This window comes from Dyadobacter sp. CY351 (genome assembly GCF_021502625.1).
Taxonomy (GTDB): domain Bacteria; phylum Bacteroidota; class Bacteroidia; order Cytophagales; family Spirosomataceae; genus Dyadobacter; species Dyadobacter chenhuakuii.
In genome coordinates, this window is sequence record NZ_JAKFFU010000008.1 from 115,344 (window position 1) to 216,576 (window position 101,233).

Sequence of the window (101,233 nt, forward strand, 5' to 3'; positions counted from 1 at the left end):
CCGAATTACGGATGAAATTAATGACCACATCCCGCTCGTTGGATGGCGGCAATTCCAGTTCTATTTTTTGCAGAGCTTCCGCATTGTTCAGGCCGCGCATGTATATGTAGCGGTAAATGTTCTGGATCTCGTTAATCTTTTCGTTGCTGTAACCACGTCTGCGCAGCCCTACCGAATTGATCCCGGCATAGGAAATGGGTTCACGCGCCGCTTTTGTAAAGGGCGGCACATCCTTCCGGACCAATGTTGCCCCAGAAACGAAAGCATGCGAACCGATTTTAACAAACTGATGAACAGCGCTTAACGCACTCACAATCGCCCAGTCGCCTACATGTACGTGACCTGCCATTTGCACATTGTTGCCGATAATGCAGCTGTTTCCAACCCGGCAATCGTGCGCCACGTGGGCGTAAGCCATGATCAGGCAGTCGGAGCCGACCACCGTTTTCCAATGTTCCTCGGTTCCGCGGCTGATCGTCGCATACTCGCGGATGGTGGTGTTATCTCCGATGATAGTGAATGTGTATTCGTTGTTATATTTAAGATCCTGGGGCGTCGATGCAATGACAGCTCCCGGAAAGATCCGGCAGTTTTTTCCTATTCTCGCGCCTGAATTAATAACAGCGTGTGATCCTATCCATGAGCCCTCACCAATTTCAACATCGGAATGTATCATTGCGAATGGTTCAATTTCTACATTCTGAGCGATCTTAGCGTCAGGATGAATATATGCTAATGATTGAGTCATTTTTTCTTTACCAGGCTTGCTATCATATCCGCTTCACACACCAACTGTCCGGCTACGTATCCCCGGCCACTCATTTTCACGATCCCTCTTTTCATCGGAGAAGTGAATTCACATTTAAATATCACCGTATCCCCGGGGAACACATTGCGGCGGAAGCGGCAAGCATCAATTCCGATCAGATAAGGCCAGTAATTATCAGGATCCGGCACGCTCGTTAAAACAAGGATACCGCCCGTCTGCGCCATCGCTTCCAATTGTAAAACGCCCGGCATAACAGGGTTTCCAGGGAAATGCCCTAAGAAAAACTGCTCATTGATCGTCACATTTTTCACGCCTACCACGCTGTTTTCGTCCAGCGCGATGATCTTATCGATCATCTGGAACGGATAACGGTGCGCAAGCAGCTGACCGATCTGGTTAATATCAAAGACCGGCGCTTTATTCGGGTCGTATTGAGGAATATCCCCTTTGCCGGATTTTATTAGTTTCTTAATTTTTTTGGCCAAAGCCACATTGGCCGCATGTCCCGGACGGGCAGCCAAAATCTGCGCCTTGATCGGACGGCCTACCAGTGCAAGGTCCCCGATCAGGTCCAGCAGCTTGTGCCGCGCCATTTCGTTCGGATAATGCAGGTCAACGTTGTTGAGAATGCCTTTTGACTTATTAACACTCACCTTAGGCTTGCTCAAAAGCTGCGAAAGATGGTCCAACTCGCCATCCTGCACTTCACGATCCACAATAACAATCGCATTCGTCAGGTCGCCGCCTTTGATCAGGTTTTGACCGTATAACGCTTCAAGTTCGTGTAAGAATACAAATGTGCGGCATTCTGCGATATCGTCTTTAAATAATGTAATATCGTTCAGGGATGCGTGCTGACTGCTGATGACCGTGGAATTATAGTCAACCATGACGGTCAGACGATAATCGGACAGCGGCAGCGCCACAAGTTCCGTGTCAGTTTCTTTATTCATATAATGCACATATTCAGGAACTTCGAAGTAATTCCTGTATGCATTTTGTTCTTCAATGCCTGCATCGAGCAAAGCATCTACAAACTTGATGGAACTTCCGTCCATGATCGGCGGCTCGGGGCCGTCGAGCTGGATGAGCACATTGTCAATTTGCAAACCAACCAATGCTGCTAATGTATGCTCAACCGTATGGATCCGTGCTCCGTTTTGTTCAATGGTGGTTCCGCGCGACAGGTCGACAACATTGTCGACGTCGGCATCTACGATTGGCTGGTCGGGTAAATCAATGCGTTGAAACTTGTATCCGTGGTTGGCAGGGGCTGGTACAAATGTCATTGTAGCCACCACACCTGTATGTAAACCTACTCCTGTTACGGATACAGACTTGGAAATGGTTTGTTGTTTTTCGTTCATTATAAATTTCCTTTTCTTCTTAAAGGCGCGTTGTATTATTGACCCTGAAAATCGGATGTTTCGTGTTTATTTTCCAGATCTTTCAGCCTTTCTTCTATTTCGGGGAGCCTTCTTACGAGGGCCATGGATCTTAAATGTTCGTTCAAATCCCTTGCTGGCGAGCCTGATAGCGAAAGTCCTTCCTTTTTGATGGATTTCCCTAATCCGCTCTGGGCGCCGATTTTGGTTTTATTAGCAATCGTAATGTGTCCCACAATCCCAACTTGTCCGGCAACAACACACTGTTCGCCTACCGTCGTCGATCCTGAGATTCCGGACTGTGCTGCAATTACGGTATTTTTTCCAATCTCTACATTATGTGCGATTTGCACGAGATTATCTATTTTAACCCCTTTGCGAATAATTGTAGAACCCATTGTCGCACAATCGATTGTGGAATTGGACCCAACACTTACATCATCTTCGAGAATCACATTGCCAAGCTGCGGAATTGTTTTATAAGTCCCGTCAGTTTGCGGTGCAAAACCGAACCCATCGCTTCCAATGACTGTATTAGCGAAGATCACGCAGTTTTTACCAATGATCGTGTTGTCATAAATACGGACACCGGGATGGATAACCGAATTGTCGCCAATTTCAATGTTATCTCCGAGATATGTGTTTGGATAAATCTTTACGCTATTCCCGATCACGCAGTTTTTACCAATGTAGGAAAATGCGCCCCGGTAGCAATTCTCGCCGGTCTGACTGTTCTCTCCGATAAAACTAGGCTGTTCAACCCCTGTTTTGCCACCGGCGATGCGTTTTTGATATTCTTCTAGCAGGATTGTGAATGCGGTGTAAGCGTTTTCGACATAGATCAGGGTTGTCGAAATCTCTTTTTTAGGAACAAAATCCTTGTTGACAATAACGGCAGAGGATTGTGTTGTATATATGTAAGGTTCGTATTTACTATTGGCTAAAAAGGAAATACAGCCCGGACGCCCTTCTTCAATTTTAGCAGCCGAATCAATTGTAATTTTTTCATTTCCAACAATGGTTCCATCAAGCATTTGAGCAATCTCGCTGACAGTAAATTTCATATATTTTCGGCTAATTTCGGGTAACGAATATCGAGTACTTATAGTGGATTTTGAAAAGGGCTTTTTCTTTTAACGATCCTGACTAACCACGCAAAGATACATTTTTAGCCCAACATACATAGTACTTGCGTACAATCTTAGTGAGCGCCTTAATGGTTGGTATATCGGATGCATCGGCAATGTCCAGCAGCGCGCCGCCCTTCATTTTCACCCGGATCGGGTCGAGTTCTTTTGCATAAGCCCAGTTGGTTGTTTCGCCGCTTACCAGAAAATAATCCATCTGCTCCTCAGCAACGCCTGCTTCCAGAAGCTGTCCCCGTAAGTCAGCAAGCAATGCCTCGCTTGGGGGAGCATCATAGAAAGTAATTTTAAACAACTGCCGGTTCAGGAGCATGGTACAGAGCGTCGAGAGAACGGGATCACTATGTGTTCGCCAGCCCTTTACAGAAGCCCATACGTCGTTATCATCCAAACCGTTGAACGAATCGAGCAGATCCTGGTGTATATCAAAGTCCTCAAGGCTGTAATTATTGTGCAGAAACCTCGCAAAATCCGGTGTGGCAAATAATGTTGCACCGCTTTCCGACAATTCACGGGCCCTTTGCAGCAGCTGGGTGAGCATGGCCTGCGCGCTTAGCAATGTTTTATGCAGATAAACCTGCCAGTACATGAGCCTCCGCGCATGCAGGAAATTTTCAATGCTAAGCAAGCCTTTTTCCTCTACTACCAGCTGGTCTTCGCTCACATCAAGCATTTTAATGAGTCTGTCGGCACCGATAGAACCCTCAATCACACCCGTATAAAAACTATCGCGGTTGAGATAATCCATCCGGTCCATATCCAGCTGGCTGGAAACCATTTGATGGAAAAACTTTCTGGGATAAGTCCCCTCAAACATCTGAATAGCCAGATCCAGCCTTCCCTCCATTTGCCGGTTCAAAGCTTTCATCATCACCAGCGTAATAGATTCATGGGCAACATGCTGTAATAAAACACTTTCCAAAACGTGGGAAAACGGTCCATGACCCAGGTCGTGGAGTAAAATCGCAGCTTGCGCGGCCTCAAATTCTGGTTCCGAAATGGCGTGGCCTTTTTGTTGCAATACTTTGAGGGCTTGTCCCATGAGGTGCATGGCGCCCAGTGCGTGATGGAAGCGGGTATGCAGTGCGCCAGGATAAACGACATCTGCCAATCCCAGTTGCTTAATCCGCCTCAAACGCTGAAAATAGGGATGATCAACCAGGTCGTAAAGCAGATCAGAAGAGATAGATATAAACCCGTAAACGGGATCGTTAATGATTTTCCTTTTATTCAAAGCTCGATTTTTTGGCAAAAGTAATAAACAAGCAACGGACAAAAGAAGTTATTCTTATCAATATGATTTGGAGAATTGCCGCTATTAAGTAATTTTGCAGTCCATTAACGGGCCTATAGCTCATTCGGTTAGAGCAACTGACCGCGCGGCGTCCGCTCATAATCAGTAGGTGCCTGGCCTATCCAGGAAAAAGTAACGGGCCTATAGCTCATTCGGTTAGAGCAACTGACTCATAATCAGTAGGTGCCTGGTTCGATTCCAGGTGGGCCCACATTTATAATCAAGCACTTAGCATTCGTTGGGTGCTTTTTTTATGACTCATAGTCAGTAGGTGCCTGCCGGGCCGCCGGGCAGTTCGATTCCAGGTGGCCCGCTTTGAAAATCAAGGACTTAGCATTCGTTAGGTGCTTTTTTTATGGCTCATAATCAGTAGGTGCCTGCCGGGCCGCCGGGCGGTTCGATTCCAGGTGGGCCCACTTTGAAAATCAAGGACTTAGCTAAAAAGCCAAGTCCTTTTTCTTTTGGTTGCGCTGAATAGACAATGTTGTTTTTAAAACCAAAATTTCGTCTCTAGGTGTTTCAAAAATGCGACATAAACTTTCAATTGCGCAGGCTGTATAAAGCTGTAAAATTGATCGTGGGTTGTATGAAAGCCCATATAAAACAACCAAAATCCAAGCGAGAGATATGGGACTGCCGCCAGCTCTTGCTCATTAATTGCCCGATGTGATTGGTATCCGGAAAGGAAAATAGTATAGTTGTTATCAAAAGCCTGCTGCGTCATACGGCCTGCATAAACTTCGATAGCCATGTGTTGCCAGAATGATGCGATGTCATACATCAACCAGCCGCGCCCCATAAAGTCAAAATCAAAAAATGTTATTGAATCTCCTACAAAGTGCATGTTTTTGGGAAGGAAGTCGAAATGACAATATCCGGTTGTAAATTTTGAGGTGTCAATGGAAGCTAAATGGCTGGCAATGCGACGCGCTGCATTTTGTAGCCAGGTGTAACTTTCCTGGTCATTCTCAAATGCTGCTTTTAGCTTGGCCAACGGATCAAAAAGCGTCGTATTGTTATCAAAAGTCCATCTGTCTCCTGTTAATGTCAACGCCGCCGAAACCTTATGAAAACGCGCCATTTGCTGACCAAAAATGTACAGCTGCCGTTCATTTAATGTTCTTTCTGCCTGACCAGGCGCATAACTGAAAAGTACTGCGCATCTTTGCCCTTCAATGGCGTTAATGGTCTGAATAGCTTCGCCATGACGGTCAATGATAGGATACGAAACGGGCACAGCTGCCTGCTTTAGAGTAAATAGCAGCCCTACTTCCGCTTGAACATTCGAGAAACTCCGATGAGACGAACGATAAAGACGAAGGATGAAGCGACCTTGGTGTGAATTGATCAGATACGTATCGCCTACACCCCGGACTAAAAGCGAGCAATCAACATTTTCTAATCTATAAGACTCTGCCACAAATTCCGCTAATGCAGACGGACATAGTGTCGAATAACTGGCAGGAAAGATCATTTTCTGGAATACTTGTTGGTCTGTCCGCATGTATTGTCGGCATTGGATACGGGATTAATTATCGATCAGACTAAATCAACGGTAAAATCATCTCAAAATAAGCTCTTTTTGAGTTTAGTCTTACATTATCTTTAAATACAGGGAAGCCGGCAGGGCTTGCTTAATCTCCTTCTTAGCCGACTTCCGGCATTCGACACTTACTCAATTTTCCTCTATATATGCAATTAATTTTCCGTTAAATAACCAGCACGGACCGCAGGAACATTATCCTATATTTTCGTCGCTTCGTTATAATGATATGCACTATCATTGAGCACAATTAACAGATAGTACTACAATCGTTAGATAATACTACAAGCATCCGACTCAACTTCATTTTCTGGAATCTGCCATTCAAAGCAGCAGGCATAATCACTTGTTATAACCCCAATTGTCTAATCTGAGGTTTTTCAGTGATCAGTTTCTGTTACATGTCCCATTTAAAAACAAATTAAGAATGAAGAAGTTGTTCTTATTAATCGCCCTCGCCGCATGTAATCAGCACTCACCCCGCTGGCCTGATCCGAAGCCAAAAGTACCAGTTTACATTCCCACGGCAGAAGATTCCGCCAAAACTCGAGGGCCGTTTATGCGCATTCACCCTATGGGCCGGTTCCCCGAGATGATTTATGACAATATCGAACGCGCATCAACACTCAAAATTGAAGAATGGCTATCATCGGAACTTCCGATTGCTGATTTCGGGCGCGCCCTCAAACCAGGACAGGAGATGGAGATGATTGCGTTCGGAGGCGGTCTGACTGCGGGAGTCATGAATGGCGGTATTACCAGGGAAAGCCAGCAAACCAATTACACGAACCTGCTGGCGCACCAAATGGGAATCAAAAATTTTGCGATGCCACTGTTTGAAAAAGAAAATTATAATGGAACAGGTTATTACGTATACCGTAATACGGAAAGCGAATATCCGCAATGGGACCGGGTTGTGAATAATACCATTTCGGTTGTTCCGGGCAGCCCGCCCACTATGCCCCGTTATCCGGGTAAGATTTCGAATTACGGATTATTTGAAGGCGGCACGGAGTGGTTTGTTCCAGGCTGGGGCTGTGAGAACTGCGACTTTACTAAATTTCTGGTAACCAGATTTGATGGGCACATCCCGGGCGAAATACCTTATAATTTCGTAATCGTTGATGAGTTCTTTGACAGTTGGATGTATGGAATCCAAAATACACCCCGGATCAATCTTTTCAGTTATTCATTCAATGGCTCCATTATGAATACAGGCAGGATTGTGGATTATGCCATCAATTATAATCTGCATGGTAAAAAGGGTGTGATTTTTACCATCCCGCGATACCAGCACCTACCGTACATGAATTGGTATCCGATGGACAAATTTAAAAATGTGTCTATCAGTTTCGATAAAAACCATGTTGGAGATGGTGCGATAAATCCTTTGAAACCATTTTCGCTGATTCCGACTGCCAAGCTGGATGGCATTTGTAAAAGATCTCAAAATGGCTTTTTAGTCGCTAATTTTCCTGATGTCGAGGTAATTGATGCAGGAGAAACCTACCAATCCGATCCACGACTATACTATAATCAAAAGATCAGAGACTATGCAGCAGAAAAAGATCTAGCGGTGGTCGATCTTTTTGATCTCTACCAACGCATTTATCAAGGCGGCTATAAAACGGATGACGGAATCGCAATAGATGGCACTGCTCATGGCAATTTCTTTTCTTCGGACGGAATCTATCCTTCAGCACTTGGACAGGCCATCATTGCAAATGAGGTAATCAAGGCGATCAATAATTATTACGGGGCAAAAATCCCTTTGATAGACCTTAAAGGGTTTGCTAAGTCCGTGGGGCCAGACAAGAATTTTCAATGATACACAAGCAGACTTATGTCTTCTGACCACGAATTCTCACAAAGTGTATCCTCGTATGCATTAGTTCACTTACCAACGATACCTGACTAAAATTTTCATGTTCTCATATTTCATCTAAACAAAAATCCATGAAGAAGTTGCTATTTCTCGTTGCCCTTGTTGCATGTAGTCAGCACTCACCTCGCTGGCCTGATCCGAAGCCAAAAGTACCAGTTTACATTCCCACGGCAGAAGATTCCGCCAGAACGCGCGGGCCATTCATGCGCATTCACCCCATGGGACAGTATCCCGAAATGATTCACGATAACCTCGAACGACAACCAACGCTTAAAATCGAAGAATGGCTCTCTGCAACCGTGTCGCTAGCTGATTTCGGCCGGATCCTAAAACCGGGACAAGAAATGGAAATGGTCGCATTTGGCGGTGGGTTAACTGCCGGAGTCATGAATGGCGGCATTACGCGCGAGAGCCAGCAAACCAATTACACAAATTTGCTCGCTCATCAAATGGGTATCAAAAATTTTGCTATGCCCCTGTTTGAAAAAGAGCATTATAATGGAACGGGCTATTACGTATACCGTAATACGGAAAGCGAATATCCGCAATGGGACCGGGTTGTGAATAATACTATTCCTGTCTCAGCTGGCGGCCTACCGACAATGCCGGAATATAAGGGGAAGATTTCCAACTTTGCATTGCCAGACGGTAGCGCAGAAAGGTTTATGATGGGCAATGATTGCGTAAACTGTGACTTAAATAAACTTTTTCTTTCGCGATTCAATCATTATAGGCGCCCATATCTGTCAGAAGCATTTGACGAAATCAAATCTGAAATACCCTATAATTTCGTGATCATTGAGGAATTTTTTGATCGATGGATGTACGGAATACAAACTGTAAGCCGGGTCGGCCTATGGGAATACTGCTTCAATGGATCGATTATGAATACTGGAAGGATTACTGACTCAGCAATTAACAACGTATTAAACAAGGGTCAGAAAGGTGTTATTTTCACTATTCCTCGTTTTCAGGATCTCGCTTATATGAAATGGTATTCGACCGAGGACCTGAAAAAGAGAACATCAAACATTTATATCACCTTTAATAAAAATAATGTGGGTGACGGGTTGGTAGATAGCGCAAAGCCGTTTTCCCTAATTCCAACAGCAAAACTTCATACTCTTTTTGAAAATTTTAAAGATGATGAGACTTTTAGGGTGAATCTTGAAGACAAAGAAGTTCTCGATTTCGATGAGTTATATATGGCTGACCCAGAACTGTACTACAATCAAAAAATCAGAGAGTATGCAGCAAAAAAAGACTTGGCTGTTGTCGATCTTTTTGACCTTTATCAACGAATTCATCAGGGCGGCTATAAGACTGAAGACGGTGTATTAGTCGACGGTTCACCTTCCGGAAATTTTTTCTCCTCTGACGGAATTTACCCGAGCCCACTTGGGCAAGCGATCATTGCAAATGAGGTCATCAAAGCTGTTAATCAACATTACGGTGCTAAAATTCCACTTATCAACATGTCGAATTTTGCAATGTCGGTCGACGTTAAAAGATAAAATTTATTGGTATCATCTATCATAATTCCTGACCATGAACATTTTTTCGAAATGCATATTTCTATGCACTTACTTAATATCCCAAATTTGCTGCGCGCAAACCGTATCGCTGTCATATCCGATCAACAATTCTGTGCTTCAGCGCAACATACAAAACAAGGCAACGGCAACAGTTTCAGGTCAACTTATTTCCAATAACCTTGCAGTTTCGCTGAGTTATAGGATTCGAACGGTAAGTGCAACAGGAATTCTTGGGGCGGCCGGGCCCTCTACCAACCTAAGTTTGGCAACAAACGGCATGTTTTACACTACACTCGTCGTCGATAAGGGTTGGTATTTAACTGAAATTCTTTTGAATGGTGTCGTGTATGCTTCGGCCAAATTTGGGATTGGCGATGTATTTATCATTGCTGGCCAGTCCAATGCGCAAGGAACAGGAAACGACAAAGATGCACTTCCATCAAATACAAATATTCCGGAGTGGGTGGTTGGCACCTTCGAGGATAAAACTTGCACAAAAAACTTTCCTGCATCTTTTACAAGCATGTTTTCATTGAATACCAGCGATCAAGCCAAACAATATGGACGATTAGGTCCATCGGGAAATAGCGTTTGGGCTTATGCTACGCTAGGCAAGCTTATCTCTGATGTAAATGGCGGAATGCCCGTTGCATTCTTCAATGCGGCCTCGGGAGGAACTACCATCACACAGTGGAAACAGGGCAGTGCGGGTGTTGAAGCCAAGCACCCCTACACGGGAGTACAGATATGTGTGGGACATAAGCAAGGTTCAATGATTCCTTCCGATTATTACGGCCAGCCTTACACAACGTTAAAAAATGCCCTGAATTATTATGGGTCTTTGTTTGGCGTACGGGCAGTGCTCTGGCACCAGGGAGAAGCTGACGCGGATTTGTCGATCAATGCCAGTTACAAAGCAACCAGTTCCGCAGATTATCAAACCAAACTGCAAGCCGTTATTGCCAAATCCCGCGCTGATTTCGGAGCACCAAATCTTACGTGGTATGTATCGAAAGCATCCATCAGCAAATTTGGACCTCTCAATTCTATGATTAGAACCGGGCAGGGCAACGTCGCAACAGGATTACCCAATCTAAACGGCTCCGAAACAGATTATGTAAGCGGAAGTTCCGGCACTACTACCGCAAGTGATGGCGGTGATGAATACCGAAGCGACAGCACCCACTTTTACGAAGGCGCTGGATCAATCAAAGGCCTTACCTGGCTTGCTAATAAATGGTTTTCGACCATTGGCGCGTTAGTTAATCCGGTTGCGCCGGGCTGGGTGCCGCAACTGACCTACTCAAAAAATGCTGACTGGCGGACACTTACTGCACAAGGAGGGGCGGTTCAGTATATGTGGAGTAAGGTGGGTATCAATGGCCCGGCCGCGCCCGGTGGCAATGCGAGTGTGTATACGACGGATGAGAAATATTTGGGGATCCGCTGTTACATGAAGGATGCGAACGGCAACTGGCATGCATCGTCTGCGATCAATGTGGGAAAGTATGATAATCAGCGCGTAGCGGCTTACGTTGAAGAGGAGACACCAGAAAGTGAAGAACCCGGATTCGATCTGAATACATACCCAAATCCATTTACTGCACATTTTACGATTGCATTTGAAGTTCCTGAGAACAATAGCCAGGTCAGGTTAGAGATTGTAAACATGCAAGGCGAAATAGTAAAAACAGTCGTAGACAATCCCCACGCAAAAGGAAAATGGCAGTATGAAGTGCAAAATTTGCCTGACCAATCGACTGAAATTTTGTTTTGCAGACTAAAAATCAATGAGCATTCTACAATCAAAAAGTTGTTACAACTCACGAAATGATTGAAAAGAAGAAACATTAAACCTCATTTAAGCCCAAGGCACATAGATTTCACGCAGACAGAATATCGATTTGGTTTCCTAAGTTGAAATAAAATCATTTCCTTAGCCGGAACAACCGATAACTGCAAAATGAAGCCTATATCCTTTCTTTTCTTTCTGATCCTGATTTCAATACCACATGCATTCGCACAAAAACCCAAGCCTAAACCAGCCCCTGGCCTGGTTGTCACTTATAGAAACCCGGTCATTGCGGGCGACTTTGCGGATCCTTCGGTGATCCGGGTGGGCGACATGTATTATGCTGTAGGGACTTCTTCGGAATGGGGACCGGCTTATCCTATATACAGCTCAAAAAATCTGGTCGACTGGGAATATGTCGGGCCGGTATTTAACGACTTGCCGGAATGGACGATGGGCAGTTACTGGGCACCGGAATTGTTTTTTCGGGATGGGACTTTTTATTGCTATTACACTGCCCGACGAAAATCCGATAAGCAATCTTTCATCGGCGTAGCAAGCACGAAGGATCTGAAACAAGGCTTCAAGGACCATGGCGTTATCATTGAATGGACAAAAGAGGCGATTGACGCTTTTATAGTGGAAGATAATGGCAAGCTTTTCATCACATGGAAGGCATATGGACTGGATAAGGACCGCGGGATCGAAATCCTGGGTGCGGAACTGGCTCCCGACGGATTAAAAGTGGCGGGCAAAGAATTTACCCTTATCAAAGCTGACCAAACTGGCTGGGAAGCCGGCGGCGCGGAAGGGCAATCGATTTTCAAACGGGGTAAATACTGGTATATGCTTTATTCAGGCAATGCTTGTTGCGGAGCCAATTGCGATTATCAGGTGGGCTTTGCAAGGGCGGAAAATTTGCAAGGACCCTGGACAAAATATGCCGGTAATCCTGCTCTTTTTGGCGATGAAACCTGGAAATGCCCGGGCCATGGAACCGTTGTGGTGACGCCCGACAACCGCTATTTTTATTTACATCACGCCTACAACGGCGTTGACTTTACATTTGCAGGCAGACAAGGCGTTTTGAGCGAGCTGGTGTGGGACGAAACCACCAAATGGCCGGCTTTCCGATATGGAAAAACTACTCCCGCGCAGGCAGAAGCGCCCATCGCAATAGGTGCGCTGATCAACCACAACTTTTCTATCAATTACAATAAGGATACCCTCAAAGCACCCTGGGTTTATGATGTAAGCTTTTCAAAACCGAATTACGCAGTCCAAAACGGTGCATTGCAAATCGAAAATGAGAACCGGACCAATACGGGGAATTTTCTGGGATTAACGATCAAAAATGGCAGCTATACATTCACAGCTGAGGTAACAGCCAAGAAAGACCTGACGCAGAACATTATGGTATACGGTGATGCCAAAAATGCGATCGGGTATGGCGTGCGGGATAACCACATTACATTGTGGCAGGTGAAGGATGGCGTGCAGGAAGTGATCAAAACGCAGGAGATTCCTGATAAATACAAAGACATTAAACTCAGCTTGCAGAGTCGTTATGGCCGTTTCTATGAATTTCGCTGGGATGTAAAAGGACAAAAGATCGACTCGCTGACGAGTGCGACGGAGATCGAAACACCCTGGCTGCCACGCTGGGACCGGGCGCCAAGGGTGGGCGTAAATGTTGCAGGCAGCGGCTCCGGCAAAAGTGAGATCAGGGCCATACAGATGAAGTATGATTGATATATTTTGTCAGTGAAAAATAACCGCTACATTTGCAAAACATACTGGTTAGTATGTTTTGCAAAATTGCTTTGCGGTCATGTATGCTATCCTTCTTTTCCTGCACGGAATTTTCCGGTGGCTTGTAGTCACGAGTCTTGTTTACACGATTGTTATGGCCGTTAAAGGCTATTTCGAAAACACACCATTCACTAAAAAAACTGACCTGATAAGGCATTCAACTGCCACGATAGCGCATTTGCAACTCACGATCGGTTTTACGCTTTACACGCAAAGCCCTTTGGTAAAATACTTTTTCACTAATCCCAAGACATTCGATCTTTCTGAGATCACGTTTTTCAGCATCATTCATGGAACGGCCATGCTCATTGCCATCATTATTATTACAATCGGATCGGCGTTAGCAAAGCGAAAAGTGAATGACCGCGATAAATTCAAAACGATCCTCATTTATTACAGCATTGCTTTGCTGATCATTTTCCTGGCTATTCCTTGGCCGTTCTCACCACTTTCCCAGCGGCCGTACATCCGGTTTTAAGACATGAATAAATCTGCCGGAACACGTCTGGACATTTTGCAAAAGGCTTTTGAACTGATCTATAAGAATGGTTTTCAGCCAACGAGCATTGATACGATCATTGCCTCCACGAATGTGACGAAAGGTGCATTCTTTTATCATTTCAAAAACAAAGAAGAAATGGGTCTGGCATTGATCGCAGAAGTTTTATCGCCTGGCATGCACGAGGCTATGATCGAGCCGTTACATCATGCCAATGATCCGCTTGAATCACTTTATAAAATGATGCAAGGGTTGCTGATGGAAAACGCATTCTTCCGCATTGAATATGGTTGCCCGGCGGTGAATCTGATCGAGGAAATGGGGCCGCTTAATGAGCAGTTTGGAAATGCATTGAGGCAGCTGCTGGTAACCTGGCAAAGCGCCATTCAGCATGTGATTGAACAAGGGAAAAAATCAGGAGAAATTAAGGAAAGCGCTGATCCTGTGCACATTGCGATTTTTATCACCGCAGGTTACGCCGGAATAAGAAATATGGGGAAAATAATGGGAAAGGACTGCTATACCGGCTTTTTAGCACAATTCAGCGCTTTTCTGGATTCGTTGCGTCCGCACAGTCCCTTACCCGAACATTAATTACGTTTCATTATTTTGCAGTGCGGCCCGGTCGCTGATTGACGCTACTTTTCCTTTTGATTTATCTGATTCACTCTCATAACCTTTACGGATCACAGCGCCTTCCGGGCCGGACTTGGGCAAAAATCTGTTTGCGATGGAAGCAGCCAGCGATACGAGGCTAGGGCTTGCACCCTGCAATGCAACGGCCATTTTTGCCGTATTCGTCAGGACGATTTCCGTTTCCTGGTAAGCGATAGCATTGACAATGTCTGCCGCCGCCTGGGCTGCATCCTGGGAAAGCAGCGGTGAAGAGCCCGCAATCTTGAACCACGCATATTCTGCCTCGTGGTCGCCTTTTAGGGAAACATTTCTTGGACTTCCGGTCCGCATCAGGTTTGGGATCACGGTTGTGACGTGAATGTTGTCTTTTTTCAGCTCTGCATGAAGCCCTTCCGATAAAGCAACCATTGCGAATTTACTAACGCTGTAAGGCAGCAAATGCGGAACCGCAACCTTTCCCCCTATCGAGCAGATATTGGCAATCCGGCCTTCTTTCTGCTCGTGAAAATGAGGCAATGCGGCTTTGATCATGTACAAGGCAGCCCAGAAATTAGTGTCCATAGCCGTTTTATAATCTTCCACATCCATCACATTTTCCGGACCCACCAACATTACGCCCGCATTATTGATCAACAAATCAATCCGACCGAACTGAGAAATAGTGGCTTCGATGACGCGGGAAGCGTCACGCTGGTCACTGACATCCGCTTTCAAACCAAGCACAATGGAGCCCATTTGCCGGAGTTCCTGCTCAGCCACTTCAATCTGCTCTCCATTTCTTGAACATATCACCAGGTTCGCCCCTTTTGCAGCCAGCTCTCTCGCCAGCAACAGGCCCAGCCCACGCGCTCCACCTGTGATTACCACCACTTTATCCTGAAAATCAAACTTGATCATCTCTTTATAGAAATGTCTGGCCGCGGCATATAAGCCCAGTCCTGCGGCTGCCCACAAGGCCGTTTTCCCTGAAAAGAGTCCTTGATTGCTGTTATTTTCCATAATCAGTAGGTTCTAATGTGATTAGGAAAGGCTAAAAATCTTATGCCTTTAAGGGCGGGATTTCATAAGCCGGATGAAATTACCCCAGTCGTAAGCGGTCATATCGTGCTCGCCTTCGCGGTTGTGATAAGCCAGCGGTGGCTGTGAAAGAGGCACATTAATAGCGGGAGGGTTTACCGGCAACTTAGACCTGCGGCCATAAAGCGCATATGTTTTTTCCGCATTTTTCAGCGCGAGGAATGTGCCCGTCGGATCGGCCCAAAGGTCCTTGAAGGCGTTTGTGGCATATAAAGGCCTTGGAGCAATCAGTGCAATGAGCATATGCTGGTCTACGGGCAGCTCGTTTTCGTTGTCGTTAAACTTTTTATAATTATTATTAAACCAATGCGGAAAAGTGGTATTAATGCGGGCAATTCTCTCACCAAACTGCCGCCGGGCCAATGCCGCGCCCGTGTTTCCCGAACAATTTGTGACACAAACTGCAAACCGCCGGTCCTGCGCCGCTGCCCATAAGGAGGCTTTTCCACCCCGCGAATGCCCGACAACGGCTACATTTTTTGCATCAATATCTTTGTCATTTTCAAAATAATCCATCACCCGCGAAGCGCCCCAGGCCCATGCGCCAATGGCCCGCATGCCATTATCCGCTTCCAGTTGTTCCGGATATAGCTGCAACACGCCGTTCATAAATGTATCCTTATTGTCCGGTGCAAGGTCGCTCACATGGAAAGCGGCGATCGCATAACCGCTGTCAATCACCATTTCAGCGGGCCAGAACCCGCTTTTCACCTTCCTGGTCGGATCCGTGTTGTCTTTTCCGCGGTTGTTGATCAAAACAAAAACCGGCGACGGCTTTGCAGCATTACCCGGGATAAACATGACCAAATGGATCTGAACCGATTTCTTGTTCCTGAAAACCTGTACAATCACTTCTTTCAACCGGGCTTTACCGTTCATAGCAGCCTTATCCTCATTTTTCAATGTGTAACGAATGCTGTCATAGTCTTTCGGCATCTTCCCGTAAATGTTGTTTTCAAAAAGCCTGAGGATCTCAGGCCGCCGCACTTCTTCCCACATTTTCTTGCTTGTTACTTCTTTCCCAGCCGCCGTTTTCAACACTTCGGGAAGCGTGTAAGCCGGGACTTTGGCCTCGTCGTAATTCTGCGCCACGGAATTCGTGAGGCATGTAAGCAAGAGCAATGCAGTCAAAAGTTTTTTCATATCATATCAAAAAAGAGGATCACGCCGGTTATCAGCGTGATCCACAAATTAAAGCATTTATATAAAAATTATAACTTTACTTCTCCCTCTTCCTCACCCTGCCAGTATTTTATTCTTTTGGCTTTCACGGTAATCATTGCAATGCCGGGTGTATCCAGCCCCTCTTCAAACCACTGGTTCAACTCCTCTACCCAATGTTCTTCCATATCCTCACGCTCGCGGCTCACCTCCGCTTTTCCTGCAACCGAGATCCAAATGTCTTTTTGCCCCTGGAACGTTAGGTTCACTTTGCTGTCCAGCTCAATGTCACTGACCATCCGCGAGCCTTCCCATGTAAAAAAATAGGAATTACCGTCGTATTCCACTTCCCCGTTGTTGCTCATCGGCCTCGAAGCCAGCATACCATCGGTTGTGGTGGTGGTAAGCATACAAAGATCAATATCTTTCATTACTTCACTTACGTCTTTCAGCGTTTTATCTGCCATGATAGTTTGTCGTTTTTGTAATAGCAGATATTAAAATAATGCCAGGCAAAATTTTGCAAAAGAACCTAAATCTTCACCCCAAACGAAAGTCCAAAGCTGCGGCCATCGGAACTCCATATCCCTGCGCCGGGATACATGGTGGGCCTTTTGGTGAAATATTGCTTGTTGGTAACATTGTTTACGCCAGCCCGCAATGTGTAATTGCCGCCCAAATGCCATGTGGCATTGAGGTCGAGGAGCCCGTAGCCAGGGACTTTTCCAACTGTGCCGTTCGCAGAGGGCTCGATCGTGTTCAGCTGATTTGCAAAATTGGCGCTTACGTAGCTATACTGGCAGGTTACCGATAGTTTTTTATACAAAAGCTGCATACCGTTCCGGGAAATCCAGGTGGGCACGCCTTCTACTTTATTTCCGGCGACACTGGTGTTCTCGTTATTTACAACTGCATTGCCTTTGATATACTTTGCATCAAAATAAGAGGTTGAAGTGAAAATAGAAAGCTCCGTGGGTGTAGATGATGTATTGATGCGAAGCGGCACATATTCGATATATGCTTCCACGCCCCTTGTGCGCGTATCGCCTGTGACGGTGCGCAGAATGTATGCGTTAGCACCCTCGCGCATGGAAACGGTTCCCATCCTGTTGTTGATCAAAACCTGGAACACACCAATGTCATAGCGCAGGTTTTTGGTGCTTCCGTTAATGCCCGCTTCAACATTATGACCATAGGCGTCTTTTAGATTTTTATCCACTTTTTCCAAAATAGATCCAGGGATAATGTCCTTGAAAACCACCGGCCGGTAAGCCTGCGAAATGCCTGCATAAATGCGGTTCTGCGCATCGAGCCTGTATTGCGAACTGATCCCAAACAGTGGAAAACGATGTTTAATTTTGTTAGGAAGGTCTCCCGGATCGTAATAACTGATATTTCCGATCATATCCGTCGCGCCGTTTTCGTAGCGGAAGCCCGGCGAAACGGTCCATTGCTGCGTCAGGTAAATCATGTTTTCCAAAAAGACAGCCACATTATTGGTCTTCATATAAAGGTCCCTGCCAAAAACCGGGTCGGTTAATGTCAAGTCAAAATCACTGCCCGTTGTGCCTTTGCCAAGTTGCCTTCTGCGCAGGTTGTTGTGCATGAGCTGCACACCGCCCGAAAGCACATTTTTGAAACCGGCCACATTGTAATGATGCAGCATCCGCAGCTCGGAAGTGAAGCTTTTGAAATTATCAATGTCCACCTGCCTCGCTTTGTAAGATTTCGTAGCCGCATTGATCGTGTCGGGAACATTGGCAAATGCATCAAACATCACACTATTACGCGCTCCATAAACACCGGAATTGGTCAATTTCATCTGCGTCGCCGGGCTGATCTGCCAGTCAAGGACAATGGAGGGAATGTAAATGTCGGGGTTAAAATAATTTCTCGAACGCGTCGATTGCCGCGGATCGGCAGCGAACATGGCGTCGGTGAGCGGGCCGGGGATTTGGTAAACATAAGAAGAGCGTCCAAGTTCTGCCTTGATGCGCAAAGATTGATTAAATTCATAAGCAAGACTTATAAACTGCGATCCCGCATCTGATTTGGCATTTTTTCTATATCCATTGGAATGTCGTTTCTGGTAATAAGCCGAGTAAACCAACTTACCGACCTTACCGCCAATGGCATTATAGGAGCTGAAAAGCCCGAACGAACCTACCGAATTAATGCTTTCGAAAGAAAATGCTCGGGTCGTATCCGGTCCTTTGGTCACATAATTGATCATCCCACCGAACTGCGCACCGTATTGTAGCGACCCGGTGCCCCTTACCAGCTCAATGCGCTCAATGGATTCCATAGCCGGGCTGTAATGGCTGGCAGGATAACCGTACATATCAGAGTTGGTAATGACGCCGTTTTGGCGAATGTTGTATTCCCAGGAACGGTGCGGATCGAGGCCGCGTGTGGATATATTGATCTGGTTGCCGCTGCCGTCCATGTCATAGACAAACACACCGGGGATTCTGGCGAAAATCTGCCTGCCCGTTTTCTCAGTAATATTGCCATTCACTCCACCCAACTGGATCACTTCACTCTTTTTCCCCGCATGGATGTAAGTGTTCTGCACATCAGGCAGGCGCTCGGTATGGATGATATTTTTTCGTTCTTCAATGGTAACCTCTTTCAGGTCCAGGACTTTGTCGGCATCCTGTTTTTCGTTTTGCTTTTCCTGCGCAAATGCGGCTCCTTTAAAAATTCCCGACAGCACAACCAGCGTAATCAGCGTAGATTTAATGTTCATTATTTAAAATATTAATTCAAACTTCAATATTGCTGTGTATCAGGGTGAAAGGTGCGCCAGCTATGCCAGAATTCCTGGTAAGCATTGATCCGTTTCAAGTCCTCACCTTCTCCCGAAACGCGTTTTCCCAACAGGTTGTAAGCATTATTCTGAGCGTACAAAGTGTCATTTCTAATCTCGAATTCCTGTCCCAATTCCTTTTCAAAAGCGAAAAAGCTTTTGTTATCCTCCGCGATCACAACCGCCACCGGCGTAACTCCCACACGGTCATTGATCACCCGGTGTTTTAACAATTTATGCCAGTCGTAAGCTTTGCTGTTCTTGCCCGCCTGCACGCCTACCACCCACGACTTATCCTTCCAGGCCGTTGTATCTGTTTTGGTCAGCGCCGATCTTCCCTTTCCGGATTCGTAACGGCTCATGGAATCGTATTTGGCCTGGTAAGCTGGGTCGGGCTGCATGATCTGGCTGTTGGGATGCAGTTTGAGCCATTGTGAAACGGTTGTTTGGGTCGTAGGAAGTTCGGGCAGCATCTGGCCTTTCAGCGGTCCGGCAATGGCTTCACCGTTTGCCTGCCGCCACCAGCTCCCCGTGCGCTCGTCCTCAAACATAGCATTGAAATGATCCATTCCTACCAGCCTGAACGCATCCGGCTTGCCTTCTACAATGGGCTCAAAAACCCTTCCTGTGCGGCAAACCGTGCAATAGGTGACAATCACAGGTTTTCCGCCCAGCACGTCCCGCACCTGATGATGGTAACCGATGAACTGAATCGGATATGCCTTGGCCTCGCCATTAATTTCCACGCCGATAACCAGGCGGTCGTCCTGCACCTTGTTCTGGGAAGCATTGTGTAAAATCACCTGCGAAGGCTGGTAGAACATGGTGTCGGCGGCCATTTCGTAGTTGGTGCCATAAGTCACCGCGCCCGCCGCCATGAGCAGGATAACGGTGATCCATTTCCTTTTTTCCATTAATGCCGTGGTGCAGCCAGCAATGATCATCAGCCAGAACACGATCCGGAACGCCCAGCGCCAGGTGTGAAGAAAATAGGCGATGTCGATGCTGTTCATCTGCTGGCTTCCGGGCATGGGCATGATGAAGTACACCTTTGCGATCTCATAGAAGATAATGCCGATAATGCCCAGGTAGAGTAATTTTTTCATTGATATAAAATGCTGTTTATCAAAAGATTGAAACAAATAAAAAGAAAAAAAAAGAAACGGATTCGCCATATGGCAAATCCGTTTGCCTAATTATTAACCTATGATAATATTTTTATTACTTGCTTCTGGCAGTAACAAGGAACGCAACCAGGAAAGGGACCGTGAACACAAGCAATGCATTCCCGAAACCACCCAGGACCGCCACCAGCGAGCCGATAAAAAACACCGCCGTGGCCGTAAAAAACCGCCCTACATTAAAGCAAAAGCCCGTTGCCGTTCCCCGGATCGAAACCGGGAACAGCTCAGGAATATAACTTGACAACGCGCCCTGGCTGATCCCGAAACAGAAAGCCAGCACGGCCGTTTCTACATATATTTTGTTTGAAAATGTGCTGTTGGTAAGGAACAAAATACTGCACATGAGCAGGCAGGTGCCGAAAGTGAACATTAATGTGGCCTTTTTACCAAATTTATTGATCAGCATTCCGGAAAAAACACCGCCTGTGATGCCGCCCGCACCCAGTAAAATCATCACCAGCCCCCGCTCCTTCTGGCCATCCTGACCAGCCGTGAGCAATGTCTGAACCCAGGTAGGCAGCCAGGAAAAGATCCCCCAAAGCCCGATGAGCACGGAACCGAAAATCAGCGAGCCCGAAAGCAGATTAGCCCGGTTGTTTTTGTTGAAAAGCCCTTCCGGTTGATCGACATGCGTCCGGGTTGAGCGCCATTTATCTGATTCGGGGAGTAAAAAAAGAACGAGCACGGATACGATAACAGGGATAAAACCTACGCCAAAAGCGCTCCTCCAATCGGAAAAAATGAGATTGAGACTGCCCGTTGTCACAATGCCAACCGGGAAGAAAACGGCCAGGATCCCGAGCATGACTGCTCTGTTTTTATCCTGCCAGATCTCCGAGATATAAACCGTTGTGAGCAGCAAAACCCCGCCTATGCCCATGCCCGCAAAGAACCGCAGGGCCAGCAAACTATACCAGTCCGGAACAATGGTAACGAGGCAAGTGGAAATTCCGTAAAGGCCGATGACCAATGTCAATGATCTGACACGACCGATGCGGTCGCTCACGAAACCAAACAACAGACCGCCGACCATCCAGCCATAAAGGAATATGGCATTCACATAAGCACCGATCTCACCCAGCTCGGCTTGCAAAACGGCCTGCCCTTTCAGCTCGGGAATCGCCACGGGCAGGTAAACCGACATTAATGTGGAAACTGTCCCGCTCAGCATGTAACTCACTCCGCACAAGCCAAATGCAAGCCATTTTGAGCCTGTTTTCTTTTTTTCCAGATTGGTCAATTCCAATGTTTCCATGTTCGTAGCAGCCGTTATTATCTGAAAAGCTGATCAAAATTGAGACTTACATAATACAGTCCGCCTACCGCAGGAGAGCCGTATGCTTGCACAATGTATTGGTTTGTCAGATTCGCCGCGCCCAGCTTCACGATCGTTTTCAGGCTCGGAATGCGATAGCTTATCTGCGCGTCCAGGAGGTTGTAGCTTTTCACTTTTCCAGGCGCGTTTTCTGTGAATGTGCCATACCAGTCGAAGCTGCTCTGCCAGTGCCACGCCACATTGAAGCCGATTTTCTCGGTCAGTTTTGAATTGCCGAAAATGAGGTTGGTTTTCCATTCAGGCGTGTTGAAAGCCGGAATGTTGTTTTGGTCCGCATCGCCAATGTTGAAATCGATCCAGGTTGTGTTTGCACTGATCTTGTAGTTCTTGGGCAGTGAATAAGTCAGTCCGGCACTTACGCCCTGGATGGAAACTTTGTCAGCCGCATTGGTGTAAAGTTGGAAAAGTTGTCTGTCCGCTCCGAGCAATTCGGCAGCAGCCGCAGGGTTCACCTTCCCATCCGGCAAAAGGATATCCGATTTCGCTCTCGCCACCACCGTATTGATCATAAAATCAGTGTACTGACTGTGATAGTAATTGACGTCAAACAAAAGCTTTTTGGCAATAATCCCCTTATAACCAATCTCATAGCTTTTCACTTTTTCGGACTTAATGTAAGGAACATTGGATTTCACCAGTTTGTCTTTGTTGTTGGCAACCGCCTGTGGAAACGGTGTTCCTTTCGCCATATCCGCTCCGAATGCACTTGCAAATGCACCAAAAGAAGCGATGGTCACCGAGTTTTCATAAGCATTGAGCCCGGCAGAGTTCACCGGCGCACCACCCAGAATGATGATCGGGCCTACATTGAGCTTAATGTATTGATCGCCAATGGTAGGATTGCGGAAGCCGGTTTGGTAAGAAACCCGGAAATGGTGGTTTTCATTTGGAGAAATCACCGCCGAAGCGCGCGGTGTAAAACGACCGTCAAAGTTTTCATTCTTGTCGTAACGGCCAGAAACGGTCAGCTTTAAAACATCTTTCCAGAACGACTTGGATGCTTGAGCAAAAACGCCGTATTCCTCATTGGTGAGGTTTTTGTCTTTATCATCAAACAGCGTCCCGCCTGTATTCAGGTAATATTTACGGTAATTGCCGCCTACCTGGAAGTTGATAAATTTCAATGCTGAACTAAAATCATACATGCCTTCCACATGACGCAGGCTGCATTCGCTGAGAATTCCGGCTCCTGCCAGTCCGCGTGTCTGGATCAGACGGTCTTTGGCCGATTCATATTCACTGGATCCCGGCAGAATGCGGCCCTGATCCGCAAAAGCGCGGGCAAGTGAATGATCTTTGCTTCCTACTGAGGCAATGGCGCCATTGTAAGCAGCTGTATATCTTTCAAACCAGGTTGCATCCGCTTTGTCGGGCGAAACTGTATTTCCAGCCAGATCCTTCACCCAGGTCCTGTTGATGTGCTGACCCAGCGCGCGGGTGTTGTAAGAGTTTGTCGAGCGTTCCTGATTGGAGTAAGCGCGCACGTAAAAGTTGCTGCCTCTCAACTCTAACCGATGTTGAATGAATTTGAAATCGTTGATCACGAAGCGGTTACTACCCGTATATTGAGCCGTTCCCTGATTGAAGTTTCCCTGATAAATGGCTTCCAGCTTGTCAGTAATGCGGTAATGCAATGCGCCGAGCAGTTTCAGGCTATAAACGCCGTAAGTCGCAAGATCTTTTTCTTCATAACCTGTTCGCGAAACGCGGCCGATGCTCGGAATGGTTTGTGCGACTTCGTCGCCGTAAATGTTCAGTGCGTTTCTGCCAGGATTATTCGGGCCTCGGTTTTCTGTGGGTGTGTTGGGGTCAATGTCGGTGTAATCATTTGCATACCAGTCGGTTCCTTTCAGGTAGGAAGCAGCAGCTTTGAAGGCAAACTTGTTGTTAAATGCTTTGGCATAACGAACGGCCAGGTCATACATGGGTTTCGCTCCCATGCCCGTTCCGTCGCCAATGTGGTTGACGCCGAATTTTGTCTGTGCGCTCAGTCCCTGATATTCATATGGATTTTTGGTGCGTGTATTGAGCATGCCGTTAAAAGCAATCGGGCCATACAACGCGGATGCCGCGCCTGGAATCAGCTCTGCGCTTTCCACATCGATGTCATGCGGGCCAAAAAGATTTCCCATCGCAAAACCAAGTCCGGAAGGCTGGTTATCAACGCCATCCACCAGTTGCAGGAAACGGCTGTTACCCGTTGAGTTGAATCCACGTGTATTAATCTGCTTGTAAGTAAGGCTGCTGGTAACCATATCCAGCGATTTCATATTGACCAGCCCGTCAAAATAATTGGCGGAAGGTGTTTGCTGCACCGCCCGGGAGTCCATTTTTTCAATGCTCACCGGCGAACGTAAAATGCTCTCTTCCACCCGTGAGGCCGAAACCACAACCTGGTTAAGCTCTTCCGCAGCCGGAACAAGATTCACATTAATAGCCTGCGCAGAAGCAACTTCCACTTCTTGACGCGCATAACCGATCAGCGAAATCACCAGCGTGGCAGGCACACTGGTTTTTAATTCAAACAGGCCGTCACCGTTCGTGATAGCACCTGTATTTTTTCCCTTAACCGACACAGAAACGCCTGAAAGCGGCTTTTGGGTGTCGTTATCCGTAATGTGCCCCGAAAGCTGCGTGGATTGTGCCTTTGCATTTTGCATGAACAAAACGCAGAGGATTGAAAACATCAAAAGTAAAGTTCTTTTCATAGAGGAGTCAGATTTAAGAGGGTTGTTGTTGTTTCAAATGATCGTAACCATTGGCCAGCCGGTTATAGCCATGGTCGACCAGCCGCTGGCCGAGGCCTTGGTAAAAATCAGGATTGGATGGCGCAATCGTGGCCATTCCGTCTACATAGCGGTTGTACAGGCAAAACAAGGCGGCAATGAGCACGGTGTCGTGGATTTCGAGATCCGTAGCACCGTTGTCTTTCGCAGCTGCAATGGCTTCGGGCGTTACGGCCTTCCCGCTTATCTGCACTTGTCTGGCGATTTTTAATAGTGCTTTCATTTTGTCGCTTACCGGCGCAGCGTCAATGTCCTGCTTCATGATTTCGCAGGTTTCGGTGTTGCCGATCAGCAGATCAGCGGCGGCAGTGTGTGCAGCAGTGCAAAACTTGCATGCATTGTTATGCGAGACGATGGTCGCAATCAGCTCCCTTTCTCCGGGTGTTAATGTGGATTCACCACGCAAAAGGAATTGCGTTAGCGCACGGATCGGCGCGGCGGTTTCCTTATTGTATTCGAGCAGACCTGTTATTCCCGGCAAATGTTCCGGCAATGGTATATGTGGCATTGCTATTGAGTGAAAATGGTTTTGGATAAATTATTCAGCTGTTTGCTCAACCGAAGGAATATAACCCTTGAAGGCCATACGTTGTCCCATTGCGCGGTAATCTTCGTTTTCCTGAGGCGCCCATGTGCCTAGTCCATCTACGTAGCGGTTGAACATGCAGAATGACGCTGCGATCAAAACCGTGTCATGAATCTCGCGGTCAATGGCCCCTTCGGCTCTTGCCGCAGCAACGTCTTCTTCGGAAACTTCCTTACCGCTTTGCTGCACTTTGGCAGCGATTTGGAGTAGCGCTCGCAGTTTAGGCGTGACCGGAATTTCCTGAAAACCATTGCGGATATCTGCGATCTGGTCGAGATCACACGACAAATGCGCCATCGCAGCCGAGGCGTGCGACATGTGGCAGAACCGGCAGTTGTTCAGATGGGAAACGTAAGCGGCAATAAGTTCGCGTTCGCCGCTGGTAAGTGGGGATTCGCCCCGTAACAAGGTGTCTGCCAGCCAGCGAAGGGAAGAAGCCGTTTCGGGACGGAAATTGAACAGGCCAACGATCCCCGGAAGCGATTCATCGGGCAATGTGATATGCGCCATTTTTAAGAAAATCTGTCGTTAGTAAAAGATTTCTTCTCCTGGTTCAATGGACCCAAAACAGCATACAGGCGCTGATTTCGGTTCAAAGCCGACATTTGCATTTCTGATGAAATGAGGTCAAAAAGGAGATAATGAAATGATATTACTAAGCCAGATCGGGTGGCGGCGAGGGAATTGTAAAATGTCTTTCTGAAAAATGAAGTTGCACCGAAGAAACGGCAACTTCGCGGGCGGGTGCCCATTCAAGCAAATAAAACACATGTTTCCTGTCTTGGGACATGTATTCTTTTACAAAATTTTTGAGGATGGTCGAATGTGAACCCTTCTGTGGATTAGATGCATTGCCTGTTACCTGATCATTGATTTTCGTAGCCAGGTCACTGAAACGCTCACGCGCTCCCTGGTCGTACTCGCAATGCACATACATGGTATCATTGATCAGCTGGCGGCTTTTCATCTGATAATATTGCCCTTCATGCAAAATCTGGCCTTCCACTTGTTCCGGTGCATCCCAGTTGGTCTGGTATGGAACCGCAACAGGCACTTTAATAACAATGTCCTGTGAATGATCCGACTGCTGAATCAGGTCTTTTCCGCGCTCGCTAATGGTATGCGTTTCTTCCGACAGGTAAACTATCGAATAGCCTACCATGTTGTAAAGCAGCAACCCAAGAAGCAGTATGGATAAAATCCTGCGCAATGTTGTAATATTAAAATTCAGTGGGAATATGCAAATGTATAAAAAGCAATACGAATAGCAAAAAATACTGAAAATCAGTAAGTGGCCCTTCCTCCCGAGAGATCGAATGTGAAGCCGGTGGTGAAACTGTTTTCTGCTGAAACAATGAATGCAGCCATATTAGCGGCTTCTTCGAGCGTTCCGCAGCGGCGCATGGGAATTTTGTCGGTCATGTACTGCACTTGCGTGTCGGGCATAGCCTCCACGAGCGGCGTTCTGATCACTGCCGGGGCTAATGCATTGATGCTGACTCCGGTTTCCGCATATTCTTTCCCCTGCACTTTGGCCATGCCTATGACGGCTGCTTTGGAGGCCGAGTAAGCGAGCATCCCTGCATTTCCTTCCTTTCCCGCAATGGATGCAATGTGTAAAATGCGGCCATAACCGTTGGCGAGCATATGGGGCAAAACGGCTTTTGAAGTATTAAAACTGCCCATGAAATTGATTTCAAAAACCTTTCTCATGTTCTCCGGATCCACCTCATGGCTTTTTATATTTGTGGCACCTGTAATGCCCGCGCAGTTGATCAGTATATCAATCTTGCCAAAGCGGGCAACAACCTGCTCCACACCTTTTTCAACCATTGCCGGATCGGTCACATCCACGCTCACAAATTCTTCCTTGTCCGGATTGCCAATAAATTCCTCCCGGAGGGCTTCTATATTCACATCAAAAAGACCAACATAGGCGCCTTCATTCAATAATTTGTGAGCGATTACAAGTCCAAGGCCCGAGGCGGCGCCTGTAATAATTGCGACTTGTGCATTAAAACCGGTTTGCATGATTTTTAATAACGTTAAGTAATGTCGTTGAGCTTATCTTAAAAGCAATTCTTATATGCTTTTTAACCTAAAATATCAACGTTACAGCACAATTAGAGAGAAAGGTTTTAAAAGCAGGAAATGTGGCGATTATCTTAAACCGGAACGCCTTAACAATATAAAAGCGGACAAAATAACTTCATTTAAATGAAAGTTATCTGCCCGCTTTGTAAGTGAAAATCCGATGTGAAATTGATTTGCTTAAACTGTGATGTTTTTACAAATCCGGCAATGCAATTGAGTTTTAAACTAATTCCCTTTCAAACTGTAAGCCTATCTGCGCCGCAGGGAAACTTAATACGGTATTAAATTCTGCAACTGCCTGATTGACTTGCCGCTGGGAGATCCCGCTATATTCTAAGACAAGTAATTTCGCTTGTTGCGACGACAATCTTTTGAGTTTCCAAAACTGCGGATGATTAATCCCGATCGGTGCACGGAAGTATTTTTCTTTCGGCTCCCTGATCAATATCTCATATTCTGTGCTGCGTTGCGGATTGTCGTGCAGGAAGTAACCTTTTACTATGACCTTGACTTCCCGTCCACTTTTAAGTTTAAAAATTTTCTCGTGTATCATGACTGGTTTTGTTTAAGAATTGTCGGAATGCGCTGATGCTGCCCTAACGATCTCACAAACTTTGTCAGACAAAACGATATTTACACACAATGATTATCAAACGGTCGATCCGTTTAGTCTGCGGTCATATTCAATCGTTTAGCTTACCAAATGGCCCACAAATTGTGCCTTGTTATCCAGGATGCGGCCACCCCGTCGAAAGCCCAGCGCACAAGCTTCACCTGCATAAAAGACGCCGGCCTGATAAGAATTTCCAGCGCCATCGGTGGGAAAATCAAGATATTCCTGATAGATCTTTGGCTGGTCATCATATTCACCCTCAACCGTTTCCAGCACTTCTCCGCCTTTTTCCAAAATAGAAACATTAGCCCCTTCGCGGCCGAAGAGCACTTTACGCACCGACTTTTTATGAGGCAATGCATAGCGCTCGGTTTGGAGCAACAGCGGATGATAGGGATAAAGATCCCACAAGACTTTCAGTATATATTTTGACTGAAATAGCAACGTATAAGCAGGATTGAGAATAACTGCTTTCCGGTTTTTGACAATTTCTGTCAGCATTCCGGCGAGTTCCGGCTCATCATTTCCGATATATTCCCAAGGGACAAGCTTGAACCAGAAATCGAACCGCAGAAAATCGTTGGAATCAGGCACCATTTTAAAAATGCCTTCTCCATTTGAAAACTCAACTTCCTCGACATAAGCGAAATCCGTGTCAAATCCTGCTTCCCGCGCAGCCTCGGTCAGTAAGGCAACATTGGTGTCATCTTCGGGATAACCGCGCATTGTGGAAAACAAAATAGAAGCGTCCAGGTCATTGTTAGCCTCTTTGAGATAGCGGAACTGATTAACAAGCGTTTCGTAAAGGGTGTTAAACTGCTGCGATTCATCTAGCCCGTTCATCCGCAGATGCGCCCATTGCACAACAGCGGTCTCGGGAATGCAGGTTGCGGTGTCCGCATTAAACTCGATCAGCTTGGCTGGCTCACCATCGATTCCCCCAGCAAGGTCAAAGCGGCCGTAAAGATGGATGTGGCGGTCGTCCTGCCACGAAAGCTGAATAAGCTCTACCAGGTTTTCAGGAATGCCCATTTCCTTAAAAAGCTGGTTATCAATAGTATACTGCCCAGCCTCGATGAGCATTTCATATAACGTCCCCGCCGCTTCGTAATATTGGATTGCCTGCTCTTCGCTGACAACCACAACGTCACTGACCACATAAGGAGCCGTGTCGGCACCAAGCATCCAGTCCCAGCCTACGTTTTGCAGCGCTTTTTCCGGATGATTGGCTAGCGATTTTAATTGAATCATGTTTTATAAATTTAACCTCCGCTTCTGCCTGCGGAACGTCCGAAGAAACCATTTCTGCCGCCCTTAGGACGGGACGTTACCATGCGCGTGCTGCGGGAAGCATTTGCTTGCTGAACAGCGCTTTGCGATTTGTTATAAACATTCGGATCGCTGTAAAAGCCTCTGGCCGCACTGCCATTCCCACGGTAATTGTTCATGTATGCATTGTTGGAGCTTCTGCCGAGCATATAACCCATTCCTCCGTATAACAGCATGGTAGACAAGCCACTATGGTGCCCCACAGATGATTGGTTATTGCGGATCTCGTCATCGATCAATGCCTTGGCGGCAGTTGTGCTGAGCGAGTCGGTGTGGCCGTCGAGGTAAGTGACAATGGCAACGGACTTGTCCGCATCTACGCTTTCTTCGTCGGTAATCTTAAATTCTCCGGGTTTAACCTCCTTAATGTGTGAGCGGATGCCTTTGGAATAGGTGGTTTCCTCGTAACTATAAGCTTCTTCATCTTCGCTGGAACCGCATCCCGTCATCCCGATTCCGGATGATAAAATGGTGATTGCCAAGGCGCTGCTAATGCTTATATCTTTGGCCCTTTTGAGGAAAGAGCCCTTTCGTAATTGGGTCATGTGATTGGGTTTTTAAGCTGATGATCTTAAAGATAACGCAAAAATCCTTTCATCAGGCTTTTTTAGCGATCTTTTCCAAAGCTCCCACAAGCTTGTCCAGGTCACTGATTTTGGTATAAACATGAGGCGTAACCCGCACACAATGAATGTTTTCCCAGTTTATTCCGACAGTGTGGATCTGGTAATCTTTCATGAGCTTGCTGTCCAGCTCTTCTGGTTTCATTCCATCAATGCTCACACCTGCTATGGCGCAGGAATATTCAGGTTTTAGTGATGTATGGATTTTCACGCCAGGGATCTGCAGTGCTTTTTCAGCCCAGTATTTTTTCAAATAATGCACCCGCTCCTGTTTCCTTTTGGAACCGATGCCTTCCTGGAAATTGATGGCTTCACCAATGGCTTGCTCTATGCAAAAACTGCGTGTCCCCAATGTTTCAAATTTGCGGATGTCTTTGCTCTTAGGCTGGCTGTTGCATAACAATGGCCATATTTTTTCTATTTTATCCTTCTTTACCCACATCATACCGCTTCCAACCGGCGCGCTCAAAAACTTGTGCAAGCTCGTTCCGAAATAATCGCAATCCAGATCAGGGATTTTATAATCCAGCAAACCAAATGTATGCGCGCCGTCCACAACCACCTCGATGCCTTTGCTATGCGCCATATCACAAATCTTTTTCACCGGCATAATCTGCCCTACCCAGTTGATAATGTGGGTTACGTGAATTATCCTGGTCCTGGGTGTAACAGCGTCGGCAAAAGCTTTCACAATCTGCTCGTCATTTTCAATAGGGAAATCAAATGACAGCTGTTTATAAACCAGTCCATCGCGCATTTCCCTTTGTTTCCAGGCCTGGATCATATTGGGATAATCCTGAATGGTGCCAATGATCTCGTCGCCTTTTTCGAGCGGTAAGCCAAAAATAATGGTGTTAAGTGCTTCCGTAGCATTCCGGTTAATGGCAATTTCCTCTGCGTCGCAACCGGCCAGTTTGGCCAGACGCTGCCGAAGCGGCTCGCGGCCTTTATCCATAATCCGCCACATGTAGTAAGAAGGTCCCTGCGCTGCCGCTTTGTTGTATTTTTCCAAAGCTTCCTGCACGGCAATGGGCGAAGGCGAGACGCCGCCGTTGTTGAGGATGATAATGTCGCTTTTACTCGCCGTGTAAGCATCCTGGATTACCGACCAATAATCTTCATTATCTGCACTGTTGTCGTTCCAAAGCTTCTCGGCTTCACTAAAACTTTCTGCGTGCAGTTCGTTATAAAGACTGTTCAGGCCGAAGGCACCAAAGCCGATGGCCGCGCTCTTTCGGAAAAAGGACCGGCGATTGTTCATAAAAAATGGTTTATAGGAATAGTAATCGAGTGAGCTACAATTTATTAATTAATAGCATCAATCCCAATCATTCCGTAACGTAACCATCCTTTACGGTTGACATCAGCAACCATTCATAAGTGTTCACAGGAAGCGGCATGGCGTATTCGTCCAGTTGCAGATACATCAGGTGCAGGTGCGTTGGCGAACGTTTTTGATAAGCATTATAGCCGGAGCGGCCCATTTCGGCAATTTTATCACCGGCATTCACCCATTGTCCGGGCTGGACTTCGATCATATTGTTGTGCGCGTAGTAGAAAAGGCCGTCCAGGCATGGATCGTAAATCCAGATCCAGTTCCCGCCCCGGAATTCACTGTTGTATTTCCAGCCTGTTTCCGTTGCCAGAACGATTCCCGAAGTAAATGCCATCACGTCAACGGGCTGCCAGGTCCTGTCGTCCAGATTGTCCTGATCCTTATCCTTTACAAAAAGGTCGTGTGCAGGATGGCTTCCGCGCACATTGTTATCGAAAAGGTCGAAACCTTCACCGCGGTAACCTCTTCCGCGGCCTCCTATGGATTCGCGGGGCGTATAGCCTTTAATCGGATAAGCAAAATAAGACGAATCAATGACGCGGCAGGTATCCCTTTTAAACTCACTTCTGATCTGCTGCATGATCGTGCGGAAAGCAAGCCGCCCGGAGTCGGGGGAGATTACATTGTCACGGATATCCAGCTGGAGCTGGTTGAATGTGGCGCAATATTCATTTAATTTTTCCGAAGGTTTATCCTCATTGACCCAGCCGCAAATGCTGAGGATCAGGACAATTCCGGCGATTCTTTTTATCGTCATCAACAATGCATTTACCATCAACCCTTTATCTCTCACCTATCCGTTTAATTGAAGAACGTTCTACGAGTTTTTCTGAACTTAATATCCTACAAATGTATTTCTAATACATTAAAAAGACACAATCCCAGGCTTTAATCCACGAACACTAAATTTACTTAACAATGCAAAACCGTCGTTTTGGGCGTAGTGGCTGGCAGATCAGCGAAATAGGTTACGGAATGTGGGGACTTGCAGGCTGGACGGGCTCCGACCGTAAGGAAACAGATGACTCTCTTAATCTGGCAGTTGAATCAGGCGTTAACTTCTTTGACACGGCCTGGGGCTATGGTGAAGGCCTCAGCGAGCGCATTCTCGGCGACCTGATCCGCCGTTACCCGGACCGCAAATTATATGCGGCCACCAAAATCCCACCTAAAAACCGCCAGTGGCCATCCAAAGCGGACTCTTCGTTACAGGAAGTTTTCCCTGCCGATTACATTATCGAATACACAGAGAAAAGCCTTAAAAACCTGGGCACGGAACACATTGACCTGCTTCAATTCCATGTTTGGGAAGACAGCTGGGCGCAGGAAGATGAGTGGAAAGAAGCAATTCAAAAATTGACGCAGGAAGGAAAAGTGGAACGTTGGGGCATCAGCGTTAACCGCTGGGAGCCGGATAATGTCTTAAAAACCCTTGAAACGGGATTAATAGACGCTGTTCAGGTGATATACAATGTTTTTGACCAGGCGCCGGAGGACAACCTCTTTCCGCTTTGCAAAAAGCTCGATATCGGCGTCATTGCACGTGTTCCGTTTGACGAAGGAACATTAACAGGCACATTTACTAAAGAAACAACTTTCCCGGCCGACGACTGGCGGTCTACTTACTTTGTGCCGGAAAACCTGAATTCCAGTGTAGACCACGCTGAGGCGCTGAAAGCCGACATTCCGGAAGGAATGACAATGCCGGAGCTTGCATTACGGTTCATATTGAACAATCCGGATGTGCATACCACCATTCCGGGCATGCGCAAACTGCCGCACGTAAGGTCCAATGTTTCAGCCAGTGATGGTGAGCTGCTGGATCCGAAGCTCGCAGATAAATTGAAAGTACACCGCTGGGACCGCTCTCCAACCCAATGGTCGCAATAGCATTAAAAAGGCGTTTCCAGATTGGAAACGCTTTTTTTATTATTTATAAAGACCGTTATCCACGGACATTTTGCCCGGGCCGGTCAGAAACAATGTGACATATACAATCAGGAACGTCAAAGCGTGTTCCTTGTCGGCCAGCGGATCAGGGCCGTGTACAATAAAGAAAACCACGGTCATGGTGATGATCAGCGGAATGAGTGCCGCCCTGGTGAACAAACCAAGAATTACCAAAATGGAGCAAACAAACTCAGCGCCAATCGTAAGATAAAGCGATACCTCCTCTCCAATCCCGATCGGATCAGCAAATGAATGGTCACCTTTTAACAGGTTTTGCAGCTTTGCATAGCCATGCGTGAGCATGAGCAACGAAATTCCGACCCGTAAAATCAGCACGCCCCAGTCGGCGGACGCCGGAAGCTTGATTGGTTTCAAAAATTTTTTCAGCATAATCATTTTTATAGGTTATCCATAGCCGGTGAAAATCACTTCATCCGGTGTAATCTCCCTAACCCTAAAAAACGTATAGTTAGTTTCAATAATTTTTTCAGGCGATCAAATTAATAGTTATTGTTTATCAAGTTTAATTTTTAGATTTGTCTAAATTAATATTAAGGATTAGTTAAATATAAGATTAAGTATATATGAAGTTACTCATACTAATGCTGTTATATACACTCAGCCTGCCAGCACTGGCGCAACATTCGCTTTCCGGGAAAATAATCCTGGAAGAAGGAAATGGCCCGGCGTTTGGCGCATCGATCTATATTAACGAATTAAAGATCGGAGCGACTGCTGATTCGATCGGACATTATAAGATCTCGGGAATTCCAAATGGAAGTTATTCTCTACGGGTCAGCTTCATCTCTATGCCGAACATTACCGAAAAAAACGTGCGGATTGAAAAGGACGTCGTGCGTGATTTCGTGCTAAAATCCGGTGCTAATGCTTTGGATGAAGTGGTGGTTACAGGCACAATGAAAGAGGTTTCAAAGCTGGACAGCCCCGTTCCCGTAGACATTATCACGGCTAAATTCATTTACAAAAACCCTGTTCCAAGCATTTTTGAAGGTCTTAGCTACGTTAATGGCGTGCGCCCGCAGCTCAATTGCAATGTATGCAGCACCGGCGACATCCATATCAACGGCCTCGAAGGACCGTACACCATGGTGCTTATCGACGGCATGCCCATGGTAAGCGGACTTTCCACTGTTTACGGCCTGTCCGGAATCCCAAACAGCCTGATTGATCGGGTCGAAATTGTAAAAGGCCCTGCTTCAACCCTTTACGGATCGGAAGCCGTGGGTGGATTGATCAACATTATCACAAAAAACCCTTCAAAAGCACCCATATTCTCCGCGGATGCATTCAGCACATCGTGGCTGGATTATAATATCGACCTGGGCGTGAAATTTACCGCAGGTTCCAAAGCAAGCTCGCTCCTGGGTGTGAGTTATTTTAATTACCAAAACCCGATTGACAACAATAAGGATGGTTTCACAGACCTGACATTGCAGAACCGCATTTCTGTTTTTAATAAATGGTCGTTTAACCGGAAAAATAATCGCCAGGCGAACATTGCGGCGCGTTACTATTATGAGGACCGCTGGGGCGGGCAAATGAACTGGAACAAAACATATCGCGGCGGAACGGAGGTTTACGGGGAAAGCATTTATACCAAACGCTTCGAAGTTTTAGGCAACTATCAGCTTCCTATGGCCGAAAAAGTGACATTGCAATATTCTTTCAGCTCACACAACCAGAACTCGACCTATGGCCATGTAATGTTCAATGCAGATCAGAAAATAGCGTTTGCGCAGCTGTTATGGGATAAAGAAGTCGGCAGGCATAACCTGCTTTTCGGAACCCCATTCCGCTATACTTTTTACAATGACAACACCACCGCAACCCGCTTCCTCGACGGCAAAGACCATCCCGACAAAATTTTGCTACCTGGTATTTTTGTCCAGGATGAGATCAAAGCCGGGCCGCATTCCCTGCTGCTGGGAGCCCGGTATGACTATAACAGCCGTCATGGAAGCATTTTCACGCCCAGGCTTGCCTATAAATACAAGTTCAACCAAACGGATGTGGCCCGACTGAACATTGGTCGCGGCTTCCGCATTGTAAACCTCTTCACGGAGGACCACGCTGCGCTTACGGGTTCGCGGCAAGTGATTGTGAAAGAAGCGCTTAATCCTGAGCAAAGCTGGAATGTGAATGTGAATTATGTGAAAAAGATTGTGACGGGAAGTTCTTTCATTGGCCTGGACGCCTCCGTTTTCTACACTCATTTTACAAACCGCATCCTGCCTGACTACGACACGAATCCAAATGAGATTATTTATGATAATCTGGATGGTTATGCTGTTTCAAAAGGCGTTAACCTGAATCTGGATTTCAACTTTCCTTTTCCTTTGAAGATCATTGCTGGGGCGACTTACATGGAAAATTTTCAGAAGGAAAACGGAGTCCGGTTCAGGCCTGTGCTGACAGAAAAATATACAGGTGTCTGGTCTGTTTCTTATGAGTTTCAAAAGTCGGGCATATCGTTTGATTATACGGGCAATATTTACGGTCCTATGCGGCTGCCGGTGCTGAGTGAAGAAGATCCGCGCGCAAAGATTTCACCGGTTTGGTCATTACAAAATATACAGGTCACCAAGAAGTTTGACAATGGCCTGGAAATCTACGGCGGAGTAAAAAACCTGCTCAATTTTACTCCTCCCGCCAATTCCATTGCAAGATCGAATGATCCTTTTGACAAAAATGTAAAGTTTGATGACAGCGGCCAGGTGATCGCAACGCCTGACAATCCTTACCGGCTGACATTCGATCCATCTTATGTTTTTGCGCCTAATCAGGGCATCAGAGGCTTTCTCGGCATGCGCTATACGTTGCGGTAAATATGGTTGAAATGGAAAATAAACACACGTATTACTACGTTTAATTATGATTATTCAAAGATGAAATTCCTTTATAATATTGATATTCATTGATTTGAATAATTTTTGATTGTATATTTGTTCCATCAACTATTTAACACTACATAATCATGGCATTAACAAAGCAATTTGTAAAGAGTAAATCACTTTATAAAGTAACATTTACAGTTCCCGCAGAAGCAGCAGTTGAAGTAAAAAAAGTTGCGTTGGTTGGCGAGTTTAACGGATGGAATCCTGAGGAAGCAATCGCATTGAAAAAGCAAAAAGACGGCTCATTCAAAACAAGTCTTGAACTTGCATCAGGTGAGTATCAGTTCCGTTATATCCTTGACGACGAAAAGTGGGAAAATGACTGGGAAGCAGACAAATACGTAGCTGCCGGCGTTGACGCAACTGCTGAAAATTCAGTTGTTGTATTGTAATTTACTATTTGCTCCAGGGCACAAAAAACACCGTAAAGTAATCGCTACTCTACGGTGTTTTTCTTTTTATATTATATCAAAAACGGCTTGCGAAGAACATTAGATCGTAAAGCTGTCGCTTTCCACATAAGCCCTTATCAACGCTTCCTCTCCCTCCTTACCCGGTGAGAAATTGCCGTGTTCCATGCCCATGATGAAGGATTTATTTTCCTTTTTGCTGCGGTCGTAAATGTATTTGAAAATGTTTTTGTAGTTAATTTCGCCCGTTGTCGGCTCCTTGCGGCCAGGCTCGTCCCCTATCTGAAAATAATCGATTTCGCTCCAAGTCCGGTCAATGTTGTAAAGCAGGCGTCCTTCGTTTTTTTGCATGTGGTAAATGTCGTACAGGATCTTGCAGGACTTGCTGTTAACGCCCCGGCAGATTTCGTAAGTCTGATCGGAAGTTCTCAGAAAAAGATTTGGCGAATCGCTTAGCGGCTCTAAAACCATCACCAATCCGTGCGGTTCCAGGATTTCAGCACCTCGGCGCAATGCATCAATCACATGGCCTGTTTGCACGCCTATTGGTAAATTTCTCTCAAAATCACCCGGCACAACCGTCATCCATTTCGCATTTACACGCTTGGCAACTTCTACCGCTTTTTTGCAGCCATTCAAAAAAATATCAATGTATTCCTGCTTACCTGCTGCTAATGTATTGGCACCGTTTCCTCCCTTATCCACCACAAAAACGCCCATTTGCATGCCCAGGCGCGTCATTTCTTTGGCAATAGCTTCCTGCTGCTCCACCGGCCTGCCCATCATGCCATTATCTTCAATTGCCATGAAACCCTGGTCAGCCATAAATTTCAGCTGATCAATCACATCTTTTCCGGCGCTGTTCTGAAACATGCCAAAGTGGGAAGCGTATTTAAGCTTGAATTTATTTTTAGCCATTGGCGCCGTTGCGAAAGCATCTCCTGCTGCAATTGCTGCACCAGCCAGACCAAGGGAAGATTTTACAAAATTTCTGCGGAGCATATTTTTTTAATGTTTTGTTTAGGAATGTAAAGTTGTAGCGTTGTCAAATATACCGCAAACGGCCTTGGAAACTTGCGTTCCTAGCCTCTCCTGCGTTTTCTCTTCCTTTCTTTCTTGCTGTCTGACTTCGAGGGCTCGGCCAGTTTATCATCGGTCAGCTGAGGGAAATAGGGAGCCAGCTGCACCTTGATTTCTTCTCTGAACGCATTTCTCACACCTTCCAATGCGGCCTCTTTCACATCGCCAGCCATTTGATCATCCCGAAGCATTTTCACCACTGCTTCTTCTCCCGGCCAGCTCGCCCCCAGATATTTGGCCGCGTTTTTACGCACAGACATAGGCTCATTGGAATTCAAAGCTGTGTTCCTTAATAAATAAACCGACTCGGGACTTCCTACTGTTTGTATCGAAGCCAGAAGCGAAGACTTTTTCTCTTCATTTAAACCCGCGAGTTTTTGCGTCACGTAAGAAATGCCAGCCTGTTCCAGCAATAATGCCCCGGCATCCCGTCCCACAACTTCATCCGATTTATCCAAAGCCATTTTAAACAACCGGTCCATCTCGGAATCCAGCTCATAGCGGGTCATTAAATCAATGTAATGTTCCGTTCCATAAGTTTCGTCGAGAAGCTTGTTCAATGCGGTGAGCCCTTGCTGGGAGTTCGTAACAAATGATTTATCCAAATGCAGCAATGCAAGCTTGCTTACTTCAATTCGGTCCGAAGAATTGACATTCATTACATTCAGCAGCGCCTGCGATTTTTCATAACCTGCATGGAAGAAGTCGAATGCGCGGAAGTAGCGAAGCCTGCTTTTGAAATTCACACTGGTATCCGAAGCAGCCGTGGTCAGATACGGAATCGCCTGCCGTGTTCTTGCCAGCCATACAATGTCTTTTCCTGCACTCGTGGCCACAGGATTAGCGCCTGCCTGCGCCAGCCACGCCGGGAAAATCCGTTCCCATTGGTCAAAGGCACCTATGCTCAATGCTTCCACCGACCAGCGATCGTTTCCTTTGTATTGTCTTGCCAACTGCAACCAAACGTCCAATGCTTCGTAAGTATGGTTATGATTGATCGCCAAAGCGCATTCTCTTCTCACCTGCGGGTCGGGATCAGCGGTAAGGCGCTTGATATATTCCGTAGGATCGCTGTTGCGCTGCCGCACGGCGCGCAATGCGGTAATCCGCAAATTCGGGTTCATTTCCCTGAATGCAATATCGAGGCTTCTGTAATTGAAACCTTCGATCCGGTTCAAAACCCACAATGCCCGCGCTCTGATCCGCGGATTGACAACTATTGACCGAAAGAGCTCTTCGAGATAAGGTTCAGCCTGCCAGCCATGCTTTACACAAGCATTCCAGGCCATATAACGCATGGATAAGTTGGGACTTTGCAGCGCTTTTACTGCCTGCTCGGGAATGGAGAGGTCAAAAACAGGGATTTTATACAGTGAGTCCTTGGGCGCAACGCGGAAAATCCGGCCACGGCTCCTGTCCTTCATTTTATGCGAACCAATTACGGGATCATACCAGTCGGAAATGATCAGCGAACCGTCAGGCGCTACGCATACATCCGTTGGTCTGAACCATTTATCGCGTGTTCCTTCGACGATAGGAAGAATGCCGGTGGATTTGTATCCTGCACCATCATTCACAACCGGGAATCCGCTCACGCTTTGCTGGCCTGCATCGGCGAGTAGAATTTGATTCTGATAACGCCGGGGCAGTAAATCACCTTCATAGATGGTCATACCCATCGGAAAACCTGAGCCCGTTTCAATGAGGTTGGGAACAACGCCCGGATCATTCTGATGCCAGTGCCTGCGCGGGATTTCGTCTTCCAGATTGGTGCGGTTCAGACGCCAGCTTGCACCCGTCATTTCGTCAATGTATCCAAAATTCCCGTTTTCCATCACATACGAAACCCGGTCGCCGCCATTGCCAGGCTCTTCCTGATCCGATTGCCACATAGTCCCGAAGCTATCGACGGCAACTTCAAAGCCGATCCGGAAATTTTGTGCTAATATTTCAACTTTGGTAAAATCCTGATCACATCTGAAAACGACGCCTTGCTTGAACTGCCTGAAATCGATCGGCCTTTCATATTTATCAAGCAATGGCCTGTCCTGACCATCAACAAGCTGCCTTCCTGCATTGCCGAAATTGAAATAAAATTTCCCGTCCGGCCCAAAAACGAATGCATGAATACCGGCGTCATTCTGCGAGCCGCCGATTCCCTTGAATAAAATTTCTTTTTTATCGGCCTTATCATCACCATTTGTATCGGTAAAAAGCCATACATACGGACTCTGCGAAACAACAGCCTTGTTACCCATCACCCAAATTCCCAAAGGCGAATTCAGCTCCGGCCCCTGGTAAAAGACCTTGGTTACATCCGACTTTCCATCGCCATTCTTGTCCTCCATGATCACAATGCGATCCCCCTGCCCCAGCTCCGACTTACCATTCACAGCGGGACGATAATTATAGGCTTCGCAAGCCCAAACCCTTCCCCGATGGTCCACATCAATGTTTATAGGGTTGATCACGTCCGGTTCCGAAGCAAAAAGCGTTGCTTGCAGGCCATCGGCCACTTTCAGCCCAAGCACCGCATTCCGGGAAAATCGCTTTTCAGGCTCCGAAAACGTAGCATACAAGCTATCAGGATCAGTAACGACTAGTGAATCAGAAAGTTGACAAAAACCGAAGAAGTTGAGAAGAGTTGTAAAACCTGCAATTAATAATGCAGATTTAGTAGAATTAAATTGTTTCAAAACAAAAATTTGATGATGCAGATATCCTAATAACGTATAAAAATACCTGATGTTTCCGGGATTAGGAAATGAAGTTTGAAAGAATAAAAGATATTACTAACTTTGTTTTGTGATATTACAAAACACACAAGATTGCTTTTTTCACATACTATACACTCATAAATAGTGAAGCATATACTTAAACAGCTTATAGCTGAGCATTTAATCCGTAGAGGCGAATTAAAAATCAGACTCAAAAACTTGAGCACTATGACAAGTCCTTCAGATGAGTTACAAAATATTGTTCTAGATGAACTATTGGACGTTAATCAGAAGATCCAACAACTGGAGGACATCTACAAGTCACTTTAAAATCAACGAATACTCGATATGGAACATATATTTAAACGAATGAGAGAAGCGGGCAGTCTAGCTGAATATGAAGCAGCAAGTAATGAGTGCCTGGACTATTTTCAAACCGCAACAGAGGCCGAACGGGAGGTGATTGGAAAGTTCATGGTTCAAGAGGCAGAAGAATTGCTTGCACAATCTAGAGAGACCCGCAAAAAAGCAGATGCTATAATCGCAGAATACCATAAATCCAAAGACGTCAACATTGAAATAAACGGTCAGAAATATCCGCTTAGTGAGTGGGTTACGATGAAGGAATATTGCAGACGGTTTGGATTGAAGAATACCATGATCATTAATAACTGGATTAGCAGAAACATTATCCCGGAAGAAAATATTCTCAATATCAGCCAGTTGAACAATCTTCGGCTTATTAAGGCTGTTCCCTACAAATGATAAAAAAAGGAGCATATGCGCTTGCATATGCTCCTTACAATCCTTTAAGCTGATCTATTTCTTCTTCAACCCGCTCAAATAATCAACCAGACTAACCAGCTCCTCGGTGCTCATGGCATCCTGCAAGCCAGCGGGCATCATGGAATCGTTGAGTTGTTTGATGGACTTTACTTGTGACATTTTGTATTCCTGGGTCGAGCCGCCAGGGAATTTCAGGATCAGGTCGGTTTCGGTTTTGCTGGCGACGATGCCTGAGACGGTTGATCCGTCTTTTAATGTTACCTCAAAACCCTCATAACCAAAGCCAATGCCCGCGCTGGGCTCGAAAATGGCTGTATACTGTGCCTCCTTTGGCAGTTTGCTTCCGATTTCAGAAAGTTTTGGACCAAAATCCATTCCCTCCCCATTCACCTGATGGCAAACCGAGCAATAGGACGTAAAAACCTGTTTTCCCTTCGACAAATCGCCTTTCATACCGATCAGATCTTTCACTTGCGGATGCTTTGAAACTGCTACGGTTCCGCCAACTGTGTATTTCGCCGCTTCCATCTTGACTGATTTCCTCCAAGCGCCGCTTAATCCTTTCACAGCTGCGGCTTTCTGTTCACCGCTTAGTTTTCCGTCTTTTAATAATGCTATAACCTGATCTTCACCGTTCATCGTCCCGCCCAATGACCTGGCGGCAATCGTGCGCAGGCTAGCAGGATATTTATCGTCTAATGCAACGGTTTGCAGGATTTCCAATGATTCTTTGCTTCCTACGCCTCTCAATGCTGAAACAATCCCTTCACTTTTAGAGGCATCGGATCCTTTGATAACATCCCAGACCATTTTTCCACCACCCTGTTTCATCAACTGCATCGCAGCCGCCGGCCCTGTCCGGGTTGACGCCTGGCTGATGGCCATATCCAGTAACCTTGGATTTTCTGACTCCAATTCGTATTTACTTACCAATTCAAGATAGGCAGGGGTTCCGAATGAGGAATCGAGCAACTTTTTGAGCGCTGCCATTGCTTCTGCATTTTGTTTGACAAATGCGGGATCCAAATGTCTTAATGCCAGCTCATTTACTTTTGTCTGCTCGGGAGAATTCCCTTTCATGATCTGCAAGAGCGCCATTGATTTTTCATTGGCAGCAGTATTAAAATCAAAAGCGCGGAAGTAACGCAACCTGCTTTTCAAATCGGTTTTGGAATCACCAGCGAGTGAAGCCAGCAACGGAACCGATTCCTTACCGCGTGAACGCCAGACAATGTCTTTGCCAGCCTGCGTTGCAATGGCATTGGAACCAACTTTGGCTTGCCATGCTTTGAAAAACGAATCCCACTGCTCGTCTGCGCCAATGCCCAATGCTTCCAGATACCAGCGATCTTTGCCATCGTATTGCATTGCCAGTTCCGCCCATAGTGCAGGAGCCTTCGGCGATTTGTTATGGTGCAGGATCAATGCGCATTCTCTTCTCACCTGAGGCTCAGCATCTTTTACCAATAGACTAATATAACTGGTAATGTCTACATCTTTCAGCTCACTGGCCGCGCGTAATGCTGCTATCCGCATGTCAGGATTTGCGTCCTTGATGGCGATATCAATGTTTTTCTTGCCAGAAGTCGGCCATTTGCTCAAAACCCACAATGCCCTTGCACGCATGCGGTCGTTTGCCTTCTTATCCTTAAATAGCTTTTCCAATGATGGAATCGCTTTTTCACCCATTGCTGTCAAAGCCATCCAAGCCTGGTAACGAACTGAAAGATTTGGGCTTTGCAATGCCTCCACTGCGCCGGTTGCCGTTGTCAGGTCTGTTTTTGGAATGCGATAAGGCGTGTTTGCAGGTGCTATTCGGTATAAGCGGCCCCGGTTCTGATCACCGGCCTGGTGGCCGCCGACGCCCGGATCATACCAGTCGGAAACGATGAGTGAACCATCGGGTGCAACGCAGACATCTGACGGGCGGAACCATTGATCCCGTTTACCATCGACCAAGTTCACAATCTTGGCTGTATAACCTGCGCCGGATTTCTGAACCGGATACGAACGCACCACATTATGCCCCGGCTCGCAATGGATCATTTGATTTTGAAATTCTTTCGGCAACATTGAGCCTTCATACAAGACCATTCCCGTGGGCGATCCCGAGCCTGTCTGCAACAAATTCGGAACCACGCCCGGGTCATTCAAATGCCAGTGACGGAATGGAATGGAATCTTCCATATTCGTGCGGTTTGCACGCCAGCCTGCACCGGTAACCTCATCGGTATAGCCGTAGTTGCCATATTGCATCACGTAATTGATCCGCACGCCTTTGTTTCCGTCGTCATCATTGTCGGACTGCCACATTGTTCCGTAACTATCCACCGCGACTTCATAGTTGTTCCTGAAATTATTTCCCAAAACCTCAATGTTCTTAAAATCAGGATCGCAGCGGAACACCATTCCCTGTTTTAACTTTTTGAAATCAATAGGCTGACCATCTTTTCCAGTCACCGGATTTCCTTTGCCGTCCAGTAAATGTCCTCCCTCGTTACCAAAATTGAAATACAACTTTCCATCCGGTCCGAAAATGAATGCGTGCATGCCGTGGTCGTGCTGCTCACCGCCTACGCCCTCGAAAATAACTTCCTTTTTATCTGCTTTTCCATCATTGTTTTCATCCGTAAAAAGCCAGACATAAGGACTTTGAGAAACCACCACACGATTGCCCATCACCCAAATCCCAAGCGGAGAATTAATCTCTTTCCCCTGATAAAAAACAGTGGTTTTGTCTGACTTTCCATCGCCATTCGTATCCTCCATGATCAGGATGCGGTCGCCTTCGTCTTTGGTAGGGTTACCATTGATCGCAGGGCGGTAATTATATGCTTCGCAAACCCAAACCCGGCCCAAATGGTCTACATCAATGTTGGTGGGGTTGGTAATGGTGGGTTCCGAGGCGAACAATGTTGCTTCCAGTCCGTTGGTTACGGATAATCCTGCAACCGCATATTTAGGCGAGCGCTTCTGGGCGTCGGTGAGGTCTTTATAAAGGCTGTCGAGTTTCGAACTTTGGAAAGTGCTTGGGTTAACGTGCTGGTAAGAAGCGACCATCAGGGTTGCCAACAAACATCCTGCGGGAAACAGTGCCAGCGTTTTTTTTAAGTTCATGGGGATTGTTAATTACAGTCGGTAATGCGGAAAAGATTTGTACAAATCTTTAATAAAGATTACTAATTTTAAGCATATAAGAGACAAACCACCTGTCATTTACTACCATGAACAAGACTTTTTTTTCCGCAATCGCACTTTGTCTGGCTGCTGAGGCAATGGGCCAAACTGCCGTTTTATCCCCTGAAATTCAAATCAAAACAGCTGTTTTGGCCGCGCCGGCAGACAAGCGTGAAGGCGCCAAGGTTTACGGTTACGCGCCCGACGGTTCTTTTAAAGTCCTTCGCGCCGGGAACAATGATATGGTTTGCATTGCTAACGATCCAAAAAAGGAAGATGTAAGCGTTTCCTGCTATTTTGCCGGACTGGATGCATTTATGGAAAGAGGCCGCGTGCTGGCTAAGGAAGGAAAGAACCCGAAGGAGATTTTTGACATTCGGGAGAAGGAAGTGAAGGATGGCAAATTGATGATGCCGAAGCAATCCTCTACGCTTTTCGCATTGTCGGGAACGAAGGATAATTATGATATGGCCAGCGGCGAGCTGAAAAACGGTTATCTCCGCTATGTCGTTTACATTCCCTTTGCGACGGCAGAAAGCACCGGGCTACCGCTTAAACCAGATGTTGCCGGCATGCCGTGGATCATGGACCCGGGAACCCACAGAGCGCACATTATGATCAATCCTGCAAAGCCTTAGTAACATTTTCCGGCATAAACGCATGGTATATTAGCTTGGAGACCGACTTATTGGATTAAAAAATAATGTGATGAAGAAAATAACCGGTCTCCTGCTTGCATTGGCATTATACGCTGCACCTGATAAATCCATGGCTCAAAACGAAGTAATTAATCTGTGGCCGGAAGGCAAGGTTCCCAATTTTAAAGCGAATACCGTTGAGGAAAAGTCTGTAACCGGCGATGACAACATTCTCAGGATCAGCGGTGTTTCCGTTCCGACGATGACGGCTTACATTGTTCCCAAAGACAAAGCGACCGGCGCAGGGGTGGTGATTTGCCCTGGCGGAGGTTATGGGATTCTGGCGGCGTCGCACGAGGGAAGTGATTTTGCAAAATGGTTTAATGATCGCGGAATTTCGGCTTTTGTGTTGAAATACAGATTACCAAGCGAAAAAACGATGACTACGCAGCATGAAGTGCCGTTGATGGACGCCATGCAGGCCATGAAGCTGGTCCGCCAGAGCGCTGGCAAATGGAATATTGATGTGAACAAAATCGGTGTGATGGGTTTCTCGGCGGGCGGTCACCTGGCAGCCACATTGTCCACGCATTTCAATATGGGTAAAGCAGCTTCTCCGGACGGAAAGCCCAATTTCTCGATCCTGATTTACCCTGTAATTTCCCTGACGCCCGAACTTGCCCACGGCGGTTCGCGCGACAACTTACTAGGTGCTGCAAAATCCGACGAACTGATTAAATATTACTCCAACGAACTCCAAGTAAGCCCCGAAACGCCTCCCGCATTTCTTGTACATGCGATGGACGACACCGGCGTCCCCCCCGAAAACAGCATTGCCTATTACCTGGCACTCAAAGCAAAAAAAATCCCTGCTGAAATGCATTTGTATCCCAAAGGCGGGCATGGCTACGGCATGCGCACAGAAGGAAAAGGCTCTCTGGCAGGCTGGCCGGCTGCTATGGACGGATGGTTGAAATCGATGGGTTATGCAAAGAATTGAATCATAAAAACGCTGATTTATCCCTAGTTTTGGTTTTCAATCAAGATAATGGATAATTCTGACCTCCAATGCGTGCTGTAAATCGTTTTTTAGTAAATCAAAAATACCTGCTGATCCTGTTTCTGGGCGTGGCGATCTTCGCCAGCTTGCAGTCCTACTTTGGCGGAATGAAAAGCTTTGTGGAAGGCGGCAGGCTTTATACGACTTACAACAACTACATTATATTCAAACAGTCCTTTTTCCACCTGATCGAATCGAAGGATCTGTATGATTCGTTTGTGGAGGAACAGGGTGATTTGTTTAAATATAGTCCCGCATTTGCATTGATTTTTGGCATCCTGGCCATCCTTCCTGATGTGCTGGGACTGTCTTTATGGAACATTCTGAATGTGACGGTGCTGTTCTACTCCGTCTATTATCTCCCGCGCATTGATCTTAGGACCAAAGGTTTGATCCTGGTTTTTGTGATCGTGGAAATGCTTACCGCCACTCAGAATGAGCAGAGTAATGCTTTAATTGCCGGGCTGTTCCTGTTTACTTTTGGCTTTTTGGAGCGGGGAAAATATTGGATGGCATCGTTTTGCCTCGTTTCCACTATTTTCATAAAGCTGTTCGGCATTGTGGGGCTAGCTTTGTTTCTTTTATATCCGAATAAATTAAAACTTACCTATACAACCGCTGTTTGGGTGATCCTTTTTACAGCGCTTCCGCTATTGGTTGTGAATGTGGATCAATTTATTTTCCTCTATAAAAGCTGGGCGAATTTGCTTTCCAATGACCATTCCATTTCTGACGGCTTGTCTGTAATCGGCTGGTTGAAAACCTGGTTCGGACTTCAAGTGAACAAAACTTACGTCAGCGTTGCAGGCGCAATCCTGTTCTGCATTCCGCTTTTACGGATCAAACAGTATAGCAATTTCACATTCAGAATGTTATTACTGGCCTCGATAATGATATGGGTGGTTATTTTCAATCACCGGGCTGAGTCGCCCACATTCATTATTGCCATTACAGGCGTTGCGCTTTGGTATTATGCGCAGCAGCAAAAGCCGGAAAATTATGTGCTGCTTGTGCTGGCCTTCGTTTTCACAGCCTTATCTCCTACCGACCTTTTTCCAAGATTTATCAGAAATGAATGGATGAAACCTTATGTTGTAAAGGCCGTTCCGTGTATTTTAATTTGGGCTAAAATAACCTACGACCTGTTATTCGTGAAGCTTTTACCCAGGACAGAGGAACAACCGGCAGAAAAATAAAAAGCGTTACAGGAATGCTGCGGCTGCATGCCCGTAACGCCACATTGTTGAACCTTAATTTATGCCGACTAATGTCCGCTCGACTTCTCTTATTTCGTTCGTAGCCAGGTAAATACTTTTCACAATCTTTTCATAATCATTGGAAACTTCCAGGGTGTAAACTCCGTCGTTGATCTCTTCGAAATTCAGCTTGCGTCCATATTTGCTGAGATGCCTGGGAACATATTCTTCATGGAGGACTTTGCCTTTGGCGTTCATCAGGCGGATTACCACGCGTTCGCCTTTTTCTTTTTCCATCAGCAGATTCATAGAAGTTGTGTTTTTGACCCTGTACATGCCGATTTTAAACTTTTCGCAGGAGTTATTTTTGCATTCCGCTTTTGGTTCAACGCGCGGTGTTGCGGATACATTGGTTACTAGCAGAAGGGTAAACGCTGCGGCGGCAATCATTTTCATCACGTTTCTCATGGCTTTTGAAGGTTACTTTGAGTAAATACTTTTTGAAGATTTTTACCAATGATATCCCCGCAACCGCCAATGTTGCACGCATTATTTAAACGGCAGAAATTAGTGTTGAATGGTTTTAAGTATATTAATCAGATGGATTGGTGACGTTTTGAAGGGGAGGATTTGTGAAACGAAGATAAAAAGTTACCTAATCCTCGTTATCTTTGGTAAGCAACAACTTAGATCCCATACATATGGCAGTTACTTATCACATCACTATCAAAAAAGATTATGCAGCATCTCTTATTGAAGATTTGCAAAAAGTTGATGCAATTGATTTGATTAAAGAAAACGATGAAAATTTCGTCGTTACGAGAGCGCAGATGGACGAAGTGAATGCACGGGTAAATAAGTATCAACATCATCCTGAGCTGCTTATAGACGAAGAGGAGGTCTTCAAAATGCTGGATGCCTGATCTATGGCATTGTACAAGCTAAAATTTACACCTGAGGCAATTGAAGATATTGCTGGTGCTGCTGAATATTATGATGAGTGCCAGCAAGGCCTTGGCAAAAGGTTTCGATCTGAAGTTAAGCGAAAACTGAAATTGATCAAAGAAATCCCACGAATATACACGCTTAGATATGGTGAAGTAAGGTTTGCGCTGCTGGATGTCTTTCCTTATGCCATTCATTTCTCAATCAATGAGCAAACACAAATTGTGCAGATACATGCCATTCTCTGCCAATTCGAGAACCCTTATACAGCCTGGAAAAATTTTCAGTAACTACCCCCCGATAGCAATCATATTCCGGTTTTGTTCGTAATCTGATTTAGCTTGTTTTTCGGTGAAGTTTACGTGGCCGCCGTGGGCGAAGTGTTTTTTGTGGAAATGGGCGTGGATGAGGGCGCGGACGTCCTGGCCGGCGCGGAGAGGAGTCAGCAGATCTGCTTCGGAAGTGTCGAAGAGGCAGTTTTTAAGCTTTCCGTCGGCAGTGAGCCTGATGCGGTTGCAGCCGGAGCAGAATGGATGTGTCACCGTCCCGATAATCCCAAAAGTACCCGCGCCGCCGGTTACCTGGAAACGATGTGCTGTATCCTGCAATTCACCAGTTAATTGTTGAAAATCAAATTCATTATTGATATCGGAAAGGAGCTCGTTGTAGGAAACGATCTTTGACATATCCCACTGATTGCCCTTAAATGGCATAAATTCAATAAACCGGACGTGCAGATTGGGTTGTTCGAGGGTCATCCTGACGAAATCATTGACTTCGTCTTCATTAATGCCCTTCATCACCACCATATTGATCTTAACCACGAATCCTTCTGCCAAAAGCAACCTGATATTTCCCAGGGTTTTGGTAAAATGGTCCCGCTTCGTGACCGCTCTGAACCTGTCTTCCCGCAATGTATCCAGGCTGACATTCAGCGAATTGACACCTGCTTCTTTCAGATTATCAATAAACTGATCAATGAAAACAGCATTGGTGGTCAGCGTCAGCGAAGTGGGCAGCTTGCCGAGGTCGGAGACAATCTGACCTACGTCTTTGCGGATTAATGGTTCTCCACCCGTTAAACGTATTTTATCAACACCCATCTCAACGAATATCTCGGCGAGCGCTTTGATTTCATCGGCTTGCATTAGCCATTTGGAAGGCATAAACTGCATGTCCTCCTGCGGCATACAATAGGTGCAGCGCAGATTGCACTTATCAGTCAGCGAAATTCGCAGATAAGTGTGCTTGCGACCGAATGTATCTACAATGGGTAAGGACATTATTTTATTTTAATCGTGCTTTTTTCCTTCAATGACACTAAAAACATGCAGGACTTGCGGGAACAATGCATCCATATATTCTGCAACGCCGCCTGTGCTTCCCGGCATTGTAATAACCAGTGTTTCACCAATTAAGCCGCCAACAGATCGTGATAACATGGCTGTGGGCATACGGTCCTGACCGTAATTCCTGGCTGTTTCCGCAATTCCCGGAATCTCTTTTTCAATTAATTCTGATACTGCTTCCGGTGTAACATCCCGGTGAGACAACCCGGTTCCGCCTGTGATCAAAATAAGCTGATAATCTGCCAGGCAAAGGCTTTTGATTTTCTCCTGAATGCTGGCCTTATCATCGGCAACTATGCTGTAATCGCTGGCCGCAATTTTGAGCGTTTCCAGTTTTTCAATGATTTTTTTGCCCGATTTATCTTCACCAATTCCATTTGAAATGCTGTCGGAACAAACAATTACTGCGGTTTTCAGGTTTTCCGGTATAGCTTTCCGATCGCTCTTTCCACCTTTTTTCTCCAATAACCTGATATTCCTGATCTCAACGCCTTTGTCGATCGGTTTCAACATATCATACATGGTGAGCGCAACCACCGAAGCGCCGTGCATAGCCTCCACTTCGACGCCTGTTTTATATATTGTCTTGACAGTCAGCTCAATGATAATAGTCAGATCTTCAATGCGGTAATTCACACCTGTATATTCCACCGGGATCGGATGACAATCGGGCAGCAGGTCCGGCGTTTTTTTCACAGCCAAAAATCCGGCTGCTTTCGCCATTTCGAAAACATCGCCTTTTGGAACATTCCGCTCCTGGATGGCCGCTATGGTTTCCGCTTTGCTAACCTGCACAATGGCCTGGGCGGTTGCAATGCGTAATGTGTTGCTTTTATGCGTAATGTCTACCAATTGATATTTTGAATGACCGGGTCGCCGGTGCGATGGATAATTAAATGAGTGAGTGAGCCAATGAGTGAATGATTTCTAGCAAATGTTGAGCGGTGATGCTTCTCAATTGTTTTCCTTCCAAACGTATGTCCCTCCTTCGCCTACCAGCTCTTTTCCGAAGATCGGAACATTGGCTTTGATTTCCTCTACAATATATTCGGAAGCTTCAAAAGCGGCACGACGGTGGGGCGAAGAAACGAAAACGAAGAGGCTGATTTCGCCCGTCGGCACAATGCCCAGGCTATGGTAAATATGCATGCATGTAAGCTCGAACTGCTCAAAAGCAGCTTCCCTGATCTCGTGGAATGCATTTTCGGCCATTTCTTCGTGAGCTGAATATTCGATGCCGGTTACTGTTCCTTCTGCTTTCTGGTCTGCCCGGATCTGCCCTAAAAATATGGCATGCGCGCCAATAGTTGTTTTCGATTGGTGGCTTGCAATCGATTTGGAAACAAAATCAGGACTGATCGGTCCCTGAACGAAAACTTTTTTATGCTTATGCGCTTTTTCCATGAAATGGTTAGGGTTTAGGCCCGTATAATGTTTCAGCCTCCCGCAAATGGCGGAAGCAGTGCGATTTCGGATGCATTATCAATAGAAACGTAATCTTGCGCAATCTTTTGATCCACTGCAATTTTAAATTTTTTCTCCCGCATAGCAGGATATCGCTCGATAATCTGGTTACGAAAATCACCCACAGTCAGATTTTGATCAGCAACCCAAACCTCGTTCGCCTGGCCGGTAATCTCTGCTAACATTCCATAATAGGATACCTGAATGCTCATTGCTTATATTTTCTATTTTAAAGCCTAACACATTTTTTCAAAAACCGATTCAGCCGGGAAGCAAATGAACCTCAACCAAATCGCCTGCATTCACCACATTTTGTGTTAAGGGCAGATAAATAATGGCATTAGCGATGGCAAAGGAGCGCAATGCAAACGATTCCTGGCCGTCCAGCGGTATCACTTCTCCGTTTACAATTAAGCCTTTCAGGAATTCATCCCGCTCGCCATTGAACGAATAAGCGTATTTCGCAGGCATTTTTAATGCTGTTAAATACGGCTCTTTCCGGCCCGACATTATTCTCAAAGCTGGTAACACGTACTCGTAATAACAAACCAGCGAAGAGGCCGGATTTCCTGGCAATGCAAAAAACAGCTTATCATCCTTTTTTGCAAATAGTAAGGGCTTTCCGGGCTTCTGACGCACCTTATAAAACACCGTTTCGGCGCCCAATGCAGCCACAGCTTTTCCCACAAAATCGTAATCACCCACCGAAATTCCGCCGGAAGCAAGTACAACATCATTGGATTCTGCCAGCTCGTTAAGTCCGTTGATTGTTGATTCCAGATCATCTGCCGCATATTTTATTTCAAAATCTGTTATTTCTTCCTGCTGCAATGCTGCGGCAAGCATGGCTGAATTGGATTCAAAAATTTTACCATGGACCAGCGAATCGCCCTTATGCAGCAGTTCGTCGCCCGTAATCAGCAATCCGATTTTTGGCTTTTTATAAACATTGGCTTCGCGAACATTCATTCCCTGCAAAAATCCAATGCTTCCGGGTGACAGGAAAGTGCCTTTTTCCAGTGCAACAGCGCCTTGCTGAATTTGCTGACCAATATTTCTCACATTCTTACCTTCCGGAACCGGAAATTCCCGGATCGTTACACCTCCGTTTTCCGCCGAAGTATTTTCCTGCATGATTACGGCAGTTGCGCCGTCAGGCACAGGCGCTCCCGTAAAAATGCGCATCGCAGATCCCGATCTTAGTGCCGGTGTGGAAGTTTGCCCCGCTTTTGATTCCCCCTCTAATTTTAGAACAGTTGCTGTTTCAGTTATATCGCTGTGTATGACCGCATAGCCATCCATGGACGACTGGCGGAATGAAGGTAGTGCCAGCGGTGCCAATATATCAGCCGCCAAAACATGCCCCAAAGCGTTTCCGATCTCCACAATATGAGCGGGCAGCGCCTTCACATTTTCCAGAATCTTTTGTTTCGCCTCTTTAACTGTGACCATAATCTCGCAAAATAGTGCAAAAACGCAAGTTACTATTTCTGCAATTCTGAAAGTTTAAAACAATGTACCATTGGCAAGGAATTTGTGAATTTTAGTCCGGCACAACGTGATTAGTCTGAATAACGGTTTTACCAGTGATGCTAAAACTTTGATTATCAGTAATTGATGTCACGTTTTTACAATTATTTCTATATTAAGTGATATGAATTATAAATTTTTGCGTTTGGTAATTCGGCGTTGAGCGCAGGTTAAATTTTGGTTTTGTGCTTTTTTACAAAGGAAACCCAGGAAATGAGCGTGAAACACCAAATGCGAATGTCTTGAATTAATACTACAAAGCGGTTACATAATTGTCTATAAATCAAAGTTTTACAGAAAAATGAAATATTTTTAATTCAAACCGCGTTATCTTTGCTCCGGCTTTAAGCCTTAATACTATGTTCCACGAAATGAAAAATGAATGATTAAACTTATCTTTATGGCCCTCTCAATCGCAATAATGGGTAATGAACCAGTGAGCGAGGTGGGGGTGGAAAAGAAGGAACTGAAAGAGACAACAATTATAGATTCAGATCTTCTTGCTATTGACTTCTGTGGCGAGGCCATTCCATTATCAGAGCTTCGAATCGCTGAGCGATATCAAAAAATGATCAGAAATTACGACAACCCCACCTTTCGTAAGCTGATGACTAAGACCCAAAAAAGAATCAAGATTATAGAACCGATTCTTAAAAAGTATGGAGTACCAGCCGATTTCAAATATCTTCCCCTGATAGAGAGCGCAATGAGTGACGACGCAAAATCGCACCGTGGCGCGGGAGGCTACTGGCAGCTGATGCCGGCAACAGCTAAATCTCTTGGACTGGTCGTTAATGAAACCAGGGACGATCGCAAACACCTCGTCAAATCAACGCATGCCGCAGGAAAATATCTGCGCAACCTTTATCGTCAGCTTGGTTCATGGACCCTTGTTGCTGCTGCTTATAATGCAGGACCTACGCACATTCAGAATAAACTGGATGCTCAGAACAAGGACGATTATTTCAAATTGCGTTTAAACTCAGAAACAACCCGTTACATCTATAAGTTACTGGCTGTCAAAGAATGGTTTAACAACCCCGAAAGAAGCAAAGAATGGGTAAGCGGAGACGTGGTAGACCGTTTGGCTGAATTCAAGGTGGAGCAGAAAAAAGCAGATGTTCAGTTGGCAAAACAAACTGAGAAGCCACTCACTGACTCCTGATCAATCATTTATTTTGGCATATAGTTGAAGAAAAGGATACATTATCCTTTTCTTTGTGTTGTTATGAAACGTCAGTTCGACTGACCGGAAACAACTTCAATTTTTATTCAAATTCTCTTAAAATCAATATGACAAAAGCAGAAATGATCACCGATAAAGGCACGATGCTGATCGAGTTTTACGATGCGGACGCACCCGGAACGGTGAAAAACTTTGTTGATCTTTCAAAAAAAGGATTTTACGACGGACTGATCTTCCACAGGGTTATACCTGATTTTATGGTGCAAGGCGGCGATCCAACCGGAACCGGTCGTGGAGGCCCTGGCTATAAAATTGATTGCGAGCTGAATGGCGGTAACCAATATCATGACCGTGGCGTTCTTTCCATGGCACATGCAGGACGTAACACCGGCGGATCGCAGTTCTTTATCTGCCATAGCCGCAAAAACACAGCGCATCTGGACGGAAACCATACTTGTTTCGGCAAAGTGGTGGAAGGCGTTGATACTGTGGACTTGCTTCGTCAGGGTGATAAAATCCAGAAAATTACCATTATCGAAGAGCAGGCTTAATCTCCTGATCGTCTCAAAAAAAGAAAGGCTTGGATCGCTCCAAGCCTTTCTTTTTTGCCCTTCCTCTTCTATTACCAGAAGTAGGCGTATAAGAATACAATGATGCCGATAACAACTGCTGCACCGACGATAAAGCTGCGGTGCGGGATGAACATGGCCGTATCGATCGCCAATCCTTTCTTCTCATCAGGCATTACCAAGCCTAGAATCACCATTACCACCACGCATATCAGGAATACCAAGCCCATACGGTCCAGGAACGGAACTTGCGTCCAGTCGGCAAACGGGAAGTAATTGTTGTGCATGGCCAACGCAATTAGGAAACCGCCTACAATGGCGAATAATGCACCTGCGGAGTTGGTACGCTTCCAGAAGAAGCCCATGATAAACGATGCAAAAATACCCGGCGATAATAAGCCCGTCATTTCCTGAATAAATTGGAAACCACCTTTTTTGTCAATTCCCATATAAGGAGAAACCACGATTGCAAGGATCATAGAAACTACAACTACGATACGTCCAATGCGTACGAGTGTTTTCTCGTCCGAATTCTTTCCAATATAATTTTTGAAAATATCGAGTGTAAAAATCGTTGAAATACTATTTGCCTTACCAGCCAGCGAAGCCACCACAGCGGCAGTTAATGCGGCAAACGAAAGTCCTTTCAAGCCTGCTGGAAGCAGGTTAAGCAATACCGGATAGGCTTTATCTGCATTGATCTGCCCATCTGCATCCAGCATTTCTGCCTGGAACATTCCTTTACTGTAAAGCGCGTAGGCTGCTATACCTGGCAAAACCACGATCACCGGCATTAAAAGTTTCAGAAACGCCGCGAACAAAATCCCGTTACGGGCAGTTTTCAAATCCGCTCCCAATGCGCGTTGCGTAATGTATTGGTTACAACCCCAGTAGTTCAGGTTTACAATCCACATCCCGCCAAGGAGAACCGTCAAACCAGGCAATTGCATATAAAATGGACTTGTTTTAGGGAAAATCATGTGGAAATGGTCGTCGTGATTTTCACGCATCATTTTGATCCCGGTCATTACACCATCAATACCCGCCTCTCCCGAAACAAGGTTAATAGCCAGATAAGTCGTTGCCAAACCACCGATTACCAGGAAGAAAACCTGGATAACGTCCGTAAAACCAATCACTTTCATTCCGCCAATGGTGATAATGATCGCAAAAACGGCGAGTGCGATCATACAAAACTGGAAATCCAATCCGGAAATACCCGAGACCGCAAGTGCGCCCAGATAAAGGATAGAAGTAAGGTTAACCAGAATGTACAACGCCAGCCAGAAAACGGCCATAATTAAGCTCACCGTCGGATTATAACGCTGGCTTAGGAATTGGGGCATTGTATAAATCTTGTTTTTGAGATAAATGGGCATAAAAAAAACGGCTACAATCACAAGTGTCGCCGCTGCCATCCATTCATATGTTGAAATACCCAAACCCATGGAGAAGCCGTTTCCGGACATTCCGATGAATTGCTCTGCTGAAATATTGGAAGCAATTAATGATGCTCCGATCGCCCACCAGGTCAGCGAGCCTTCCGCCAAAAAGAAATCCTTGGTTGACTCGACTGTTGATCTTTTCCGTTGATAAATCCAATAACCGTAACCGGAGACGACGATGAAATAAAAGAAGAAAACAATATAATCCAGGCTCTGTAATTGTTGCATTTCAAATAATAAAATAGATGAATGTATGAGGTTGATTGGTTTAAATCGAAAGGTACATTATTTTCAGAAAATAGTGCAAAATGAAAATAGACATGGGAATAATAGTCCTGTTTTCAAATGCGTTCATAAATATAGTTACAAGTGTTAAATCGACATGTATTTATTCCGATATTTTCTTTGAATCCTGAAAACGGAGCGGGTTCGTTGGCAGTTTCTTAAACCAGTAAGCACGTTTTTTGGCTTCCGCACGCTGATAGGCCTCTTCAAATGATTTCCCGGCCTTCATTTCTCCTATCAGCCGATGCAAACCGTCCTCCTCAGAAAGGATAAGCCAATAGGAAACTTCGAGGCCCGCCGACATATAAGCAAGCATCACCTGCTTTTGATTTGCATTAAAAAAACCTTTGATAGATGCCATATCCCTGAGCTCCAAAATCTGCTGACCACCGCCTGTGTAATAGAGCCATTCGTCCATGTAATCGAAATAGCGGCCAATTTTATCGGGGTTGTTCACAAACCGCCTGTCGAGCATGAGCGCAATGCCTTCGTTAAACCATTGCGGAATTTCCGTAGCAATAGTCCACCAACCCAGTCTTTCAAGCAATTCCGTATGGCTCATTTCGTGGCTGATCACATCCACATTCATACCCTGCGCATTAAGGATCACAAACGAATTGCCCCAAGGCGTCCCCAAACTGCACCCCGCCCCTTCTGTGCTGCTGCAATATTTCTGATATTCCTGCGGATCGCGACAAACAATAATGGTAGGACTGGACTTTTTGCCCTGAAAGAAAGAGTCGACCCTGACTTCGGAGCTGATGATGATCGATTTCAGCTTTTTATAATGAATAGGCTTAATCTCCGGACTAAAATAAATTGTTCCTGTCTCAGATCGGAAACCGGAGAAACGGATTAATTCACAATAAAAAATTTGTGGATATAGGAAGAAAAGACTGGCAGTAACAACAATGAATCCAATAACAAACAGCTTTCCCAGCTTGAAAAAGGGGTGCTGGGAAGTGTTGTTTGGGTTCAAAGAGTTGGTTGGATTGTGGGTTGATGAAGCGAAGAAGATACTCCCCCTGTCAGCCTGAGCGGAGCCGAAGGCGCGTTACCAAGGAGTAGCGCCGCTTCGATCGCCCGGCGGCCCGGTCCGCTCAGCGTGACAGGGGAGGTCAGCGTGACAGGGCAAGTAGCTTCTTATACTGACTTAATGCTTAAAGTGCCTCACGCCGGTGGTAACCATCGCTACGCCATTGGCATTGCAGTAATCCGTGGACTCCTTATCCCGAATAGAACCGCCAGGCTGCACAACGGCAGTAATTCCTGCCAAATGTGCGATTTCAACGCAGTCTGCGAATGGGAAGAATGCATCCGAGGCCATTACCGCGCCGTTCAGGTCGAAGCCGAATGCATTTGCTTTATCAATTGCCTGGCGTAATGCGTCTACGCGGGAGGTTTGACCCGTTCCGCTCGCTAGTAACTGGTTTTCTTTGGCCAGAACGATCGTGTTTGATTTTGTATGCTTGCAAACTTTCAATGCAAATTCCAGCGCAGTAAGCTCGCTTGCTGTTGGAGCCTTTTCGGTAACCGTTGTGAATTGAGACTGAACTTCGGTTAACAGATCTTTATCCTGCACCAAAACGCCATTCAGAATGGTCTTGAACATGATTTGCGGCAAAACCACGGCATTGCGTTTCAGCAGAATCCTGTTCTTTTTAGATTTTAACAACTGCAATGCATCTTCGTCATATTCCGGAGCGATCAGAATCTCCATGAACAGCTTGTTAAGCTCCTCAGCAGTAGCCAGATCCACCTTTGTATTGGTAATTACCACACCACCAAACGCCGAAACCGGATCGCAGGCCAGTGCATTGTCATAAGCTTCTTTTGCTGTTGATGCAGTGGCAATTCCGCAAGCATTGGTGTGCTTAATGATGGCAAATGTCGGTCCTGATTCTGCAAATTCATCAATCAGGCTTACGCAAGCATCAACATCTACCAAGTTATTATAAGACAGCTCCTTACCATGTAATTTATCAAAAATCCCTTCCAGATCACCGTAGTAAGTCGCATTCTGGTGCGGGTTTTCGCCGTAACGCAATGTTTGAGACGACAGGCTTGTGAAGTCGAAAAGCACCTTGTCTGTTTTTTCTTTATCCGCTGTGAAAAAGCGATTTATGGCTCCGTCATAATGAGAAGAAACCGCAAAAGCCTGGCCTGCATAGAAACGACGGTCTTCGAGATCAGTCGCGCCCGCTTTCGCAGTCAGCAACTCTACAACCTCCGCATATTGGCTGCGTGACGAAACGATTAATGTATCCTTAAAATTTTTGGCCGTTGCGCGAATCAGCGAAATGCCTCCAATGTCGATTTTTTCAATAATATCCTCTTCTCCCGCGCCCGAAGCAACCGTTTCTTCAAAAGGATACAGATCCACCACCACCAGATCAATGGCAGGAATGTTGTATTGCTGCGCCTGTGCCACATCGCCAGCGTCATCGCGGCGATACAAAATACCGCCCATAATGGCCGGGTGCAATGTTTTTACGCGTCCTCCAAAAATAGATGGATAACCGGTAAGTTCTTCCGCGGCAGTAACGGGAATGTTCAGGTTTTCAATGAAAGTCTGCGTGCCTCCGGTGGAATAAAGTTTTACACCTTCGTTGTGCAGCAGGCGAACCAATGGTTCAAGTCCGTCCTTATAGTATACAGAAATAAGAGCGGATTGGATTTTTTTCGACATTGTGGGATGTTAGACTAATGATTTCTCTGACTGAAAAATAAACCGCAAAGATAGCCGAAAAAAGTACGAAGTTTGAAGCAGAAACTGCTAAAATCGAAGAGACAACGAACGAATTAAAGAGACCTAAATCAAAAGCAATGAATCTTGATCTGACTGGAAAAACGGCATTGGTTTGCGGAAGCACGCAGGGAATCGGCCTGGCGTCGGCCCTTGAACTGGCATTATTGGGCGCTAATGTAACATTGGTCGCGCGTAATGAGGAAAAATTAAGGGAAGCAGTTGACACGCTCGATACATCCGCCGGACAACTGCACCGCTACGTCGTAGCAGATTTCGCCGATCCTGAAAATGTAAAGGAAGCCATCGAAAATTATCTCCGCCTCGTTCCCGACGTCCACATTCTTGTGAACAACACCGGCGGTCCGTCTGGCGGCCCGATCATTGACGCCGATCCGGATCAGTTTCTTAAAACCTTCCAGATGCACGTCATCAATAACCAGTTTTTGGCACAAGCGGTGGTTCCATCCATGAAAAGAGCTCATTACGGCCGCATCGTGAACATTATCAGCACATCGGTAAAGCAACCGATCGTGGGATTAGGCGTTTCCAACACCATCCGCGGCGCCGTAGCAAGCTGGTCAAAGACATTATCACTGGAATTGGGCCCATTCGGCATCACTTCCAATAATGTGCTCCCCGGCTACACCGTCACTTCCCGCCTCGATTCGGTTTTAGACATGCGTAGCAAAAATTCAGGTAAATCAAAAGACGAAGTCGCCCAGGAATTGCAATCCAGCATTCCTATCCGCCGTTTCAGCGAAGCCAAAGAAGTGGCAGCAGCAGTCGCATTCCTCTGCACCCCGGCGGCCGCAAGCATCAGCGGAATCAACTTGCCTGTTGATGGTGGCAGGACGGAGAGTATGTAGTATTAATTTTATAAAAAATTAAGTTTATCTGCGTTTACTTTGATACATTTGCTTCAAAGTAAACCCTCTTGTATGCGCCTTTTTACGTGTTGGACAGCATTCGTCTTTCTGTTTACACTTCTTATGTCTTGCTCAAAAGACCATCCTGCCAATCCGGAACAACGTTGTCAATTTGCTGGCAAAAGCTATCGATTGGAGCAACTTACTTCCGGTTACGAATCAACGGAAACTTACGAATCACATATCGCGTATGATGATGAAGGACGACTTTCCGAATTTTCTGTCTTGCAAACGAGTGATGTAAACCCGGGCAAACAATTTCCCATAACTGTAAATCAGGAAGAAACCTATGTCTTTAAGTATGACCTGGAGGGTTTTTTGGTCGAGATCAAAAAGCATGAAAGCATCAATCACACGGGCAACATTTCATATAATGACTATGGTCAATTCAAAAAAGGAAGAATTGAGACCGATGAAACGACAACCTTTACCTACGTAAATAAGCTTATTGAGTCGTATCTGAGAAAAACTTTAACGGTGGTTAAGGGCGATGAAAACGCTCCAAAAAATTATGAATATCGAGCCGGCAAAACTTATAAATACAATGCGCAGGGCGTCATTCAGCAAACAATCTTAACAAACCGCAATGGTGGTAAGTCCATCACCACTTTTCGCAACGGCATCAGGGAGATGACTATTAACCAGGATGGCACACAAACCGCCAAGTATGACGAAAAAGGACGAACAGCCAGCTCGGGCAACGTAGTTATAGCATATGATAACAATGATAATATCATATTGTATCAAACATACGCCCAGTCCAATCTTAGCGTCACGGACAATCGAACCTATGATGATAAGATAAATCCGGAATCACTTATTCCGTTTCGCTTTAAAGGAATCCCGGAAGATATGCCATATCTACGGTACACGGAAGGTAAAAATAATCAGGTAAAAAGCACTTACTCTTATCCGACTCAGGATGGATATACTAAAAATATAGTGTGGCAATACAATTCGAATGGTTTACCAATAACTTCAACATCAGCCATAGATAAGCCGGGCAGTATACAAAAACAGGTGACTACATATCGTTACGAAAATTGCAATTAAACCAGACAATCAACTCTCAATGCGCCTCTATCGAGCAACATTTACCTTTCTTGCCTTTCTTGCTTTGACTTTCTCTTGCAGTACAAAAGACCATGAGGTTCAACCATCTTCAAATTGCCGGTTTATTGGAAAATCGTATACTGCTAAGCACAACAGTTACGGCGATACAACCACTTATATGTATGAATCGCATTTGAAACATAATATTGATGGCCAACTGATATCCATATCAGTAGAAAATAATGTTCAAAACAGCAACCCTGACTTTCCCAGAAAGTCCAGCGATGATGAAACGTTTGCCTTCAAATATGATGCTGATGGTTTTCTGACAGAAATTAAGCGGCACAAGTTAACGCTTCAACAAGGCGTCTTTTCTTATAATGATTACCCTTTTTACAAAAAGGGCAGTATCGAGGTAAACGACGTTACAACATTTATATATACAGACAAATTGGTACAATCATCTTACAATAAAGTAAGCACGCTTGTACAAGGCGATAACTACGCGCCCAAAACATATGTAACCGAGCTGACCAAAAACTATAAATATGATCCACAAGGTTTAGTACAGTCAATAGAGCAAAAAACCGAAAGTGGACCGGGAGTAACCATGCAATTTAAGAATGGCGTTAAGATTTTTACAGATACCAAGAACACGAAGTATGATGCAAAAGGTAGGATTATCAAGGATTCGTATGGCGATTCTGAGTTCGTTGCGGAATATGATGCTAACGACAATCTTACATTTGCAGAAAGCCATTACCAGTCAAAACTGGTTTATTCAGAAAGACGATTATTTGATAACAAAAAAAATCCGGAACTCCTGATTCCTCGCCGCTACAAAGGAATTCCAGATGATGTTAACGTTTTTCTTGCGTCAAGTGAGAAAAATAACATTGTCAAAAAAACATTGACCTATCCTAATCGTGATCCGTATATCGAAAATACAGAGTGGCAATATTATCTGAATGGCCTTCCGGAAACATCAACGTTTAAAGTATACCAAACAGGAAACGAAATAACCCATATCACCAAATTCAACTACGAAAACTGCAATTAATACCATCATTAAATAATTAAACAATAGCCAGGAATATTTGTTTTATTTGACTTAATTTTAGGAGAGAGCGCTGGGTGCGGCGGATTTAAGTCTATGACATACAAATACTTCCTTGTTTTGCTTTTTGTAGTTGCGGGTAAGCTGTCTTTCGGCCAGGGAGCAGGCAATTTTATAAGCTACGAGAAGGGCAAAGGCAGTATCAGCATTCAGGGCAGCAAAGGCGTGCTTGTTATCCAGAGTTTCTCCCCGGAAATATTTAAGGTGCAAGTGCTTCCGGCTAAAAATGCACCCAGTCTGGACAGTTCCTACTCCGTAATTCTCCCGCCTTCAACAGCTGTGCTTAACATCGTTGAAACCAAAGACAACATTGAGATCCGGACTGAAAAGTGCACGCTGGCAATCGGCAAGTTCCCGCTTAACGTTGCATTGAAGTCTGGCAATGCAATTAAAATCAAGGAAACGCGGGGTTTTGTGCAGGCAAAGGATTCGGTCAGCTATCTTTTCAACATTAATCCAAAAGACGTTTTTCATGGCGCGGGCGGGCGCCCTTTCGGCCCCGATCTCAACCGGAAAGGTTTCGACTTTTATAACTCCTGGGAACACGAATATTTTGACCAGTCAACAGGTTTGTCACAAAGCCTGAATGTGCCTTTCATTGTTTCGTCCCACAAATATGGCCTCTTCTTTGATAGCGACAGACCTGGTTCCATGCGGATGTATGTGGGCGCTGTGGATTCGACATTGCTGCGCGTGGAGTCGGCGAGCACGGGGAAGTGGGCTTATTATCTTATCCATGGCAATGATAATGATGAGATTCTGGCTAATTATACGCTTCTGACGGGCCGCCAGCCGCTGCCTCCGCGCTGGGCTTTCGGTTACATTCAGTCAAAATCGGGTTATGCCAATGAGAGTGATGCGACGGTGGCCATTACGAAATTGCAAGATCAGGGATTTCCCGTGGATGCCTTGGCGTTGGACTCACATTGGTATGGCGGTCAGAACGTGCGTGGTAACATGGATTGGGATACGAAAAACTGGCCTAATGCAGTGGGAATGGTGAAAAGCTTGCTGGATAAAGGTGTCAAAACCATTTTAATTGCAGATCCCTACATTAGCACCAAGTCCATTAGTTACAAACCAGCGGAAGCGCAATCTCTTTTTACAAAAACTCCTAACAGCGGCCAAACCTACGCAATGAACGTAGGCACTGCAACGACCGGACTACTCGACATTTTCAAACCCGCTGCCCAAACCTGGCTTTGGGAAAAACACAAAAAACTGGCCGCTCAGGGCGTTGCGGGCTGGTGGAGCGAGAAAACAGAGCCGGACCCGCACCCGATGAATGCCGTGCACGAGCTGGGCAATGCCTTTCAGATACATAATTTGTATTCTCTTTTTTGGTCCAAAACCTTTTATAATAACTTCACAAAAGACTTTCCTGAAAAGCGGATTTTTCACATGACACGTTCTGGCTGGGCGGGTTCGCAGCGCTATGGGGCTTTGCCCTGGAGTGGCGATGTGAGTCGCTATTGGGCTGGTTTGAAGCTCCAAATCCCGATCCTGGTTCAGGCTGGCATGTCGGGAATGGGTTATATGCATTCGGATGTGGGCGGGGCTTTTACTATGTCGGATAAGGCAGAAAAGGATGAAGAGCTGGATCTGCGCTGGTTTCAGTTTGGGACATTCACGCCGATTTTGAAAGTGGCCGGTCAGCGCCAGAATATAGAACCGTTTAACCTCAGCGAACCGTTTTACAGCACGGTCAAAAAATATGCAACCGTGCGTTACCAGCTTCTGCCCTACATTTATTCACTGGCCTGGAAAAACAGCACATCGGGACGGCCAATCTCCCTGCCTATGGACTATTTTAATAATATCAGGGCGCTTGGTAACTTGGGAGATCAATATTTCTTTGGAGAAAATCTGCTGGTTGCGCCCGTTCTGCTTCATGGAATGCCGTCCCGAAAAATCGTTTTACCGCCTGGGAAATGGTTCAATTTCTGGAATAACGAAGTGCACAATGGCAACACGAATATTTTTCCAAAACTGACAGTGGATCACATTCCGGTCTATGCAAGAGGCGGCAGCTTTATTCCAATGTCCACTTCCACGACCAAAAAATCCACCGACCAATACACTTCCGACAGCCTGACGGTGCGGTTTTACCAGGACATTTCAGTTCCGACATCTACATTCACCATGTTCCACGATGACGGCATTGACCCGAATTCTTTGACCAAATCAAAATATGAACTCGTCGAATTTGGAGGAAAGGTTTCCAATGATCTGGTAAATGTGACGGTTCAGCGGATAAAAAACTTTGATAAATCCCTTGCCAACAGACATTTAATATTTGAAATAAAAAATCTCACCTCCAATCCTACCACCGTAATGCTGAATGGTCAACCGATCCCGGTCGTTTATACAAGCCCCGAATTCAAGAACAACACGGCTTATTACGACTTGCTGGGCAAGCAGCTGCAAGTGCAGTTTGACTGGGATTGCAATACAACAGCCAACATTGCAGTCACGCGTGTGGGCCTTGACGTGATTACCGGCGCCGAGCCGAAAGCGAATGATCTTGTGCTGAATGTTTTTCCAAATCCGGCCCGGTCCCCTGTTTCGGTAAAAGTGAATGTTCCGGAAACCAGCAGCTATGAACTGGAAGTGTACAATGTTGCCGGAGTTTCAATTTATAAAAGTGCATTAGGGCAGCATAGCAAGGGTAAAGTGCTGGATTTGAGCCTGGACCTTCGCGTTTCGGGCGGTGCGTATGTGGTGAGGCTTCGGAATGGGCAGGGACAGTTTTTTACAAAGAAAATAGTTATTCAATAGCCATGAATTACAGGCTTTCGTTTTTGCTAACCTTTCTGATCACGGGCATTACGGCCTGTGTGGAGCCATATGGCGTCACTTTTGAGACGGCGAAGGAATATATTGTGGTGGACGGCGTGCTGACGGATTTGGATATCCCGCAGTTTATTTCCTTATCCAAAACCAATCCCGAAGCGACCAATGAAAGTTCGGAATTCACGCAAACGATCTGGACCAAAGGCCTGTCCACATTGCCTCTGGAAAAAGCAAAGGCGAAGGTGATCGTAAACGGGACACAAGTGCTTAACCTTACTGAAACGGAGCCGGGCATTTATCAGTTGCCTGCCAACTTTAAAGGTAAAGTAGGCGATGCCTATGAGCTGGAATTTATAACAGAAAAAGGAAAATTTTATAAATCTTCCTCTGAAATCATGCCACCGGTTTCAGCCGTAAACCGCGCGTATGACGTTTTTAACCCCAAAGGAATCCCAAAACTTTCGGAATATTACGGTGAATTCACGCCCAGCAACGACATTTATCTTGATTTCGATGATCCTGCGGGCGAGAAGAATTTTTACCGCTGGCAATGGACGCTCTGGGAGTTGCAAAAAACCTGCACAACCTGCAATCAGGGAAAATACTATCTTTTCGATGCAGAAAACGGCGTGGATGGGGACTGTTTCAATGACCTTACATTAAAATACAACGACATTTACGATTACACCTGCGAGGACCTTTGCTGGGATATTTTTTACAGCAAAGACATCACCATTTTCTCAGACATTTATACAAACGGACAGGGACAAAAAGACAAGCTCGTGGCGCAGATCCCGCTTTTACAATCCAATCCGTGCCTGGTAAGCCTGCAACAGAATTCGCTCACGCCTAATGCATATCGCTTCCTGAAACTCATTCAGGATCAGGCAAATAATTCAGGAACACTGGCAGACACGCCGCCCGCGCCCATTCAAGGCAATGTTACCAATCAGAAAGACAAAAATGAGCTGATCATCGGGTTCTTTACTGCTTCCTCCGTTTCGGAATACCGGACAATGCTCTGGCGGAAAAATATCAAGAATGCGGCGGTGCTGAACCAGCTTTTCAAAACCGTTCACAACCGCGACCCGATCCTGGAAGAGCGCTCCGCCGGGCGGCCATACATTCCGCTGGCGATTTGTAAAAAAAGCAGGTCGCGCACGCCGTTTTTACCCAAAGACTGGAAATGGACGCAATAAATGGATTGTGAATGAAGGGATTATACATTTTTCTTTTCTTACTGGTCAATGTTATCACCGCTTCGGCACAGGGGCTCACCGTCACGGGCTCGGTGCGAGATTCGGCTACGCGCGCGCCTTTGCCGGGAGCCAGCATCGTGATCGATTACAGGAAAAGCTGGTCGGCGGCGGAAATGGATGCGAAAGGCAATTTTACCATTAACCTTCCTAATGGCGATCATGTGCTCGTGATCCGGCATGTGGGTTTTGAGGCATTCAAAGTTTTTATCAAAAGCGGCACGCAGAAAGCGCATTTTGATGTGCTAATGAACACAACATCGAGCCAGCTGGAAGAAGTTATCATTACAAGCAAAGGTTTTGACCAAACCATCCGGCAGCCCATTCTCGGCGCCTTGCAGATCAACATCAAGACGCTCGAAAAGCTGCCTTCCGCCTTTGGTGAGCTGGATATTTTGCGCAGCCTGCAAATGTTACCAGGCGTTTCCAGCGTCGGTGAAGCCTCCAACGGCGTGAATATAAGAGGCGGCACCACAGACCAAACGCTCATTTTGCTGGACGATACACCGATCTTTAATCCCACGCACATGTTCGGGCTTTTCTCGGTTATTCCGCCGAATACAGTTAATAGTCTTGATTTGTATAAAGGCAATGTGCCTGCGCGCTTCGGCGGCCGGGTGGCATCTGTCCTAGATATTTCAACCAAAAATCCTAATCTGGAAAAAATCAGACTCGAAGGCGGTATCAGTCTCATTTCAAACCGATTAATGGTTGATGTGCCGATTATCAAGGGGAAATTGGGTGTGTATGTAGCTGGGCGTGGGGCTTTTAATGATTTTATCTTGCCCAAGCTCGATAAGCAGCTGAATAACATCAGCGCCAAGTTTGGCGAGCTTTCTGCTAAGTCGTTTTGGAAGATCAATCAAAAGAATACGGTCACATTCATGGGCTATTACAGCAATGATTATTTCAAAACAGACCTGCTGACTAACCTGCCCAATGTGGTCGGGACGGACACTTATTACAAGCACATCACGACCAACGGCATGCTGCGCTGGCTGCACGTGATCAGTCCCGAGGTTACATTGCAAACGACGGCCATTTATGCCAAATACACGCCTGATATTGGCACGGCGGAAAAAGAAACGGGCAATGTGGTGAAGCTGGAATCGGCCGTGGAGCAACGTCAGGTGAAGTCGAACATTAACTATCAATTGGCCAACCACAAGTTTGAAACGGGATTTATCGGCACGCAATATGTGATTGCACCCGGCACCTTGCAGCCGGGACTGAGCAAGAGCGTCAACTACATTGCAACGCCCACTGAGCATGCCAATGAAGTGGCCTGGTATGCCGATGATGAGATCAATTTCTCCAAAAAACTGGCCGTTTCGCTCGGGTTGCGTTATTCGTTCTTTATGGCGACGGGCAAGGCTATTGTCAGAAATTATTTGCCCGGCCAGCCGAGGGATGATTTTTCGGTTCTGGATTCAACGGTTTATAACAAAGGTAAAGTTTCGAAATCCTACGGGGGGCCGGAGCCGCGTGTGGGTGTGCGCTATGCGCTGAATGACCGGATTTCGCTCAAATTCGGCTACAACCTGATGCGGCAATACATTCAGGTGGTTTCCAACACGGCTACACCTATCCCCACTTCCCGCTGGAAAACGAGCGATACGCACATTAAGCCGCAAATCAGTCATTTGTTTACGGCTGGATTCTACCAATCGTTTGATGAGGACATTTATGAGATCACGCTGGAAGGTTACTACCGCAACGCCAAAAACATCATTGATTACAAGCCAGGCGCGGATTTCCTGTTACAGCAATATCCCGAAACGCAGATGATCCAGGGCAGAAACAGGTCGTATGGCCTGGAAATGATGCTTTCTAAAAAGAAGGGGAAACTCAAAGGCTGGGCTAACTACACCTATGCAAGATCACTGAACATTGTAGACAGGGACGCCGCATTGATCGAACAAGTAAACCGTGGCGACTGGTATCCAGCCAATTACGATAAGCCGCACACATTCAACGCTTCCCTGGACATCACGGTTGACACGCACAATTCCTTCGGATTCACCTTCGCGTACAGCACCGGAAGGCCTTATTCTGAGCCGATTGGCTTTATCAATTACCAAAACAATGTTTACCCATTCTACGACAAGCGTAACAACAAGCGCATTCCCGATTATCACCGCCTCGACTTTGCGTGGAACATTTACAATCCGACGATGAAAAACCGCCGCTGGCAAGGCCATTGGACATTCTCAATTTACAATCTGTATGCCCGCAAAAACGCTTATTCCGTTTTTTTTAAGACCGAAAACGCCGTTACCAAAAGCTATAAGCTGAATATTTTCGCAACGCCGATCGCGACGGTTGCTTACAATTTCACATTTTGAAGAACACCACGAATTTGTAATGCTGCGAGACTATTTCTTACGCCGGATCACCACGAGCTTGTCGTCATTCCGCGCAGCCACGATGGCATTGCCGCTTTTCAACTTGATGTTTTTCAAATGCTTCACCTGCCCTTTGACCTGCAAACCTTTCAATGATTCGGGCGTGAAGTTGCAGTTGCCGCGGTTGATGAGCACCGTGCCAAAATCGCTGTCGTAGCGGCCCATTTGAATGTTGCAGTTATAGAAATTACCCATAATCAGCACATCGGGCAGTTTGTCGCCGTTGGCATCAATGATTTGCGCGTCGTAAAATGGCGTCCATTGCGCTTTGTATCCCAATGGTTTTACTTCAAAATTGCCTTTGCCATCATTGACCAAAACGGCATTTTCAAAATAATCTGCGGATAAAACCTGCGCTTCTTTCAGCTTGTCTTCGCCTACAATATCGCCAATGTTGGCTCTGGCAAAATCGGTTGCGAAAATGTACTTTTTGCGGATCACGGGCATTTGTTTTTCCATTTCCAGCTTGGTCGGAAAAAGTGCTTCTTTGCCATTCAGGTTATAAGTGAGCAGCGGTTCCTTACGGCCATTTCCGTCATAATCATTGATATACATTTTCACCGGCTGCGCAGCAGTGGCTTTCAACCGGCTGTTCAAACCCAGGTTTCCAGCCAGGATATCCAGGTCACCGTCGCCATCAAAATCATAAGGCATGACGAAATTCCACCAGCCTTTTTTGTCCGTCAGCATTTTTTTGGAAAAGCTTTTGCCGTTGTTCTGCATCATCACAATCCCGTTCCATTCCAACGCAAGCACCAGATCCTGATCCCCGTCTTTGTCCAGATCGGCAAGTTTCGCATTTTTTACATAGCCAATGTTCGAAAGTTCCTTCCCATACTGACTGGTAACATCCGTAAATTTACCCGAACCATCATTTTTGAGCAGATAAGACTTCGGAATCTCACCATAATTGAGCGGCACGGCACGACCGCCAATGAACAGATCCACGACTCCATCACCCGTAAAATCAAACGGAACAACGCACGAAGCGGTCACGTAAATATTGGCAAATGCATCCGCCCTAGCACTCAGATTTCCCTTGCCATCATTCAGATAAATCCGCGGCATCTGGAATTCGGAGTTGTTCACATACTCATTCCCGCCCGTCGCCACCACGAGGTCCACATGTCCATCCCGGTTCACATCCACCCACTCCGCACTGACTTCCTCATAAGTGCTGTCTTTCAGCAAAGCCTGCTGTAATGATTCCTTGAAAACACCTGCATTCGTTTGCAAAAACAGATGATTCCGATGCTTTTTGGAAGACCCAACGAAAATGTCATCCAGGCCATCGTGGTTAATGTCTGCAATCGCCAAAGCTGGTCCGTCGGCAGTTACTTCAAAGGGAATGAGTGAGTTACGATCAAACTCAACGAAATTATTTTCCTCATGCTTCACGTCCACACCCAGCTGCGCTGCAATGTCTTCGAATGTATAATCCTTGGTTTCTCTGCTGGTTTTGAATGTTTGATAATCGAAAACAGGCAGGTCATTTTTGTAGGTTAATGTCAGCGAATCCTTCAAATCAGCCGATTTAAGCACTTGAAAACGGTTATCCGGCCAGATTACAAACACGGAATCCACATCGGTCTTTTTGCCCAAACCAAGATGCAAAGGCACTTCCATACTCGACTGAAAACCCCGAACCGGGAATTTCTCAAAACTCAGCACTTTGTCCTTTTTAAAAACCAGACATTTGGTGCCGATGGCATTGCGGTTGCCCTGTTTCCCTTTGAGATAAAGCTTTGTAAAATCACCTTTACCAGCCTTTTTATCATTCAAATTTTCGTAAACAAATGCCTTTTCGTTAATGTTATTGGTCGCAATGTCCAGGTCGCCATCATTGTCCAGATCGGCATATACCGAACCATTGGAATACGAAACCTGATCATTCCGGATCAAGCCGTCCATATCCGTGAACGCCAGATCGCCCTTATTGGCAAAAAACTTGTTATTCAGCTTAATTTCAGGCAGTTTGTCTGCTAAGCCCGGATCATTTTCGTCGAAGTTTTTATTCCGGATCTTCTCCTGAACCACGTCATCCGAAACAAATTTGATGTAATCCGTATCATTCATCCGCTTCGGAATACCATTGGAAATGAAGAGGTCTTTTAAGCCGTCATTATTGAAATCGGAGAAAAGAGCTGCCCAGGACCAGTCCGTAGAATGCACGCCGGAATACATGCCGATCTCGCTAAATGTGCCGTTTCCGTTATTGTATTGCAGATTATTTCGTGCAAACTGGTAATTATAACCCTGCCGGATCTTGTATTTGAAAATGCTGTACATGTCCTCCCCTTCCGATTTTTTGAGGATCTCATAGTTGGACGGAAGCATATCCAGCGAGACGATTTCAGGAAAAATGTCATTGTTCAGATCCCCAATGTCCACGCCCATTGAAAACTGGCTCGTATGCATCAGCGACGAATCCGTCATATCCCGGAACGCGCCATTTTTCTGATTGATATACAAATAATCATTTTCATGAAAATCGTTACCAATGTACATGTCGGGATAACCGTCAAAATTAATGTCGCCAACGCCCAGTCCAAGGCCATAACCCAGCGCAGAACTGTGAATACCGGTTGTTTTGGAGACTTCCACATATTTTCCGTTGTCATTTCTGAACAACTTGTCGCCAGCCAGCGGATGATATACATTCTCAAAAAGCGCCCTGCGGCCAAATGTGCCATTCTGGTGAACCGAGTGATTGAGCTGGAACATGTCCAGATCGCCGTCCAGATCATAATCAAAGAACATCGCCTGCGTTCCAAAAACGACCAGATCGAGCCCATATTCCTTTGATTTTTCAACATAAACCGGCACGCCATCCTTGATTTCCTGGCATACAAAAAGCAGGTTATGCCCCTTCATCGACTCAAAATCCCCAACCTGACTAATGTAAATGTCCAGCATGCCATCCTGGTTAATGTCCACGATCGAGACACCATTAGACCAGCCCTTATCACCCTTGAAATTCGCCTTCTCCGTCACATCCTCGAACTTCATGCCCGACTTGTTCAGGTAAATGCGGTTGGGCTCCTGGTTGGCCGTAAAGCAGAGGTCGATCAGTCCGTCGTTGTTCAGATCCCCGGCTCCAACCCCGCCTCCATTGTAAAAATACATGTAGTAAAATATGTTGAAATCCTTGGTCGGTTTCAGCGTGTTGGAGAAGTCGATCCCGGTTTTTTCCGCGGTTAGCAGGTCAAAATCATACTCGGCAATGTCCTTTTCCCTGGCGCAGGAAAAACCGGCCAGGATGACAGCAATGAGCAGAATTTTGGTAAATATTTTTTGAAAAAGCATGAACTACAAATTGGCCTGTTGCGGCTTGTTAATCTTGAAAAGGACGGGCTTGGCATTGCTCACCAGATTGATCAGGTAAGGCGCGCCCTGAATGTTGATCGGACTGATCTGTTTCACTTCACCGTCGATGGCATAGCCGCTTTGCGTGCTGAGCAGCACATCAAACTGCATATTTCCCTTGTTAATGAGCACATTACCGCGGCATGCGTCCAGCGCGCCGAGCTGTGGAATGAAATGCGTATAATTACCGCCAACGATCAGGTCAGGTTTGCCATCGCCGTTCACATCTTCGCTTTCAATGGCATTCAGACAGGAAATTTGTGCAATCGCAGGCAGTTCCTGCAATGCAAACCGGCCTTTGCCATCATTCACAGCAACCGCAGATTTAAGATAATTCACTGATTTCTCGATCGCAGATTTCAACAAATCCTTCGGAAACAGATCCTGCACGGACTTATTAGCATATTCAGAATGTTTAAGACTCTCCTTTTTCAGGAAGGGAAATTGCGTGGTGATCTCACGTTTGAGCAGCACCGGCATATCCTTGCCTTCGACGGTTTTGGTCATTACTTTTTCAATGGTCCCGTTCTTATTGAAATCATTAATCCAGATTTTCAGCGGCGTGTCAGCCGAAGCTTTCAAAGAAAAATTCTCGCCTATATTGCCAAAAATAATGTCCTGATCGCCATCACCGTCCATATCCGCCACTTTCAGGCAACCCCAGAACCCAGTGTAAGCTTCAAGGCCAGACGCTATTTTTTCAAATTTGCCGCCATTATATTTAAAGATCGCGGGCGCCATCCAGTCGCCTGCAATGATCAACTCTTTGATTTTATCACCATCCACATCCGCCCAGGAAGCGTCCCGCACCATGCCCAGCTTGGTGAGCTCTGGCAAAATCGTTTTGCCAATTTCCTTAAAAACGCCCTTTCCATCATTCTGGTAAAGATAACTCCTCGGACTCGATCCGTATTCGCGCGGCACGCTGCGGCTTCCCACGAACAAATCAATGTCGCCATCATTGTCATAATCATGTGCCGCAATGACCGCCGTGTTCATAGAATTGGGCGGCAAAGCCCGCGTATTGATCGCAAAATTGCCTTTTCCGTCATTCAGATAAAGTCTTGTGGGTAAATCGGGGCTGGTTACTAATGTTTCATTCCCGCCGCTTCCTACCACCAGATCCAGGTCGCCGTCGCCATCCGCGTCAAAGAATGTGGCCGCCGTATCTTCAAATCCGGCCAGATCCATGAACACTTTTTGGCTTGATTTTATAAATGACGATCCTTTTTGCAGATACAATTGTCCACCCTGCCCTTTCGCGCCACACACATACACATCCGCCTGCCCATCGCCGTTCACATCCCCGATGGCCGCCTTTGGACCTTCCTGTGAGAGGAGCATTGGAATGTTACGCTCGTGGTAAAAATCTTCGTATTTATCCTCCTGGTGCGCATCAAAGCCGTTGCCTGCGACCTCGGTCAGCATCATTGTTTTCTGCTTAACCGCATTATTGAAGTCTGCTCCTGTGCTGGTAATCTTAAAATTCAATGTTGTATCCGCATTGATTTTCGAATGCATTGTAACCTTCCGATTTGGCCAGATGATGCGAATGGAATCAATCACACTGGTTTTTCCCAAGCCAATCGTTATCGGATATTCCGTACTGGATTGAAAGCCGCGTGCGGGGTTAACCTGCTTGCTAAAAATCTGGCTGCCTGCAAAAACTTCAATTTTAGAGCCAATCGCATATGTGTTCTTGCCTTCTCCGGCGAGTTTGAGCTTGATATAATGGTTCTTTTCTGCCTTCGCTTCGGACTTGTTTTTGTAAACAAAACACTTCTGATTCACATTGTTAACCACCAGATCCAGATCGCCATCGTTGTCCAGATCCGCGTAAGCTGCGCCGTTGGAAAACGACTTTTCGCCTAACCCAAATTCATCTGCACGCTCCTTGAACTGCAAGTTGCCCTCATTATGAAAAAAGTTATTTGGGACCGGATTGGAAGGCATTTTATCAATAATGTTCTGCATATTCTCCTTCTCGCCCGACATCACCATTTTCTGCGTCACTTCGTTAGCAAAAAAATCGATAAAGTCCTGATCCAGAATGTCATGGTAAATGCCGTTGCAAACGTAAATGTCCGTTTTGGCATCATTATCTGCGTCAAAAAGCAAAGCCCCCCAGCTCCAATCGCTCGCAGCCACACCCGAATAATTTGAAATCTCGCTGAATGTGCCATCCTGATTGTTCAATTGGAGGCTGTTCTGCATATATTGATTGTAAAAACCCTTTTCTTTTTTAAGATTGAAGAGATAATGGTTCTCAAATGAAGTGGTCGTTTTGTAGCGATATTCGTCACGCGGAAGCATGTCCGTAACGAAAAGCTCGGCATAACCATCGTTGTTAATGTCGCCCATATCCGCACCCATAGAAGCCAGACTCGTGTGTTTCACGCGTTTTTCGAGCTCCTCGGCGAATGTTCCGTCCTTTTGATTAATGTATAGATAATCCTTTTCGTAAAAGTCGTTGCAAACATAAATGTCCGGATACTGGTCGCCATTCATATCACCTACGGTAACGCCCAAACCGAAGCCGATCAGACTTCCGTAAATGCCGGCTTCTTTGCTCACATCTACAAACTTACCATTATCATTACGCAGCAATTTGTCGCCGCCGCCTTTGAGAAAATCCTTTACAGGCCAGTCTTTCGCACGCATGTTGCGGTCGTTGGCGTAGTTGAGTGTGTTTACTGGGATGAAACTGTTATTTAGAATATAGGCATCTAAGTCGCCATCGAGGTCATAATCAAAAAATGCGGCGTGTGTGGTGTAGCCGGTTTCGTTCAGGCCATATTTTGCGGCCGATTCGGTGAATGTCTGGTCGCCGTTATTAATGTAAAGCGAGTTGCCTTGCTTGTTGACGAATTTCTGGTAACCCGCATTGCAGACGTAAATATCCAGCAAATTATCACCATTAATGTCCACCATCACCACGCCCGTGCTCCATTTGTCAGGCTCCGCAACGCCGGCTTTGGCTGTAATGTCTTCGAATTTGAAATTGCCTTTGTTGAGATAAAGTTTGTTATCGCCCATGTTGGCGGTGAAGTAAATATCAGGCAGGCCATCATTGTTAATGTCCCCGATCGCCACGCCGCCGCCGTTGTAGAAGTTGCGGTAATTGAAAATGTTAACGTCTTCTTTGTCCTCAACTTTATTGACGAAATCAATCCCCGTTGCCGAAGCATCCATTTCCTCGAACAAGCCGTCCGGCTTGCTGGAATCTTTACAGGAAGAAATAATGAACAGGAAGGTCAAAATAGCTGCCGTGTGCACGGAGCCCATGTATTTTGTTATCATTTAATTCGAAATCGAGGAGCTGAAAACTTCTTTTTCAGTAATGTTGCCCAAACTTACTGCGGGCTTTTTATAAACGATGAAGCCCTCTGCGGGAATATATTTGTCGGGTTGCTGGAAGTCGCTATATTTTCCGACCTTACCTTTAATCCGAAAAACCATTTTGTCTTTTGTAAATGTGGTAGCTGTGATCTCGCCCTCAGCCATCATGTAACCCTCGCCGATCATCTGCGCTTTGTTAATGATCTTACCCATTTTAATGCTTGTTTCAACCGGGCCGTTGGCTGTGATTGCCTTGCTAATAGGCTGCGCCGCATACCATTTCTCCCCTCCCAGATTAATGATCGTTTTCCCCTCAAACTGATCCGTTAATGTCAGGTTCATCATATTATCCGAGATCAGCGCCTGTCCGGAGAAAATGCTTTCTTTTGGGTAAAACTCCTTCCCTCCGATCTTGACCACAATTTTGGCCTCATTATCTTTCAATGTCTGAAAAAGCGCGTCTGCGGCCTGTTCGGATGAATCTTTTGAATTACAATTAAAAACAAAGAGCGCTAAAAACAGAAGTAAGCAACGGGTCATTACACTGGGATTCAATTGGTACGCCAATAATAAAACAAAAATGCCCGAAATGATCGAGCATTTTTGTCAAAAGATATGATTTGAGTCTTAATATCCTGGATTCTGTTCAAGGTTTGCATTGGAAACCAAGGCAGCAGAAGGAATTGGATAAAGCACTGTATAAGCGTCTTTAACAGACGTTCCTGTTCCGGTTGTAAACTTACCGAAACGGATTTCAGTAGTTCTTTTACCACCTTCCCAGTACAACTCGCGACCGATTTCGTCGAAAAGATTAGCCTCCGTCAACGATGCCAATGCTGTTGCTCCGCGAACTTTTCTAAGTGCGTTCACCTGTGTAAGGGCACCTGCTGCATTTCCACCTCTCAACATTGCTTCTGCTTTCATCAGGTAAGCATCTGCGTAACGCATCAAAAGATATTTTCCAGAGTTTGCAGGGTGATATTTGATCACGCGGATACCTTTATCGGTAGCTGCACCAGCCAAAGGAACGTCTTTCGTGAATTGCAAAGGCTTCTGCGTACGTGTATCAATGATCGGCTTACCTTTTTCATCATACTGCTGACCGATCAGGAAACCGTAGCTGATACCTGAAAACTCAGTTCCATCTTTTTTCGCAGGCTTTCCGATACGCGTATCTTTTGCTTCGAAAGTGTCATAGAAATCAGCAAGTGTAGCGAAACCATTCCATCCCGATGGGTTCTGGCCATAGTGCAATGTCATCATCCAGCGGTTCTGAGCAGTTCCTTCCTGAACGTTGAAAATTGGCTCGGTTTTAGCAGTTGCGGAGAATGCAGCGAAGTAATCCGCTTCTAATGCGTATCCGTCCGCTGTAATTGCATCTACGTAAGCAATCACTTTGTCCATATCAGCCTTATCAAATGTGTAGGGCCCTTCTGGTGTAGTGCTTTTGTAAACTGCCTTGTTAAGATACATTTTAGCCAAAAGAAAGTTGGCAGCCGCTTTCGAAGCGGTTCCGTTATTTACAGATGGCCCTTTCTTAGGCAGGTTAGGAAGTGCTTCTTCCAGATCCTTAATGATGTAATCAAATGCTTCCGAGCGTGTTAACACTTTTGGAAGATCATTAACACCTTGTGTAACTTCCCTGACCGGAACTGAACCCCAGTAATCCATAACCCAGTGCATATTATATGCCCTCAGGAACTGCGCCTCTGCCTTCTGAACAGCGGTTGGATTGGATGCGATGATCTCAGTTGCTTTATAAGCTCTCTGGTTCAATGCGTTCCATGCGCTCAGAATATAGGAGTGAGAAGCATCCCAGGTATGTTGGTCAAGCGTACGCCACACCCCATTATCACCCCAGTCAACACCACGTGTTGGCGGGATCATTTCTGCTGTTGTATGCTGGCCAAGGGCGTAAACACCCGCCTGATCTGAGTAAGTAGAAAGATCTTTGTAAGCAGACGAAAGCGCTTCAACCACATTCACCGGTGCGAAATTACCTTCCACCACTTCGTTCACCACGGAGTCCTTTTCCTCGTTAACAAGGTCAGTACAAGCCGACAGCGTCGCCATGCAAACCCCGGTAACCATTATTTTATATATCTGACTGGTTTTCATTTTATAATTAGTTAGAATTAGAATGATACATTAACACCAACTGTCCACGTTCTTGCTCTCGGGTAAGCGGTATAGTCAATTCCGAATGAAGGGATGTCATTTAAAGATTTGTTTGTGCTCACCTCTGGATCTTGTCCGCTGTATTTCGTGAATGTCAACAAGTTCTGACCAGTCACGAAAAGTCTTGCATTGCTAAGCACTTTGTTCGCTTTCATCGGAACACGATAGCCTAGTGAAAGGTTTTGCAGACGAACAAAATTGCCTTTTTCAAGGAAACGGGTCGAAACATCAGGAGCATTCAGAGCACCTTCTTTATTTCCGATAACATCTTTCGTTACGTTACGTCCGTTGGCAAACGAACCTTGTGTAAAGAATGCGTTAGCAGTATTTGAGTAAATGTAATGTCCGAAAACACCGTTGAAGAACAGACTCATATCAAACGCTCCGAAAGTTAAGTTATTGGTTAAACCGGCGTTAACTTTTGGAAGCGGGCTTTTTCCACCCAGGAATTGCTGGAAGTCACCATTTGGATAAAGTGAGTTTCCGTTGTCGTCAAATCCGCCGAACTCGCGAAGGAAGTAAGCGAACAAAGGCTGGCCTTCTGCCAAACGCTGTGCAAATGCACCCGAAAGACCCTGACCGTTGATCTCACCTGTATCATATGTTCCGATCAGGTTTTTAACAAGGTTTTTGTTATAAGATCCGTTCACGACCATTTCCCAGGAGAATTTCTTGCCGTCCACGATCACACCAGTCAAAGCCAATTCAATACCACGGTTTTGAATGTCTGTGTCAAGATTGCGGAATACAAATGGGTTCGGTGCAGGCTGAGCTGCAACAACTTTGAAAAGAAGGTCTTTTGTACTCTTGTTATAAAGATCAAGTGTTCCGCTCAATCTTCCTTTCAAGATCGAGAAGTCAAGTCCAAGGTTGAATGCAGCAGTTGATTCCCATTTAAGATCCGGGTTGTTGAAAGCTACTGCGTTCAAACCACCACCTGTAATGCCATCGGCACCCTGGTTGATCGCGTAATCGCTGTATCTGTCACGTCTGTCGTATACATTGTGAGGGATCGCCTGGTTACCTGTAACACCATATCCAATTCTAAGAGAAAGATCTGTGAAGACAGTTTTAGGAACGAAATCCTCTTCAACCAATTTCCATTTGAACGCTCCTGACGGGAAGTAACCATATTTATTGTTACCACCGAATTTAGAAGAACCATCCACACGCAATGTACCGGTAAACAAGTATTTGCTTCCGAAACCAAGGTTTACACGACCGAAGTAAGATTGAAGCTCATCCTTTACATAGCTTGAATTCTGGATTACAGAACCAACACTCGAAAGCGATGTTGCATCTTTAACACCAACAGTTCCTGCAATACCCAGGTTGTTGATCATCAGATCCAGGTCGTTGGTACGGAAGTTGGCAGCAGCCACGTTCTTGCTTCCATTTTCGAAGCTCTGATAAGAATAACCCAGAAGCGCATTCAATGTAACGTTTCCGATTTCCTTGTCATAAGTAAAGTAGTTTTCCATCAACTGGTTGTTACTTTCCACATCGCGAATATACACGCGGCCAATTTTGTCTGATTCTTGGGTACCACCAATACCTGCAACAACCAGATCTCTTGAATAAGCCTGTTTTCTTGTAGACATTGATTTGTCAAAACCAAGAACCGTTTTGAATTTCAAACCGCTGAAAATTTCCAGTTCAGCATTGATGTTACCCAGCGCGCGAAGCGTGTTGTTATTATCTTTTGAAAGATTAACAAACGCAAGCGGGTTAGGCTCCGTAGTTGTAGACTGGTTCAATGTATCGCCTCTGTACGCTGGGCGTGTAGGGTTAGCTTTCAGAATGCTACCCATCAAATCACCTTCAAAACCAATGTTTTCAGAAATTGGAACACCTGTATCTTGCGTGTTTGCAAAGTTCAGATTGCTTCCTACTGTCAATTTATCACCGATGAATTTTTTCTGTCCGCTGAAACCAACGCTGTAACGTTTAACATTGGAAGTCTGCACGATACCGTCCTGGTTCATGTAACCCAATGAGAAACGATAGTTACCCGAAGCGTCACCGCCACCATAAGACAAGTTGTGCTGATGTGTTAGTGCAGTTCTGAAAAGCAGGTCCTGCCAGTCAGTATCCGATCCCTGATCCTGTCCGCCTGCTGCTTTGTATTCCGCTGCATTAAGAAGATCATATTTCTTTGTGATGTTGCTTACACCCAGAGAATACCCATAATCCAGGGATCCTTTTCCTCTTCCTCTTTTTGTAGTGATTAAAACAACACCATTTGCACCGCGTGAACCGTAAATCGCTGTCGCAGACGCATCTTTAAGAATGTCCATGCTCGCGATATCGTCCGGGTTCAGGAAGTTCAGCGGGTTTTTCGCTGGCTGACGGCCAACACCCTGATTATCACCACCTGATGAAGTGTTATCGCCGCTCAAAGGCACACCGTCGATTACGAATAACGGGTTGTTACCACCCAAAACAGACGACGTTCCCCGGATACGCACGTTAATACCACCGCCCGGCTCACCGCTTGACTGGGTAATTTGCACACCCGCAACGCGTCCCTGCATCAATTGCTCAGGAGAAGTAACGATCCCTTTCTGGAAATCCTTCGATCCCAAAGCGGACACCGCACCGGTTGCATCCTTTTTCTTTACCGTTCCGTAACCAACTACAACAACTTCTTCCAAAGCCTTAACGTCTTCGGTGAGTGTAACGTTGACGGTGGATTTATTACCAACTGCAATGTCCTGAGTCTCATACCCAATCGCACTGAAAGTCAATGTTGCATTTCCTGGAACACTAATCTGGTAGTTACCTTCAACATCCGTATTTGTTCCTTTTGTACTCCCTTTTAATGTAACTGTAACTCCTGGTACTCCACCCGCTCTGGCGTCAGTAACCTTACCGGATACATTCACATCCTGTGCAAAAACATTTGTGCTTAAACCGATCAAGATCATCAGGAAGCCGAAAAGCCCTGTGTTGCGCCCTGCTAATCTCGCTTTCGTCACAACATTCTTTTCATTGCTTGAATCATGTCGACGAAACACATGAAAGGATAAATTCATCATAGGTTAGATAATTAATTTGGTAAATGTCATCACCGTTTTGTGTACCATCTTAACATTCCACACTTTTTCACCTGGAAATGGTCTCTGGCTACTCCAAACACCCTTTTTTGTGAACTAAACTGCGAAAAAGTTACAATTATTCAATTACGGTCGTACAAAATAATATAAATAGACCGGATAATACAATATGCCAAATGGGAATTTTGCTTAAAAAAATCAACTTTTAAGCATAAAAGTTATATTATCCAATTATAGTGCAAACGGCGTATTTGAGAAGTACAAAAGCAGCCCGTTTCGGTGACTTTTTTAATTAAAGTTTAATTTTTTGGGCAGTGGACCGAATAGCGTTCTGAAAATATTTTGCTGGAAATCCTTGATCGTTGTTCGTAACTTTGGGGCTGATTTTCCCGCTTATCCAACACCATGACTGCGCCGCTTTCCGTAACTAACAGTGATTTAAGTCTTCTTGCCAAACAACTAGAGGGTGAACTGCATTTCGATAATACGATGCGCACCCTGTACGCAACCGACGCTTCCGCTTACCGTGAAATGCCACTTGCCGTGGCCATCCCGAAATCAGAAGCTGATATCAAAACTCTGATCAGGTATGCCACCGAAAAGCGCATTTCACTGATTCCAAGAACCGCCGGAACGTCTCTTGCAGGGCAGGTTGTGGGGAACGGCATTGTGGTGGACGTTTCACGGAATTTTACAAAAATCCTGGAAATAAACGCGGCCGAAAAATGGGTCCGTGTGCAGCCTGGTGTGGTGCGTGACGAGCTTAATATGGCCCTGAAACCTTACGGACTTTATTTCGGGCCGGAAACCTCCACGGCTAACCGCGCCATGATCGGCGGAATGGTCGGAAACAATTCATGCGGCTCCAATTCTATCGTTTACGGCAGCGCCAGAGAGCATACATTGGAAGTGAAAGCAATCCTGGCAGATGGTTCCGATGCAGAATTTAAGAATATAACAGGAGCGGATTTCAGAAATCTGCTGACAAGTGCGCAACAGAAAAACGGAAGTGCGACGCTTTTGGATAAAATCTATCTCAAAACAAATGAAATTTTACAATTACCTGTAAACCAGGATGAGATTAGAAGAAACTTTCCAAAGCCCAGCATAGGCAGAAGAAATACGGGTTACGCATTGGATATGTTGCTTCATACCGAGCCATATTCTAATCAAAATGCCCTTGGTGAGCCAGCACAGCCATTTAATATGTGCAGCTTGATTGCAGGCTCGGAGGGAACATTGTGCTTCCTGACAGAAATAAAGTTAAACCTCGTTCCGCTCCCGCCTAAAACGCAGGGATTGGTTTGTGTGCATTGCGATACGATTGACGAAGCATTAAGGGCAACGATTTTAACCCTGAAATATCAACCGCACGCAGTTGAATTAATAGATGACTACGTCCTTGAATGTGCCGCTACGAACGCAGAACAGAAGAAAAACGCATTTTTTGTGAAGAACAAACCTGACGGTAAATATCCGGCCATCCTGGTTGTGGATTTATCGCGGGAAACGAAGGAGGAGGTTGAAGCACTTTCAACAGAAATGATCAAAGAGTTGCAGGATGCGGGCATGGGTTTCCATTTTCCGTTGCTCTTTGGTGACGATACAAAAAAGATCTGGACATTAAGAAAGGCAGGTCTGGGGTTGCTCGGCAACATTCCGGGTGACGAAAAAGCGGTTGCGGTGATCGAGGATACGGCTGTTGATGTTTACGATCAGCCCGATTATATCCGCGATTTCAATGAAATTTTGAAAAGACATGGCATGTCGGCCGTGCATTATGCGCACGCAGGAACAGGCGAAATCCACCTGAGACCTATCATTAACCTCAAAACCAGCGAAGGACACCGCCAGTTCAGGATGATTGCGGAAGAGATTGCGAACCTGGTTAAAAAATACGATGGTTCGCTTTCCGGAGAGCATGGCGATGGGCGGTTAAGGGGAGAATTTATCCCAAAAATGGTTGGTGAGCACAATTACCAGCTTTTCAAAGACATTAAAAGGGTGTGGGACCCTAACAATATTTTCAACCCGGGAAAAATCGTGGATACGGCCCCGATGGACACTTTCCTGCGCTACGAAGCCGATCAGCAAACACCCGAATTCAAAACTTACTTCCGCTTTCAGGACCAGGATATTTTGCAGCACGCCGAGCAATGCAACGGTTCAGGCGACTGTCGCAAAACCCAGATGAGCGGCGGGACAATGTGCCCGAGTTTCATGGCTACCCGCAACGAAAAGGACACAACCCGTGCACGGGCCAACATTTTAAGGGAGATGCTGACGCGTTCTCCAAAAGAAAACCGGTTTGATAATAAAGAGATTAAGGAAGTGTACGACCTCTGCCTGGCTTGCAAAGGCTGCAAAGGAGAATGTCCTTCCAATGTGGATGTTGCGAAATTGAAAATGGAATTTTTGCAGCAATATCACGATGCAAACGGCATTCCGCTACGCTCCTGGCTGGTCGGGAATTTTTCAAAAATGACAGGCATTGCGAGTTATGTTCCCTGGGCTTATAACCTGGTTTTCAAAAACGCACCACTTCGGAAGATAGCCAACACCATGGTAGGCTTCCATCCCGAGCGAACAATGCCGCTCCTGCACAGCACGACGTTGAAAAAGTGGTATGACCAGCGCAAAGCAACAAAATCTACAGGTCGGAGAGTGTATCTTTTCTGTGATGAGTTTACCAATTATAATGATGTTGAAATTGGTAAAAAATCCATTCTGACGCTTGAAAAGCTGGGTTATGAAGTGATTATTCCAAAACATGCCCCTTCCGGCCGTCCCCAGCTTTCGAAAGGACTTTTAAAGGATGCGAAAAAAATCGCTGAGGAGAACATTAACCTGCTCAAAGACATCATTTCGTATGACACCCCGCTCGTGGGCATTGAGCCGTCGGCAATCCTGACTTTCCGCGATGAATATCCGGACCTGGTTAGCGATGAACTTGTGGAAGAATCCAAAAAACTGGCGCAAAACGCATTGCAGTTTGATGAGTTCATTTCACGCGAAATTGAGTTAAAACATATTTCCAAAGATCAGTTCACTAAGGAGAAGCGGTTGATCAAATTGCACGGACATTGCCAGCAAAAGGCCATTTCGAGCATGATACCAACGAAAAAAATGCTTTCGCTGCCAGAAAACTACAACGTTCAGCTCATTCCGTCGGGATGCTGCGGCATGGCCGGGTCGTTTGGTTACGAAAAAGAGCATTATGACATTTCCATGCAAATCGGAGAACTGGTCCTTTTCCCAGCCGTCCGCCAGCAACCCGAAGAAGTCATCATCGCCGCCCCCGGAACCAGCTGCCGGCACCAGATCCACGACGGCACCGGCCGCCACGCCATGCATCCCGCGGAGATACTGTGGGAAGCGCTGGTGTAAATTAAAACAGACTTTTCAAGCACAGGTTTAGCCCAATGCTTGAAAAGTCTTCCCTAATTCCGCCCCAAATTAAAGTTCATCGTCGTCCCGATCCTAAACACCGTGGTTTTATACTTAAAGCGCTCGAAGTTGCTTACGACTTCGATGCGGAAGGGGAAGCGGATTCCTACGTCGAGGCCGTAGCCTAGTTCGGTGTAGTTGTTGGAGGCTGGGGTGGCCAGGTAATGCAGCATGAAATTTTCCTTGATGCCGAGGACGCGGAACCAGGTGATTTGGGTGAGCAGGAATTTGCGCAGCTCGCTCAGGATATGGGCTTCGAAAAACTGATCCGACGTGCTGTAACGATAGTAATCAAGCATTCTGAATGTTCCGACGGGATCGCCGAGCTGAAAGAAAAACCGGTTTCCTGCGAAATGCTGGAAGTCGGGATAGCGGACGTGATTTGTGTTCAGGAATTTTCCGGCACTTAGTTTATAGCTTAGCTTACTCCGGATCCCCGTGTCAAATCCATGCTGGATTCCAACCTGCAAAAGGTCGAAATCCACGTCGCTGCCAAAAATGTCATTAATTCCTTTGCGATAGTTCAATGTTAATTTCGGCGAATCATCGTCGTAATAGGTTGTCCTTCCATTTTTGGTGCGGTATTTCTGCCAGGGCTTGTAGTTTGCTGTAACTCCGATGGTCAGGGCCTGGTGATTGGTCATCTGGGTGGATGTCTCCCCTGATTCTCCGCTCGGGTAAAGCGTAAACGGGTGATTAGAAGTAAATTCCCTGCGTTTCCAGTCGATCCAGCGATATGGATTCGTGTTGTACAAATTGCGGAGCGGGCTGCGGTCGGCGTATTCAATGTTGGCTTTCAGCTCGAAATGTTCGTTTTCACGGGTGGTTGCAAAGTCGAGCCGGACGAACTTCTTTTCGTAGATTTTGATAAAATTCTGCTCCAAAAACAATGTGGTAATAGAGTTCAGCAACGGATGCATTGGGTTTTCACCGTTAAACTGAGAAACCGTCTGGCCGCCAGATAAGTTGAGTTTGTTGCGTTTCCAGCCGTAATCAATGCCGCCAAATGCCATTAATTTCTGCCGGGCAAACGAGTAACGGGTGAGCGCATTAATGGACAATTCCTGCCCTTGCCGAACAGAAAAGCGCTTAACGCCATCAGAACCAATCTGGACTACTTCCTGATTCTTCTTTGGATCGCCCCCTTTATAACGCAGCTTAAAACCGCCCCCATTCAAAACCAATCCCTCAACCGTGTTTACCTGCGCGCCCAGCAGCGGCGTCACATAATCCAGCCGCCACGGGCTTTTCTTGCCCAACCGGAAACTGTGGCCCGTAAAAATATCGCCTACAAAGCCCAGTCCCCCGCCTTTCTTATTGTTTTTAGAAGTGTCGGATTTGGCAACTTTCAAACTGTCTTTCTGCTCCTCAGTGCCTTTGGTCATGACCACAATGCTATCCAGTCGCGTGTAACTTTTCACCTCCGCCGTCGTCAACGGAACCGTTCGGATGGAATCCCAGAATGCCGTGCTGCGCATACTGGCCATGGAATCCACCACCGTTGTATCGTTTCTGGTGAAGTTCAGGTCTATGTCCTCTCCTTTCTCCTCTTTTGTTTTCAGGTCCTGCTTTTCATATTCCTTCATGAGCTTGCGCAGGTTTTTGGCCGAAAATTCCTTTTGCTTACTGACCACCTCTTCCAATTTCTGCGACTTGATTTCCCGGCCCGTAAGCTTTACTTTTTTCGCTTCATCCTTCTGTTTTTTATCATCCACCACAACAATGTCCGGCCTGAATGCAGGATTGATCTTAATGTCTGAGAACGATTGAGAAATCACGAAATCTCCTTTTCCCTTTAACCCATAAATGCCTCCCTGCACGTGAAACTGCTGATTAACAGGCATCCACACGCCCTGCACCGGACTGTAAACCTGCTTGATATCAATGGTAAAACCCGTATTAACAGTCGTCAGATCGAGGCTGTAAATACTCCATTCATCTTCTATAATGTGAATGGTCCCTTTGTAAACGCCTTCGCCATAAGCGCGCGGGGTTACTTTTATTTTATTTACTTCAATGCCATTTTCACGAAAAGCACCCAGATATTCAAACTTATAATAAGCAAATGCCCGGGGCGACAGCGGGGAAACGGCCTTAACAACTTCGGGCTGGTAAAAGCTTGTCAGCAAATAAGCATTCGGGTTTGCAAAATCTTTATCCTGACTGTTACGGGCGGCAATAACCTTCTGTTTGTAGGTGTTAGGCTGTTTAAATGTTACCTCGGAAACGCTTTCATTGAGGATAGGAACGCCTTTTTTGAAATTCGTTTCCTTTTCCATCTCCTTTAATTCCTTTTTATACAAAAATTCCAACGGAAGATCGGTGATCACTATGGATGATTTGGAATAGGCTTTGGCTTTATAACTATCCACTTGGAGCAAATGATAGCGGCTTTTGGCAATGGCGCGGCGCATAATGGTGTACGCAGGATCTTCGTCGCGGCTTCCTATACGCACTTCGCCCAGGTTCAGCGCCTGTTCTTCCATGGTTAGGTCAAAGGTTTCCATCCTGTTTTCGACCGTAAACGCTTTTTGCCCGGTTTTGAAACCTAAATATTGAAAAATGACCTCGTAGTAACCCGGTTTCAGGTCCAGCTGATAACGTCCTTCTTCGTTGGAAATGGTGCTGATGGATGTGCCTTTGACAACAATTGCGGCAAAAGGAAGCGGCTCGCCTTTCCTGGTTTTGATAATCCCCTTGATCCCGCCCGACGAAGTGCCTTGCGAAAAGCATTGAGTAGCAATTAGTAAGAAAAGAAAAACGACAGTAAAGTAGCGTTGGAGCATAGAAAGATCGGGGCCCGGATGTAAAATGCCTGTTGTATGTCAACAAGATGCATTTAAATATAAACGGGTTGCATTAGAATGCCAACAGATTTTTCCGATCAGTTACATATCCGCAAATTCCCAGGCACTCTGGTAGGCGTCCAGTGCTTCGGCGTAAGAAATAAAGTCGGAATAAAAGGGCAAATTCGAGAGAGTGGCGCTGTCGCCGATCACGACCAGTTTTTTGCGTGCCCGGGTCATCGCCACATTCATACGGCGAATGTCAGAAAGGAACCCGATCGCACCCTCAGGATTGCTGCGGGTCATGCTGATGTAAACAATGTCGCGCTCCTGACCTTGAAAACTATCGATCGTGTTGACTGAAATTTTCGATATAAATGGCTGTAAAAGATCATTATGAGCCAATTGCTCTTTTAATAAACCAATTTGCTCTTTATAGGGAGAAATGACTGCAATGCTTGGAAACTCGCCGGCGTTGAAACTTTTGGCCTGCATCAATTCGGTCACATATTGTGTCAAATGTTTGAATAAAAATGCGGCTTCGTCCGGGTTCGTGGAGCTGGTTCCTTCGAGTTTTTCGTCATAACCGCAGCCTGCTGTGTCAATGAAAGCCAATGCATTATCCGAGGAAAAAACCAGGTGATGCGCGACAGCCTCGTTGGCTTTCAGTTTGTTTTGATAAAATATTTGAGATGAATAACCCATAATCGCCTCATTCATCCGATACTGCTCTTCGAGTAATGTTACGGATTCCGGATGCAGCGCGACGCATTTTTCCAGCAATGTAGTGGCTAATCCATTTTTAGCAGCCTCGGCTGACTTAATGGTGGGCGCCAACTGGAAATGATCACCTGCCAGCACCACTTTTTCGGCTTTCAGGATCGGGATCCAGCAGGCCGGTTCCAGTGCCTGTCCGGCTTCATCGATCACCACTGTTTTGTATTTCAAATTGCGTACCGTATAATGGTTAGCGCCCACCAATGTGGCTGTAATCACCTGCGCTTTGCCCAGAATATCCTCGATCGCATATTGCTCCACGCTCCCCACCTCTTTCATGATCTTGTGGGCTTCATCAAAAAGCGCTTTCCGCTGGTCGCGTTCGGCTTTTCCAAAATTGCGCTTGTATTTGTGTGCGAGGTTTTTGTATTCGTTTGCCTGCTTTTTGAGCGCCTTAATGTCCTTCATCCGCACGTGCTGCGAGATTTTACTATCGAGTGTGAGCGACATCAGGCGTTCCGAAACACGCACCGGGTTACCAACCCTCAGCACATTCAAACCCTCGTCTGTGAGCTTTTCACTGAGCAGATCCACAGCCGTATTACTAGGCGCGACTACCAGGATCTGCTGGTGATCCTGTTTGATCAAAGCTTTTATCGCCTGGACCAATGTGGTCGTTTTTCCCGTTCCGGGAGGGCCATGCACAACGGCAAGATCCGACGCGGAAAGGATTTTATGAACAGCCTCATTTTGTGAGCTGTTCAATTTGGGGATCGTTATTTTAGGAAGTTGATCGTTAAAAGAAGGCGATTTTTCTCCGGTCAGGATTTTGACCAGACGGCCCTCTTTTTCATTTTCAAGCAATGCAGTTGCGGCCTTAATCGCACCTTGCATTTCGTCGTAACTATTGTCATCAAAAAGCAGGTCGATGCCCAGCTTTCCATCGCGTGACCATTCGGGAAGCTCATCCGTCCGAAGCGTGATTTTGAGCCGGTTACCACTCTGATGCGTAATAATGCCTTCTAACCTGTCCTGCTTTGGCTCGTGATTGGAAAACAAAACAGCCGGCATGCCAAACCGGAGCTGGTGGGAAATATCCTGGTGCGTAGTGCGTTCAATTTCGACGGTTAAATAGTCGCCGCGGCTCATTTCCGAGCCTCTTATGGCAATGGGATACCAGCTTAACCCACTCGCGCGCCGCTCGGAAACCGATGATCTTTCGGTTAGTCGCTGGTAAGCAAGTCTGTCTTCTTCCCTTTCAGTTTTAAGTAAATTGAGGAGGTTTTTGAAATAATCCATGCACAAATAAAGTCAGGAAAACTGGTTTTAGTGTATCATAGCAGCATCTGCACCCTGCTGCACTTCCACTTTTTCCTTGATAAAACGCTGCCAAAAACAAGCATCGAAAGCGCCAGAAGCGAAGAACCGGCCATTGAAGCCACCATCGGAATAACGGATGGCTCTTCAAAAATACTGATGACAATGGATATCAATGTGCCCATTCCCATCTGAAAAGCACCCATTAATGCGGATGCGCTGCCTGCATTTCTCGTAAAAGGAGCCAATGACAGCGCGGCGGCATTGGGATAGGTGTAACCAATGCAGCAAAGAAAAAAGAACAGAAAAACGATCACGACCGGAAGTGTCAGCAAGCCAGCCAATGCCGCTGCGAGAAATGCAAAACTGACAACAACCTGGCAGATCAGCGCCGTATTCACGACTTGCTCGCTGGTGAATTTTCTCAAAAACAATGTATTCAATTGACTCGAACCTATAAAACCAACCGACAGAAAAGCGAAGATCCATCCATATACCTTGCCATCTGTATGGAAAACCTCCATAAAAACCAGCGGAGAGCCTGCTACATAAGCGAACAGACCGGAGAATGCAATCGCTCCCGTCAACGCATAAGTGTAAAACTGCGGCTCCCGGATCACTTGCAGAAAATTGAGCAGAATGGGTTTTGGCTTCAAGGAAAGGGTTTTATCAGGCTTATAACTATCCGGCAGCCAAAGCACCGTTGCCAGAAGAATGGCCACACCCATGCCTGTGAGGATCCAGAACACGGCATGCCAGCCGAATGCATCGGTAACATAACCGCCCACGGTGGGTGCGATCATTGGGGAAACGCCAACAACCAGGAGCAGCAACGAAAAAACCTTTGCATTATCCTTCACCGGAAACAGGTCCCTAACCATCGCAACCGACGCAACCGTAGCCGCACAACTTCCTATTGCCTGGATAACCCGCAGCAAAATCAAGTCATTAATGCTATTGGCCATTGCGCACCCTACTGAGGCCAGAATGTAAACCACCAACCCGATGAACAAAGGCTTTTTCCGCCCAAACCGGTCAAGGAGCGGCCCGTAAAGCAGCTGACCAACTGAAATCCCAACAAAAAACCCGGATAATGAGAGTGAAACCTTGGCTGCTGTGGTGTGCAGGTCTTTGGCAATGGCCGGAAAACCGGGCAGATACATATCAATCGAAAACGGCCCGAGTGCCGTTAAGCTGCCTAGAATCAGGATGAGAAAGAAATATGTTTTTTTGGACATTATGGAGTGATGTGGCGTAGCAGTAGGCCGTATAACGCGGATATGCTTTGGGTGGTTCGGGGTAATTGGATTTTTCTCACTTGCCTGGCACAAAAAAAGAGGCTTCATTTAGAAGCCTCGCTCTCTCTTCACTACTATGATCGTGTTTCAGGCAGCGATCCAGTCCAACTTCTTATAAACTTCGCGCTCGCTCTCGCTCACTGCGTATGGAACCTTGTTTTTCAGATAAATAATGCAACCGGGTCCTTCTTGTATCGGTGCTATTTTAACTACGTCTTCTTTGTGAATGATAATATTAATGAGCTTTTGGCCCAGCAATTGAAATGTACCTGATTGTACCATGACTAATTTAAAGATAATAATTACTTACGCGATTCCGCTTACAGGACTATCAGACTTCGCATACAACAGGAAATAATTTTCTGAAATTGAGAAATAGCTAAGGTCAGTTCTATTGCTCATTTGAAGAAAATCTGCAATCTCTTTCTGCGCATCCATTTCATTTTGCGCGTCAGAAACTGTAAGAACTGCGCCAGGCTTCAATGTATTTATTGCGTTATTACCAAGTGTAGCGATCATGTTATATTCGAAATTAAGAGTTAGTCGATGTAAACTGTTTTGCAATGGTCGGTTAAATAAGCATGCCAGCATGAGCAGCACATTCGCTATTTCTGTGGTTTCAAGATTGATTCTCGTTTAAATAAACCAAAACCTGATAAGCAAAATGCTGATTTTGAACATTTTGTAAAAATTTAAAAAAAATTACATTAAGTGCTGTAAAAATGAAAATTAAACCCGTTTTGCTCCTATAATGAGCATCCGGATTTCCGCAAATCAGCTACGTTGAAATGACACTTCGGTCAACAATTTCCGCAGTTCATAGAGCAGTTTCTGAACTCTGGTAACCTTGCTTTGTCCACGATTATCATTCTGAACAACTTTGGGTCAAACCAAGGGACAAATGAAAATCGGCTTTACACTTCTGCTTCTTATTCTTACATCAGCTGCAATAGCTCAAACCACCATTTCGGGCCGGGTATCGGATCACAAAGGCCAGGCAGTGCCGGGCGTTAACATTTACCTGAAAGGCACTTATGATGGAACCACTTCCGATGCGGACGGCCGTTTTGCTTTCACTACAACCGAAGCGGAAAACCAAACATTAACCGTTCAGGCGATCGGTTTTAAAAGCCAGGAACTGGTTCTTGAACTTCGGGGACAGCCCATAACCGCGAACATTGTGCTCGCAGAAAGCATTAATCAACTGAATGCCGTGACCATTTCTGCGGGCGCGATGGAGGCGGGTGATGAGAAAAAATCGGTGGTGCTTAAACCGCTCGACATTGTAACAACCTCCGGTGCCATGGGCGACATTACTGGCGCATTGCTCACATTACCAGGGACTTCCACCGTAGGTAACGACGGGCGGCTGTTTGTACGCGGCGGTGATGCCTCGGAAACTTCTATTTTTATTGATGGCCTGCAAGTGGGAAATGCATTTGGCAGCACCACTTCCAATGTGCCGACCCGCAACCGGTTCAGCGCTAATTTATTCAAAGGATCGTTTTTCAGCACAGGAGGTTATTCCGCCGAATATGGGCAAGCGCTCTCATCGGCTTTGGCATTGAATACGGTGGACCTTCCGCTCAGAAACCAGGGAGATGTGAGCATTATGTCGTTGGGCGGCGGTTATACGCAAACGCTGGTGAAGGACAACCGCGCATTGACTGCCTCGGCAAACTATTACAATCTGGCCCCTTACCAATCGCTTGTAAGGCAAAATTTTGATTGGGAAAAAGCGCCGTCGAGCTGGGATTCGGAGATTTCATTGCGTCGTAAATGGGGAAATGCGGTGACGGGCAAAGCGGGTTTTATCAAGGCCTATTTTCACACAGAAGGCAGCAATATGGCGATCTGGCAGAAAATCCCTGGCAATGATGGCCGCGGCGACCGGGTTAAGCTCAACAACCGCTATCACTATGGCAATGTTTCTTTCCGGCATTCGGGAAGCAAAGGCTGGCTCTTTTATGGAGGCGCGGCGCTGTCCGACAACAGGGATGCCATTCAGCTTAATGCGGATGATATCCGGCAGGTCAACCGGATTTTTCATTTCAAAGCGGTAACGGTTAAAGACTTCTCTGCGCAGTTTTCCCTCAAAAACGGCTTGGAATATTACGCCAAAACCTACTCGGAAGCATTGCCCGGCCAGAACCTGAAAAGGCAGTTTACGGATCACCAGTTCAACCATTTTTTGGAAGCGACTTACTATTTCAGTAACCGCTTGATCATGGTCGGCGGCCTGCGGAGCGGGCACAGCACATTGGCAAAAGAAACCTGGTTCACGCCGCGCTTTTCAGTCGCCTATAAACTGGATAATCAAGGGCAATTCTCTTTTGCAGCTGGCAAGTTCAAACAACTGGCAGAAGAAAAGCTGCGGGTGCGCCAGACCGACCTGAAAAATTCCGCGGCAACACATTACATTCTTAATTACTTCACAGTCAACAACAACCGCACATTCCGCGCGGAGGCTTTTTATAAAAACTACGACAATCTGGTGACTTACAAAGGCTTGGCGAGCGATCCTAAAAACCTGGCTCTGAATGGTGCGGGCTATGCGCGAGGCGTTGATTTTTTCCTGCGCGACAAGCAAACCATAAAGGATACCGATTTCTGGATCACGTACAGTTTTGTGGACAGCAAGCGCAGGTTTGCGGCCTATGAAACCAAAGTCCAGCCGTCATTTGCACCCAGACACAACGGCTCGGTCGTGGTGAAACATTTTGTGACGGCTATGAAATCTTTGCTGGGAACATCCTGGTCGTGGAACAGCGGCTATGCTTTTAATGATCCCAATCTGCCCGCTGAAATGCGGCGCAAAACGAAAGCATATAGCGACCTGAGTCTGAGTATCAGCTATCTACCCAAACCCAATGTGATCCTGCATGTGGCTTGCTCGAATGTTTTGGGTAGGCAGAATGTATTCGGCTATCAATATGCGACGCAGCCGGATGAATCGGGTTCCTATGCAAGCAGGCCCGTGGGACAAGGCGCCAAGCGCTTCCTTTTTGCCGGACTTTTCATCACGCTTTCAAAGGATAAAAAAGCCAATCAGCTGAACAATTTGTAAAGCACCGCCCAGCATTCACAAACCAATATCAAGTCGGCTATAAAGCATCATTTTAAAAACTATTAATCTTTTCAAACATGAACATTATGAAAAAGCAAGCCCAGATTATAATCCTTTTGTTACTATCATTCTTTACCGCTTCTGCACAGGAATCACCTTACCAGAAAGCGATGAAAAAGGAAATTGCGAAACTTACTTCAACCGACTCACTTCCTGTTTTGCAGCAATCGGCGAATACGTTCGGGCGAATCGCGGAGTTGAATCCGGGGGAATGGCTGCCGGTTTATTATCAGGGACTTGCGTACACATTCCAGGCCATGGACAAATCTCTTTCGCTGGATAAAAAGGACGAAGCGCTTGCTAAGGCGGACGAATTGGCTCAGAAAGCCGACGCCTTATCCAAAAACAATGCTGAAGTCGTTGCTTTGCAGGGCTTTGTATTAATGGCCAAACTCAATGCGGATGCGGCAAACCGCGGGCAAAGCTTGTCGGGGCCGGTGTTGCAGACATTTGGCAAGGCGCGTGCGATGGATCCGAAGAATCCGCGTGCCTATGCGTTAACGGCCCAAATGGAATATGGAATGGCCAAATTTTTCGGCTCCGGAACCGAAAAAGCTTGCGGATATGCAAAGGAAAGTCTGGCTATATTTGCTTCACAGGATGAGCCGGCGCTCAAAGCCGCCTTAATGCCAACCTGGGGCAAAGGCCTTGCCGAACAAATGGCCAGAAGCTGTCAATAACGAGCATAGCAACGTAAAACAATCCTTTCTGACACCAATCATTCATGAAAATTACCACCCGGGGCTCGAAAAAATTCTGGAATTTCTCTCCGGCTTTTCTTGCGGGAAACCTGCTGATCGCTCTCGTGATTTCCATAGGCTCTTTTGCTGAATGCATTGCGACCGGGGAAGGTTACCGGGATCTTGCACAGGACATCCTGATTTCATTCGTGATGTCGACGACGCTGAGTTACGGCGGATTTTTGATGGAAGATTATTTTGACAGGACCATTTCCTGGATCCAATATCCCGTCAAAAGGCTTATTCTGGAAAGTCTGTGCTATTTCCTGTATGTTTTTTGTGCGAGCATTGTCATCATTTTCCTGTTCCAGTTTTTTGTTATAAAAAACTTTACATTAAATAACATTCCGTGGAACAGACTGGTTGGCTGGACGCAATTTCCGATGAAGGTCTCCTTTGTGATCCTGTTCATATTAATCAGCCGGTCGTTCCTGCTGGAATGGCGCACGGCGGCGATTGAATCGGAGCAGCTGAAAACGGAGCGGTTTGCCCAGCAATATCAGTCGCTGAAAGACCAGCTGAATCCGCATTTTTTATTCAATTTACTCAATGTGCTGAGCAACCTGGTTTACGAAAATCCGGACACAGCGGCGAAGTTTATCCGGCAGCTTTCCAGCATTTACCGTTATGTGCTCGAAGTCCAGCAGGAAGAGTTGGTGACATTAAAACAGGAGTTGGGTTTTGCGGAAAACTATCTTTCCTTACAAAAGATCCGTTTTGAAGAAAGCCTGCAATATCACATCCGCGTGGATGCCCATGCAACCGGCTCCTTACCGCCCCTATCGCTTCAACTATTATTGGAAAACGCCATCAAGCACAATGTGGCTTCTATGGAAATGCCTTTAAAAATCGATATTGAGCTCATTATTAATCAATTGATTGTCAAGAATAATGTCCAGCCCAAAAGCAGCTTGCCGGAGGAATCAACCGGCATCGGACTTTCCAATATCAGCAAGCGCTACGAACTGCTGAGCCAAGAAAATATCGCTGTCAGCAATGCAGACGGCCAATTTACAGTAACATTACCATTGCTTTTTCCATGAAAATTCTGATCATCGAAGACGAAAAACCAGCCGTAAGGCGCTTAATTCAGCTGATCAACCAGCAATTGCCGGAAGCGCAGGTCATCGCTAGTCTCGACACGGTAACGGCTGCTATTCAATGGTTTGGCAATAATACTGAACCTGATCTAATTTTTCTTGACATTCAGCTTGCCGACGGAATTAGTTTTGAAATTTTCGAAAAAGTGAAGGTCAATGCACCGATCATCTTCTGCACAGCTTACGACCAGTATGCCATCAAAGCATTCAAGCTCAACAGCATCGATTATTTGCTGAAGCCCGTTGATCCCGAAGAACTTACACATGCACTGAATAAATTCAAATCAGGCAAAAATGAACCTGCCATTTCTCTCGATCAGATTCGCAGCATGATCCAACCTGCCACAAAAACATTCAAATCACGTTTTCTGGTAAAACTGGGCGAGCGTATACAGACCATTGACATACAAGACATTGCCTTTTTTTACAGCGAAGACAAAGTGACCTTGCTTCAAACCCGGCAGGGAAAGAAATACACATTGGATTATATTCTCGATGAGATTGAGGAAATGGTCTCGCCAGAGCAGTTTTTCAGGATCAACAGGAAATATGTCAGCTCCATTTCCGCCATTAAAGACGTTTTCACATACTCCAACAGCCGGTTGAAAATCCATCTCGAAAACTGCGCCGATAGTGACATTCTCATCAGCCGCGAGCGCATGGGGCCTTTTAAAACCTGGCTCGGACAGTAACCCGGCACGGATTTTTAAAGCGTTGTCTCTCACAATAATTGATCATTTTCTACAAAAGATATGAGAGCAATCTGGTCCGGGGCCATCGGATTTGGCCTTGTCAACATTCCCGTAAAATTATTCAGCGCGACCCAACAGGCCGAGCTGGATCTGGATATGCTGGACAAAAAAGATCACGCTAACATTAAATATCAGCGTGTGAACGCCAATACAGGCAAGGAAGTAGATTGGGACGACATTGTGAAGGGTTATAAAGTTGAGGATGAATATGTTGTCCTGGACGATAAGGATTTTGAAAAAGCCAGTCCGGAAAAAACCAAGATCATCGAAATTGCAGAATTTGTCAATGAAAAAGACATTGACAGCATTTACTACGAAACGCCTTATTATCTGCAACCCGAAAAATCGGGCGGCAAACCTTATGCATTGCTGCGCGATGCTTTGAAAAAAACAGGAAAGGCTGGTTTGGGCACCTATGTGCTGCGGAACCGCGAAAGCCTGGTTTTGATCAAGGCTGCTGGTGATCTTTTGATTTTAAATAAAATAAGGTTTCAGGACGAAATACGCGAAACGGAAGAGCTAACCATTCCGGATGTGAAGATCAAACCTGCGGAAATGGCCATGGCTGTGCAGCTAATCGAGCAGCTGACGACGGATTTTGACATTTCGAATTACAAAGACACTTATAATGAGTCACTGCTGAAACTGATCATGGCGAAGGCGAAAGGCAAAAAACCGACAGCACCGAAGATGAAGATCGTGCATTCGAAAAGCAAGGATCTGATGGCCCAGTTGAAGGAAAGTTTGAGCGCTCCGAAACGTAAAGCATCGTGATATGAAAAAGAAAGCGGAACTGACGCACCTGGACAAAATCTATTGGCCGGACGAGCAGATTACGAAAGGTGAATTACTGGAATATTACAGTGAAATAGCGCCTTACATTATCCCTTATTTAAAAAATCGCCCCTTATCGCTCCGCCGCAATCCGAATGGCATCAACGAACCCAGCTTTTTCCAGAAAGATGCCGGTGACAATGTTCCGGATTGGATCAAAACGGAGGAGATCCTGGCGGAATCGACAGGGAAAATGGTGAATTATTTCATTTGCAACGACCTCGAAACGTTGCTTTACATTGCCAATATGGGATGTATTGAAATGAATCCATGGAATTCCACTATTAATAAGCTTGATAACCCCGATTACATTGTGATGGACATTGACCCGTCCGATAAAAATACATTTGAAGATGTGGTAGATGTTGCGCTGGTGATCAAGGAGATCCTCGATCAGACTGGTATGACGGGATTCTGCAAAACTTCCGGGTCTAGCGGGCTGCACATTTACATTCCTTTTGGCAAGAAATATACTTACGACGAAAGTCGTGATTTTGCCGAAATCCTGGCAACGCTTGTTGTAGAACGTCTTCCTGAGCTCACCACACTGGAACGGTCGCTTTCGAAACGCAGGAAAGATCAGATTTATGTCGATTTTTTGCAAAACAGGATCGCGCAGACACTCGCATCCGCATATAGCGTACGCCCGAAACCAGGAGCAACCGTATCCGCGCCGCTCGAATGGAGCGAGGTGAAACATGGACTTAGCCCCAGGGATTTTACCATTAAAAACATGCTGAAACGGGTCGAGGAGAAAGGTGATCTGTTCAAAGGCGTTTTGGGCAAAGGCATTGACATGCAGAAAGCATTACAAAAAATGGAGGCACTGCACGGGGAATAACGGGATTCAATGAAGATCGCATGAGGAGATGTTTTGAAGTAATAGTTACTTTTATCGCTTCAACCATAACCTAATCCCATGCAGCTTTTAAAACTTACCAAATCCCTGCGATCACCCCTGGCAGCCATGTGCATAGTGGCCCCCTTAATTCTTGCAACGGCCTGTAAATCCGAAGAGAAAAAAGACGAAGCTGCCACAGCAACGGACAGCACAACTGCAAAACCGGTTGTGATTGGCTACGTTGGCGGCTTTCGCGGGCTCGTCAATACAGATCGCATTGAAGTGGACAAGTTGACCCACATTAACTATGCATTTGTAGATGTTCAGAAAGGAAAGGCGTTTTTGACCAATGAAAAAACCGACTCTACCAATTTCCGCAAGCTCAAATTGCTGAAAGAAAAAAATCCCGATCTTAAAATCCTGATCTCCCTGGGCGGCTGGACCTGGAGTGAAAATTTCTCCGACGCAGTTCTGACAGAAGCTTCCCGAAAAATATTCGCAGCAAGTTCTGTTGATATTATCAGGAAATACGACCTCGATGGTGTGGACATTGACTGGGAATATCCCGGAATGCCAGGTGAGGACGGCAACGTTTACAGACCTGAGGATAAGCAAAACTTCACTTTAATGTTCGAGGCGATCCGTAAAGAACTGGACGCTTTTGAAAAAGAATCGGGCAAGAAAAAGCTGCTTACAACCGCTGTTCCTGGCTTTACTTCTTTCCTGAAAGTAGTTGAAATGGGCAAAGCAGCTGCATTTCTGGATTATGTGAACATGATGACTTATGACCTTTTCCAGGGCGACACAGCGGTCCATCATGCCGCATTATATTCGTCTGATATTTATAAGGCGAGCCATTCGGTGGATAATGCTGTGAAAGCATTTTCTGCGGAGGGCGTTCCGATGAATAAGCTGGTTGTTGGATTGCCGTTCTATGGAAGAATGTTCCGCGTCGCGAAGTTGGATAAAGGCCTGGGCCAAAAACACATCAAGCAAGATTATGTAGACGGTTATACCATGATCAAAGACAGCATGGTAAACAAAAAAGGCTTTAAAGAATACCGTGACGATGTGGCAAAAGCACCCTACTTGCTCAACGCCAAGACCGGAGACGTTTTAAGCTACGACGACGAGCAGTCTGTGAGAGAAAAATGCAAATATGTTTTAGACAAAAAACTCGCCGGGGTGATGTTCTGGGAATATGATTCAGATTCAAAAACATATCTCCTCGACGAAATAGACAAGACATTTAACTAGAACAAACCCCATTGTTCCAGTTCGTGATATCCTTCTTTTAACTCGCCGATCCGGAACCGGTTCACAAATTCGTGCGCCTTTCGGGTCGGCTCAGGGAGCCGGTGCTTGCCGAGACATTGCATTGTAATGTCCATACTGTCTTTCAGGCTCATTTTGTGACCAGGGGAAATAAAGACCGGTTTTACATTATTCTTGCTCCTTAATGCAAATCCAATTGTGTCACCTTTGTCTGTTACCAGTGAATAGTCACCTCTTGTTTCACCAGGATCTGCATAAATCCCGGCCAGCTTTTTCTTGGCACAACCCATCGTAACCGAATCGGTAAGGACCCCAAAATGCGTTGCAATCCCCATTCGCCGGGCATGTAAGATGCCGTTGCCATCGAACATGATGCAATCGGGCTTCACGGGAAGCTGCTCATAAACTTTCAACAGGCCTGGAATCTCCCGAAAGGCGAGAAAACCTGGTACATAAGGAAAAATATTGGTGGTTTTGACGAGCGAATAGGAAATAGGTTTTAAATCAGGATAACTCAGCACGACCATCCCGGCATAAACCGTATCGCTGTAAAGGTCTAGTGAAATATCAGCCCCCGCAATGGTCTTGATCTCCCCTTCCATGGGCGAAAGCTTCACAATGCCTTTCAGCTTTTCCTGTATGGCCGTAGCTTCGGCAATCGTCAATTGCCCATAGTTTGATTCCGGTGTTTCAATATTATTATTCATATGCAACTGGCATGATATTCTTTGTATAACCTAGAAACATCTCAGGTTCATTAAAAAATCAAGCCATCCTCATGGAACAAGTTACTGTTAAGCGTAAATGGGCAAATTGGAAATTCATTGCCTTCGTCGTCATTCTCATAGCTATTTTTATCAAATTCTTTGTGCTCGGTGACGGCGATGAAAACGCACCTGTAACCGTAGAATTAGACTTGCCGAAGGTAGCGCTTCGCAGTGTGGAAGAAGTAGAAGCCGTTTTAGGCAAAGGAACATTGGACAGCTATTATAAAGACGAGGTGGCCGGCTGCGAAAAATGCCCCAAAATGATTTATCGCGAGGGGAAAGTCGAGATCATTTATATCAATGAAATTGCCGATCAGATCCAGCTTAATAAGCTTTCAGATTATGATTTTGAAGATCGTGTTGTGCTCGGTATCCTTAATTTGAAAGAGAACATTAAGCCCAATATCGACGACAAGCAACTGAAAAGGTGGGATAATTACGAAAAATATTCCCAGATCTCAGCATTCGGTAACGGCAGCAAGATCGAGTATATCCTGATCAAAACTAAGACTGAATAGCATCTTGAATGATTCCAAAGATTAAAGGAGAACCTAATGGCTCTCCTTTTTTGTGCCTTTCAGCAACAGATCAATACACACTTGTGATCCCGTTGTGGCTAAAAGTTTCCTTAATCTGCTTCAAAGAAGCTTTCATGGCTAACAGCATTGCTTTTTGAAAATTCGGCCCGAAACTAACCCTGGCGACGCCCAGGTTTTCAAGCTGTTTCAGTTCGGGCGTTCCTTTCGTGATTAATATGTTTACAGGCACAGAAAACTCCTTAACAAGGGCCGCAATGGCACCTTCTTCCTGCACAAATATGGGATAAATGCCATCCGCACCCGCGTCTGCATAAGCACATCCACGCTCGATGGCCAGTTTCAATTTCTCATCATTTGTAAGTGTACTGGGTTTCAGGAAAACGTCTGTCCGGGCATTAATGAACAGCCGCACACCTGCCTTTTCCGCCGTTTTCCGGATCAGCCTGATCCGTTCAGCTTGCAGGTCCACGGGCAGCAGCTGATTGGTTTTGGGATCGCTGTCTTCGATGTTAATGCCGGCTACGCCTGTTGCTAAAATCTTGCGAAAATTTGCCTTTAATCCTTGCAGATCAGTCGCATAACCGGATTCAATATCAGCGGTAACCGGCACTTCCACAGCATTTACGATCTGGCCGATGACATTTAACGCCAGCTCAAAAGGAATTTTTTCGCCATCCTGATAACCATGGGCACGCGCAATAGCCGCACTAGCAGTGGCAACAGCCGGATAACCGGTTTCTTCAAGTAATGCAGCACCCGTAACATCCCATATATTAGGTAAAACAAGCATCTGTTTACTGTAATGCAACTTTTTGAGCAGATCCGCTTTTTCGGATTGTGTCCCTTTCCTCTTCATAGCATCTTGATTATTTCAAAGGCCACTGATCTGTGATGGCAATGCGGTTCCAGGCGTTAATCGTGATGACGCCCATCACAACGGCTTTCGTATAAGCTTCCCCAAATAATGCCACGGCATTGTTATACACTTCATCGCTCACACCGTGGTTGGCAATGGACGTTACTTCCTCGGTTAATGCTAAAATGGCACGCTCCTCTTCCGTGTAAAGTTCAGTCTCTCGCCACGCGTTGAGCAGATAGATGCGTTGTTCCGAAAGCCCCAGCTCCCGTGCTTCCCTTGTATGCTTATCAATGCAAAAAGCGCATCCATTCATTTGGGAAGCCCTTATTTTGATAAGTTTGTAATGTATTTTATTCAACCCCGATTCGGAAATATATTTTTCCAAACCTCTCACTGCTGCATAAGCTCTGGGGTCAATATCAATTGTTAAATTCCGCTTTGACATGCTCCTAACAAATAATTTAAGGTTGCTCAGCAGACAAACTTAACAGACAACAGGACTACAAAAATGATCCATTTAAGAATTTTTCAGTAGTCCAATTGGGTGTGGGGGCGTTGCAATTGTACGTTAGAAGAACGACAAGTAATAAGCCCCCTAGCCCTGTCACCCTGAGCGGAGCCGAAGGGGAGGAGAGAGTTGGTTTTGACCCCCCCAGCCCCCCACA

The 101,233-nt window shown here is 45.9% G+C and carries 79 protein-coding genes and 1 tRNA gene (1 of these 80 running past the window's edge); 33 read left to right on the forward strand and 47 right to left on the reverse strand.

The window, feature by feature from the left end; all coding sequences use genetic code 11:
* From lpxA to L0660_RS16680, 4 genes are all read right to left on the reverse strand, one after another.
* On the reverse strand, positions 1 to 748 hold the 5' portion of the coding sequence (gene lpxA, locus L0660_RS16665) for an acyl-ACP--UDP-N-acetylglucosamine O-acyltransferase (protein ID WP_233797377.1). 65 nt of this gene lie to the left of the window's left edge; only the first 748 of its 813 coding nucleotides appear in the window; it begins with the start codon at positions 746 to 748; the stop codon falls past the left edge of the window.
* The gene (locus L0660_RS16670) at positions 745 to 2,136 is read right to left on the reverse strand and encodes a bifunctional UDP-3-O-[3-hydroxymyristoyl] N-acetylglucosamine deacetylase/3-hydroxyacyl-ACP dehydratase (RefSeq protein ID WP_233797378.1); all 1,392 of its coding nucleotides are present in this window, start codon (positions 2,134 to 2,136) and stop codon (positions 745 to 747) included. The genes lpxA and L0660_RS16670 overlap by 4 nt, the downstream gene beginning before the upstream one ends.
* A gap of 35 nt (positions 2,137 to 2,171) precedes the next feature.
* On the reverse strand, positions 2,172 to 3,218 hold the full coding sequence (gene lpxD / locus L0660_RS16675; RefSeq protein WP_233797379.1) for a UDP-3-O-(3-hydroxymyristoyl)glucosamine N-acyltransferase: 1,047 nt from the start codon (positions 3,216 to 3,218) through the stop codon (positions 2,172 to 2,174).
* 82 nt (positions 3,219 to 3,300) lie between these two features.
* Positions 3,301 to 4,533 (reverse strand): HD domain-containing protein, encoded by a 1,233-nt coding sequence (locus L0660_RS16680; RefSeq protein WP_235160419.1) that lies wholly within the window; start codon positions 4,531 to 4,533, stop codon positions 3,301 to 3,303.
* 197 nt (positions 4,534 to 4,730) lie between these two features.
* Here L0660_RS16680 and L0660_RS16685 point away from each other — a divergent pair.
* Positions 4,731 to 4,804: transfer RNA gene (locus L0660_RS16685), tRNA-Ile, on the forward strand.
* Positions 4,805 to 5,083: 279 nt separating this feature from the next.
* On the opposite strand, the gene L0660_RS16690 is transcribed toward L0660_RS16685, so the two are convergent.
* Positions 5,084 to 6,067, reverse strand: coding sequence for a phosphotransferase enzyme family protein (locus tag L0660_RS16690; RefSeq protein WP_235160420.1), 984 nt, complete (start codon positions 6,065 to 6,067; stop codon positions 5,084 to 5,086).
* Positions 6,068 to 6,695: 628 nt separating this feature from the next.
* On the opposite strand from L0660_RS16690, the gene L0660_RS16695 reads away from it, so the two are divergent.
* The 6 genes from L0660_RS16695 (at position 6,696) to L0660_RS16720 (ending at position 14,253) form a co-directional block, all read left to right on the forward strand.
* Positions 6,696 to 7,964 (forward strand): hypothetical protein, encoded by a 1,269-nt coding sequence (locus tag L0660_RS16695; RefSeq protein WP_235160421.1) that lies wholly within the window; start codon positions 6,696 to 6,698, stop codon positions 7,962 to 7,964.
* Between the two features lie 128 nt (positions 7,965 to 8,092).
* Positions 8,093 to 9,535, forward strand: a complete 1,443-nt coding sequence (locus tag L0660_RS16700; RefSeq protein ID WP_235160422.1) for a hypothetical protein — start codon at positions 8,093 to 8,095, stop codon at positions 9,533 to 9,535.
* A gap of 133 nt (positions 9,536 to 9,668) precedes the next feature.
* The gene (locus L0660_RS16705) at positions 9,669 to 11,390 is read left to right on the forward strand and encodes a sialate O-acetylesterase (RefSeq protein ID WP_235160423.1); all 1,722 of its coding nucleotides are present in this window, start codon (positions 9,669 to 9,671) and stop codon (positions 11,388 to 11,390) included.
* A 129-nt stretch (positions 11,391 to 11,519) separates the two neighbouring features.
* Positions 11,520 to 13,100, forward strand: coding sequence for a glycoside hydrolase family 43 protein (locus L0660_RS16710; protein WP_235160424.1), 1,581 nt, complete (start codon positions 11,520 to 11,522; stop codon positions 13,098 to 13,100).
* A gap of 79 nt (positions 13,101 to 13,179) precedes the next feature.
* On the forward strand, positions 13,180 to 13,638 hold the full coding sequence (locus L0660_RS16715; RefSeq protein WP_235160425.1) for a hypothetical protein: 459 nt from the start codon (positions 13,180 to 13,182) through the stop codon (positions 13,636 to 13,638).
* A gap of 3 nt (positions 13,639 to 13,641) precedes the next feature.
* Complete coding sequence (locus L0660_RS16720; protein ID WP_235160426.1) at positions 13,642 to 14,253, forward strand: TetR/AcrR family transcriptional regulator; 612 nt, start codon at positions 13,642 to 13,644, stop codon at positions 14,251 to 14,253.
* Here the strand turns inward: L0660_RS16720 and L0660_RS16725 are convergent, their stop codons facing one another.
* The 16 genes from L0660_RS16725 to L0660_RS16800 form a co-directional block, all read right to left on the reverse strand.
* Positions 14,254 to 15,294, reverse strand: coding sequence for an SDR family oxidoreductase (locus L0660_RS16725; RefSeq protein WP_235160427.1), 1,041 nt, complete (start codon positions 15,292 to 15,294; stop codon positions 14,254 to 14,256).
* A gap of 48 nt (positions 15,295 to 15,342) precedes the next feature.
* Complete coding sequence (locus L0660_RS16730) at positions 15,343 to 16,515, reverse strand: alpha/beta hydrolase (RefSeq protein ID WP_235160428.1); 1,173 nt, start codon at positions 16,513 to 16,515, stop codon at positions 15,343 to 15,345.
* A gap of 68 nt (positions 16,516 to 16,583) precedes the next feature.
* Positions 16,584 to 17,000 (reverse strand): pyridoxamine 5'-phosphate oxidase family protein, encoded by a 417-nt coding sequence (locus L0660_RS16735; protein ID WP_233797396.1) that lies wholly within the window; start codon positions 16,998 to 17,000, stop codon positions 16,584 to 16,586.
* A 65-nt stretch (positions 17,001 to 17,065) separates the two neighbouring features.
* Positions 17,066 to 19,282, reverse strand: a complete 2,217-nt coding sequence (locus L0660_RS16740; RefSeq protein WP_235160429.1) for a TonB-dependent receptor domain-containing protein — start codon at positions 19,280 to 19,282, stop codon at positions 17,066 to 17,068.
* Positions 19,283 to 19,305: 23 nt separating this feature from the next.
* On the reverse strand, positions 19,306 to 20,448 hold the full coding sequence (locus L0660_RS16745; protein ID WP_235160430.1) for a DUF3179 domain-containing (seleno)protein: 1,143 nt from the start codon (positions 20,446 to 20,448) through the stop codon (positions 19,306 to 19,308).
* A gap of 115 nt (positions 20,449 to 20,563) precedes the next feature.
* A complete protein-coding gene (locus L0660_RS16750) occupies positions 20,564 to 21,781 on the reverse strand; it encodes an MFS transporter (protein ID WP_235160431.1) in 1,218 nt (405 codons plus the stop codon).
* 17 nt (positions 21,782 to 21,798) lie between these two features.
* Positions 21,799 to 24,570 carry a TonB-dependent receptor gene (locus L0660_RS16755; RefSeq protein WP_235160432.1) on the reverse strand — a complete coding sequence of 924 codons (2,772 nt, stop codon included), beginning with the start codon at positions 24,568 to 24,570 and terminating at the stop codon, positions 21,799 to 21,801.
* Between the two features lie 13 nt (positions 24,571 to 24,583).
* A complete protein-coding gene (locus L0660_RS16760; RefSeq protein ID WP_235160433.1) occupies positions 24,584 to 25,156 on the reverse strand; it encodes a carboxymuconolactone decarboxylase family protein in 573 nt (190 codons plus the stop codon).
* A gap of 30 nt (positions 25,157 to 25,186) precedes the next feature.
* Positions 25,187 to 25,744, reverse strand: coding sequence for a carboxymuconolactone decarboxylase family protein (locus L0660_RS16765; RefSeq protein ID WP_235160434.1), 558 nt, complete (start codon positions 25,742 to 25,744; stop codon positions 25,187 to 25,189).
* Positions 25,745 to 25,889: 145 nt separating this feature from the next.
* The gene (locus tag L0660_RS16770; RefSeq protein ID WP_235160435.1) at positions 25,890 to 26,444 is read right to left on the reverse strand and encodes a hypothetical protein; all 555 of its coding nucleotides are present in this window, start codon (positions 26,442 to 26,444) and stop codon (positions 25,890 to 25,892) included.
* A 74-nt stretch (positions 26,445 to 26,518) separates the two neighbouring features.
* A complete protein-coding gene (locus tag L0660_RS16775; RefSeq protein WP_235160436.1) occupies positions 26,519 to 27,265 on the reverse strand; it encodes an SDR family NAD(P)-dependent oxidoreductase in 747 nt (248 codons plus the stop codon).
* Positions 27,266 to 27,548: 283 nt separating this feature from the next.
* Entirely contained in the window at positions 27,549 to 27,881 is a 333-nt protein-coding gene (locus L0660_RS16780) for a hypothetical protein (protein WP_235160437.1), read from the reverse strand.
* A gap of 138 nt (positions 27,882 to 28,019) precedes the next feature.
* Positions 28,020 to 29,192, reverse strand: a complete 1,173-nt coding sequence (locus tag L0660_RS16785; protein WP_235160438.1) for a glutathionylspermidine synthase family protein — start codon at positions 29,190 to 29,192, stop codon at positions 28,020 to 28,022.
* An 11-nt stretch (positions 29,193 to 29,203) separates the two neighbouring features.
* On the reverse strand, positions 29,204 to 29,815 hold the full coding sequence (locus L0660_RS16790; protein WP_233797407.1) for a hypothetical protein: 612 nt from the start codon (positions 29,813 to 29,815) through the stop codon (positions 29,204 to 29,206).
* A gap of 52 nt (positions 29,816 to 29,867) precedes the next feature.
* A complete protein-coding gene (locus L0660_RS16795) occupies positions 29,868 to 31,154 on the reverse strand; it encodes an aminotransferase class V-fold PLP-dependent enzyme (protein ID WP_233797408.1) in 1,287 nt (428 codons plus the stop codon).
* Between the two features lie 67 nt (positions 31,155 to 31,221).
* The gene (locus L0660_RS16800) at positions 31,222 to 31,986 is read right to left on the reverse strand and encodes a M23 family metallopeptidase (protein ID WP_235160439.1); all 765 of its coding nucleotides are present in this window, start codon (positions 31,984 to 31,986) and stop codon (positions 31,222 to 31,224) included.
* A 161-nt stretch (positions 31,987 to 32,147) separates the two neighbouring features.
* On the opposite strand from L0660_RS16800, the gene L0660_RS16805 reads away from it, so the two are divergent.
* Entirely contained in the window at positions 32,148 to 33,119 is a 972-nt protein-coding gene (locus tag L0660_RS16805) for an aldo/keto reductase (RefSeq protein ID WP_235160440.1), read from the forward strand.
* Between the two features lie 39 nt (positions 33,120 to 33,158).
* Here L0660_RS16805 and L0660_RS16810 read toward each other — a convergent pair whose 3' ends face one another.
* A complete protein-coding gene (locus tag L0660_RS16810; RefSeq protein WP_235160441.1) occupies positions 33,159 to 33,569 on the reverse strand; it encodes a DoxX family protein in 411 nt (136 codons plus the stop codon).
* A gap of 194 nt (positions 33,570 to 33,763) precedes the next feature.
* Here L0660_RS16810 and L0660_RS16815 point away from each other — a divergent pair, with 194 nt between their 5' ends.
* Together L0660_RS16815 and L0660_RS16820 are read left to right on the forward strand one after the other, a co-directional pair.
* Positions 33,764 to 36,025: a TonB-dependent receptor gene (locus tag L0660_RS16815; protein WP_235160442.1), complete on the forward strand. Its 2,262-nt coding sequence runs from the start codon at positions 33,764 to 33,766 to the stop codon at positions 36,023 to 36,025.
* Positions 36,026 to 36,174: 149 nt separating this feature from the next.
* Entirely contained in the window at positions 36,175 to 36,486 is a 312-nt protein-coding gene (locus tag L0660_RS16820) for an isoamylase early set domain-containing protein (protein ID WP_026628582.1), read from the forward strand.
* 99 nt (positions 36,487 to 36,585) lie between these two features.
* On the opposite strand, the gene L0660_RS16825 is transcribed toward L0660_RS16820, so the two are convergent.
* Both L0660_RS16825 and L0660_RS16830 read right to left on the reverse strand, forming a co-directional pair.
* Entirely contained in the window at positions 36,586 to 37,506 is a 921-nt protein-coding gene (locus L0660_RS16825; RefSeq protein ID WP_233797413.1) for a hydroxypyruvate isomerase family protein, read from the reverse strand.
* A gap of 80 nt (positions 37,507 to 37,586) precedes the next feature.
* Positions 37,587 to 40,280: a PVC-type heme-binding CxxCH protein gene (locus tag L0660_RS16830; protein WP_233797414.1), complete on the reverse strand. Its 2,694-nt coding sequence runs from the start codon at positions 40,278 to 40,280 to the stop codon at positions 37,587 to 37,589.
* Positions 40,281 to 40,649: 369 nt separating this feature from the next.
* Between L0660_RS16830 and L0660_RS16835 the strand changes: the two genes are divergently transcribed.
* On the forward strand, positions 40,650 to 41,066 hold the full coding sequence (locus tag L0660_RS16835; RefSeq protein WP_233797415.1) for a hypothetical protein: 417 nt from the start codon (positions 40,650 to 40,652) through the stop codon (positions 41,064 to 41,066).
* A 54-nt stretch (positions 41,067 to 41,120) separates the two neighbouring features.
* Here the strand turns inward: L0660_RS16835 and L0660_RS16840 are convergent, their stop codons facing one another.
* Complete coding sequence (locus L0660_RS16840; RefSeq protein WP_233797416.1) at positions 41,121 to 44,204, reverse strand: PVC-type heme-binding CxxCH protein; 3,084 nt, start codon at positions 44,202 to 44,204, stop codon at positions 41,121 to 41,123.
* A 107-nt stretch (positions 44,205 to 44,311) separates the two neighbouring features.
* Between L0660_RS16840 and L0660_RS16845 the strand changes: the two genes are divergently transcribed.
* The 3 genes from L0660_RS16845 to L0660_RS16855 all read left to right on the forward strand — a co-directional run bounded on the left by L0660_RS16845 (position 44,312) and on the right by L0660_RS16855 (position 47,158).
* Entirely contained in the window at positions 44,312 to 44,902 is a 591-nt protein-coding gene (locus L0660_RS16845) for a hypothetical protein (RefSeq protein WP_235160443.1), read from the forward strand.
* Between the two features lie 70 nt (positions 44,903 to 44,972).
* A complete protein-coding gene (locus L0660_RS16850) occupies positions 44,973 to 45,902 on the forward strand; it encodes an alpha/beta hydrolase (protein WP_233797417.1) in 930 nt (309 codons plus the stop codon).
* Positions 45,903 to 45,970: 68 nt separating this feature from the next.
* Complete coding sequence (locus tag L0660_RS16855; RefSeq protein WP_233797418.1) at positions 45,971 to 47,158, forward strand: glycosyltransferase family 87 protein; 1,188 nt, start codon at positions 45,971 to 45,973, stop codon at positions 47,156 to 47,158.
* A 54-nt stretch (positions 47,159 to 47,212) separates the two neighbouring features.
* Here L0660_RS16855 and L0660_RS16860 read toward each other — a convergent pair whose 3' ends face one another.
* A complete protein-coding gene (locus L0660_RS16860; RefSeq protein WP_233797419.1) occupies positions 47,213 to 47,626 on the reverse strand; it encodes a hypothetical protein in 414 nt (137 codons plus the stop codon).
* A 233-nt stretch (positions 47,627 to 47,859) separates the two neighbouring features.
* Between L0660_RS16860 and L0660_RS16865 the strand changes: the two genes are divergently transcribed.
* Together L0660_RS16865 and L0660_RS16870 are read left to right on the forward strand one after the other, a co-directional pair.
* Positions 47,860 to 48,081, forward strand: coding sequence for a hypothetical protein (locus tag L0660_RS16865; RefSeq protein ID WP_235160444.1), 222 nt, complete (start codon positions 47,860 to 47,862; stop codon positions 48,079 to 48,081).
* Positions 48,082 to 48,084: 3 nt separating this feature from the next.
* Positions 48,085 to 48,393, forward strand: a complete 309-nt coding sequence (locus L0660_RS16870) for a type II toxin-antitoxin system RelE/ParE family toxin (RefSeq protein WP_235160445.1) — start codon at positions 48,085 to 48,087, stop codon at positions 48,391 to 48,393.
* Here L0660_RS16870 and moaA read toward each other — a convergent pair whose 3' ends face one another.
* The 5 genes from moaA to glp all read right to left on the reverse strand — a co-directional run bounded on the left by moaA (position 48,394) and on the right by glp (position 52,368).
* A complete protein-coding gene (moaA, locus tag L0660_RS16875; RefSeq protein ID WP_233797420.1) occupies positions 48,394 to 49,386 on the reverse strand; it encodes a GTP 3',8-cyclase MoaA in 993 nt (330 codons plus the stop codon).
* 9 nt (positions 49,387 to 49,395) lie between these two features.
* On the reverse strand, positions 49,396 to 50,304 hold the full coding sequence (gene moaCB, locus L0660_RS16880) for a bifunctional molybdenum cofactor biosynthesis protein MoaC/MoaB (RefSeq protein WP_235160446.1): 909 nt from the start codon (positions 50,302 to 50,304) through the stop codon (positions 49,396 to 49,398).
* A gap of 102 nt (positions 50,305 to 50,406) precedes the next feature.
* Positions 50,407 to 50,856 (reverse strand): molybdenum cofactor biosynthesis protein MoaE, encoded by a 450-nt coding sequence (locus tag L0660_RS16885; protein WP_235160447.1) that lies wholly within the window; start codon positions 50,854 to 50,856, stop codon positions 50,407 to 50,409.
* A 32-nt stretch (positions 50,857 to 50,888) separates the two neighbouring features.
* The gene (locus L0660_RS16890) at positions 50,889 to 51,128 is read right to left on the reverse strand and encodes a MoaD/ThiS family protein (protein ID WP_235160448.1); all 240 of its coding nucleotides are present in this window, start codon (positions 51,126 to 51,128) and stop codon (positions 50,889 to 50,891) included.
* 49 nt (positions 51,129 to 51,177) lie between these two features.
* Entirely contained in the window at positions 51,178 to 52,368 is a 1,191-nt protein-coding gene (gene glp, locus L0660_RS16895) for a gephyrin-like molybdotransferase Glp (protein WP_235160449.1), read from the reverse strand.
* A 478-nt stretch (positions 52,369 to 52,846) separates the two neighbouring features.
* On the opposite strand from glp, the gene L0660_RS16900 reads away from it, so the two are divergent.
* Entirely contained in the window at positions 52,847 to 53,611 is a 765-nt protein-coding gene (locus tag L0660_RS16900) for a lytic transglycosylase domain-containing protein (RefSeq protein ID WP_235160450.1), read from the forward strand.
* Positions 53,612 to 53,739: 128 nt separating this feature from the next.
* Positions 53,740 to 54,183 (forward strand): peptidylprolyl isomerase, encoded by a 444-nt coding sequence (locus L0660_RS16905; RefSeq protein WP_026628598.1) that lies wholly within the window; start codon positions 53,740 to 53,742, stop codon positions 54,181 to 54,183.
* Positions 54,184 to 54,254: 71 nt separating this feature from the next.
* Here the strand turns inward: L0660_RS16905 and L0660_RS16910 are convergent, their stop codons facing one another.
* From L0660_RS16910 to purH, 3 genes are all read right to left on the reverse strand, one after another.
* Entirely contained in the window at positions 54,255 to 55,874 is a 1,620-nt protein-coding gene (locus L0660_RS16910) for a sodium:solute symporter family transporter (RefSeq protein WP_235160451.1), read from the reverse strand.
* A gap of 160 nt (positions 55,875 to 56,034) precedes the next feature.
* Positions 56,035 to 56,910, reverse strand: coding sequence for a hypothetical protein (locus tag L0660_RS16915; protein WP_235160452.1), 876 nt, complete (start codon positions 56,908 to 56,910; stop codon positions 56,035 to 56,037).
* A gap of 174 nt (positions 56,911 to 57,084) precedes the next feature.
* A complete protein-coding gene (gene purH, locus L0660_RS16920; RefSeq protein WP_235160453.1) occupies positions 57,085 to 58,620 on the reverse strand; it encodes a bifunctional phosphoribosylaminoimidazolecarboxamide formyltransferase/IMP cyclohydrolase in 1,536 nt (511 codons plus the stop codon).
* Positions 58,621 to 58,757: 137 nt separating this feature from the next.
* Here purH and L0660_RS16925 point away from each other — a divergent pair, with 137 nt between their 5' ends.
* The 6 genes from L0660_RS16925 to L0660_RS16950 all read left to right on the forward strand — a co-directional run bounded on the left by L0660_RS16925 (position 58,758) and on the right by L0660_RS16950 (position 68,170).
* The gene (locus L0660_RS16925) at positions 58,758 to 59,546 is read left to right on the forward strand and encodes an SDR family oxidoreductase (RefSeq protein WP_235160454.1); all 789 of its coding nucleotides are present in this window, start codon (positions 58,758 to 58,760) and stop codon (positions 59,544 to 59,546) included.
* Between the two features lie 123 nt (positions 59,547 to 59,669).
* Positions 59,670 to 60,659, forward strand: a complete 990-nt coding sequence (locus tag L0660_RS16930) for a hypothetical protein (RefSeq protein ID WP_235160455.1) — start codon at positions 59,670 to 59,672, stop codon at positions 60,657 to 60,659.
* A 19-nt stretch (positions 60,660 to 60,678) separates the two neighbouring features.
* Complete coding sequence (locus L0660_RS16935) at positions 60,679 to 61,719, forward strand: hypothetical protein (protein ID WP_235160456.1); 1,041 nt, start codon at positions 60,679 to 60,681, stop codon at positions 61,717 to 61,719.
* 93 nt (positions 61,720 to 61,812) lie between these two features.
* Complete coding sequence (locus tag L0660_RS16940; RefSeq protein ID WP_235160457.1) at positions 61,813 to 64,554, forward strand: TIM-barrel domain-containing protein; 2,742 nt, start codon at positions 61,813 to 61,815, stop codon at positions 64,552 to 64,554.
* Between the two features lie 2 nt (positions 64,555 to 64,556).
* On the forward strand, positions 64,557 to 65,768 hold the full coding sequence (locus L0660_RS16945; RefSeq protein WP_235160458.1) for a DUF4249 domain-containing protein: 1,212 nt from the start codon (positions 64,557 to 64,559) through the stop codon (positions 65,766 to 65,768).
* 11 nt (positions 65,769 to 65,779) lie between these two features.
* On the forward strand, positions 65,780 to 68,170 hold the full coding sequence (locus L0660_RS16950) for a carboxypeptidase-like regulatory domain-containing protein (RefSeq protein ID WP_235160459.1): 2,391 nt from the start codon (positions 65,780 to 65,782) through the stop codon (positions 68,168 to 68,170).
* 30 nt (positions 68,171 to 68,200) lie between these two features.
* Here the strand turns inward: L0660_RS16950 and L0660_RS16955 are convergent, their stop codons facing one another.
* From L0660_RS16955 to L0660_RS16975, 5 genes are all read right to left on the reverse strand, one after another.
* Entirely contained in the window at positions 68,201 to 71,536 is a 3,336-nt protein-coding gene (locus L0660_RS16955) for a VCBS repeat-containing protein (RefSeq protein ID WP_235160460.1), read from the reverse strand.
* A gap of 3 nt (positions 71,537 to 71,539) precedes the next feature.
* Complete coding sequence (locus L0660_RS16960; protein ID WP_235160461.1) at positions 71,540 to 74,896, reverse strand: VCBS repeat-containing protein; 3,357 nt, start codon at positions 74,894 to 74,896, stop codon at positions 71,540 to 71,542.
* The gene (locus L0660_RS16965; RefSeq protein ID WP_235160462.1) at positions 74,897 to 75,475 is read right to left on the reverse strand and encodes a hypothetical protein; all 579 of its coding nucleotides are present in this window, start codon (positions 75,473 to 75,475) and stop codon (positions 74,897 to 74,899) included.
* Positions 75,476 to 75,562: 87 nt separating this feature from the next.
* Positions 75,563 to 77,053, reverse strand: coding sequence for a RagB/SusD family nutrient uptake outer membrane protein (locus tag L0660_RS16970; RefSeq protein WP_235160463.1), 1,491 nt, complete (start codon positions 77,051 to 77,053; stop codon positions 75,563 to 75,565).
* A 17-nt stretch (positions 77,054 to 77,070) separates the two neighbouring features.
* Positions 77,071 to 80,151 carry a TonB-dependent receptor gene (locus L0660_RS16975; RefSeq protein WP_235160464.1) on the reverse strand — a complete coding sequence of 1,027 codons (3,081 nt, stop codon included), beginning with the start codon at positions 80,149 to 80,151 and terminating at the stop codon, positions 77,071 to 77,073.
* Between the two features lie 423 nt (positions 80,152 to 80,574).
* Here L0660_RS16975 and L0660_RS16980 point away from each other — a divergent pair, with 423 nt between their 5' ends.
* Positions 80,575 to 83,556, forward strand: coding sequence for an FAD-binding and (Fe-S)-binding domain-containing protein (locus L0660_RS16980; protein WP_235160465.1), 2,982 nt, complete (start codon positions 80,575 to 80,577; stop codon positions 83,554 to 83,556).
* A 53-nt stretch (positions 83,557 to 83,609) separates the two neighbouring features.
* Here L0660_RS16980 and L0660_RS16985 read toward each other — a convergent pair whose 3' ends face one another.
* The 5 genes from L0660_RS16985 to L0660_RS17005 form a co-directional block, all read right to left on the reverse strand.
* Entirely contained in the window at positions 83,610 to 86,402 is a 2,793-nt protein-coding gene (locus L0660_RS16985) for a DUF5686 and carboxypeptidase regulatory-like domain-containing protein (RefSeq protein WP_235160466.1), read from the reverse strand.
* A gap of 102 nt (positions 86,403 to 86,504) precedes the next feature.
* Positions 86,505 to 88,418: an AAA domain-containing protein gene (locus L0660_RS16990; protein ID WP_235160467.1), complete on the reverse strand. Its 1,914-nt coding sequence runs from the start codon at positions 88,416 to 88,418 to the stop codon at positions 86,505 to 86,507.
* 35 nt (positions 88,419 to 88,453) lie between these two features.
* The gene (locus L0660_RS16995) at positions 88,454 to 89,674 is read right to left on the reverse strand and encodes a multidrug effflux MFS transporter (protein WP_235160468.1); all 1,221 of its coding nucleotides are present in this window, start codon (positions 89,672 to 89,674) and stop codon (positions 88,454 to 88,456) included.
* A gap of 147 nt (positions 89,675 to 89,821) precedes the next feature.
* Positions 89,822 to 90,016 (reverse strand): hypothetical protein, encoded by a 195-nt coding sequence (locus tag L0660_RS17000; protein ID WP_026628617.1) that lies wholly within the window; start codon positions 90,014 to 90,016, stop codon positions 89,822 to 89,824.
* A 24-nt stretch (positions 90,017 to 90,040) separates the two neighbouring features.
* Positions 90,041 to 90,253: a hypothetical protein gene (locus L0660_RS17005; protein WP_235160469.1), complete on the reverse strand. Its 213-nt coding sequence runs from the start codon at positions 90,251 to 90,253 to the stop codon at positions 90,041 to 90,043.
* Between the two features lie 382 nt (positions 90,254 to 90,635).
* Between L0660_RS17005 and L0660_RS17010 the strand changes: the two genes are divergently transcribed.
* The 7 genes from L0660_RS17010 to L0660_RS17040 all read left to right on the forward strand — a co-directional run bounded on the left by L0660_RS17010 (position 90,636) and on the right by L0660_RS17040 (position 98,385).
* Positions 90,636 to 92,801: a TonB-dependent receptor gene (locus L0660_RS17010; protein WP_235160470.1), complete on the forward strand. Its 2,166-nt coding sequence runs from the start codon at positions 90,636 to 90,638 to the stop codon at positions 92,799 to 92,801.
* A gap of 86 nt (positions 92,802 to 92,887) precedes the next feature.
* Positions 92,888 to 93,541: a hypothetical protein gene (locus L0660_RS17015; protein ID WP_235160471.1), complete on the forward strand. Its 654-nt coding sequence runs from the start codon at positions 92,888 to 92,890 to the stop codon at positions 93,539 to 93,541.
* A 44-nt stretch (positions 93,542 to 93,585) separates the two neighbouring features.
* Complete coding sequence (locus L0660_RS17020; RefSeq protein WP_235160472.1) at positions 93,586 to 94,644, forward strand: sensor histidine kinase; 1,059 nt, start codon at positions 93,586 to 93,588, stop codon at positions 94,642 to 94,644.
* Entirely contained in the window at positions 94,641 to 95,393 is a 753-nt protein-coding gene (locus tag L0660_RS17025) for a LytTR family DNA-binding domain-containing protein (RefSeq protein WP_235160473.1), read from the forward strand. The genes L0660_RS17020 and L0660_RS17025 overlap by 4 nt, the downstream gene beginning before the upstream one ends.
* Before the next feature lie 60 nt (positions 95,394 to 95,453).
* Complete coding sequence (locus L0660_RS17030; RefSeq protein ID WP_233797448.1) at positions 95,454 to 96,227, forward strand: Ku protein; 774 nt, start codon at positions 95,454 to 95,456, stop codon at positions 96,225 to 96,227.
* A 1-nt stretch (position 96,228) separates the two neighbouring features.
* Positions 96,229 to 97,128, forward strand: a complete 900-nt coding sequence (gene ligD / locus L0660_RS17035; protein WP_235160474.1) for a non-homologous end-joining DNA ligase — start codon at positions 96,229 to 96,231, stop codon at positions 97,126 to 97,128.
* A 78-nt stretch (positions 97,129 to 97,206) separates the two neighbouring features.
* Entirely contained in the window at positions 97,207 to 98,385 is a 1,179-nt protein-coding gene (locus tag L0660_RS17040; RefSeq protein WP_235160475.1) for a glycoside hydrolase family 18 protein, read from the forward strand.
* Here the strand turns inward: L0660_RS17040 and L0660_RS17045 are convergent.
* Positions 98,382 to 99,110: an endonuclease V gene (locus tag L0660_RS17045; protein ID WP_235160476.1), complete on the reverse strand. Its 729-nt coding sequence runs from the start codon at positions 99,108 to 99,110 to the stop codon at positions 98,382 to 98,384. The genes L0660_RS17040 and L0660_RS17045 overlap by 4 nt on opposite strands.
* A gap of 71 nt (positions 99,111 to 99,181) precedes the next feature.
* On the opposite strand from L0660_RS17045, the gene L0660_RS17050 reads away from it, so the two are divergent.
* A complete protein-coding gene (locus L0660_RS17050) occupies positions 99,182 to 99,688 on the forward strand; it encodes a hypothetical protein (protein ID WP_235160477.1) in 507 nt (168 codons plus the stop codon).
* A 70-nt stretch (positions 99,689 to 99,758) separates the two neighbouring features.
* Here the strand turns inward: L0660_RS17050 and L0660_RS17055 are convergent, their stop codons facing one another.
* The gene (locus tag L0660_RS17055; protein WP_235160478.1) at positions 99,759 to 100,565 is read right to left on the reverse strand and encodes an isocitrate lyase/phosphoenolpyruvate mutase family protein; all 807 of its coding nucleotides are present in this window, start codon (positions 100,563 to 100,565) and stop codon (positions 99,759 to 99,761) included.
* Between the two features lie 10 nt (positions 100,566 to 100,575).
* Positions 100,576 to 101,013 carry a carboxymuconolactone decarboxylase family protein gene (locus L0660_RS17060; protein ID WP_235160479.1) on the reverse strand — a complete coding sequence of 146 codons (438 nt, stop codon included), beginning with the start codon at positions 101,011 to 101,013 and terminating at the stop codon, positions 100,576 to 100,578.
* Positions 101,014 to 101,233 lie beyond the last annotated feature (220 nt).

Coding starts and splice junctions, on each gene's coding strand:
- L0660_RS16670 (WP_233797378.1), bottom strand. CDS start 2,136: ATGAACGAAAAACAACAAACCATTTCCAAGTCTGTATCCGTAACAGGA.
- lpxD (WP_233797379.1), bottom strand. CDS start 3,218: ATGAAATTTACTGTCAGCGAGATTGCTCAAATGCTTGATGGAACCATT.
- L0660_RS16690 (WP_235160420.1), bottom strand. CDS start 6,067: ATGATCTTTCCTGCCAGTTATTCGACACTATGTCCGTCTGCATTAGCG.
- L0660_RS16695 (WP_235160421.1), top strand. CDS start 6,696: ATGCGCATTCACCCTATGGGCCGGTTCCCCGAGATGATTTATGACAAT.
- L0660_RS16700 (WP_235160422.1), top strand. CDS start 8,093: ATGAAGAAGTTGCTATTTCTCGTTGCCCTTGTTGCATGTAGTCAGCAC.
- L0660_RS16710 (WP_235160424.1), top strand. CDS start 11,520: ATGAAGCCTATATCCTTTCTTTTCTTTCTGATCCTGATTTCAATACCA.
- L0660_RS16715 (WP_235160425.1), top strand. CDS start 13,180: ATGTATGCTATCCTTCTTTTCCTGCACGGAATTTTCCGGTGGCTTGTA.
- L0660_RS16720 (WP_235160426.1), top strand. CDS start 13,642: ATGAATAAATCTGCCGGAACACGTCTGGACATTTTGCAAAAGGCTTTT.
- L0660_RS16725 (WP_235160427.1), bottom strand. CDS start 15,294: ATGGAAAATAACAGCAATCAAGGACTCTTTTCAGGGAAAACGGCCTTG.
- L0660_RS16730 (WP_235160428.1), bottom strand. CDS start 16,515: ATGAAAAAACTTTTGACTGCATTGCTCTTGCTTACATGCCTCACGAAT.
- L0660_RS16735 (WP_233797396.1), bottom strand. CDS start 17,000: ATGGCAGATAAAACGCTGAAAGACGTAAGTGAAGTAATGAAAGATATT.
- L0660_RS16740 (WP_235160429.1), bottom strand. CDS start 19,282: ATGAACATTAAATCTACGCTGATTACGCTGGTTGTGCTGTCGGGAATT.
- L0660_RS16745 (WP_235160430.1), bottom strand. CDS start 20,448: ATGAAAAAATTACTCTACCTGGGCATTATCGGCATTATCTTCTATGAG.
- L0660_RS16750 (WP_235160431.1), bottom strand. CDS start 21,781: ATGGAAACATTGGAATTGACCAATCTGGAAAAAAAGAAAACAGGCTCA.
- L0660_RS16755 (WP_235160432.1), bottom strand. CDS start 24,570: ATGAAAAGAACTTTACTTTTGATGTTTTCAATCCTCTGCGTTTTGTTC.
- L0660_RS16760 (WP_235160433.1), bottom strand. CDS start 25,156: ATGCCACATATACCATTGCCGGAACATTTGCCGGGAATAACAGGTCTG.
- L0660_RS16765 (WP_235160434.1), bottom strand. CDS start 25,744: ATGGCGCATATCACATTGCCCGATGAATCGCTTCCGGGGATCGTTGGC.
- L0660_RS16775 (WP_235160436.1), bottom strand. CDS start 27,265: ATGCAAACCGGTTTTAATGCACAAGTCGCAATTATTACAGGCGCCGCC.
- L0660_RS16780 (WP_235160437.1), bottom strand. CDS start 27,881: ATGATACACGAGAAAATTTTTAAACTTAAAAGTGGACGGGAAGTCAAG.
- L0660_RS16785 (WP_235160438.1), bottom strand. CDS start 29,192: ATGATTCAATTAAAATCGCTAGCCAATCATCCGGAAAAAGCGCTGCAA.
- L0660_RS16790 (WP_233797407.1), bottom strand. CDS start 29,815: ATGACCCAATTACGAAAGGGCTCTTTCCTCAAAAGGGCCAAAGATATA.
- L0660_RS16795 (WP_233797408.1), bottom strand. CDS start 31,154: ATGAACAATCGCCGGTCCTTTTTCCGAAAGAGCGCGGCCATCGGCTTT.
- L0660_RS16800 (WP_235160439.1), bottom strand. CDS start 31,986: ATGACGATAAAAAGAATCGCCGGAATTGTCCTGATCCTCAGCATTTGC.
- L0660_RS16805 (WP_235160440.1), top strand. CDS start 32,148: ATGCAAAACCGTCGTTTTGGGCGTAGTGGCTGGCAGATCAGCGAAATA.
- L0660_RS16810 (WP_235160441.1), bottom strand. CDS start 33,569: ATGCTGAAAAAATTTTTGAAACCAATCAAGCTTCCGGCGTCCGCCGAC.
- L0660_RS16815 (WP_235160442.1), top strand. CDS start 33,764: ATGAAGTTACTCATACTAATGCTGTTATATACACTCAGCCTGCCAGCA.
- L0660_RS16820 (WP_026628582.1), top strand. CDS start 36,175: ATGGCATTAACAAAGCAATTTGTAAAGAGTAAATCACTTTATAAAGTA.
- L0660_RS16825 (WP_233797413.1), bottom strand. CDS start 37,506: ATGCTCCGCAGAAATTTTGTAAAATCTTCCCTTGGTCTGGCTGGTGCA.
- L0660_RS16835 (WP_233797415.1), top strand. CDS start 40,650: ATGGAACATATATTTAAACGAATGAGAGAAGCGGGCAGTCTAGCTGAA.
- L0660_RS16840 (WP_233797416.1), bottom strand. CDS start 44,204: ATGAACTTAAAAAAAACGCTGGCACTGTTTCCCGCAGGATGTTTGTTG.
- L0660_RS16845 (WP_235160443.1), top strand. CDS start 44,312: ATGAACAAGACTTTTTTTTCCGCAATCGCACTTTGTCTGGCTGCTGAG.
- L0660_RS16850 (WP_233797417.1), top strand. CDS start 44,973: ATGAAGAAAATAACCGGTCTCCTGCTTGCATTGGCATTATACGCTGCA.
- L0660_RS16855 (WP_233797418.1), top strand. CDS start 45,971: ATGCGTGCTGTAAATCGTTTTTTAGTAAATCAAAAATACCTGCTGATC.
- L0660_RS16860 (WP_233797419.1), bottom strand. CDS start 47,626: ATGAGAAACGTGATGAAAATGATTGCCGCCGCAGCGTTTACCCTTCTG.
- L0660_RS16865 (WP_235160444.1), top strand. CDS start 47,860: ATGGCAGTTACTTATCACATCACTATCAAAAAAGATTATGCAGCATCT.
- L0660_RS16870 (WP_235160445.1), top strand. CDS start 48,085: ATGGCATTGTACAAGCTAAAATTTACACCTGAGGCAATTGAAGATATT.
- moaA (WP_233797420.1), bottom strand. CDS start 49,386: ATGTCCTTACCCATTGTAGATACATTCGGTCGCAAGCACACTTATCTG.
- L0660_RS16885 (WP_235160447.1), bottom strand. CDS start 50,856: ATGGAAAAAGCGCATAAGCATAAAAAAGTTTTCGTTCAGGGACCGATC.
- L0660_RS16890 (WP_235160448.1), bottom strand. CDS start 51,128: ATGAGCATTCAGGTATCCTATTATGGAATGTTAGCAGAGATTACCGGC.
- glp (WP_235160449.1), bottom strand. CDS start 52,368: ATGGTCACAGTTAAAGAGGCGAAACAAAAGATTCTGGAAAATGTGAAG.
- L0660_RS16900 (WP_235160450.1), top strand. CDS start 52,847: ATGGCCCTCTCAATCGCAATAATGGGTAATGAACCAGTGAGCGAGGTG.
- L0660_RS16905 (WP_026628598.1), top strand. CDS start 53,740: ATGACAAAAGCAGAAATGATCACCGATAAAGGCACGATGCTGATCGAG.
- L0660_RS16910 (WP_235160451.1), bottom strand. CDS start 55,874: ATGCAACAATTACAGAGCCTGGATTATATTGTTTTCTTCTTTTATTTC.
- purH (WP_235160453.1), bottom strand. CDS start 58,620: ATGTCGAAAAAAATCCAATCCGCTCTTATTTCTGTATACTATAAGGAC.
- L0660_RS16925 (WP_235160454.1), top strand. CDS start 58,758: ATGAATCTTGATCTGACTGGAAAAACGGCATTGGTTTGCGGAAGCACG.
- L0660_RS16930 (WP_235160455.1), top strand. CDS start 59,670: ATGTCTTGCTCAAAAGACCATCCTGCCAATCCGGAACAACGTTGTCAA.
- L0660_RS16935 (WP_235160456.1), top strand. CDS start 60,679: ATGCGCCTCTATCGAGCAACATTTACCTTTCTTGCCTTTCTTGCTTTG.
- L0660_RS16940 (WP_235160457.1), top strand. CDS start 61,813: ATGACATACAAATACTTCCTTGTTTTGCTTTTTGTAGTTGCGGGTAAG.
- L0660_RS16945 (WP_235160458.1), top strand. CDS start 64,557: ATGAATTACAGGCTTTCGTTTTTGCTAACCTTTCTGATCACGGGCATT.
- L0660_RS16950 (WP_235160459.1), top strand. CDS start 65,780: ATGAAGGGATTATACATTTTTCTTTTCTTACTGGTCAATGTTATCACC.
- L0660_RS16955 (WP_235160460.1), bottom strand. CDS start 71,536: ATGCTTTTTCAAAAAATATTTACCAAAATTCTGCTCATTGCTGTCATC.
- L0660_RS16960 (WP_235160461.1), bottom strand. CDS start 74,896: ATGATAACAAAATACATGGGCTCCGTGCACACGGCAGCTATTTTGACC.
- L0660_RS16965 (WP_235160462.1), bottom strand. CDS start 75,475: ATGACCCGTTGCTTACTTCTGTTTTTAGCGCTCTTTGTTTTTAATTGT.
- L0660_RS16970 (WP_235160463.1), bottom strand. CDS start 77,053: ATGAAAACCAGTCAGATATATAAAATAATGGTTACCGGGGTTTGCATG.
- L0660_RS16975 (WP_235160464.1), bottom strand. CDS start 80,151: ATGATGAATTTATCCTTTCATGTGTTTCGTCGACATGATTCAAGCAAT.
- L0660_RS16980 (WP_235160465.1), top strand. CDS start 80,575: ATGACTGCGCCGCTTTCCGTAACTAACAGTGATTTAAGTCTTCTTGCC.
- L0660_RS16985 (WP_235160466.1), bottom strand. CDS start 86,402: ATGCTCCAACGCTACTTTACTGTCGTTTTTCTTTTCTTACTAATTGCT.
- L0660_RS16990 (WP_235160467.1), bottom strand. CDS start 88,418: ATGGATTATTTCAAAAACCTCCTCAATTTACTTAAAACTGAAAGGGAA.
- L0660_RS16995 (WP_235160468.1), bottom strand. CDS start 89,674: ATGTCCAAAAAAACATATTTCTTTCTCATCCTGATTCTAGGCAGCTTA.
- L0660_RS17000 (WP_026628617.1), bottom strand. CDS start 90,016: ATGGTACAATCAGGTACATTTCAATTGCTGGGCCAAAAGCTCATTAAT.
- L0660_RS17005 (WP_235160469.1), bottom strand. CDS start 90,253: ATGATCGCTACACTTGGTAATAACGCAATAAATACATTGAAGCCTGGC.
- L0660_RS17010 (WP_235160470.1), top strand. CDS start 90,636: ATGAAAATCGGCTTTACACTTCTGCTTCTTATTCTTACATCAGCTGCA.
- L0660_RS17015 (WP_235160471.1), top strand. CDS start 92,888: ATGAAAAAGCAAGCCCAGATTATAATCCTTTTGTTACTATCATTCTTT.
- L0660_RS17020 (WP_235160472.1), top strand. CDS start 93,586: ATGAAAATTACCACCCGGGGCTCGAAAAAATTCTGGAATTTCTCTCCG.
- L0660_RS17025 (WP_235160473.1), top strand. CDS start 94,641: ATGAAAATTCTGATCATCGAAGACGAAAAACCAGCCGTAAGGCGCTTA.
- L0660_RS17030 (WP_233797448.1), top strand. CDS start 95,454: ATGAGAGCAATCTGGTCCGGGGCCATCGGATTTGGCCTTGTCAACATT.
- ligD (WP_235160474.1), top strand. CDS start 96,229: ATGAAAAAGAAAGCGGAACTGACGCACCTGGACAAAATCTATTGGCCG.
- L0660_RS17040 (WP_235160475.1), top strand. CDS start 97,207: ATGCAGCTTTTAAAACTTACCAAATCCCTGCGATCACCCCTGGCAGCC.
- L0660_RS17045 (WP_235160476.1), bottom strand. CDS start 99,110: ATGAATAATAATATTGAAACACCGGAATCAAACTATGGGCAATTGACG.
- L0660_RS17050 (WP_235160477.1), top strand. CDS start 99,182: ATGGAACAAGTTACTGTTAAGCGTAAATGGGCAAATTGGAAATTCATT.
- L0660_RS17055 (WP_235160478.1), bottom strand. CDS start 100,565: ATGAAGAGGAAAGGGACACAATCCGAAAAAGCGGATCTGCTCAAAAAG.
- L0660_RS17060 (WP_235160479.1), bottom strand. CDS start 101,013: ATGTCAAAGCGGAATTTAACAATTGATATTGACCCCAGAGCTTATGCA.